Origin of the sequence: Klebsiella sp. RHBSTW-00484 (assembly GCF_013705725.1) — a bacterium.
Taxonomy (GTDB): domain Bacteria; phylum Pseudomonadota; class Gammaproteobacteria; order Enterobacterales; family Enterobacteriaceae; genus Klebsiella.
In genome coordinates, this window is the sequence record NZ_CP055481.1 from 1,484,966 (window position 1) to 1,599,602 (window position 114,637).

A 114,637-nucleotide genomic window follows, 5' to 3' on the forward strand; every position below is an offset into this window, starting at 1 on the left:
CGATTTCAGACGGCATGACCATGCCCTCTTTACCGGTTTCGGCAATGGTTTGAATGATGGTCGGGGTAAAGACGCGGTGCATCCCGGTCATCACCAGCAGCGGCCACAGTGCGCCCATAATCGCCACCGACAGCCAGCCCAGATAGCTATGAATGGTATAAACCAGCGCGGAAATGGCGCTACCAATCCAGATGCCGAGCGGGCCAATCAGCAGAATCGACAGCGGGGCGGCAATCAGTACGATCAGCATCGGTTTAAGGAAGTTTTTGGTGACCGCTGGGGTAATACGGTCAACCCAGCGTTCGATATAAGAGAGGCACCAGGTCATCACCAGCGCCGGGATCACGGTATAGGTGTATTTCACCGCCGTCACCGGAATAAAGGCGAACTCAACGTACTCGCCCTGGGCGGCTTTCGCCATCAGTTCGATAAAGCTCGGGTGTACCAGCACCCCGGCAATTGCAATCGCCAGCGACATATTGGTTTTGAATTTCACCGCCGCAGAAGCCGCTACCATCAGTGGCAGGAAGAAGAACGCGCCGTCGCCGATCACCGTCAAAATGGTCAGCGTTGGCGCCCCTTTTGGCAGCACGCCGGTCATCTCCAGGATCATCGCCAGCAGCTTAACCATCGATCCGCCGATAATCGCCGGGATCAGCGGCGACATGGTGCCGATCAGCGCATCAAGGATCCCCGCTCCGATGCGTTTTAAGGTGATAGGCGGTTTCCCCTGCGGTTCGGCAGGGCGCAGATCCCCCGGTAGCAGGGCCACCACCTCGCGATACGCCTGGGAGACGGTATTACCGATGATCACCTGACACTGGTTGTCGCTACGCACCACGCCGAGTACGCCTTTTAGCCCTTTCAAGGTGGCGCTATCAACCTGCTCGCTGTCTTTGACCACGAAACGCAGGCGCGTCATGCAGTGAGTAACGGCAGCGACGTTATCTACGCCACCTATCGCCGTGATGATCTGCTGCGCCAGGGCTGCATAATTTTTAGACATCGGATTTTATCCTGTTTATCAATGGGGTACTGGCTTGTCATCGCGCCGTAAAACGGAGCGGTATCATGCATACATAGGAAACCGGTTCCACATAATCATCAATAGTTTCATTTGTAGTTACAAGATATAAAAAATTAAGATCTGAATTTTGTGATTTTGATCGCTTTTTCAGCAAAGGGAGAGATGTGTGCAAATGCTGAAAAAGCGCCGCGCGTGCAGTACACTGCGGGCAACATTGGCAACAGGAATAACCACATGGCAACAATGCTGGAGGTCGCGAAGCGCGCGGGGGTGTCGAAAGCCACCGTTTCGCGGGTGCTGTCGGGTAACGGCTATGTCAGTCAGGAGACCAAAGACCGCGTGTTCCAGGCGGTGGCTGAAAGCGGCTATCGGCCTAATCTGCTGGCGCGTAACCTGGCGACCAAAAAGACGCAGACCCTCGGACTGGTGGTGACCAATACCCTCTATCATGGCGTCTACTTCAGCGAGTTGCTCTATCACGTGGCGCGGATGACCGAAGACAAAGGGCGGCAGCTGATCCTCGCCGACGGCAAGCACAGCGCGGAGGAAGAGCGCGAGGCGATTCAGTATCTGCTCGACCTGCGTTGCGACGCGATTATTATCTATCCGCGCTTTCTTAGCGTTGATGAGATGGATGAGATTATCGAGAGCCATGAGCAGCCGATTATGGTGCTCAACCGCCGCCTGCGCCGCAACGCCAGCCATTGCGTCTGGTCCGATCAAAAGGCCTCGGCGATGATGACGGTGGAAAAGCTCATTGAACTAGGTCATCGCGACATCGCTTTTATCACCGGTTCGCTGGATTCGCCAACCGGCGTTGAGCGTCTCTCGGGCTATAAAGATGCGTTGTCTCGCCACGGCATCGACCTGAACAACGATTTGATTGTTGAAGGAAGATGGACGCCGGAAACCGGTGCCGCCGGGGTGGAGACGCTGCGCCAGCGTAACGCCCGCTATAGCGCGCTGGTAGCGAGCAACGACGATATGGCGATCGGTGCGATGAAGCAGCTACATCTGCACGGTGTTAAGGTGCCAGAGCAGGTATCGGTAGTCGGTTTTGATGATATCGTGCTGGCACCGTATATGGTGCCATCGCTCTCCAGCGTGAAAGTACCGGTCACAGAGATGATCAAAGAGAGCATTAACCGACTGATTTTTATGCTCGACGGCGGTGATTTAAAATATCAGCAAACCTTCCCCGGTGAGCTGATTGAACGCGACTCGATGGTTCCCGGCCCGCATGCCTGACGTCGTCATCTGTCATCGTCAGTTGTGACGATGACACTGTTCCTGTTATTTATTCCCTTTATTATCAATGCAATAAAAATTGGAACGTATTATGCATACTCCGGCGCATCACCTTCTTACAGCTGGAGAAATGGATGAACCGTTTCATTATCGCCGACGCGAGCAAATGCATCGGCTGCCGCACCTGTGAAGTGGCCTGCGTGGTCTCTCATCAGGAACATCAGGACTGCGCCGCGCTGACGCCAAAAAACTTTTTACCGCGTATTCACGTGATTAAAGGCGTCAATGTGTCGACGGCCACCGCCTGTCGTCAGTGCGAAGACGCGCCGTGCGCTAACGTCTGCCCGAACGGCGCAATCAGCCGCGAAAAGGGTTTTGTCCACGTGATGCAGGAGCGCTGTATTGGCTGCAAAACCTGCGTGGTGGCCTGCCCGTATGGCGCGATGGAAGTGGTAGTGCGCCCGGTTATCCGCAACAGCGGCGCGGGTCTGAACGTGCTGGCGGAAAAAGCCGAAGCTAATAAGTGCGACCTGTGCTATCACCGCGAGGAAGGCCCGGCCTGTATGGATGCCTGCCCAACTCACGCGCTGATTTGCGTCGACCGCAACAAGCTCGAACAGATGAATATCGAAAAACGCCGCCGCACGGCGCTGGCCTGGTAATTTGGCCGCGCGATGAACGGGGTGCAAATTCGCATTCGCGGTAAAGTGCAGGGGGTGGGATTCCGCCCCTTTGTCTGGCAGCTGGCGCAGGAGCTTGGGCTATGCGGCGACGTATGCAACGACGGCGATGGCGTACTGGTGCGGCTTGGCGGCGGTGATGCGGCGTTTCTGGCCGGATTAACCCAGAACTGCCCGCCGCTGGCGCGGATCGACAGCACGCAAGTTCAGTCGTTTGTATGGGCCATCGCGCCGTCGGGTTTCATTATCCGTCAAAGCGGGACCGGGAGCATGCGTACGCAGATCGTGCCCGATGCCGCCACCTGCCCGGAGTGCCTTGCGGAGATGAATAATCCGCAGGAGCGCCGCTACCGCTATCCGTTTATCAACTGCACCCACTGCGGGCCGCGCTTTACCATTATTCGCGCCATGCCTTATGACCGCCCGCTGACCTCCATGTCTCCGTTCCCTCTTTGTCCGTCCTGTGCGGCGGATTACGGTAATCCTGCCGATCGCCGCTTTCATGCTCAACCGGTTGCCTGCGCCGAGTGCGGGCCGCAGCTGGAATGGCGCGGCGCGGTGGAGAACCTGCTTGGCGATGCCGCTTTAGAAACGGCAATTGCCCGTCTGATGGCGGGTGACATCGTGGCGGTGAAGGGGCTGGGCGGTTTTCATCTGGTATGCGATGCCGGAAATCGTGATGCGGTGGCGACGCTGCGGGCGCGCAAGCATCGTCCGGCAAAACCGCTGGCGGTGATGCTGGCGACAACGACGGGACTGCCCGAACAGGCGCTTAAGCTGCTGACATCCCCCGCCGCGCCGATCGTGCTGCTGAATAAAGCGCAGGTTGCTGGCCTGGGCGACCAAATTGCGCCAGGGCTTGCGGAAGTAGGGGGGATGTTGCCGTCTAATCCATTGCAGCATTTACTTTCGCAGGCGCTGGCGCGCCCTTTAGTGATGACCTCCGGCAACCTTAGCGGCCGCCCGCCCGCGTTGACCAACGACCAGGCGCTGGCGGATCTCGTCGGGATTGCCGACGGTTTTCTGCTGCATAATCGCGAGATTGTGCAGCGGATGGACGATTCCGTGGTGCGGCAAAGCGGCGAGATGCTGCGCCGCGCTCGCGGCTATGTGCCGGACGCGCTGCCGCTGCCGCCGGGATTCCACGACGTACCGCCGCTGCTGGCCCTCGGCTCGGATATGAAAAATACCTTTTGCCTGCTGCGCGGCGATGAAGCGGTGCTCAGTCAGCATTTTGGCGACCTCGGTGACGAGGGCGTAGAAGGGCAGTGGCGGCAAGCGCTGCATTTGATGCAGGAGATCTACGCTTTTACGCCGCAGCGGGTGGTGGTTGATGCCCATCCCGGCTATCGCGCCTCGCAGTGGGCGGCGTCGCTATTGCTGCCGGTGGAGCGCGTTTTACATCACCATGCCCATGCAGCCGCCTGCCTGGCTGAACATCGCTGGCCGCTGGACGGCGGCGATGTCATCGCCCTGACGCTCGACGGCATTGGAATGGGGGAAAACGGCGAGCTATGGGGCGGCGAGTGCCTGCGGGTTAACTATCACGAGTGCGAACGGCTTGGCGGCTTGCCCGCGGTGGCGCTGCCCGGCGGTGACCTCGCCGCCCGTCAGCCGTGGCGCAATCTGCTCGCTCAGTGCCTGGCGTTTGTGCCTGACTGGCAGAACTATGCTGAAACCGCCGCGCTGTGTCAGCAAAACTGGCCGCTGCTGGCGCGGGCCATTGAGCGCGGCATTAATGCGCCTAAAGCGTCGTCGTGTGGACGTCTGTTTGACGCCGTCGCCTGCGCGTTGGGCTGCGCGCCGCAAACCCTGAGCTATGAGGGCGAGGCGGCCTGTCGACTGGAGGCGCTGGCGGCAACCTGCGAAAGCGTTGATCACCCGATGACGTTACCGTGGCGCGACGGCGTGCTGGACCTGGCGAGGTTCTGGCAGCAGTGGCTCGGCTGGCAGGCCAATCCGGCGCAAAAAGCCTGGGCTTTTCACGATGCTCTGGCCTGTGGGCTGGCGGCAATGATGCGTGATTGTGCGAACGCGCGGGACATTCACACCCTGGCTTTTGGCGGCGGAGTACTGCATAACCGGCTGCTGGCGGCGCGATTAGCCTTTTATCTTCATGATTTTACTCTGCTGTTTCCGCAGCAACTACCCGCAGGCGATGGGGCGCTCGCCCTCGGCCAGGCGGTTATCGCTGCGGCCCGTCTTCAGGTTTAAAGGACACCAATATGATAATGATGATTTTGCGTCAGCAGCCGCGCGCAGCGGCGCTGGTGCTGGCATTAATTGCGGCCAATTTGCTGGCCTGGGGCTGGGCGTTTGTCGCGTTCGGCGGCAGTGGCGCGCTAATGGCTGCCAGCCTGCTGGCCTGGGGTTACGGCCTGCGCCATGCGGTGGATGCCGACCATATCGCGGCGATCGATAACGTGACCCGCAAAATGATGCAGCAGGGGCGGCGGCCTTTCGGCGTTGGCGCGTGGTTTTCGCTGGGCCACTCGTCAATTGTGGTGCTGGCTTCGGCGGCGATTGCCGCGACCGCCACCGCGTTTGGTCAACAGATGAGTTGGTTTCACGATACCGGCAGCGTGATCGGCACCGCCGTGTCGGCGCTATTTTTGCTGGTGATGGCGTTTATCAACCTGGTGATTTTGCGCAGCGTCTGGCGCAGCTTTCAGGCGTGGAAGCAGGGCGAAAAGGTGAGTGATGAGATGGCGATCGGCGGCGGCATGATGAGCTGGCTGTTTGGTAAGACCTTCCGCCTGATTAGCCGCAGCTGGCAGATGTATCTGGTGGGCTTTCTGTTTGGTCTCGGCTTTGATACGGCGACGGAGATTGGCGTATTGGGGATCTCCGCTGCCAGCGCATCGAGCGGGATGTCAATCTGGTCGATTATGGTTTTCCCGGCGCTGTTCGCTAGCGGCATGGCGCTGGTGGATACGCTTGATAATGTGCTGATGGTCGGCGCTTACGGTTGGGCGTTCAGCAAACCGCAGCGCAAGCTCTATTACAATATGACCATTACCGGGACGTCGGTGGTGGTGGCGCTGTTTATCGGCGGGCTGGAAGCGCTGGGGCTGTTGATGGACAAATTTTCCCTGAGCGGTGGGGTCTGGCGCTGGGTTGGCGCGTTGAACGACAATCTTGGCGACGCTGGTTTTGTGGTTGTCGGGCTGTTTGTTACCTGCTGGGTGCTGTCGGTGCTCAACTACCGCTGGCGCGGATACGATAATCTGGCGCGGTAGGTTGGGGACCCCTGAAATAAAAAGATGGGGATGGTTTTCTCCCTCTCCCTCCGGGAGAGGACCGGGGTGAGGGTATTTTTGCGCACATTCTCCCCTCACCCTAACCCTTATGTCTTGACCTTCTCCGTTCCGGCGGAGAAGATCCCCGACTGATCATCGGGAGGTTACCGGTGAGCATCACCCAGCCCTGGAGCCCCTGAGCCCGCGGGAGAGATTATGCCCCGGTAACCTGTTTCCCTGTCGCCTCAAGACCGAACGGTATCCTGTGCCCTGAGCACCCACATATAAGGATGGTCCGGCGATAATATTCATAAGGTTACGGAGTACCATGATGAATCTTGTCCCTGTCGGCGTTGATATCGCCAAACTCAAATTCGACGTTGCTGTCCTGCTGCCAAACCAGAAGTACAAAACCAAAAAATTCGCCAATACCCCAGCCGGATGCCGCGAATTTCTGAACTGGCTGGCGCGTTTTGGTCACTGTCATGTCTGCATGGAGGCAACAGGTTGCTACAGCACTGAACTGGCCACCCTGCTGGCCGATAATGGCTGCTGCGTCAGCCTTGAAAACCCGGCACGTATCCATGCGTTCGCAAACACTGAACTGACCCGCAATAAAACGGACAAAAGCGACGCGGCGCTGATAGCGCGCTACTGCGCTCTGTATCAGCCGGCCCCCTGGCATCCTGCGCCGCTGAGCGAACGACAACTGACGGCTCTGGTACGCCACCTGCGTAACCTGGAAGAGATGCGTCAGATGGAGATGAACCGCCTTGAGGCAGCAGATGAAGTCATCGTTCCTTCCCTGAATGAACACGTTACGATGCTGGATGAGCTGATTGAAGAAACCCGCAATAAAATCAACCGGCATATCGATGATAACCCAGACCTGAAGCGGGACCGGGAGCTACTGAAAAGTATCCCCGGAATAGGAGACATGCTGAGTGTGAGCCTGCTGGCGTTCGCAGGAAATCTGCGACGGTTCAGCAACAGCAAGGCACTGGTGGCGTATGCTGGTTTGAATCCTCGTCGTTGTGAGTCAGGGATGTGGAAAGGGAAAAGCAGGCTGTCGAAAGTGGGCCATGCAGAGCTGCGTAGCGCACTGTATATGCCAGCGGTAGTGGCAGGAAGATGCAATAAGGTGGTGAAAAACCTGATGGAAAGGCTTGCAGCCCGGGGTAAGACAGGGAAAGAGCGAGTGTGTGCAGGAATGAGGAAATTACTGCAGCTGGCTTATGGTGTGGTGAAATCCGGGCATGAATTTAACGCTGAAATACCACTTGCAGGATAACCGGCAAGACGGTATCTCTCCCCGAAGGGGAGAGGGAACCGTCTTGCTGACATTTTTTACTACATAACAATGTGTTAACACTTTCAGTAAAACAGAAAAATTTCCGGGGATAACGTCAGTTCATACAGGCTAACTCACCAACTGCTTGAGCAGCGCAAAGGCTTCTTTCATGCGATCCTCGCTAACCACAAAGGCGCGCAGCTGGTTTTCGGCATCCACGCCTTTCGCCACCAGACCGTCTTTGGCGGCAACGATAGTCCACGTCAGATCCTCGCGCCGGGTATCGCCCGCCAGATGCAGCGGTAAATCCGGCGTTTTGACCTTCACCAGCATCGGCGGCAGCTTTAGCTCGCCCTGCTGGGTCAGCAGATTTTTACCCAGGCACATGGCGCTCAGCAGAATCGGTTGCAGGAACGGCAACACCATGCCGTTGATTTCCGCGCAGTCGCCGAGAGCGTAAATCGCCGGATGGCTGGTTTGCAGCTGGCTGTTTACCACCACGCCGCGATTAATCTCCAGACCCGCATGCCGCGCCAGCGCCGTTTCCGGGCGCAGGCCGGCGGCAGCGACCACCGCATCAACGGTCACCGTGCGCTGACGGTCAAGGGTGACGCGAATGCCGTCGGCGCTTTGCTCCAGGCTTTCCAGCTGGGATTTCAGCATCAGGTGCACGCCCATATCGGTCAGACGATGCTGCAGGCGGCTGCTGGCCTCCGGCGGCATCAGCGCTGACAGCACGCTGGCGGAGTTATCCACCACCGTCACTGCTTTCCCGGCGCGGCAGAAATCCATCGCCAGCTCGCAGCCAATCAACCCGCCGCCGACGATCAGCACGCGTCTGGCGTCATGCAACTGACTCTGCGCTGCGCCATACTCACGCTGGCTGTTGAGGGTCAGCATCAGCTCGCGTCCCGGCACTGGCGGAATAAACGGCGTCGCGCCGGTGGCCAGCACCAGTTTGTCATAGCGCCACTCGCGGTCCTGGCTTTTCACTACCTGATTCCCTGCGTCGATATCGCTCACCCAGGTATGCGGGAACAGGCGCAGATTGTACTGCTCGGCAAACTCTCCCGCCGTTTGCAGAGTCAGGTCGTCGGCCTTCTGACCACGGCTGACCACATGGCTGAGGTCCGGTTTGTTGTACTCATCCATGCTGTCGGCGGCGATCAGGGTCAGCGGGATTTGCGGGTCCTGCTTGCGGATATTTTTCACCAGCTGACGGGCCGCGAAGCCCGAGCCGATGATGACGATGCCATCACTCATTTCGCCTCCGATGCCAGAACATCAAACACGTCTTTACCCAGCGAGCATTCCGGGCAGAGGAAGTTATCCGGGACTTCGCTCCACGGCGTACCCGGCTGGACGTCCTGGTTCGGCTCGCCTTTTTCTGGATCGTAAATCCACTGACACACGCTGCACTGCATCATCGGTCCGAGGTCGGCTGCCGCTGCGGCGGCACAGGCGCAGGCTTCTTTTGCCTGGTCTGGTTTGGCAGCGGCTTCCGGCAGCGGAGCCAGCGCCCACTGACGAGCGATTTCGCGACCGTGCTGACGGCAAATTTCCAGCGCGTCGAGGTCTGGACGCCATTTGGCCTTCAGGCTAAGGGACATTTCAAAACCGGCATCCTGTAAACGGGTAGAGAGACGGTCAACCGCGCCGCCGCTCCAGCCGTGGGAACCAAAGGCGCTGGCGTGCTTGTTGCGAAAACGCAGGCCGGTCATCTCTTCCACCAGCCCGGCGATTTTCGGCATCATCACGTTGTTCATGGTGGAGGTGCCGACCAGCACGCCTTTGGAGCGGAACACGTTGGTCAGGATTTCGTTTTTATCGCTGCGGGCGACGTTAAAGATTTTCACCGCCACGTTCGGGTCAACTTCGTTGATGCCCTGGCCAATCGCATCCGCCATCATGCGAGTGTTATTGGACATGGTGTCGTAGAAAATGGTGATACGGTCTTCCTGATAGTCCGCCGCCCATTTCAGGTACAGCTCAACGATCTGGGTTGGATTTTCACGCCATACCACGCCGTGGGAGGTGGCAATCATGTCGACCGGCAGATTGAAGCCGAGGATCTCGGTGATTTTCGGCGTCACCAGGCGGCTGAACGGGGTCAGGATGTTGGCGTAGTAGCGCTGGCACTGCTCGAACAGTTCGGTCTGGTCAACTTCGTCGTTGAACAGGCGTTCATCGCAGTAGTGCTGGCCGAAGGCGTCGTTGCTGAACAGCACAGCATCGCCGGTCATATAGGTCATCATGCTGTCTGGCCAATGCAGCATCGGGGTTTCGACGAAAATCAGCTGCTTGCCGTTGCCAATATCCAGACTGTCGCCGGTTTTCACTACGTTAAAGTTCCACTCCGGATGGTGATGGTGACCAGTGATGGAGTCGATGGCGTTGTTGGTGCAGTAGATCGGGGTGTCCGGAATGCAGGACATCAGTTCGGTCAGCGCGCCAGCATGATCCTCTTCGGCGTGGTTAATAATGATGTAGTCGATATCGGCGAGGTCGATTTCGCTGCGCAGGTTCTGTACGAACTCGCGGCTGAATTTATGATCGACGGTATCGATCAGCACATTTTTTTCTTCGCGGATGAGATAGCTGTTGTAGCTGCTGCCGCGCAGCGTTTTGTATTCGGTTCCGTGGAAATCACGCACTTCCCAGTCACGTTGGCCAACCCAATGAATGTTATTTTTAACCAGAATAGACATAGCAACCTCAATTAATTCAGCATTGTTCAAATAAGATGTTTTGCTTATATCAAGTTGCGTGCCAACTTTTTAATTAATTGAATTTAAAGGTTTTAATATTTTTAACTAAATTTGTTGATGTCAAAATGACAATGGTTAAAATAGTCGTTATGACTATCTTTATTGTCAGAATGACTATGAGGCGACAATGAGTTTCTCCGTCGAGGCCCTGGCGAAAATCGCCATTGATTTGCAAAGCGATATCGGTCATGCCGACCGTTTCTCGCGCCTGATTACCACCCTGCGGCAGATTCTCGGCTGCGATGCTTCGGCGCTGCTGCGCTACGAGGCGCACCAGTTTGTGCCGCTGGCGATTGATGGCCTGGCCCAGGATGTACTTGGGCGGCGCTTCGCCCTTGAGGGGCATCCACGGCTGGAGGCGATTGCCCGTGCCGGGGACGTGGTGCGTTTCCCGGCAGACAGCGACCTGCCGGACCCTTACGACGGATTAATTCCCGGACAGGAGAGCCTGAAGGTACATGCCTGCGTCGGGCTACCGCTGTTTGCCGGACAAACCCTGGTTGGTGCGCTGACTCTCGACGGCATGGATGCAGATCGCTTCGACAGCTTTAGCGATGAGGAGCTGCGCCTGATTGCCGCTCTGGTAGCCGGGGCGCTGAATAACGCGCTGCTGATTGCCCGGCTGGAGAATCAAAACGTGCTGCCGGAGCAGGCTATCGCTTACCCGGCGTCCGAGCGTCAGGAGATAATCGGCCTGTCGGCACCGATTTTACAGCTGAAAAAAGAGATCGATATCGTCGCGGCTTCCGACCTGAATGTCCTTATTAGTGGCGAAACCGGCACCGGCAAAGAGCTGGTGGCGAAGGCGGTGCATCAGGGGTCGCCGCGTGCAGCCAATCCGCTGGTGTATCTCAACTGCGCAGCGCTACCGGAGAGCGTGGCGGAAAGCGAGCTGTTTGGTCACGTTAAAGGGGCGTTTACCGGGGCGATAAGTAACCGCAGCGGCAAGTTTGAAATGGCGGACAACGGGACGCTGTTCCTCGATGAAATTGGCGAGCTGTCGCTGGCGCTACAGGCCAAACTGTTGCGGGTGCTGCAGTATGGCGATATTCAGCGCGTCGGCGATGACCGCAGCCTGCGGGTTGATGTGCGGGTGCTGGCGGCGACCAACCGCGACCTGCGTCAGGAGGTGGTGGAGGGCCGTTTTCGTGCCGACCTTTATCATCGTCTGAGCGTGTTCCCACTGTCGGTTCCGGCGCTGCGCGAGCGGGAAAACGACGTGGTGCTGTTGGCGGGCTATTTCTGCGAGCAGTGCCGTTTGCGCATGGGGCTGTCGCAGGTGATTTTAAGCGACGCGACGCGGGCGAGGCTGCGCGCCTGGCCGTGGCCGGGGAACGTACGTGAGCTGGAACATGCAATCCATCGCGCGGTGGTGCTGGCGCGGGCGACGCAGGCCGGTAATGAGGTAGTGCTGGAGCCGCAGCATTTTCAGTTCGCCGTGGAAACACCGGCCCTGCCGAGCGCAAGCCCGCAGTCGGTGACGGAGGTGGTGAATTTACGCGAGGCGACGGAAGCCTTCCAGCGCGAAGCGATTGCCAGAGCGCTGGCGGATAACAGCCGGAACTGGGCCGCCGCCGCCCGCGCGCTGGATCTCGACGTCGCCAACCTGCATCGGCTGGCGAAGCGTCTGGGACTTAAAGGATCCCGGCTTGATAAAAGTTCTGCAGGTTAATCGCGCCGACCAGCTGTCCGTTGTCATCGACCACCGGCGCGGCGCTGATTTTGTGTTTCATCAGGCGCTCTTTAGCTTCTACTGCGCGACTTTCTGATTGCAGGGTTACGCCGTTTCGGGTCATCGCCAGGCTGACGACATCTTGCAAACTGCCGCCGCCTACCAGCCAGCGGCGCAGGTCGCCGTCGGTAAACACGCCCTGGACGTGATTGTGCTCATCGCAGACCGCCACCAGTCCCAGACCGGTGCGGCTGAGTTCGAGCATCGCATCCATCACGCTGGTATCAACCTCCACGCGCGGCACGTCGCCATCGCGGCGCATGAGATGGTGAACTTTGTTCAACAGTCGTGCGCCCAGCGCGCCAGCCGGGTGCGAGCGGGCAAAATATTCTTCATTAAAGCCGCGAGCCTGCATCACCGCCATCGCCAGCGCGTCGCCGAGCATCAGCGTGTTGACGGTACTGGAGGTCGGGGCGAGGTGCATCGGGCAGGCTTCGCGTTCCACTGCGATATCAAGCACGGCTTTGGCGGCCAGCGCCAGCGGAGAGGTGGATTTGCCGGTCATCGCCAGCAGTGGTATGGACCGTTCTTCCAGCCGTGGGACGATAAGATCCAGTTCTTTAGCGCCGCCGGAGTAGGAAATAAACAGCATCACGTCGCGGCTATCGAGCATTCCAAGGTCGCCGTGTAACGCTTCCGCCGGATGGACGAAAAACGCCGGGGTGCCGGTGCTGGCGAAAGTAGCGGCCAGCTTTTTGCCGATGTGGCCCGATTTACCGATCCCGGAGACCACCAGTTTGCCCTCGCAGTGGATGATGATTTCCGCTGCGCGGATGAAGTCGTCGCCCAGGCGTTCAGGCAGGCGGCTCGCCTCCTGAAGCTCCAGCAGTAGGGTCTGGCGTCCGGCTTCTAACAGAAAGTTACTCATGATGTTCTCCAGTAATAATGACTTCGATGCCTTTTTCTTCCAGCGCCCGCTGGAATTCAGGGTCGATGTTGGCATCGGTAATCAGTTTGTCCACGCTCTCCAGGCCGCAGACGATATTGGGACTTTTGCGGCCAAACTTCGATGAGTCGGCCATCAGGATAACCTCGCGGGCGGCATTGCACATCGCTTTGCTGACCGTAAAAACCTCATTAAAGGTGGTGACGCCGGCGATTAAATCAATCCCGTCGGTGCCCATAAACAGTTTATCGAAGCTGAAGTGTTCGAAGGCGTTTTCCGCCAGCTGGCCGTGAAAAGAGGCTGATTTTTTACGGAAGGTACCGCCTGGCATCAGGATCGTTTGTTCGTTATCCAGTTCGGAGAGGGCGTTGACGATATGAAGGCTGTTGGTCATCACCGTGATGTTATTGAAGCGGCTGAGCATTGGCACCATTTGCAGGACCGTGCTGCCGGCGTCGAGAATGATCGAGTCGCCATCGTGGATAAAGCCCACCGCAACTTCGGCAATCTGCTCTTTTTTATGGGTGTTGATCAGCGTCTTGTGGTCGATGGGCGGGTCGGCCTCGTCTTTATTTAACACCACGCCGCCGTAGGTGCGGATAACGGTACCGGCATTCTCAAGGATGACCAGATCCTTGCGGATGGTGGTACCGGTGGTGTCGAAGTGTTGCGCCAGCTCTTCAACCGAGCATTTGCCCTGCGCTTGCAGGTGCTCGAGAATGGCTGCCTGGCGCTGACGTGGTTTCATAGGCGTTGTATCCTGCGTTTAAAGTTTCGAAATGATAATTTCGCAAGATATTAACTTTCACAACGAAATTATCCATGTTTCGGATTAAGCGCTAATAATAGTGCATTCTGACAGAGCGGATCATTGGGAAAGATCACATCAGGCTGCAATTCCTGGAGATGTTTGCCGTTGAGAGCGGGAATTTTTTGTGGTCTGGCGAAGACGGTGAGACCTTTCATTAACAGCGTATCGCGAATGCGGTCGTGTTCATCGACGGCGATGGCGACGACGGCGCGCGGTTTGAATCGGCCCGAGGAGCGACCCACGCCGACCCGGCCCTGTTGGCACAACTGGTCAAAGGCGCGATTAAACTGGCGGATTTGCCAGCCACCAAAGGCGAGCTGGGTTATCCAGGCTATGGCGGCGACGGTGATGAGTGCGGTAACCATAAAATCTCCTTAAGATGTGATGCCGGGAAGAACCCGGGTCGCGGCGCGAGCGCCTTACCCGGGCTACAAAACAGGCCGATCGGTAGCCCGGATAAGCGCAGCGCAATCCGGGACTCCTGTTTAAAACATCACCTGCCCGCCGGTGACGTTGATGGACTGCCCGGTGCAGTACGAAGCCTGCGGGCTGGCGTAAAACATCAGCACATTGAGCACGTCCTGATAATCGCAGCCGCGCTTGAGCGGGACTTTATCGACGTAATACTGCTCAACTTCGTTCTCGGCAATCCCCAGCTTGGTGGCGTACTGCGGCAGTAGCGACTGGAACATCGGCGACTTCAGCAGGTTACCCAGCATCAGCGAATGGACGGTGATACCGTACTCCGCGAGATCTAATGCCAGAGACTGCGTCAGCCCCACGCCGCCAAATTTCGCCGCGCTGTAGCCGGAGTTGTGCTTGCTGCCCACTTTGCCGGATTTCGAGTTGATCTGGATGATGCGTCCTTTTATACCGTCGCGGATCATCAGCCGCGAAAACTCGCGGGCGCAGAGGAAGTAGCCCACCAGATTAACCTGCAGCGAGCGGTCAAAATCGCCCAGCGCGAAGTCGCTGATAAAGGCCGCTTTGGCGATCCCGGCGCTGTAGACCAGCAGATCTGCGCGGGAAAATATTTCGTCCACGCCGCGGGCGAGGGCGACGACGCTGGCTTCGCTGGTGGCGTCGGCACCAAAGCCGTACGCCGTTCCTTCGCCATATTCGGCGTTAATGGCCTGCGCGACGCGGGTCGCTTTATCGCTCTGAATATCGACAACCGCCACGCGATAACCCTCTGCGGCAAGGCCGCGACACAGAAACTCCCCTAAGGTTTGTCCCCCGCCAATGACAACAGCAACCTGATTCATAATTTTCTCCTTACAACTTAAGCAACAAATTTCAGTACGCAGCCGGTGGCGATCTCTTCCGGCACCGGGCCCGCCACGTGGACGGTTCCTGGGAATTCCGCTTCGCGGTGACCATCGAAACGCAGCGTGATATGGCCGAGTTCGCGCAGGTTCTGCTCGGCAACGTCGCCGACGGCGGTCACCGGATAGCGCTGTTCGCCAAGCTGAAGCTCCGCGCCCGGAACCAGCGGGCCGGATAGCTCGCCATGGTTGTGAATAAAGCAATACTCTTCGATATCGGCCGGGGCCCCTTCGCGAAAGGTGATCAGCATCTGGTCTTCCAGCGCCATCGTCGCACTGGCACCGATACGCGTAATGGTGGTCTGGTAAATCACGGTCATCTTCAGGAACCTCTTATTGGTAAATAAATCCGGAAACGAACCATGCGATCAGCACCGTTGGCGCGCCGGTCAGGAAGCGGCTCACCAGCACCGACGGGACGCCGACGCGCACGGTGTCCTGTCTCGCTTCCGCCAGCGACAGACCAACCGGGATAAAGTCGCAGGCGGCCTGGGCGTTGATCGCAAACAGTGCGGGCAGGGCGAGGTGCGGCGGAATATTGCCAAGGCCAATCTGCACGCCAATCAGTACGCCGATAACCTGGGCGATGACCGCGCCTGGGCCGAGGAACGGCGACAGCAGCGGGAAGGAGCAGATCAGCGCCAGGGTGACGAGGCCCAGAGGATGGCTGGCGAGCGGTGCCAGACCGTGGGCAATCCAGTCGCCGACGCCGGAGGCCATGATGATGCCGATCAGCGCCGAGACGAAGGCCATAAACGGCAGAATGGTTTTCAGCACCGTATCGATGGTGTCGCGACCGGCCTGGAACAGTACCGCTACCACGGAGCCCATCCCCATTCCGACCTTCGCCAGCAGGCCGTCGCTCTGCTCGGTTATCTTCTTGCTGGTGTCATAGTCGCGGACCGCCGGTTGAGCTGGCGCGGCCTGTGGAGCAGGGGAGTCGTTATCTGTTAAGGCGTGAATGTTCTCGCTTTTCACTCCGGAAACATAAATATCCTCGACGATGTACTGCGCCAGCGGGCCAGATTTGCCGGTGGCGTGGATATTAATGGTCGGGATACGGCGCTTTGGATAGATGCCGCAGCGCAGGGTGCCGCCGCAGTCGATAATCGCCACGCCGATTTCCGCTTCCGGCGGTTCGCCCTCTTTGAAGCCATCGACCGCCTGCCAGCCGGTGAGGCTCGCGATTTTATCGACGATCGCCGGACGGGTGCCTGCGGTGATATAGACAATCTTTTTACCGGCAACGACGTCCAGTTCGAGCGGGCCGCCCCAGCCACCGGTGCCTTTTTCAATACGAATACGCGTCATGATGTTGCTCCTGACAGATGGACTTTCTGCTCAAGTTGGATGGCCATTTTCTTCTCAAAAATCGAGGTGGTCAGGTCGGTCACCCAGCCACGGAAGAAGTTCGTCACCAGGCCCACCAGCAGATAGCTCACCGCCAGCGGCCCTAACGGCAGGCCGAGAGTGGTCAGCCCGTTGGCGATCCCGAGATAGACGAACAGCTCGCCGGGGTTGATATGGGGAAACAGGCCGTTCATCGAATGGCAGCTGTAGGAGGCCGCCGCGTAGTAGCTGGGTTTGTATTTCTCGGGCATAAAGCGCCCGAGGCTCAAGGTCATGGGGTTACAGAAAACGAAGGTGCCGATGCAGGGCAGCAGCAGGTAGCGGGAGATCGGATTACCGGCGCAGCGTTGCGCCAGCTTTTCGATCCGCTGCTGACCAATAAAGTTGATCAAGGCGTTCATGATCACCAGCAGACTGATCAGCAAAGGCAGGATCCCGGTGACCATACCGGTAAACACCTCACCTCCCTTCTGAAACAGGCCGATAAACCATTCGGCACCGTGGGTAATGACTTCAATCATTGTTCTCTCCTTCAGCGTGTTATTTTTCTTGCTAACTGGCGGCTAATTTTAATCACTTCGAAAGATTTAAAAGTGTTAATTTGATCGCAAAATGAAAGATAAATATTTTATTTTGAAAGGTTGTGACTGAGGAGGAGAAAAGAATGTGACGAGCGATGAGGTAAAAATGGCAATAAAAAAGAATTTCAGTCGCTGCCGCTTCCTTGTGAGCGGGCGCATGCTTTACCATAATTACCTCTTGCCGATTTGTTAAATGGATGTCCCATGTTGAAGCGTTGCTATCTGGTTTTACTCCCGCTGTGTGCTCTTTTCGCTGCCTGTAGCAGCAAACCTCAAACCCCTGCGGAAACGGAAATGGCGGGCAGTACCGGCGGTTTTTTGCTGGAGCCGCAGCATAATGTGATGCAGATGGGCGGTGATTTCGCCAACAACCCGGCGGCGGAACAGTTCATCGACAAAATGGTGAGTAAGCATGGATTTGACCGTCAGCAGCTGCACGAAATTCTCTCGCAGGCTAAACGTCTGGATTACGTTCTGCGCCTGATGGACCGTCAGGCTCCGACCGGGCTGCCGCCGTCAGGGCCGAACGGCGCCTGGCTGCGTTACAAAAAACAGTTTGTTACTCCGGATAACGTGCAGAACGGCGTGGTGTTCTGGAACCAGTATCAGGACGCGCTCAACCGTGCGTATCAGGTTTACGGCGTGCCGCCGGAAATTATCGTCGGGATTATTGGCGTGGAAACTCGCTGGGGCCGGGTGATGGGCAAAACCCGCATCCTTGATGCGCTGGCAACTCTTTCGTTTAACTATCCGCGTCGTGCGGAGTACTTCTCCGGCGAACTGGAAACCTTCCTGCTGATGGCACGCAGTGAAAAAGATGATCCGCTGGACCTGAAAGGGTCGTTTGCCGGAGCGATGGGCTACGGTCAATTTATGCCATCCTCCTATCGCCAGTACGCGGTGGATTTCAACGGCGACGGGCATATCAACCTGTGGGATCCAGTTGATGCTATCGGCAGCGTGGCTAACTACTTTAAGCAGCATGGCTGGGTGAGCGGCGATCAGGTAGCCGTGCAGGCGATGGGCCAGGCGCCGGGGCTGGCTAACGGCTTCAAAACCAAATACAGCGTTTCGCAGCTGACGGCGGCGGGATTAACCCCGACTCAGTCGCTGGGTAACCATCAGCAGGCGAGCCTGCTGCGTCTGGATGTGGGCACGGGATATCAGTACTGGTACGGTCTGCCGAACTTCTACACCATTACTCGCTACAACCACAGCACCCATTACGCGATGGCCGTCTGGCAGTTGGGGCTGGCGGTTTCTCAAGCTCGTATGCAGTAATCTCGCCCTCTGTGCTCCTCTCCCTTCGGGGAGGAGCCTGTTACATTTTGCAGCATTTCCTTTCGTTGACACCAATTTACATTTTACGCATCTTTCAATATTGTTATGTTATAACGTTTTATTGAGGTGTGAGAATTGACTTCCATATTGATGGCTTCCGGCGCAACGCGGCTGATTATCGCCTGTTCCTTGCTGGCCGTGCTGTGGCTGGCGACCTGGTGGGCTGTGTCGCTGCCATGATTGAACTTGATCATCTGGTGGCAGGCTATGAGGGCCTGGCAATAACGCCGTCGCTGAGCGGCAGGATTTCGGCGGGCAGCATGACGGCTATCGTTGGCCTGAACGGCTGCGGTAAATCGACGCTGCTAAAGACGCTGGCCGGGTTTATTCCACCGGTGAGCGGCCGTCTGAACTGGCGTGACGGACGACCGATTATCGGTTGGCTGGCTCAGCGCCACTCTCTGGAGTCGCAGTTTCCACTCACCGTGCAGGACGTCGTCAGCCAGGGTGCCTGGCCGCGCGTGTCGTTGCTGCGCGGGTTACGGGGAGAAATTCGTCAGCGTATTAGCGCGGCGCTGGAGCGGGTGGGGCTATTAGCGATGGCGAAAACGCCGATTGAGGAGCTCTCCGGCGGCCAGTTTCAGCGGATGTTGTTCGCCAGGGTGATGATACAGCGCGCGCCGCTGGTGATGCTCGATGAGCCGTTTACCGGCATTGATGAAGCCACAAGTCGCGATCTGATGATGCTGATCCAGGAAATGCATCAGCAGGGGCAGACGATTCTGGCGGTGCTGCACGATAACCAGCGGGTCGCCGAGCATTTCCCGGAAACGCTGTTGCTGACGTCGCAGCATGCCCGCTGGGGCGAAACTCCCGATGTGCTGTCCGCATTTAACTCCGCGAGGCTGGCATGATCTGGCACACCTTTTTTCAGCCCTTTATCGAATTTGGCTTTATGCGTCGCGCGCTGGTGGTATGTCTGGCGTTATCCCTCAGCACCACCATGCTCGGCGTTTTCTTGCTCCTGCGGCGTATGAGCCTGATGGGCGATGCGCTGTCACACGCGATTTTGCCCGGTGTGGCGGCGGGGTACCTACTCAACGGGATGTCGCTGCTGGCGATGACCGTTGGTGGATTTATTGCCGGGATTGCGGTCGCGCTGGTGGCGGGGTGGGTCAGCCGCCGTACGCCCTTAAAAGAGGACGCCAGTTTCGCCGGATTCTACCTCGGTTCCCTGGCGCTGGGCGTCACGCTGGTATCGCTGCGTGGTTCTAACGTCGACCTGCTGCATCTGCTGTTTGGTTCGATTCTGGCGGTAGACAGCGATTCGGCGTTGTTCGTTTCGGGCGTCGCCAGCCTGACGCTGATCTGTATTGCTCTTTTTTATCGCGGCCTGGTCAGCGAAACCTTCGACAGCGTCTGGCTACAGGTGAACTCGCGAAGATTGCCTGCTCTGCTGCACGGCCTGTTTCTCGCGCTGCTGGTGCTTAATTTGGTCGCTGGATTTCAGGTACTCGGTACGCTGATGGCAGTGGGCGTCATGATGCTGCCTGCGGTAGCCGCTCGCTGCTGGGCGCGGACGTTGCCGGGTATTCTGCTGTTGGCCGCGCTTATTGGCGCGCTATGTGCCTGGATGGGCTTGAGCCTCTCCTGGGCGGCGAATCTACCAGCCGGTCCGGCTATCGTCTTGACCGCCAGCGGCATCTTTTTTGTTTCGGTGTTTTTTGGCACGCGCAGTCGGTTGGTTGTCGGCTGGCGTAAATTAATGGGGTGAGGAAAATGATGAAACGTACCGGGATACTGCTGGCGCTGGCGCTGGGCATGGCGTCGCAAGGGGTGATGGCAAAAACGCTGAACGTGGTGAGTAGTTTTTCTGTTTTAGGCGACATGGTGCAGCAGGTTGGCGGTGAACATGTGCACGTGGATACCCTGGTGGGGCCTGACGGCGACCCGCATACCTTTGAACCGTCACCGAAAGACAGCGCGCTGCTTAGCAAAGCCGATGTCGTGGTGGTGAACGGCCTGGGGCTGGAGGGTTGGCTGGACAGGCTGATTAAAGCATCCGGCTTTAAAGGTGAGCTGGTCGTGGCGTCCAATGGAGTAAAAACCCATACCCTTGATGAGGATGGTCAGACGGTTACCGACCCGCACGCCTGGAACAGCGCTGCAAACGGTGCGCTGTATGCGCAAAATATCCTTAACGGCCTGGTAAAAGCAGACCCGGAAGATAAATTGGCGCTGGAGGCCTCGGGTAAGCGCTATATCAGCCAGCTCAACGAGATGGATAGCTGGGCGAAAGATCAGTTCAGCACTATCCCACAGGCCAGGCGCAAGGTGTTAACCAGCCACGATGCATTCGGCTACTTTGGCCGCGCCTATGGCGTGACGTTCCTTGCGCCGCAAGGATTGTCTTCGGAAAGTGAAGCCAGCGCGGCGCAGGTGGCGGCATTAATTAAACAAATTAAAGCTGACGATGTGCATACCTGGTTTATGGAAAACCAGCTTGACCCCAGATTGGTCAAACAGATTGCCAGCGCAACGGGTGCGCAGCCGGGCGGTGAACTCTATCCTGAGGCGCTTTCCGCTCCGGGTGGCGTAGCGGATAGCTACGTGAAAATGCTGCGTCACAACGTAGAGCTGATTGCTGCCAGTATGAAATAAATGAATCCGGCCCGCGATGGGCCGGTTATTTAACTTTATTGTTCTGCTTGCATCTGCTTGATTTTTTTGGTCAACGTGAACCCGTAGATCATGCAGCCCACGCCCAGTAATATCTGTACGCCTTCAGATAGCGGGTTGAATGAGCGGGTGAAAATGTGTAGTAGCGCAGTGAGCAGCGAAAATACGCCGCATAAAAATAGACAAAGGCGTACTTGTCTAATTTTTTTCAAATTCTGCTCTGGGGTAAGCGGTGCTTTAGCCATTCCTGGTAACCTCTAATTTAACTCTTCCTTATGTACGGTGAATTGTGGCACTGGTGGCACCTGGCAGCTATCCGAAAATGCTGCGCTGGCGCGGACAATGTTTTTCGGAAGCCTCCTCGTAAATTCGCCACCTCATCCCCATATCTCTGCTGAAAGTGCTATCTTTGATGACCTCTTTATACGGCTTACGTGGGGCGACGAATGACAGATTCGGAATTAATGCAACTGAGCGAACAGGTGGGGTTGGCGCTGAAAACGCGCGGCGCGACGGTAACCACGGCGGAATCCTGTACTGGCGGTTGGGTCGCCAAAACGCTTACCGATATCGCGGGCAGCTCGGCATGGTTTGAGCGCGGTTTCGTCACCTACAGCAACGAAGCGAAATCGCAGATGATTGGCGTCAGCGAGGTGACTCTGCTTGATCATGGCGCGGTGAGTGAGGCGGTGGTGGTGGAGATGGCAATTGGCGCTCTTCGCGCGGCGCGAGCGGATTATGCTATTTCGGTCAGCGGCGTTGCCGGGCCGGACGGCGGCAGCGCGGAAAAGCCGGTTGGAACCGTATGGTTTGGCGTGGCCAGCGCCAATGGGCAAGGCGTGACTCAGCGCGAATGCTTTGCTGGAGACCGGGAATCGGTACGTCGTCAGGCGACGGCGTATGCCCTAAAACTCCTCTGGCAACAATTTCTACAAAACACTTGATACTGTATGACTATACAGTATAATTGCATCAACAGAACAGAATTCACTACCCGGTTACACCCGGCATGAGAGGAGTAATAATGGCTATCGACGAAAACAAACAGAAAGCGTTGGCGGCAGCACTGGGCCAGATCGAAAAACAATTCGGCAAAGGCTCCATCATGCGCCTGGGTGAAGACCGTTCCATGGATGTGGAAACTATCTCCACCGGTTCGCTTTCACTGGATGTCGCCCTGGGCGCTGGCGGTCTGCCTATGGGCCGTATCGTCGAGATCTACGGGCCAGAATCTTCCGGTAAAACCACGTTGACACTGCAGGTTATCGCCGCCGCTCAGCGTGAAGGTAAAACCTGTGCGTTTATCGATGCAGAACACGCACTGGACCCTGTTTATGCTCGCAAACTGGGTGTCGATATCGACAACCTGCTGTGCTCTCAGCCGGATACTGGCGAACAGGCTCTGGAAATCTGTGATGCGTTGGCGCGCTCTGGCGCAGTAGACGTTATCGTTGTCGACTCCGTTGCGGCCTTGACGCCGAAAGCGGAAATCGAAGGTGAAATCGGCGATTCTCATATGGGCCTCGCGGCACGTATGATGAGCCAGGCGATGCGTAAGCTCGCAGGTAACCTGAAGCAGTCCAATACCCTACTTATCTTCATCAACCAGATTCGTATGAAAATTGGTGTGATGTTTGGTAACCCGGAAACGACTACCGGCGGTAACGCACTGAAATTCTACGCCTCTGTTCGTCTGGATATCCGTCGCATCGGTGCGGTGAAAGATGGCGATAACGTCATCGGTAGCGAAACCCGCGTTAAAGTGGTGAAAAACAAAATCGCCGCGCCGTTCAAGCAGGCTGAGTTCCAGATCCTCTACGGTGAAGGTATTAACTTCTTCGGTGAACTCGTTGACCTCGGTGTGAAAGAGAAGCTGATTGAGAAAGCTGGTGCCTGGTACAGCTATAATGGCGACAAGATTGGTCAGGGTAAAGCGAACGCGATCTCCTGGCTGAAAGAGAATCCGGCTGCAGCGAAAGAGATCGAGAAGAAAGTTCGTGAACTGCTGCTGAGCAATCAGGACTCCACTCCGGACTTCGTCGTTGACGGAAACAGCGCAGAAGAAACTGAACAAGATTTCTGATATCGTCAGAAAGTCTAACAAGGGGCCGCTTATGCGGCCCTTTTGCTTTTTGATTAGCGAGGTTGCCCATGACTGAAACTTCATCCCGCCGTTCCGGCTATGCACGCCTGCTGGATCGCGCCATCCGTATTCTGGCAATGCGCGATCACAGTGAACAGGAACTGCGCCGCAAACTTGCTGCTCCCGTAATGAGTAAAAACGGCCCGGAAGCGCTCGATGTGACGCCGGAAGATGTCGATAAAGTCGTTGAGTGGTGTATTGATAACCGCTATCTGGACGACGACCGCTTTGTTCGCCAGTTTATTGCCAGCCGCAGTCGGAAGGGATACGGTCCGGCGCGCGTTCGGCAGGAGCTCAAGCAAAAAGGTATTCCCCGTGAGGCGATTGAGTGCGCGATGAGTGAATGCGAAATCGACTGGGCGCTGCTCGCTAAAGAACAGGCGCAACGAAAATATGGCGAACCCTTACCCACTGCATTTTCAGAAAAAGTGAAAATTCAGCGCTTTTTGCTCTATCGCGGCTATCTAATGGAAGATATCCAGGAAATCTGGCGAAATTTTGCAGATTGACCCATCGGGGATTTTACTTCCCCGTAAAGAAAACTTATCTTATTCCCACTTTATTTTCGTGAGTAGCCTGCCGGTCGATACTGAGTAGTGGCTGCCAGCGACATTTCGTTAGCTTGATTTCAGGATAATTATGAGCAAGAGCACCGCTGAGATCCGTCAGGCGTTTCTCGACTTTTTCCATAGTAAGGGACATCAGGTAGTTGCGAGCAGCTCCCTGGTGCCGCATAACGACCCGACCCTGCTGTTTACCAACGCCGGGATGAACCAGTTCAAGGATGTTTTCCTTGGTCTCGACAAACGTAATTATTCGCGCGCAACTACTGCGCAGCGTTGCGTTCGTGCGGGTGGTAAGCACAACGATCTGGAAAACGTCGGTTACACCGCGCGTCACCACACCTTCTTTGAAATGCTGGGTAACTTCAGCTTCGGCGATTATTTCAAGCAGGACGCAATCAAATACGCATGGGAACTGCTGACTGGTGAAAACTGGTTTGCGCTGCCGAAAGAAAAACTGTGGGTGACCATCTACGAAACCGATGACGAAGCATTCGACATCTGGGCGAATGAAGTTGGTGTTCCGCGCGAGCGTATCATCCGTATCGGTGACAACAAAGGCGCAGCTTTTGCTTCCGATAACTTCTGGCAGATGGGTGATACCGGTCCTTGCGGTCCGTGCACCGAAATCTTTTTCGACCATGGCGATCACATCTGGGGCGGTCCTCCGGGAACCCCTGAAGAAGACGGCGATCGTTATATCGAGATTTGGAACATCGTCTTTATGCAGTTCAACCGTCAGGCCGACGGGACCATGGAACCGCTGCCGAAGCCGTCCGTTGATACCGGTATGGGCCTGGAGCGTATCGCGGCTGTGCTGCAACACGTGAACTCCAACTACGATATTGACCTGTTCCGCGAGCTGATTAAGAACGTGGCTAACGTAACTGGTGCGACCGATCTCTCTAACAAGTCCCTGCGCGTTATTGCTGACCACATTCGCTCTTGTGCGTTCCTGATTGCTGATGGCGTTATTCCATCGAATGAAAACCGTGGCTATGTGCTGCGCCGTATCATTCGTCGCGCAATTCGTCATGGCAACATGCTGGGCGCGAAGGACTCTTTCTTCTGGAAACTGGTTGCCCCGCTGATTGAAGTGATGGGTTCAGCCGGTGAAGAGTTGAAACAGCAGCAAGCTCAGGTAGAGCAGGTGCTGAAAACTGAAGAAGAGCAGTTTGCTCGTACTCTGGAGCGTGGGCTGGCGCTGTTGGACGAAGAGCTGGCTAAGCTGAAAGGCGACACGCTGGATGGCGAAACCGCCTTCCGTCTGTACGATACTTACGGCTTCCCGGTCGACCTGACCGCGGACGTCTGCCGCGAGCGCGACATTAAAGTTGACGAAGCGGGCTTTGAAGCCGCAATGGAAGAGCAACGCCGCCGTGCGCGCGAATCCAGCGGTTTTGGCGCGGACTACAATGCGATGATTCGCGTTGAGGGCGCATCTGAGTTTAAAGGTTATGACAGCCTGGAGCTGAACGGCAAAGTCACTGCATTGTTTATCGACGGTAAAGCCGTCGATGCGGTGACAGCGGGTCAGGAAGCGGTTGTTATTCTGGATCAAACGCCATTCTATGCTGAATCCGGCGGCCAGGTAGGTGATAAAGGTGAACTTAAGGGCACCGGTTTCTCCTTCCAGGTCAGCGACGCACAGAAATATGGTCAGGCCATCGGCCACATCGGTAAACTGACCAGCGGTTCTCTGAAAGTAGGTGACGCGGTGCAGGCTGATGTTGACCAGGCTCGCCGTCAGCGTATTCGTTTGAACCACTCCGCCACGCACTTGATGCATGCGGCGCTGCGTCAGGTTCTCGGTACGCACGTGGCGCAGAAGGGTTCTCTGGTTAATGACAAAGCATTGCGTTTTGACTTCTCGCATTTTGAAGCGATGAAGCCGGAAGAGATCCGTGCGGTAGAAGATCTGGTGAATGCGCAAATTCGTCGCAACTTGCCTGTCGAAACCAATATCATGGACATTGATGCGGCTCGTGAATCCGGCGCGATGGCGCTGTTTGGCGAGAAATATGACGATCGCGTTCGTGTACTGAGCATGGGCGATTTCTCCACTGAACTGTGCGGCGGTACTCACGCCTCGCGTACTGGTGACATTGGTCTGTTCCGTATTACGTCTGAATCCGGCACCGCCGCAGGCGTGCGTCGTATTGAAGCGGTCACCGGCGAAGGTGCTATTGCGTGGCTGCATGCGCAAAGCGATCAGCTCGGTGAGATCGCACAACTGCTGAAGAGTGATACTCACAGCCTCGGCGATAAAGTACGAGCTGCATTAGAACGTAGTCGCCAGCTGGAAAAAGAGCTGCAGCAGTTGAAAGAGCAGGCTGCGGCGCAGGAGAGTGCAAACCTCTCCAGTAAAGCGGAAGAGATTAACGGCGTTAAGCTGCTGGTCAGCGAGCTGGCTGGCGTTGAGCCGAAAATGCTGCGTACCATGGTTGACGATCTGAAGAACCAACTGGGTTCAACGGTTGTCGTATTAGCCACGGTCGCAGAAGGTAAGGTTTCTCTGATTGCAGGTGTGTCTAAGGATGTGACAGACCGCGTGAAAGCAGGGGAGCTGGTTGGTATGGTCGCCCAGCAGGTGGGCGGTAAAGGGGGCGGTCGTCCGGATATGGCGCAAGCTGGCGGTACCGATGCGTCTGCCCTCCCTGCTGCGTTGGCCAGTGTGAAAGGCTGGGTGAGCGCAAAACTGTAATAACTATAAACGCATAGATGCTGTCATTCTCGGATTATAGCATCTTGCGCGAGAAGCACTGATAACGATAAAGTCGGGTTGAAGTTGTGTATATCGGCTAAACTTAGGTTTAACAGAATGTGATGCCGTGACTGCTTACACCGTAGGGTGTTTGTCATCGCTTACTTTTTGGCGTTATATGATGGATAATGCCGGGATACGAGAGACCCGACTCTTTTAATCTTTCAAGGAGCAAAGAATGCTGATTCTGACTCGTCGAGTTGGTGAGACCCTCATGATTGGAGATGAGGTCACTGTGACAGTTTTAGGGGTTAAGGGTAACCAGGTACGTATTGGCGTAAACGCCCCTAAAGAAGTCTCCGTGCATCGTGAAGAGATCTACCAGCGTATCCAGGCTGAAAAATCCCAGCAGTCCAGTTACTAAGGTTTTCGCGCCTCGCTTTTTTGTGAGGCGCATCCCTCTACCCGCTTTTTTCCTCACTTTTCTTCTCTTGTGACCTCTATTTTTTGTCTATTGCCCATCATCCGCTACAGTTATCTTTCGCTTTCACAACGACGTAATAGCCAATTTCTTGTTGATAAAATACTCTTTTTGCCGTTTTCACAGGCTAATTGCGCGGGAAGTGTGCAAACGAAAAAAAGGTCTCGAAAAAAGGTTTGACTTATAAGTACCAGAAAGTAATATGTGCGCCATCGCAGCGACGAAGAGCAGAAACAAGTTCTTCGAAGCACTCGAAAGAGGCGTGTGGTGAGGTGGCCGAGAGGCTGAAGGCGCTCCCCTGCTAAGGGAGTATGCGGTCAAAAGCTGCATCCGGGGTTCGAATCCCCGCCTCACCGCCATTTTGCATCCGTAGCTCAGCTGGATAGAGTACTCGGCTACGAACCGAGCGGTCGGAGGTTCGAATCCTCCCGGATGCACCATATTCTCCCCAGTAACAGCAATATTGTTGTTGCATGGTCTGCGAAATTATAGCCAGCACCAGGGAGGATAACGTTGCTTTAGCAACGGCTCGAAGGGTGAGGCGCAGGCGAGTAATCCTCCCGGATGCACCATCTTTTACTTGATACGGTTTTAGCAACGGTATCAAAATCTGCAGTAAAGTAAGTTTCCCGATGCATCCGTAGCTCAGCTGGATAGAGTACTCGGCTACGAACCGAGCGGTCGGAGGTTCGAATCCTCCCGGATGCACCATATTCTCCTCAGTGACAGCGATATCGTTGTGGCATGGTCTGCGAGATAGTCGGCAGTACCAGGGAGGATAACGTTGCTTTAGCAACGGCCCGAAGGGCGAACAGAGTGAGTCATCCTCCCGGATGCACCATCTCTTACTTGATATGGCTTAGTAGTCGTATCAACATCGGCAGTAAAGCAAGTTTCCCGATGCATCCGTAGCTCAGCTGGATAGAGTACTCGGCTACGAACCGAGCGGTCGGAGGTTCGAATCCTCCCGGATGCACCATATTCTCCTCAGTGACAGCGATATCGTTGTGGCATGGTCTGCGAGATAGTCGCCAGTACCAGGGAGGATAACGTTGCTTTAGCAACGGCCCGAAGGGCGAACAGAGTGAGTCATCCTCCCGGATGCACCATCTCTTACTTGATATGGCTTAGTAGTCGTATCAAAATCTGCAGTAAAGCAAGTTTCCCAATGCATCCGTAGCTCAGCTGGATAGAGTACTCGGCTACGAACCGAGCGGTCGGAGGTTCGAATCCTCCCGGATGCACCATATTCTTCTTAGTAACAGCTATATCGTTGTGGCATGGTCTGCGCGATAGTCGGCAGTACCAGGGAGGATAACGTTGCTTTAGCAACGGCCCGAAGGGCGAGGTGCAGCCGAGTAATCCTCCCGGATGCACCATATTCTCCGAGATAGCAGCAACACTCCCCTCAAGTCATCTCCAGCGCAATAATTCACAATCTTCTTCAGCACTTTTTTCATTGGCAAGTCGCTCTTTCCACTATAATTTATCCCTGTATACCAGCCTGATTTTGGGTGATATAAGTGCAAGGAGAGAAATCCATGAAATGGTTCAAAGCGACATCTGCGTTTTGCGCGACGCTTCTGGTAGCCGCCACGCTTGCGGGCTGTGCCGGATCGTCCACCAAAGAAAGTACCGGTGGATACATTGACGATACCGTCGTCACAACCAAAGTGAAATCCGCGTTATTCAATGATAAAGAGATCAAATCCTCAGAAATTAGCGTGCAGACCTTTAAGGGTCGTGTACAACTGAGCGGCTTTGTCTCATCCGCCGATAGTGCTAAACGCGCGGTAGAAGTGACGCGCAAAGTGCAGGGTGTTCGTGTGGTTGAGAATGATTTAAGAATCAAATAAACCCATTAAACTGCACCCGCATAGATAAAGGCGCCATCGGGCGCCTTTGTTGCATCTACCGCTAGCAGCGACAAAACCAGCCTTTTGCGATACAGTAATCTCTCCTGAACCGGCTGGTGAGAACACGATGTACGAACGTTACGCAGGACTGATTTTTGACATGGATGGCACGATCCTCGATACCGAGCCGACGCATCGTAAGGCATGGAACGAGGTTCTGGGACGTTATGGTATGCGTTTCGATATGCAGGCCATGGTTGCGCTTAACGGTTCTCCAACCTGGCGTATTGCTCAGGCCGTTATCGAATTAAATCACGCGGATTTAGACCCTCATCATCTGGCACAAGAAAAAACGGACGCCGTGAAAGCGATGCTTCTGGATAGCGTCCGTCCTTTGCCGTTGATTGAGGTGGTTAAGGAGTGGCACGGTCGTCGCCCAATGTCAGTCGGTACTGGCAGCGAGAGCGCCGTTGCTGAAGCGCTGCTGGCTCATCTGGGCCTTCGTCACTACTTCTCTGCGGTTGTTGCCGCCGATCATGTTGTAAACCATAAACCCGCACCCGACACCTTCTTACTGTGTGCTGATCTCATGGGCGTTGCGGCAGATAAATGCGTTGTCTTCGAAGATGCGGACTTCGGTCTGCAGGCGGCGAAGCGCGCCGGAATGGATGCCGTGGATGTGCGATTGCTGTGAGCGACGCGCTGTCGCTGATATCGCTGTTTGCCAGTAGCTTTTTGAGCGCAACGCTGCTCCCTGGCAACTCGGAAGTAGTATTGGTTGCCATGCTGCTGGCGGGAGTTAGCAAACCGTGGTTACTGGTTTTAATAGCAATAATCGGTAATAGCCTTGGAGGGGTAACTAACGTTATTCTGGGGCGCCTGTTTCCGCTACGCAAAACATCGCGCTGGCAGGAGAAGGCGTCCGGCTGGTTAAGCCGTTATGGCGCGGTCACGCTATTATTAAGTTGGGCGCCTGTTATAGGTGATTTGCTGTGTTTACTGGCGGGATGGATGCGCATTTCCTGGGGACCAGTACTCTTTTTCTTATGCCTTGGCAAAGCATTACGCTATATCGTCATTGCGGCGATAACGCTTCAGGGCATGACGTGGTGGCACTAATTGGACTGATTGTTCAACCATTACAATTATGCTAATTCAAACGATTTCGACAGGCGGGAGGTCAAATTGATCCCGGACGTATCACAGGCGCTGGCCTGGCTGGAAAAAAATCCTCAGGCTTTACAGGGTATTCAACGCGGTCTTGAGCGCGAAACGCTGCGCGTCAACGCTGACGGCACGCTGGCCACTACCGGTCATCCGCAAGCCTTAGGCTCGGCACTGACGCATAAATGGATTACCACCGATTTTGCCGAAGCCTTGCTGGAATTTATAACGCCGGTTGATGGCGATATCCAGCATATGCTCACCTTAATGCGCGATGTTCATCGCTATACCGCCCGCCATATTGGCGAAGAGCGGATGTGGCCGCTGAGTATGCCTTGCTACATCGCACCCGGTCAGGATATTGAACTGGCGCAGTACGGCACATCAAATATTGGTCGCCTGAAAACACTGTATCGCGAAGGGTTGAAGAACCGTTATGGTGCGCTCATGCAAACCATTTCCGGCGTGCACTATAACTTCTCTCTGCCAATGGCGTTCTGGCAGGCTAAATGTGGCGTTGAGGATGTTGAAAGCGGTAAAGAGGCCATTTCAGCGGGTTATTTCCGTTCCATTCGTAACTACTACCGTTTTGGTTGGGTGATTCCGTACCTGTTTGGCGCGTCCCCGGCAATTTGTTCTTCGTTCCTGCAAGGGAAACCGACGACATTGCCGTTTGAGGAAGCCAGCAACGGCATGTATTACCTGCCTTATGCTACCTCTCTGCGTCTGAGCGATCTGGGCTATACCAATAAGTCGCAAAGTAATCTCGGAATTACGTTTAACGATCTGTATGAGTATGTGGCAGGATTGAAGCGGGCGATTAAAACGCCTTCCGAAGAGTACGCGCAGATTGGGCTGGAGGAAGACGGAAAGCGTCTGCAAATCAACAGCAATGTATTGCAGATCGAAAATGAGCTGTACGCGCCGATTCGCCCTAAACGCGTCACCCGCAGTGGTGAAACGCCTTCCGACGCGCTGCTGCGCGGTGGTATTGAATATATCGAAGTGCGTTCTCTGGATATTAACCCGTTCTCACCGATTGGCGTTGACGAGCAGCAGGTACGCTTCCTGGATCTGTTTATGGTCTGGTGTGTACTGGCCGATGCGCCAGAGATGAGCAGCGATGAACTGTTGTGCACGCGCACCAACTGGAATCGCGTTATTCTGGAAGGCCGCAAGCCGGGCCTGACGTTGGGTATCGGTTGTGAAACCGCCCAGTTCCCGCTGGCTAAAGTGGGTAAAGATCTGTTCCGTGATTTACGCCGCGTGGCGCAAACGTTAGATAGCATCCACGGATGTCAGGCGTATCAGCAGGTTTGTGATGAGCTGGTTGCCTGCTTTGATAACCCGGAATTGACCTTCTCGGCGCGCATTCTGCGTTCTATGCTTGAAGAAGGGATTGGCGGCACTGGTAGGGAGCTTGCCGATCAATATCGTACGATGCTGCGCGAAGAGCCGCTGGAAATTTTACGCGAAGAGGATTTTATTACCGAGCGTGAAGCATCAATACAGCGTCAGCAGAAGGTTGAAGCGGAAGATAGCGAGCCGTTTGAAGCGCTGTTGGCAAGGCACGTGTAGTTTTACTGCCCGTAGAAAAGAAAACGGCCACAATCAATGTGGCCAAACTCTCATCTCTGATTCAGGGATGATGATGATAATAAATGCGCGTCTTTCATATATTCAGACTCGCCGTCTCAAAAAGAGTTCATTTTATTTTTAAAAAAATCACTATCGGAGGTGAAGAATGCCATTGTTAGATAGTTTCACAGTCGACCACACCCGAATGGAAGCGCCTGCGGTGCGTGTCGCGAAGAAAATGAACACGCCTCACGGCGATGAAATTACCGTTTTTGATCTGCGATTCTGCATTCCAAATCAGGAAGTGATGCCGGAAAGAGGCATTCACACGCTTGAGCACCTGTTTGCCGGTTTCATGCGCGATCACCTGAACGGCAATGGTGTGGAAATCATCGATATCTCTCCGATGGGTTGCCGTACCGGGTTCTATATGAGCCTGATCGGTACGCCGGACGAGCAGCGCGTCGCGGATGCCTGGAAAGCGGCGATGGCCGACGTGCTGAAAGTGAAAGAACAGAACCAGATCCCGGAGCTGAACGTTTACCAGTGCGGAACTTACACCATGCACTCACTGGAAGAAGCCCAGGATATCGCTCGTCATATCATTGAGCGCGACGTACGCGTCAACAGCAACGATGAGCTGGCGCTGCCGAAAGAAAAACTGCAAGAACTGCACATCTAGTGATTGCTGTAGCCGGACAGAGTCGACCCTGCCCGGCTGATTTTACCCATCGATTACCCGATATTCCACGCAGTGCGCTTCATCAGGCTGCGGCACCTCCAGTTTTGCCGCCATTCGCGTTATCACCGCATCCGGAACCGCATATTGACGGTTCGCATTTTGCTGTTTCCACTGCGCCCACGGTACTTCCAGATAGACAATTTTTACCCGCGCGCCGTAGGCGGTAAACAGCCCAATGAGCTGACTGCGCAACTGGCGGGTAATGTTCGTCGCGTTCCAGACAAACGCAGTTTTTTGCCGCAGCAAAACTCGCGCGTCCTCTTTGGCCTGCTGGACAATACGCCCGGTTGCCGCTTTGTCTTCCGGACTGACGCCAAGCCGACGGCGGATATCATCCAGGCTGACCACCGGCATGCCGTGGCACTGTTCGCTGATATAGCGATCTTTCCCCATTCCGGGCAGCGCGCTCAGTAAAATCACTTCAAAGCTTTCCGTTTCCCAGGGAACGAAATCGGGCGAACTGTTCAGATGCGTCAGATAATGCCAGCGCGCCGTATCGGAAGCAAAAGGCCGAGACCGTCCCCAACACTGCTGTTCCTGACAGAAAAGCTCAAACAGGGCGATACGGTCGAGTATCTCCTGTTTGTCCTGACAGCGGCGACCTTCTACATCAGCACGAGCAAGCAGTGCGAGCAGACGCGTGTCGATGCGCATGGCGGCGGTAAGTAGCAGGCGCTCAGGTGCCGGACGTTCCAGTAGCCATAATGGCAGTCCGTGCAGGCGGACCAGCGCCACAATTTGTTCGCGCAGAGTAAATGGCGTAGGGATGTCGCGCCATAGGATCTGCCGTGCTGTCAGTTCGCCTTTTCGCGCATGCCCCGGTGACTGGATGCGGCCATTCTCATCCTGTTGGGTGGTGCTGCGTTTTTCTACATCGTGCAGTAGCGCAGCGGCCCATAAGAGCTCCTGCTGTTGAGGCGGACATTGTTGATAAGCGTCCATCGCCGTGAGCGCGTCGAGCACCATTTCGGTATGGATCCCAACATCGCCTTCGGCATGATGCAGCGGATCCTGCGGCACCTGATGCATCTCGTCCACCCAGCGGAAGCGTTGACGCAGCTCTGGCCAGCGCTTGTCGTCGGTGAGTTGCCAGATCATGACTGGCCTCCAAAGGCGAACTCATGTGCCAGACGAGCCCGTCGCCAGTTGCGTTTCCAGTGTTCTGTCGTTTTGACATGGTTCTTGCGCACAAACTTGAACACCTGATGGGCAAAATCCTCCACGGGAAATTCGCGGCGATTGCGGCTGACGATGCCTTCCAGCGTGCAGGGCTGACCGGTCTGGGTATCCCACGGATCGAACGCGCCGCGCCCGCTGGTTAGCGCCATAAACTCACGCTGCCAGGCTTTTTCATCGTTGGTCGATTGTGGGCCGGTGATTTCCGGGACGCAGGGGAAGTCAAACAGTGCGGCATAGAACTGCACCTCTTCCCAGCTTAGCCACATGTCCTGGCTGCGGATGGCAAACAGGAAAAAGTCCTGCTCCAGCCCGCGATATTCAATGGAGTGGACGGCATAGAGATTCTCGCCAAACAGTTCCAAATCACCGAGATCGTTTTTCAGTAATCGCCAGCGCTGACGAATTTTATGCGTCCATGCTGATTGCGTCGGAGCGGCATGGGAGCGGGCAAAAACGCCGTGACGATTCAGACAGTTATTTTCACCGTCCAGCTTCTCTGTATGCACCAGTTCCGGGATGGCCTGCAAATCGCGCCAGTAATCGGCGTTGATGCGGTCATCGCTGGTGGTGCCGGGGGAGAACGGATAGTGCCAGGTTCTCCCGTACTTTCGTTGCGTATTCATGATAGTCCATTATTTATGTTGTTATAAAAGTACGCCTGCGGGATAGGCGAGTAGTGAGGTTAACGGGTTAAAAGGGATGTGTGATTTCACCCATCAAAAGCGAGGGTGTAGAAAAGAGGATTAACAACCTGAGCGAAGCGCTCAGAACCGGCTAGTGGTGAATGGAAGTGTTCGGGGCGGCGTAAAGATACACCTCTTATGATGATAAAACAACCACCTGCATTTTCCGGCAATAAAAAAGGGATCCGCAGATCCCTTTTATCAAACCCTAGTGGGCACCGCCTCCGCCTCCGCCGGCGCTAAACGGTGGCTTGGCGAACCACACCAGGCTGAGCAGAAGGATAAATATTGCCGCCGAGAACCAGAAGATTTCGTTGGCCGATATAATCAATCCCTGGTTGGTTATCTGCTGTGCTATCCAGCCGGACGCCTGCTGCTGAGTCATCCCCAGGCCTTGCAACTGATCGTACATCTGCTGGGCATTGGGGTTGTACGGCGTGACCGATTCGGTGAGCTGCGCATGGTGCAGCGCCTCACGGTTGGTCCACATGGTGGTGGTAATTGAAGTACCAATTGACCCTGCCAGCGTACGGGTAAAGTTCGACAGGCTCGATGCTGCCGCCAGCCGCTCCGGCGGCAGGCCGGAAAGGGTGATGGTGGTCAGCGGCATAAAGAAGCAGGCCACCGCGAAGCCCTGGATAAACTGCGGCCAGGCCGAAGCGCCGAAATCCATACCGGGTTCGAAGGTGTATGCGCGCCAGTAGAAGCAGACCGCGTACATAATAAAGCTGAAGGTGACCAGCCGACGCATATCGAGCTTATGCGCGAAGCGGCCGATAATCGGCGACAGGATAACCGGGATCACCCCAACCGGCGCTGAGGCTAAACCGGCCCAGGTCGCGGTGTAGCCGTATACCTCCTGCAATAGCTGTGGCAACAACACGATCGCGCCGAAGTAGAGCATGTAGGCGAGGCTGATACACAGGCAGCCGATGGTGAAATTTCGCGACTTAAACAGCGACAGGTCGACTATCGGGTTATCGTCGGTTAGCTCCCAGACAATCAGGAAGCTTATCGCCACCACCGCAACAATCGTCAGGATGATTATCTCGTTAGAGGCGAACCAGTCCAGCTCTTTACCGCGGTCGAGCATCACCTGCAGACTGCCGATACCGATCACCAGCAGCGCCAGGCCAACACCGTCGATTCGCCGCTGCTCGGTGCGGGTTTCACGACTGCGCAGGGTTTGCAGCGTCATCACCACGACGGCAATGCCAATGGGAACGTTGATAAAAAATATCCAGCCCCAGTGGTAGTTGTCGCTAATGTAGCCGCCAAGAATGGGGCCGCAAATGGGCGCGACGATCACCGTCATTGACCACAGCGCCAGCGCAATAGAGCGCTTAGCTGGCGGATAGTTACTGAGCAGCAGACTTTGCGACAGTGGGATCAGCGGACCAGCGACGATCCCCTGAATCACGCGGAAGAAAATCAGCATCGTCAGGCTGTTTGACATGCCGCAGGCCCAGGAGGCGATAGCGAACGCCACCGTCGACCAGAGGAACAGCTTCACTTCACCGACGCGCTTTGCCAGCCAGCCGGTAATCGGAATGGAGATAGCGTTCGCCACCCCAAACGAGGTAATAACCCAGGTCCCCTGGCTCAACGATGAGCCAAGGTTACCGGCGATGGTGGGGATGGCCACGTTGGCGATAGTGGAGTCCAGCACCTGCATAAAGGTCGCGAGCGACAGCGCAATGGTCATAATGACCAACTGCGCGCCTTCCAGCGGTTTTAGCGGTTTTTGCTGTTGCATTACGCTCACCCCGAATTATCCGGCGTTAGCCTGGATGATACCGTCGATCAGTTTATTGACCGGCTCAAGGCCGATTTCGCGGGCGTTGCTTTCATAGACCGGGGAGCTACGGACCTGGCTTGCCAGCATCTCGCCGCCGCGCTCGGTGGTGTTAACTTCAACCAGCGTGGAAAGACCGATGCGCAGCGGGTGCTCCGCCAGCTGTTTTTCATCCAGCTCGATACGTACCGGCAGGCGCTGAACCACTTTGATCCAGTTACCGGTGGCGTTCTGCGCAGGTAGCAGCGAGAAGGCGCTACCGGTACCCATATCCAGACCAACGACTTTGCCGGTGTATTTCACATCGTCACCGTAAATATCGCTGATAACGGTTGCTGGTTGGCCGATACGCATATGCGCCAGTTGGGTTTCTTTAAAGTTGGCGTCAATCCACAGGTTGGTCGCCGGAACCACGGCCATCAGCGGAGTGGTGGGGCTGATTTGCGCGCCAGGTTGTACGGAACGGCGGGAAACATAACCGCTAATCGGGCTGACGATTTTGGTTCGTTGCAGAGCTAACCAGGCGTTACGCACCTCGGTAGCGGATTGCAGCACCGCTGGCTGCTGTTCCAGCTTCGTTCCCAGAACGATCGCCTGATTGGCATTATATTGCTGAATCGCCACGTCCAGTTCCGCCTGCGCGCTGGCAACCGTGTCGCGCGCATGTTGCAGTTCTTCACGGCCAATCAGGTTGGCGGCCCCCAGAGGAATACGACGGTTAAGGTCGGTCTGCGCCTGGGAAAGGGCGGTTTTTTTGACTTCGATGCTGGCCTGCAGTTGCTTGCTGTTGATCATTTGCTGGCGCGTTTGACGCACGCTGGCAGCCAACTGGGTCTGCGCTTTTTCAAACGCCTGCTGAGCATCGGTCTGGTCGAGAGTGACCAGCGGATCGCCTTTTTGTACATAGTCGGTGTTGTCGGCCCAGACTTTCGTCACGCTACCGGACACCTGCGCCATGATTTGTACCTGGTTCCCTGCCACGTAGGCGTCGTCCGTCTCTTCGAAGTGACGCAGTACCAAAAACCAATAAATCCCATATGCCACGGCAACAATAATAAAGAGCAAGGTCAGCAGCAGAAGGGCGCCTTTACGCTTGCCTTTCTTGCTGCCCGGTTGCTGCGGGACTTGGCTCTCCGCATTTGCGCTCATGTTATTCTCCACGATCTTATTATTTCACATCGGCTGAGCCGACCTGTTTATCAGAAAGGCCAGCAGAAGATCTGCTGGCCTGGCTGTTTTCCTTGCAACTCAAAAATGGGGCGAGCGATGCTGCGCTTAGCGCAGAGACTCCGCGACCACGCCATCCTCTTCCATTTGGTCGAGACGACCAAGCAGCTTGCGGGTGATGTGTTCGAGCTGATCTTTTTCGCCAGTGCTTAAAGAAGACCAGAGTTGATGCAGGCAGTTATGCTGCGGTGGTAAGACTTCACGCAGGAACTGATGACCTTTGTCGGTAAGTTGCAAATGCAGGCAGCGACGATCGTTATCGCTTTCACGGCGCTCAATCCAGCCGCGTTTTTCCAGCTCATCGGCAATACGCGTGGCGTTGGTGCGCGAAGAGCCCAGCGCGCAGCTCAGTTCTGAAGGCTGAATGCTGTGATTTTCCTGAGACTCAAGCGTGATCAGCGCCATAAATAATGTCTCGTTAATCCCTTGCGCTTTCAGCATCTTGTTACGGTTTTCCAGCAGCTTACCTTGCATATGCATGCAAAGACGAGTGAGCAGAATTTCCTGAAAGGGGAAGTCTTCGTGACGGCTGGCGCGGAACTTGAGCATTTGCTCAATGGGAGTAAACGAACTATCCATTTTGGTTATGACCTCATTAATTACAGCCGATATAATAACTATTGTGACAAATAAATCAAATGAATTATTGATTGATATTGATACTTTAAGCTTATAGCCATGTGCCAATTTTCCACACTACGCCATAGGTTAATGCGCTTAAAAGCGTAGGAATAATAATGCTGCGCGTTTTCCAGAAGGCCAGACCCAGCACCGCAAAACCCGCTAATGTGGGGAACAGACGGTGGGAGTCATGGAGGATTTCCGGCACGCTGGAAACCACCAGTAAGGCGCAAATGGAGGCGATGCCGATAGTATCGAGCAGGACGCTGACCGGGCCGCGACGCGTAGGGCGGGCGTTTCCCGCTCGTAGGCGTAGTGGAAGATAGCGGAACAGGTAATTCACGCAGCCGACTACGGCCCCAATAAGAAGAACGTCACTGTTCATCGGGCATCCCCTGAATGCTGGCCTGCACCAGAGCGGTCAGGCAACCGCAGACAATCCCGGCAAGGATCGCGGCGGGAATAGAAAAGAGGATAATCCCCCCAAGCGCGCCCGCCAACGCGGCGGTAACGCTAAGCGACTGTTTGCGCTGGAACGATGCCAGTAGGAAACTCATAAACAGCGCGGGCAGCATAAAGCTAAGCGCTGCTTCTACTGCCGGAAAGTCGGTCAACAGACCGCTGCCTGAGTAAGCTCCTACCAGCGTGCCGAAGACCCACGAAGCCCAGGACATAAAAGCGATACCGATCATCCAGTTTTCACTCCAGCGGCGGTTATCGCGTACCAGTTTAGCGGTGGCGGCGGCAAAAACTTCGTCGGTCAGGCCGAAAGCCCAGAGTGCGGTTTTTTTCTTGCTCAGCGTGCACAGGATGCGGCTGCGCAGGGAAGGGCCGTACAGTACGTGGCGAACGTCCATTGCCATGACGGTAAGCGCCGCGACCCACAGTGAACTGCCTGCGGCGAGCATCGCGGTGATCACGAACTGGCTGGCGCCTGCGTAGATGATGCAGGAGAAGAACAGACTTTCCAGCGGAGTAAAACCGAGTTTGGTGGCGTTCAGGCCAAAGGCGAAGGCCACGGGAATGTAGCTAATCACAATCGGCAGGCTATCTTTTATGCCTTCGGCCAGCGTGGCTTCGCACGCAGGGGCCGTTTGCGTCATTGCGGCAGGGTTTTCCATAGGGATTACTTATTAATAACGCACGTGAAAATCACATGATTGCATAGGTGGATTAACCTTAGCAGAGAGCGGTGTAGCTTAACAGTATCTAACAGGTTGATGGCTAAAGTTATGCAATTTATTTGCATATTAATCCATCATTTGGAAAGGAAGTCCCCTTGGGGCGGCGCGATGCGCCTTGCCTGGGCTACGGGTTCGTGCAGCCTGCGGGTTTTGTAGCCCGAATAGATGCGGAGCATCGCCTCCGGGAAATTCTGCAATACTCTGCGGTTTTTCCCCGGGGGCGGTGCAGAGCGCCTTGCCCGGGTTACGGGTCCGTGCGGTCTGCGGGTTTTGTAGCCCGGAATAGATGCGCAGCATCGCCTCCGGGAATACCCTAAAAGAGGGGGATTATTTCTGCGCAGCCAGCGCTTCATTCACCCAGCCGTCAAACTGTTGCTGGTGGGCTTTAATCCAGCCGTCGACGTGGCCCTGAATATCTGCTTCTGAACCGTGACCGGCATGCATCATCGCATTCTCGGCGTTGATGTCGGCAATCGGCAGCTTCATGGTGCTAAACAGCTTCGCCGCCGCCGGGTTTTTCTCAGCCCAGACTTTGTTTGCCACGATGTGCATGGTGTTAACCGGGAAGCCGTAGTTCATACCGTTCGGCAGCTTGGTGTCGATATCCTTCTGCTCGCCCGGCAGGGAGGAGAACGGTACCTGTAACCAGACTACATCTTTACCCGGTTTCAGCACGTCGCTGACCCAGTAAGGCGTCCAGGTGTAATAAAGCACCGGTTTGCCTTCTTTATAACGCGCAATAGTATCGGCCATCATCGCCGCATAGTTGCCCTGGTTATGCACGACCGTGTTGCTCAGACCGTAAGCATCAATCTGGTGATTAATGACCGCTTCACAGCCCCAGCCCGGCGTACAGCCGGTCATATCGGCTTTGCCATCACCGTTGGTATCAAACAGTTTGGCAATTTTCGGATCTTTTAGCTGGTCGATAGATTTAATGTGGTACTGCTCGGCGGTTTTCTTGTCGATCAGATAACCCTGTGCTGCACCGGTAACGAATACCCCTTCACGATAAAATTTCTTATCGCCACCGGCGGCTGCGTACATATCATCGTGCAGCGGTTTCCAGTTGGTGGCGATGTAGGTGGTATCACCTGCGGCGATAGAGGTGTAGGCGACGTTATAGTCGACTTCGCTCGGCTTCTCGACGGTATAGCCCAGCTTTTCCAGCGCGCGGCTGACCAGCAGGGTCTGGAAGGTCTCTTCCGAAATGGTGCTCTGTGCCGGTTTCACGGTAATGCCTTTACCTGGCAAGTCCGCGGCGAAGGCGGTGGTGGAAATGAGGGCGGTAAACGCTGTGGCAAGAATCGCGGTATGTTGCATCGTTGTTCCTTTTATTCATATATACCCGTCATACTTCAAGTTGCACGTGCGTTGGCTGTGCTCGCTCACCCCAATCACTTACTTTAGTAAGCTCTTGGGGATTCTCTCGTTTGCCGCCTTCCTGCAACTCGAATTATTTAGGGTATAGAAGGGAAGTCCATCCCCCCGACTGCCGGGGGGATGTGCTCTTATTTACAGAAAGGGCGAGTGATAAGCCCCAGTGGGCCGGTGGTGTACCAGCGGCGGTTGCCACGACTGCGCGAGTCGCGCCCGAAGGCCTGAGTCAGGCGGTCGAGAATGATGGCGAGGATAACAATGCCGACGCCGCCAACGGTCGCCAGACCCATATCCAGGCGACCAATGCCGCGCAGTACCATTTGGCCAAGGCCGCCAACGGCGATCATCGAAGCAATAACCACCATCGACAAGGCCAGCATCAGCGTCTGATTGACCCCGGCCATAATGGTCGGCATCGCCAGAGGTAGCTGAACCTTGAACAGAAGCTGACGCGGGCTGGCGCCGAAGGAGCGAGAAGCTTCAATCAGATCCGCAGGCACCTGGTTAATCCCCAGAATCGTCAGACGAACAATCGGCGGCAGGGCGAAGATAATGGTCACCACCACGCCCGGAACGTTACCGATACCGAACAGCATCACGATCGGCACCAGATAGACAAATGCCGGAGTGGTTTGCATCGCATCGAGCAGCGGGCGAATAATTTTTGCCGCCCGCGGGCTACGGGCCAGCCAAATCCCCAGCGGCAGGCCGATCAACATACAAAACAGCAGTGCGGTCAGCACCAGCGCCAGGGTCACCATAGCCTGCGACCAGGCGCCGATGGCCCCGATAGCAATAAGCGAAATCAGCGTTGCGGCACCCATACCGACGCTGGAGATCTGCCAGGCAATCAGCGAGAAAATAATAATCGCGACCGGCGCAGGCATCCCCAGCAAGAGCTGCTGAAAAGCGCTCAGGATGTAATCCACCGGTACGCGGATCCCCTGAAACAGCGGGCGAAAGTGCATCACTATCCAGTCGATACCGTGCGTGACCCAGCTATCAAGCGGAATAAGCGTTTTATGGAACGGGTCCATAATATTGAAGTGTTCCGGCTGCGGCGCGGGTGCGCTGCTCAGCCAGTCGGCACCGCCGCCATCGGCCGGGGCGGGTGTTGATGTGCCCCAGGCATCAGCGGATTGCGACGCGTTATCCGCCGCCTGTGCGGTGTCCCACGGGTTAGATTGATCAGCCATTATTGTTTGCCCCCTCGCGATCTAAAGCCTGCAGCAGCATACGTTTGGAAATGATGCCGATGTACTGTTGCCCTTCGTCCACAACCGGTACTGCACAGGGTGCGTGCCCGACGTGGGAGAGCAGGTCGCTGAGCGGCGTTTGCGCATCCACCGCTTGCGGGGAGTCAATTAACGCCGCATCGATTCCCTGACCTTCGCTCAGCGCGGCTTTCAGTGAATCAATGGAGACAATGCCGATAAATTTATTGCCACGTTCAATCACGTAGCCATATTCGCGGTCTTCATCTTGTAATAATTTCAGTGCTGAACGCGGACCGAAACCTGGTGTTTTACGAATCAGCCCAACCGGGCTACGGCGCGCAATATCCTTGGCGCTGAATACATGGCTAATATCGACGCCGCGGAAGAAGGTGCGGACATAATCATTGGCCGGGTTATTCAGTATTTCATCCGGTGTACCGACCTGAACCACTTCGCCATTTTGCATAATGGCAATGCGATCGCCAATGCGCATTGCTTCATCGAGATCGTGGGAAATAAATACCACGGTGCGCTGATGCTTTGCCTGTAATTTGGTTAGCTCATCCTGCATTTCGGTGCGAATTAATGGGTCGAGCGCCGAGAAGGCCTCATCCATTAACAGGATATCGGGGTTAATGGCCAGCGCACGGGCCAGACCAACGCGCTGACGCATCCCGCCGGAGAGTTCGTCCGGGTAAGAGTGAGCATAGTTTTCCAGGCCCACCTGACGCAGCGCGTCCAGCGCTTTCTCCTGGCGTTCTTGAGGCGAAACGCCAGCCAGTTCCATGCCGAAAGCGGCGTTATCGAGCACGGTCATATGCGGCATCAGCGCAAATGATTGAAATACCATTGCAATCTTTTTTCTGCGCACCTCGCGGAGCTCGGCCTCTGAGATTTTGGCGATATCGACGCCATCGATCAGCACCTGTCCACGGGTGGGTTCAATCAGGCGATTGAGAAGGCGAACCATGGTAGATTTCCCCGAGCCGGAGAGCCCCATGATGACGAATATCTCGCCTTCTTCAATGGTCAGATTGGCGTCTTTTACGCCAAGCGAAAGTCCCGTTTTTTCCAGTATTTGCTCTTTCGATAATCCTTTTTCGATATATTTGAAAGCTCGTTGCGGATGCTCGCCAAATATTTTATAGAGATTCTTGATTTCTAATTTAATTGCCATGCAATAGAGAGTTTCCTATTTTATTAATATCGATACAGTACCTGGTGGTGATAATTTATTTTTTTACACCCTAACATACTGAGAATCTGAGACAACCCTTTATGTCGATTTGCGGCGGAAATGTAAAAGGGGAAATGCCTGCTCATCCCCCGTGATATAAGGGCTGGGCGCGAATTGTTAATGACTAATATTTTTTGGTTATGTTGCGATAATTCCGCCTGAAATCGACAAAATTCTGTTGAATATGACGTAGTGATGACCGAAAGATATTGAGTGAAATAAATCACCAGGAAATATGTTGATATATTCCTGGTGAAAGTAAGGTTAAAAGTCCCAATCGTCGTCGACGGTTTCTTCTGCTTTTCCCATCACATACGACGATCCTGAACCGGAGAAGAAGTCGTGGTTTTCATCGGCATTCGGCGAGAGGGCCGCGAGGATTGCTGGATTGACGGCGGCCATTTCTGCCGGGAACAGCGCTTCGTAGCCGAGGTTCATCAGCGCCTTATTGGCGTTGTAGCACAGGAAGGCGTTAACCTCCTCAATCCAGTCGCTGTCGGCGTACAGTTCGCGGGTATAGGCCAGCTCGTTATCGTAGAGATCCATTAGCAGGTCGAGGGCGAAATTTTTGAGCTCTTCGCGCTTTTCGGCACTGACAATCTCTAACCCTTTCTGGAATTTGTAGCCGATATAGTAACCATGTACCGCTTCATCGCGGATAATCAGACGAATAAGATCGGCGGTGTTGGTCATTTTTCCCCGGCTGGAGAAATACATCGGTAGCCAGAAGCCAGAATAGAAGAGGAAGGATTCAAGAAATACGCTGGCGATTTTCTTCTTCAGCGGTTCATTGTCCTGATAGAACTCCAGCATCAACTGCGCTTTGCGCTGCAATGGCGCGTTTTGTTCGCTCCACGCGTAAGCGGCATCCACGTCTTTGGTCTGGCAAAGGGTGGAAAAAATCGAACTGTAGGATCGCGCGTGTACCGCCTCCATAAAGCTAACGTTCGACAGCACTGCCTCTTCATGCGGGGTGAGGGCATCGGCCATCAGCGCCGGAGCGCCGACGGTGTTTTGAATGGTATCCAGCAGCGTGAGTCCGGTGAATACGCGAATGGTGAGCTGCTGCTCTACCGGGGTAAGCGTTTGCCAGGCCGGAATATCGTTGGATAGCGGCACCTTCTCGGGCAGCCAGAAGTTGCTGGTCAACCGGTTCCAGACCTCCAGGTCCTTGTCGTCCTCAATCTTGTTCCAGTTGATGGCGCTAATGCGCGATAAATGGGTCATCCTGTTCTCCTTACAGCGCGCAGGACACGCAGCCTTCGATTTCGGTACCTTCCAGCGCCAGCTGGCGCAGACGGATGTAATACAGCGTTTTGATGCCTTTCTTCCACGCGTATATTTGCGCTTTATTGATATCGCGGGTGGTGGCGGTATCGGGGAAGAACAGGGTCAGCGACAGCCCCTGATCGACATGGCGCGTCGCCTCGGCGTAGGTATCGATGATTTTCTGCGGCCCAATTTCATAGGCATCCTGATACAGCGCCAGATTGTCGTTGGTCATAAACGGAGCGGGGTAGTAAACGCGTCCGGTTTTCCCCTCTTTGCGGATCTCTATTTTCGACACGATTGGGTGGATGCTGGAGGTCGCGTGGTTAATGTATGAAATGGACCCCGTCGGCGGCACCGCCTGCAGGTTGCGATTGTAGATACCGTAGCGCATCACGTCATCGCGCAGCTGTCGCCACATATCGCGGTCGGGCAGGCTAATACCCGAACGGACGAACAGCTCGCGAACTTTCGCCGTTTTCGGCTGCCAGTCACCCTCAAGATATTGCTGGAAATAGTCGCCGCTGGCGTAACGCGACTGCTCGAACCCGGCAAAATGCTCACCCCGTTCGCGGGCCATCAGCATCGAGGTGCGCAGCGCGTGCCAGGTGATGGTATAGAAATAGAGGTTGGTAAAATCCAATCCCTCTTCGCTGCCGTAGGCAATGCCTTCCCGTGCCAGATAACCATGCAGATTCATCTGCCCCAGACCGATGGCGTGAGACGCGGCATTGCCCGCCGCTACCGACGGCACAGAGCGGATATCGCTCATGTCGGACACCGCCGTCAGACCGCGCACTGCAACCTCGACCGTGCGGGAGAAGTCAGGTGAGTCCATGGTATGGGCGATATTCAGCGAACCGAGGTTACAGGAGATATCCCGGCCGATGCTGGCGTAATCCAGATTTTCATCAAACGTAGAGGGGGTATTGACCTGCAATATCTCCGAGCACAGGTTGCTCATATTAATGCGCCCGGCAATCGGGTTCGCGCGATTGACCGTATCTTCAAACATGATGTACGGATAGCCTGACTCAAACTGAATCTCCGCCAGCCGCTGGAACAGCTCGCGGGCGCGGATCCAGCGCTTGCTTACCCGCTCATCGGCAACCAACTGCTCGTACATCTCGCTCACCGCGATATCGCCGAACGGTTTACCGTACAGACGCTCGACGTCGTAGGGCGAGAACAGCGCCATCTGCGCATCTTCTTTCGCGAGCTGGAAGGTGATATCTGGAATGACCACCCCAAGGGAGAGCGTTTTAATGCGGATTTTCTCATCGGCATTTTCGCGTTTGGTATCAAGAAAACGCAGGATATCCGGATGATGGGCATGCAGATAGACCGCTCCGGCCCCCTGACGCGCGCCAAGCTGGTTGGCGTAGGAGAAGGCATCTTCCAGCATTTTCATTACCGGCACCACGCCGGAGGACTGGTTCTCGATACGCTTGATCGGCGCCCCGGCTTCGCGCAGGTTAGAGAGCAGAAATGCTACGCCGCCGCCGCGTTTTGACAGCTGTAGCGCTGAGTTGACCGCGCGACCAATGGATTCCATGTTGTCTTCAATACGCAGCAGGAAGCAGGAGACCAGCTCGCCGCGCTGCTGCTTACCGGCGTTAAGAAACGTCGGCGTAGCGGGCTGAAAGCGCCCGGAAAGGATCTCATCGGTCAATTGATGCGCCAGCGCCTCGTTGCCCTGCGCCAGGCTCAGGGCCACCATGCAGGTACGGTCGGCAAAGTCTTCAAGGTAGCGCTTGCCATCGAAGGTTTTCAGCGTGTAGCTGGTATAGAACTTCCATGCGCCGAGAAACGTCTGAAAGCGAAAACCGTAGCTCTGCGCATGGGCGAACAGCTCAAGAATAAACTGCCTGTCGTATCGGGCCAGCACTTTTGCATCGTAATAGCCTTCGGCAACCAGCCACGTCAGCTTGTCATCCTGGCTGGCGAAAGGCACGGTATTCGGCTCAACGTGGCTGGCCATAAACGCCTCTACCGCCTGATGGTCCTTTTCAAACGGGATGCGACCGTTGCTGTCGTACAAATTCAGCATCGCGTTGAGGGCGTGGAAGTCAGGTGCCTCGGTGGTTACACGTTCTGCGGTTGTCGTTGCCAAAATTCGCTTACTCCTTTACGCACGTTGTCGACGTCTTGTGGGGTGCCCATCAGCTCAAAGCGGTAGAGATACGGTACGCCGCATTTTTGCTTGATAACGTCGCCAGCGCGGCCATAGGCGTCGCCGAAGTTACGGTTACCCGCGGCAATCACGCCACGAATCAACTGGCGATTATGCGGATCGTTAAGAAAACGGATCGCCTGTCGCGGAACCGCGCCCGCCGTGCCGCCGCCACCGTAGCTGGGGACGATGAGAATGTAGGGTTCGTCTACCTGGATGCGCTCCCGCTCGTTAAGCGGAATACGCACCGCGGGCAGCCCCAGACGCTGGACGAACCGATGCGTGTTTTCGGAACTGCTGGAAAAGTAGACGATCAGGCTCATACGCTGGCCGCTGAGGTTGCCGGGCGCAGGCGGTTAATCATGTCCGGGCGGAAGCCGGACCAGCGGGTTTCCCCGGCAATCACTACCGGCAGCTGACGGAAGCCCTGCTCGCGCAGCATATTGACGGCTTCAGGATGGTGGTCGATGTTGACCATGTCGAATTCAAACCCGCGGGTTTCCATGGCCCGTTTGGTAGCATGGCATTGCACGCAGTCGTTTTTAGTGTAAATAGTAATGCGCATGATTCGTATTTCCATTTAAGATAGCGGCACGGCGCAAAAAATGACGTCGTGCGTTATGGGTTATCACTGAGGGAAATACTAGATGTAGTTATTTAAAAGTTCAACAACTCAATATATATGGTTTTTGCAAAAAATAACCCCCACTAAAGGAATCAGCGGGGGGCAGATTTTTTTGTCGTGAAATTACAGGCGCATGCTCACTGCAAGGCGGTTAAAGGCGTTCATCAGGCTGATGGCGAAAGTCAAATCGCTAATCTGTCGGGCGCTAAAATGCTCCAGCAGCGGCAGATAAACATCATCTTCAGCATGGCTTTCGGCGATATGGGTGACCGATTCAGCCCACGCCAGCGCCACGCGTTCGGCATCGCTGAAATGAGCGCTGACTCGCCAGCCTGCCAGGGCGTCTAATTTGTTCTGCGCCACGCCGGACTTGCGCAGCGCTTTGCTATGCATCTCCAGACAGAAGGCGCAGCCGTTTATTTGCGACACCCGCAAATAAACCAGCTCTATCAACGTGTTGCCTAGTTCGCTTTTTTCCAGCGCAATCTTGGCTTGTACCAGAGCGTTATAGACTTCCGGGCTCAGTTCATTGTACGGCTGACGTAGTGTGGTCATTTTACTCTCCTCATTAAGACGTCAGCAAAATAGCACTATAATGGACTGTATAAGATAGCCATATTGTGATGAAAAAAGCAGACCATAATGGAAGAGAAAAAAGCGCCGCACTATCAGCGTATTGCCCGACAGCTCAAGTCGGCCATTGAGAGCGGCGAACTGACGCCAGGCAGCAGGCTGCCGGCGAGCCGGGTTTATGCGCAGGAGCTTGGCGTGTCGCGGGCGACAATCGAAAATGCCTGGGGAGAGCTGGTGGCGCAGGGCTGGCTGGAGCGGCGCGGGCAGGCGGGGACCTTTGTCAGCGAGCGTCTCAGCCCGCAGCAAAGCGCTCCTGTACAGCCTGGTGCGGGCGACGAACCGACGGCACCGCTGCCGTTTCAACTTGGGCTTCCGGCGCTCGATCTGTTTCCTCGCGGGCTGTGGGCACGGGTGATGGGCCGACGGCTGCGCATGCAAACGCGCTTTGATCTTGCTCCCGGCGATCCAAGCGGCGAGATGATCCTGCGCCGGGCCATCGTTGATTATTTACGTCTATCGCGCAGTATTGAGTGTCGGCCTGAGCAGGTGTTGGTAACCGGTAGCTATGCTGCATCAATGCGCCTTATCCTGCGCACCCTGGCCCGACCGGGCCAGAACATGTGGATGGAGGACCCAGGGTTTCCGCTGATCCGACCCATCGTGAGTGGGGAAGGGGTAAAGATAAATCCTGTCCCGGTTGACGATGAGGGGATGGATATCGCCTGGGCGCAGCAGCACTACCCGGATGCGCATTTTGCTCTGCTGACTCCAGCTCACCAAAGTCCGCTCGGCGTTGCGCTATCGTTGGCCAGGCGCAGGCAGCTATTGCAATGGGCGGCGCAGAACGACGCGTGGATTATCGAGGATGACTACGATAGTGAGTTTCGCTATCAGGGCAAGCCGCTGCCGCCGTTAAAAAGCCTCGATGCCCCGCAGCGGGTCATCTACGCCGGGGCGTTCAGTAAATCATTTTTTCCAGCACTGCGCGCCGCCTGGCTGGTGGTACCGGAACCGCTAGTGGCGCAGTTTCGTGAACAGGCCGCGCTGATGAGCTGTAGCGTGCCGACGCTATGGCAGCAGACGCTAGCCGATTTTATCCGCGAGGGCCATTTCTGGCGTCATCTGAAGAAAATGCGCGCCAGCTATGCGCAGCGCCGCCAGTGGCTGGAGTCGGCGCTGCGGGAGCAGGGATTTTCGGCGGTTCCCCAACTGGGTGGGATTCAGATGGTGGTTAACGTTGAGGGGGACGATCGTCAGTTGGCCCTGCGCGGCAGGCAAGCCGGTCTGGCGGTGCAGGCGCTGAGCGACTGGCGAATTGATAGCCAGGGGGAGAAGGGGCTGCTGATGAGTTTTACCAATCTGACGTCGGCAGAGAGGGCCGCTGAGGTGGTCCGTCAGCTCAAATTAGCCTTATTTTCTTAGGATAATAAAAACCCCTGCATACCAGGGTATGCAGGGGTAGACGCGTATTTGTTATCTTCATTGGTCTGGCGATTAGATTATCGGCGCAAATTCAGCAATACGCCAATAAATACTCCAACGGCGGCTGCGGCACCGACGCTTTGCCACGGTTTGTCTCTCACGTAGCTGTCAGCGCTTCCGGCAACATCGCGGGCGCAGCCCACAGCATCACGCGCGGCCTGCTGTACGCGATTATTACCATTAAGGCGGGCGCGAGTCTCTTTCAGTAGCGCCTGAGCTTTTTTACGCGCGGTCTCGGCTTCGTCCTTCGCATCGCTGCCCCACGATTTCAGCACCTCTTCCAGCGTATCCGCTAATTGGCTGACATCGTTATGAATATCTTCAGCGCTGTCTTCTACGTTGTTGCGGTTTGCTCGATTGGCCATGAGTTTCTCCCTTAGTTCCATTGAGTCTATACCCGTCATACTTCAGGAGGTAGCACGTTTGGCTTCAGCCCCTGAATTACCCGGTAGAGTCATTAAGTGTAGGACAACAATTTGAATTATGCTGTGAGTCGCCGTTTATGGAATTATCCGAAAGCGTTGTCTTTAATGAATAAGGTAAGGTTGACGTGCGGTGAAAGATAACGAGGAATCAGTATGTATTTAAGACCCGATGAGGTGGCGCGTGTTCTTGAAAAATCCGGCTTCACCATGGATGTTGTGACGCAAAAGGCGTATGGATATCGTCGTGGCGATGATTATGTTTATGTGAACCGTGAAGCTCGTATGGGGCGTACCGCGTTAATTATTCATCCTGCGTTAAAAGAACGTAGTACGACGCTGTCGGATCCTGCGTCGGATATTAAAACCTGCGATCATTATGAGCAGTTTCCGTTGTATTTAGCAGGCGATGTCCAGCAGCATTATGGTATTCCACACGGTTTTAGTTCGCGCATGGCGCTTGAGCGTTTCCTGAATGGCCTATTTGGCGAGACGCAATATAGTTGAAAAAAAGCGGCTGGCGTAACCAGTCGCTTTTTTGAATGACTCAGGCTTTAGCCTGCTGGTAAGGACTCACGCGGAACAGGCGGCGGCAGTAATCAAGGAAATAGCCGTACGCCGCACCCATCAGCATTGATACCACGATATTTGAACTGACCGCCGCGGCAATTTGCTGCCATTCAGCGCCAACAACCAACAGAATCGCCACGTATACCGGTGACTGAAATGTCACATAGGCAATCACGTCAGCAATATTCTTCATCCACCCAGATGGGCTGATGCGACGCGCCTGGCGCATGGCGAAATCACGGTAAAATCCGTAAGGTACCGCAATAATAATGTTTACCGGAATCGCTACCAGTCGTGACGATAATGACTGCTGGAAGGACATGCCGGAGAGAAAAATTTCGATCATCATGTTTACAACGGTGCAGTAAACCACCATCGCAAAGGTGTCTGCTACCGCGTGACGCAAGCGGGACTGCGCAGAGAACATCGGTATGCTCCTCGAAATTAAAGTCAATAAAGCCAAAATATTCGCAGTTAATCAGCGTTTTTGGGCTGTCTGTTTTGATGTGCGTAGATTATATCTCTGCATTAAAAGTGGCAACTAGCTATAAATTTTTATTTAAGGGCTTTTTGTCGATAAAATACTCTGCGTCAGGCCGTTTTTTGTCCGTTACGCTACTTTTGTTCTCTTTTTAGTTTTTTGTTTTATTTATCAATTAGATATTTTATTTCTACGTAATAGAGATGATACCGGCACCGTTTAGCGATGGCCGATTTTGCGACAGGATCGCGCCTTGCTGTGATTTGTGTCACTTTTGGAGTTTTTTATGCCTGGTTTGGCTTTAATGTAGCATGACGTGCTGTTTGGGTGGCTGGGTGACTATTCGTATTTCGTGCATGACTATTCTTCGCGAGCATCGGCAGCGTTTTGATTCTCTACTGGCGATATATCCTGGATTATCTAAACGCTGGAAATGTAATATTGAAAACGGTGGGGAAACCCACCGTGGTCTTTACGGATTTAATTAGCACACGCCAAAATCACCCTCTTCTTTATAAGCCGTAACGTCGACCGACTTCAGCGTATATTTCTCACCTTGCTCATTACTCGCCTGAACGGCAACAATTTGATCGTCATGGACTTCCACAACCTTCAATTTCGGCCCGCCTAAACGCGGTTGTACCAGATCGCCAACTGAAAACATGGTTCTTCTCCTTTGTACTGATAAAAATTATTGCTGCTAATAACCATAGCTTAGCAAAAGCGCGCTATACCCTAAATAATTCGAGTTGCAGGAAGGCGGCAAGAGAGCGAGTCCCCAGGAGCTTACATGAGTAAGTGACTGGGGTGAGTGAACGCAGCCAACGCACAAGCAACTTGAAGTATGACGGGTATAAACAACTGGCCGAAAGAGGTAGACGTTAATGACGGTTCCACGGCATCACCGCCAGCAGACGCGCCATACCGCAAAAACCAGTCACTCCGGCGAAGGTTAAACCGGCCCCAACGAATGCGCTGAGCAGAAAAAAGCCGCTGCCGAGGGAATAGCCCAACGCCACGCCGAGTAAAATCAGCACGCCCGCGGCGATTTGCACCTGACGCATCAGCGGCAGCGGCTGCGACTTGTCCTCTTGCACTGGCAGCCCCGCTGCTTTCCACGCCTGAATTCCTCCTGCCAACAGTTTTACCTGCGCTGGAGCGGCAGCTTGCGCCAGACGAGCGGCATTATTCTGGGTACGCGAGCCCGCCTGGCAGTGAAACACGATCGTCTCGTCAGCGCTTGCGTGCAGCGAAGCTCCGTTGTTTAGCGTACTCAGCGGCACCAGTTCAGCTTCAGGGATATGCTCGCGGGCGTACTCATCAGCATCGCGGATGTCGACCAGCCGTGCACCCTGGGCGATGAGCGTCTGAGCTTCTGTAGGGGAAAGAGTGGCGATTGTCATGAACGTTCCTTAAGGACAATAGATGGTTTTTAGCGTAGCGACGATTTGCTGAACCGCAGGCTGGGTGATGAAGTAGTGAATTCGCTGCGCCTGGCGTTCGCTGCCGATAAGCCCTTCGTCGCGCATACGGGTGAGATGTTGTGAGGTTGCCGAAGGGCTCAGGCCGGTGATCCGCGCAAGCTCACCAGCACTGGTGTGCGGGGTTTCGCAAAGCATGCACAGAATCAATAGCCTGCTGGGGTGACTCATGGCTTTCAACAGGGCGGCGGCTTCCCCAGCGCTGGTCTGAAGCTGTTCGGGTGTATTCATTTATTTTAGTCTTTTCTAAATTTAGATAATTCTAAAATAAAATGAAACCATGCGCCAGCACCATAATGAGGAAAGTCTCTAAAGGTTAATTGCCACGACGGGCGGCGCGACGATACAAGGTACTGCGCGCCACGCCTAACGCCTGTGCGGCTTTGCTGATGTTGCCGTTATAGCTTGCCAGGGTGTCGGCAATCAACTGGGCATCATGCTGTTGAAGCCCGCGCGGTACGTGGGCGACGGGCTGGGAACGATACTCATTGGGCAACGCGTCGATAGTCAGCGTCTCGCCATCTTCGGCCAGCGCCAGCAGTACCCTCATCAGGCTTTGCAACTGACGAACGTTTCCCGGCCACGGCAGCGCCGCCAGGTGTTCGCATAGTTCAGGTGTCAGGGTGACCCGTCGTTTTTCTCCGCCCAGATCCCGCCACAGCTGTTGTATAAATGCAGGTAGTTCAGTCCAGGCGCGCAGCGGCGGCAGCGTCAGGGCATATTCGCGCAGTCGATAGAGCAGGTCTTCGCGGAAGGTGCCTTCGTCGACGCGCTGGGCCAGGTTGCGGTGAGTGGCGCAAATTACCGCGAAGTTGACCGGTGAGCTCTGGCTGGCGCCAAGCGGTGTCACTTCTTTCTCCTGAAGGATCCGCAGCAGCCGGGTCTGTAGGGCTAATGGCATGTCGCCAATCTCATCGAGAAACAGCACCCCGCCGTCGGCCTCGCGAATCTTGCCGATATAACCGTTCTTGTTGGCACCCGTAAAAGCACCAGGCTGATAGCCAAACAGCTCGGACTCAATCAGCGATTCGGGAATAGCGGCGCAGTTGATGGCGACGAATTTACCGCCGTGCCAGCGGCTGTGCTGGTGAATCATACGGCTGACGTACTCTTTGCCGCAGCCGGTCTCCCCTTCAATACACAAACCAATTCCGGCGTTAAGCAGGCGGACCAGCTTTTCGCCTTCATGCTGAATGGGGAAGGGGTAGTTGATAGTTGGCCGCTCTGGCATTGCCACGCTGGTGTGATTTGGCGCGCGTAAGCGGTAGTAGTAGTTCTGACGTCCAGTGGTGAACGGCAGTGGTACGCTGACGGCGGTTTGCTGAAGTTGGGGGAAAATCTGCTGGAAGGTGATGTGCCCAAACTGCGCCGCGTTGAGGCAGAGTTCGCGCATCGCCAGCCGGTTACCGGCGGTTAGCACATTATCGGTAAAAATCAGCAGCAACTCCTCCACGCTGTCGAGTTTTTCGGCCCGGGAGTGCAGACTCATCAGCCACTGCTGCGGATGCAGGCTCTGTTTGACCCACAGATATTCTATCTGTTTCGCCGCGCCTTTTACCCAGGCCAGGGTTTGGGTATGCGGATAGCGGGCCGGTCCGGAGATGTCCAGCACGCCTGCAATTTGTCCGTCGGGGCTTTGCAGCGGCACGGCGGCGCAATAAAGCCCCTGATTGCTGGTCAGGAAATGCTGACGACCATCGATTTCGCAGCAGTCGTCAATCGCCAGCGCGGTGCCTATGGCGTTGGTGCCGCGCCCGCTTTCGCTCCACAGATTTCCCGGGGCTAAGGCAAAGCGCTGTGCCTTCTGCATGGCATCCAGGTTGCCGAAGGTTTGCAGGACCAGGCCACTGGCATCGGAGAGAATCACCACTGATTGCAGGTCGCTAACCTTACCTGATAGTCCATTGACCACCGGCTGCGTCAGCCTTTGTATGCGGTGATGGCTGGCAAGCCTGTCGGCCAGTTCGCTAGCGTGCAAGCGAGGAAAGTCATCCGTGGTGGGGTCGAGGCCATAGCGTTGGCTGCGACACCAGGAATCGCTCAGCAGCGGGCTCGCTTTGACCTCCGACGTCAGGGAAAACGGATTTCCTCGCACGTGACACCTCATGGCGGTTTAGTTGTGTTGCAATATTGTAGCTATGTGGTTTATTTGATGTTGCGATTTGCGACACATAAGAAAAAATCGGCGCAACAGAAAAATGGAGTGAGTATTTAATTTATTGAATATAAATAAGTTTTAAGAAACAGGAAAAGTGGCATAACCCCTGCAATAGCGTTCAGGTGCAGCGAGCGATCGTACAAAACTAATATGCCGCTGCGCCTCAACCCTACATGAAGGAGATTCGCGATGCGTTATGCACATCCTGGCACGCCGGGCGCTTTGGTTTCACTGAAGTCTGCTTACGGTAACTTTATTGACGGTAAATTTATTGAACCGATCGGCGGCGAATTCTTTATGAATACCTCCCCGGTCGATGGTAGCGATATTGGGCAGTTCCCGCGTTCTGATGCCAAAGATATCGACCTTGCCCTTGATGCGGCGCACCGGGCCGCTGATGCCTGGGGCAAAACCTCGGCTCAGCATCGCGCTAATTTGCTGTTGCAGGTCGCCGATCGTATCGAGGCTAACCTGGAATATCTGGCGGTGGCGGAGAGTTGGGATAACGGCAAACCAATCCGCGAGACCCTTAACGCCGACCTGCCGCTGGCGGTCGATCACTTCCGCTATTTTGCCGGCTGCCTGCGCGCGCAGGAGGGGAGTACGGCGGAGATCGACGAGACTACCGTGGCCTACCACTTCCATGAACCGCTAGGCGTGGTCGGGCAAATTATTCCGTGGAACTTTCCGCTGCTGATGGCCGCCTGGAAGCTGGCTCCGGCGCTCGCGGCCGGTAACTGCGTAGTGCTGAAACCCGCTGAGCAGACGCCGCTGGGTATTACTCTGCTGCTGGAGATCATTGGCGATCTGTTCCCGGCGGGGGTACTCAACGTGGTGCAGGGCTTTGGTAAAGAGGCGGGTGAAGCGCTGGCGACCAGCAAACGTATTGCTAAGATTGCGTTCACCGGTTCAACGCCGGTTGGCCGCCATATCATGGCCTGCGCCGCTGAGAACATCATACCTTGTACCGTCGAGCTCGGCGGTAAGTCGCCGAATATCTATTTTGCCGACGTGATGGAAGGCGAAGAGGAGTTTATCGAGAAGGCGGTTGAAGGCCTGGTGCTGGGCTTCTTTAACCAGGGCGAGGTCTGTACCTGTCCGTCTCGCGCGCTGATTCAGGAGTCTATCTATGAACCCTTTATGCAACGGGTAATGGCGAAAGTGGCGCAAATTCGCCGTGGCGATCCGTTTGATACTGACACCATGATTGGTGCTCAGGCGTCGCGTCAGCAGTTCGATAAGATCCTCTCTTATATCAAAATCGCCCGGGACGAAGGCGGCAAGATCCTGACCGGTGGCGAACGCGCCAGTATCTCTGCCGAGCTCGATAACGGTTTCTATATTCAGCCGACGCTGATTCAGGGCCGTAACGATATGCGAAGCTTCCAGGAAGAGATCTTTGGCCCGGTTATCGGCGTCACCACCTTTAAAGATGAAGCGGAGGCGCTGTCTATTGCCAACCAGACCCAGTTTGGTCTCGGCGCTGGCGTCTGGACGCGGGATACCAATCTGGCTTATCGCATGGGGCGCGGCATTAAAGCCGGTCGCGTGTGGACTAACTGCTACCATATCTACCCGGCGCATGCGGCCTTCGGCGGTTACAAACAGTCTGGCGTTGGGCGCGAAACGCATAAAATGGCCCTTAATGCTTACCAGCAGACGAAAAACCTGCTGGTGAGCTACGGTACCGCACCGTTGGGACTGTTCTGACCGAATAGCCGTTAGTCCTTAATTAAGGTAACCCGTAATTTTAATAAGAGATTACGGGTTTTTTATTCCCTGAAATAAATGGGGTTAATTATCTTTCATTTCACTGATGGGCTTCATTCGAAATAACCATCCCCTCCATATTAAAGATTATTATTGATTAGCGTGATTATTGTTATTTCGGTGATGAAAATAAGATGAAACTTCACTCTAAGATTTATCCTAATATTTGATGGGTTCTATTCCTGTTTAGCTAAATGATAACTATATGCTGAGGTTAAACCGCCTTCTGGTGTTAATTTATGTGTGTTATTGTTGCTTTTTTCTGTTGCTGTATCGGGATTTTTGGTTGCATTAATTAACAATTGTCGGGATGTGTTTAATATTTTTTTATTATGTAAAATAAAACATCATTTCATTAACATAACAAAATATTGCGAATTGTTTTGGGGCGGGATAATATTTATTTGTACTCTGAATGCATCTTTTAGTCGTTTCGCTCAATAATTCTTTGCGCATGAATAATGTCACGGAAATAAGCGGAGCAGGATGCTTGTACGCCCAATATCCTGCGGATGGAACGCGAATATCATTAACATGGAGGATCTGTAAGCAGATACGCTCAGGCCATACTGGCTCAATGCGTAATCGGCAAAAAATATAAGTTAGAGATGAGATAAATAATGAAAACGCAATTTCGTGTTATGGCAATGATTGTCGGTGCTCTGGTGTCTGGCTCAGCATTATCAAGTATTTCCCAACCGGCCAGTTCTGCTATGACCGTTAATCCCGGCAGCAGCGCGGGAACCCAGGGTACGGGCGGTCAGGTTGAATTTACCGGCTCTATTACCGACTCCTCCTGTAATGTTGATAGCACCAGCGCAAATCAAAGCGTTGATCTGGGGAAATGGGCAAGCAGCTATTTTACCGGCACAGGCTCAGAAACCACCAAAACCTCCTTCCATATCAAAGTGAAAGATTGTCCTTCAACAGTCACCACCGTTTCCGTGCTATTTGACGGCACCCGCGATACCAACAATAGCGCCCTGCTGGCGATTAATGGTAGCGCGAAAGGGGTGGCGATTAAGCTGTATGAAGATGACCAATCAACGGCGGTTGATCTGGGCACTGTTTCACGTGGTCATAGCGTTATCGCTGGTGCGACCGGCACCGCGACCGGTACCGCCGATCTGGAGTTCTTCGCTGACTACGTCTCTACCAGCGCGGTTTCCGCCGGTTCTGCCGACGGCACAGCTAACTTCAATATGGTTTACAACTAATAAAAAAGAGCAGGTCAGACGGCTGAAACAGCGGGGCTCTTATCGCCTGTTGATATTGAAGATTTCGTAGATACTGTGGATGTCTGCCTTCCCGGTGGCGCTGCGCTGACCGGGCTACGGGGTCAGTAGTCCGGACAGATGCGTAGCATCGCCTCCGGGAAAGCGCGCGCAACGCAGTTTCTGCTTTTTGCCCCTGTCGGGCTGGCGCTAGCCGCCGCCCGGTAGAAATGCGAACACAATATTTAATAGCGGTTTGTTACCCATTTCAGCAGATATACCCTAAATAACTCGAGTCGCAGGAAGGCGGCAAGTGAGCGAATCTCCGGGAGCTTACTCAGGTAAGTGACCGGGGTGAACGACAAATCTGCCGGGAGCAGATTTGAACGTCGCTTGCGACGGCCCGTAAGGGCGAGGCCCATGGATGGGCCGAGTAATCCGCGGCCAACGCACATGCAACTTGAAGTATGACGGGTATATTCATCCCTGCTCTTTATTATTCCCTGATGGTAGTGATTATGAAAAGAACGATTACCGCGATAGCCTTTTTACTGCTATCCACTGCGGCACAGGCCGGTATTGTCATGGGCGGGACCCGTGTTGTTTATCAGGAAGGGAAGCGCGAAGCTGCAATTTCAGTGACCAATGCTGATACCCATTCGCCTTATCTGGTGCAGTCGTGGGTAGAAAACTATGCGCCGGAAAATAAAAGTCGGGTGCCCTTTATTGTCACGCCGCCGCTATTTCGTCTCGACCCTGAACAACAGAACGTATTGCGTATTAATTACATTGGCGGAAATATGCCAGCGGATCGGGAATCCGTTTTTTGGCTGAACGTGAAAAGTATTGCACCAACGCAAAAAGATGAAAACAATAAATTACAAGTCAATATTAAATCGAAATTTAAGATTTTCTATCGCCCAGAGGGTCTCGCCGGTGAACCTGCCGATGCGTGGCGTAAGCTGACATTTAAAATTGAGGGTAACCGCCTGATTGCGCAAAACTCAACGCCTTATTTTGTCTCCTTTTTTGTTATTTCGGTTGGTGGTAAAGAGATTAGTGAACCCGGAATGATTGGACCATTAACCCATAAAGAGTGGCCGGTGAACGGTTCCGGAGTGGTCAAATGGCGCGCCATTAATGATTTTGGCGGTATTACGGATTACGCACAGCAGTAATTTTTTGCTTCGCCTGGGCAGAACATTGTGAAAAATAACACTCCTGGTATCACACCCGGTTATTCAGCGATCGTCGCGCCAACCGGGGGATTTTTATTATTAGCGACGGTGCCGACGGCGCTATTTCTTCTTTGCCAAAGTAGTCCGGTAAGGGCAGACGACTACTTTGACCCGGCGGCGCTGGAGTTCGCCAATCCGCAGCAAAAGACCGCTGATTTACACTATTTTGCTAAATCAGGCGGCCAACAACCGGGGACGTATCCGGTCAGCATTTGGGTGAATAACCAGGAGATAGCCCAAAGTGAAGTGACTTTTGTCGACAGCAACGGCGCGCTGCAACCGCAATTAACTCCGGCACAGCTGGCGGAATATGGCGTTAACGTTAGCGTTTTCCCGGCCTTTAATACGCTGCATGACGGTGAAAGGTTTACCCGCATTGAGCACTACATCCCTGATGCCAGCAGCCGTTTTGATTTCGCTACCCAGCGCCTGAACCTGAGCATTCCGCAGGCCGCGATGAACGTCCAGAGCCGCGGCTATGTCGATCCGGCGCGCTGGGATGACGGCATCCCGGCAGCGTTCGTCAACTACAGCCTGACCGGGTCGCAGAGCCAGCAGGCTCAGGATAATCAGCGTTCGAGCTATCTGAATTTGCGCAGCGGAATTAACCTCGGGGCCTGGCGTCTGCGTAACGTCTCGTCGATGCAATATGACCAGCAGACCCGGCGCTGGAATTCACAAAGCACCTGGCTGCAGCGCGATGTGAAATCACTGAAAAGCCTGCTGCGTATGGGGGACACCTTTACCTCCGGTGAAGTCTTTGACAGCGTGCAGTTTCGCGGTGTGCAGCTGATGTCCGATGATGAAATGCTGCCGGACAGCCAGCGCGGTTTTGCGCCGACGATCCGAGGTATGGCGCACAGCAACGCCAAAGTGACCATCTCCCAGCATGGTTACGTTATCTATGAAACCTTTGTCTCGCCGGGGGCGTTTGCGATTAACGACCTGTACCCGACGGCGCAAAGCGGCGACCTCGAAGTGCAGGTCAAAGAGAGCGATGGCTCGGTTCGCACCTTTACGCAGCCCTTTTCAGCGGTGCCTTTTATGTTGCGCGAAGGACGAGTTAAATTCAGCCTGAGCGCCGGACGCTATCATTCAGGGCAAAGCGAGACCCAGTCGCCGACGTTTTTGCAGGGTACGCTGTTTTACGGCCTGCCTTCGGAGTTCACCCTCTACGGCGGTAGCCAGCTGGCGCAGGATTATCAGTCATGGGCGCTCGGCGTCGGGCGCGGTTTTGGCGAACTGGGTTCGCTTGGGGGAGACGCGACCTGGGCCAGCACTACGACGCCTTCTGGAAAACGCTCGGCGGGCCACTCCGTTCGCGTACAGTATCAGAAGGATTTCGCCGGAACCGGTACTTCATTTAGTCTTGCCAGCTACCGCTACTCTTCCAGCGGCTACTATGACTTTAGCGAAGCGAATACCCTTGAAAGCCGCAACGGGCTGCTGGATAACAAGCGTAGCCGCGAAGAGGTGTCCATTTCTCAGGCGTTCGGCGGCATGAGCAGCCTGGCGATTTCCGCTTATTCACAACAGTACTGGCACCGCCAAAGCCGCGATGAAACGCTTCATCTCGGTTTTTACAGCGCCTGGCGGGGCGTCTCGTGGGGCGTCGGCTATTACTACACTCAGTCCTCGGATCGCGATAAAGCAGATCGCTCGTGGTCGTTTAACCTGAGCATTCCGCTTGGCGGCCCGTTCTCCGGGAGCGCGGTGAGCTACAGCACCACTTCCGACAATAACGGACGAACTTCGCAGCAGGCCTCGTTATATGGTTCGGTTCCGCACAATCCGAATCTCTATTATTCCCTACAGCAGGGCTATGTTAACGGCGGTCAGGGCAGCAACAGCAGCGCATCGCTGGATTACCACGGCGGTTACGGCAGTGCGCAGCTCGGCTATCGCCATGACAGCGCAAGCAGCCAGCTTACCTGGGGCGCATCGGGTTCTATCGTCGCCCATCAGCACGGCGTGACGCTGGGGCAGACCGTTGGTGATAGCTTTGCCATCGTGCGCGCGCCGGGGGCTGCCGATGTGGCGATTCAGAACGGCAGCAACGTGCATACCGACTGGCGGGGCTATGCGGTGGTGCCCTCGCTGACGGCATATCGCAAAAACACCATTACCCTCGATACCGAATCGCTGGCCGACGATGCCGATGTCGATCTTGAAGGGCAGACGGTGATCCCCGGTGGCGGGGCGGTGGTGCAGGCTAATTATCAGACGCATATCGGCAGCCGCGTGCTGTTTACGCTCAGCGATAGCCACGGCCCGCTGCCGTTTGGTGCCAGCGTTCACTTGCGCAAGACTGAAGATGACGAAGGGGCGGCTCCGGGCGGCATGGTTGCGGACATGGGGCAAGTTTATCTGAGCGGCGTTCCGCAAGAGGGAACCCTGGACGTGGAGTGGAACGCCGACAACATTTCGCGGAAATGCGCGCTGCATTTCCATCTTACCGATAACGCACAGCATGAACAGAGTCCGCTAAAAACCGTCTCTGGCGTCTGTCTGTAACGAGGTTATTTTGCGCATAGTATCGTTTTTATTGCTGCTGATGGCGGGGATTTATAGCCACAGCGGATGGGCGGAAACCTGCAAAGGGGATATCGGTCAGATGACCATTAACGTCCAGAATATCAAGTATCTACCCACTCTGCCGCTCAACACGCAGATGAGCAGTATGATGGCGGATAACGGCGGCGGCATTCATTTTTCCTGTGATCTTCAGGTGCCGAAAGCCGTGGCTAAGCGTCTGGTTTATCGGCAGCTAAAAACGGCCTCATCACCGCTGTCGATTAACGGTCAGCACGTGTTTCCCTCGGCGCTGGACGGTATGGGATATTCGTTGGGCTTTCAGTGCAACGGTGGGGCGATTCGTTTTATCGATGGTAGCCATACCGCTGGAAGGGCGGAGTCAGTGACGGTTTGCGACAGCAATGAGATTGCTAACCTGCTGACACAGCAGCAGACGGTGGTGAAAGTATTTGTGACGTTTTACAAGACCGGGCAGGTCGCGCTGGTTAGCGGTAACCACGCTAACGTTCCGGCACAGCCGCAGATCGGCGAACTGTCCATTCTGGAGCAGGCCGACAGCAGCGCTGGGTTTGTCGCCAGCTCGCCGGTCACGCTCGATATGGCCGCGCTGAACGTGGATATTGGCAGCAGCGGCAGCTGTCAGGTCTCGACCTCGAATATTCACGTTAGCCTCGGCACGGTGAATAAGGCGGAGTTCAAAGGTAAAAGCACTACCGGCGGTAGCGCAAAGAGCTTCTCCATCCCGGTTTTTTGCTCGACGCCAACCGATATTCGCATTGGCTTTTTTGGCGTGACAGCGCAGGCCGGAGTGACGGATACCCTGGCGCTCACTAAACAGAACGCCTCCGCCAGCGGCGTGGGCATCAAGCTCACCTACGGCAATAATAGCGCCCCGGCACCCGCTGCCGGGACCAGCGTAAAAATTAACGAAGCCAGCAACTTACCGGTGCTCAAACGAATCACCGCCAGCAGCGCGGGCGCTGCGGAAAATATCAACTTCAGCGCCCAGTATGTGCAGACCGATGACGCGGTAGCCGCCGGAACGGCAAACAGTATGGTGACTTTCGCACTGGAATATAACTAACGGTTCCTGCAATAAAAGAGCCGCCGCTTTCGCGCTGTAGCTCACAAAAAAGAGATGTCATTACGATTTTTTGCACGGTGAGCAGATCGGTACGCTATCAATGATCGAGAGATTAAGCGGCTGACCTGGAATACTTTTGTGCGGGAAAATCGAAAATGAAAATCGCCTTTGGTGAGCTAAAACCTTTATTGCAGGCGCATCGCGTTTTTGTCGGCGGGCAGAAGCTTACCTGCGCCCATGCCTTTTACCGTGACGACCTGCTAATTGATATACCGGAAAATCTAGTCACCGAACCTTATACCACCTATTGGGGGCGCTGCGGTGAACGGCTGGCCTCCATGGGCGCTTTTAGCTATACGCGAACCCTGCTTCCGGCGCTGATTCAGGTAGGGCGTTATACCTCGATTGCCGATCGCTTGCAGGTGCTTGGCGACCGACACCCTCTGGAGTGGGCCAGCGCCAGCCCGGTGTTTTATGCCCATCTCTCCGGCGTCATGTCGACTCTTGCAGTCGACAGCGGTAAACCCAATCAATTTTATCCCTTTGAGAAAACGCCCCGGCCAATAACCATCGGTAACGATGTGTGGATTGGTCAGAATGTTACCCTGGCGCAGGGCATTACTATTGGCGATGGGGCCGTTATTGCCGCCAACGCGCTGGTGGTCAAAGACGTCGCGCCGTACACCATCGTTGGCGGCAATCCGGCAAAACCGATCCGTATGCGCTTTAACGACGCGATTATTGAACAACTGCTGGCGCTACGATGGTGGCGTTTCTCCGCCCAGGATATTGCTGCGCTTCCGGTGAATCAGGTTGAGCGCTTTTGTGAATTGTTCACCGAGCGCGTTGCTGAAGGGACGATGCTGACTTTCTCGCCGCCGGTATTGACGGCATCCATGATTAAAGCTGTTATGACTGATGAGCAAAATCCGCAGCGTAGCGCGGTTTAACCAGAAGCGGTTCACATTTGGACAAGGATAAAAAGATGAAGTTGAAGTCAGGTATTGCTTTCGTCATTGCTGCCGTCGCCTTTGGCGCTCAGGCGCGCGATATGAACAGCATTCAACAAAGCGGCGAGCTGAAAGTAGGTGTGCCGGGAGACTACGCGCCGCTGGCGTTTCACAATAAAGCCGGGGAGCTGCTGGGCTACGACGTTGATATGGCGAAAGATCTTGGCAAGCGGCTGGGCCTGAAGGTGAGCTTCGTGCAGACCAGCTGGCCGACGCTCTCCGCTGACCTGAAGGCCGATAAGTTTGATATCGCTATGGGTGGGGTGACACAAACCCCGGCGCGGGCAAAAGATTTTGCCCTAAGCCAGCCGGTGGTACCGAATGGTAAAATTGCGCTGGCTAACTGTGCGGCGGCCCCCGCGCTTGGCAGTCTGGAGAAAATTGACCAGCCGAATGTGAAGGTGGTTGTGAATCCGGGCGGCACCAACCAGAGCTTTGTCGATGAACATATCAAGCATGCGCAGATTATTCGGGTGAAGAACAATATCGATAACCTCGAAGCGCTGCGGCAGAAAACGGCGGATATGATGGTGACCGACCTGATCGAAGGGGTCTATTACCAAAGCAATGAGCCGGGCGTTTTTTGCGTAGCCAACGAGACGCCGTTCGCCGGAACCGCCAGTTTCAAAGTCTATATGATGAACAAAGACAACCCGCAGCTGCTGGAGAAGGTTAACCAGTGGCTGGAGAGTCAGGACAAAAATGTGCTTAAACAGAAATGGCGGATTCATGATCAGGTGAAACCCTAATTCACTAAAGGTTTTCTATGTGGTGCCAGAGGCAGAAAATCTGCTGGTCTGATTTTCTGCCCGTACGTCGGCGAGCAGCCATTCATAAAATACTTTCACTTCCGGGCGCATCACCGCGTGCTGCGGCGTGACAATATAATAAGACCACGTTAGCGGCCAGCGGTTATCAGGATGTAGTTGAACCAGTTGGCCGGTGGCGAGCAGTTGCTTAACCAGCGCATGGCGCACAATAGCGACGCCGCGCCCGCTAAGGGCGGCGAGAATGACTGCCGAGGTTGAATTAATATGTAGACCGCTATCGCGAGGGGCCGGGGCCTGAGTTGCCGTCAGCACATCCTCCCACGACGGGAAGCTGGCGCCGGGATGCGGAGTATCATCATGAATCAGCTTTTGCTCTGCCAGCCAGTCACCGCAGGCGATTTTTCCCGGCGGAACAATCAGCGGGCTGCACACTAATACCGCCTCTTCATCCATCAGCCAGCTCTTATCGACGCCGGACCAGTCGCCGCGTCCGCAGCGAACCCCCAAATCCGCTTCGCCGTGGGAAACATCCATCAGCTTTTCCGTGACGTTGAGGCGCAGGTCGATATTTTCATAAGCCTCAGAGAAGCGGTTTAAGCGCTCCATCAGCCAGTTCATCATCAACACCTGCGAGGCGGTGATCACCACCACGGAGCGTGCCCGGCGACCGCGAAGCTTGTTTAACCCGCACTCCAGTTTATCCAGCCCCTGGGTAATATCCTGCAGCGCTTCCTGCGCTTCGCTCACCAGGGTCAGACGTTCCTTGCCTGCCCGGGTGCGGTGCAGCAGCGGGTGACCGACCCAATCTTCCAACGCCCTGACTAACTGCCCGACGGCGGCGGGCGTCACGCCCAGTTCCCGCGCCGCGCCGGTAAAGCTGCCGTGGCGGGCGGCGGCTTCAAAAGCATGCAGCCATTTCAGTCGGTTAAGCGAGCGCATGGTGGATATTCCTCGGTCATTTTGCGCTTCAGTATATCTCATCAAGATAGATTTTCTTTGTTGCGGCGCTATTTCTTCTCATTCGTCAGCGTGACTCAAGACAGGCATCCTTAGACCACGCAAATCAAGAGAGAAGAGGTTAATGATGAATACAGAATTTACTGGGAAAAAGCTGTTAGTGGTCGGTGGGACCAGCGGCATGGGGCTGGCGACGGCCAAACGGGTGATTGAGAACAGCGGCAGCGTGGTGCTGGTGGGCAATCGCCAGGAGAAGGCGGAGCAGGCGCGTCAGGCGCTGGCGGCTTACGGCAAGGTGGATATTATCGTTGCCGATCTGATGACCGAAGCGGGTATGCAGCAGGTAATGATGACTATCAACGCCGAGCATCGGGATATCAGCCTGCTGGTTAACGCCGCAGGCGTCTTCTTCCCGAAACCGTTTATTGAACATGAAATGGCCGATTATGATCTGTATATGAATCTCAATCGGGCGACCTTTTTTATCACCCGCGAAGTGGTGCTCAACATGCTGGCCGCCGGTATCAAAGGCGCGATTGTGAATATTGGCTCAATGTGGGCGCAGCAGGCTATCGGCGCGACGCCGTCATCGGCCTACTCAATGGCGAAGGCCGGACTGCATGCGCTAACCAAAAATCTGGCGATTGAGCTGGGTAGCAGCGGTATTCGCGTCAATGCGGTATCCCCGGCGGTGGTACATACGCCGATTTATGAAGGCTTTATTGCGAAAGAGGAGGTGAAGACGGTGATGAATAGCTTTGACAGCTTTCACCCGATTGGCCGCGTTGGCACGCCTGAGGATATCGCGCAAACCGTGGCGTTCCTGCTCAGCGATAGTACCGGTTGGGTGACCGGTGCGGTATGGGATATTGACGGCGGCGTGATGGCTGGTCGAAATGCCTGATTTCGTTCATTATGTCACCAGAGCTATTGGCATAAATAAAACGCATCCAGGATAACGAAAATAAATGAGCGCTGAGATAACGCTGCCGGTCGCGCAGCAAAACCGGAATATCGTCTATCTGGCCACGGCGCAGGCGCTGGCGGGAGCGAACTCGGTGGTGTTTTACGCCACCGGGGCGATCGTGGGGAACGCGATTGCGCCGAATCCCACGCTGGCGACGCTGCCGATCACCATTTTTGTGCTGGGCATGGCGGCCTGTATTTTGCCGTTTGGTGCGCTGGCCAGAAGGCGTGGGCGCAAAACCGTCTTTATGACCGGCACCGGGGCCGGTATTTTGACCGGGCTACTGGCGGCGCTGGCGGTGGTTATTGGCTCATTCTGGCTATTCTGTATCGCGGCATTTTTAGGCGGAGCCTACGCCGCAGTGTCGGTGTCGTTCCGCTTTGCCGCCACCGATGGCGTCAGCAGAGAGCGCCGCGCGCGGGCGCTCTCCCTGGTCATGGGCGGCGGGGTGGCCGCCGGGGTCATCGGGCCAATGTTGGTCACTGGCACCATGAACCTGTGGCCGCCGCACACCTTTGCGATGACCTTTATCGCGCAGGCGCTGGTGGCTGTGGTATCGGCGCTGGTATTGCTGGGGGTAAAAACCGCCGAGCCGGTGGCGCAGGCAAAATCCGGCGGCCGTCCGCTGGGCGAAATTGTGCGCCAGCCGGGCTTTGCCCGTACGGTGTTCAGCGGCGCAATCTCCTATATGGTGATGAACTTCCTGATGACCGCCGCGCCGCTTTCTATGCATATGCACGGTATCTCGCAGCAGGCGTCAAATCTCGGGATTCAGTGGCATGTGATTGCCATGTTCGGGCCCGGATTTTTCACCGGTAAATTAATCAATCTATTCGGAGCCCGGTGTATTAACGCGGCTGGGTTAATTCTGCTGGTGCTGTCGGTGATGGTGGGGCTGGCCGGCATTGACGTAATGCACTACTGGCTGTCGCTGATCCTGTTGGGTATTGGCTGGAACTTTGGTTTTACCGGCGCGTCGGCGCAGATTATGGACTTCCATCGTCCGGAAGAGAAAACCCAGGTACAGTCGCTGAATGATTTTATTGTTTTCGGCGTCATGATGATTGGCTCTTTCTCTTCCGGTGCGCTGATGAACCTCTTTGGCTGGAACGCCGTGCTGTGGGGATCGCTGGTGCCGATTGTCATCGCGCTGCTTGCGTTGCTGGTCGGCGGACGAGCAGCGAAACGAGCCTAATTTTTGCGTGATTTAACGCCAGTACGCACGGCGTCTCGCATTGAGCGAATTAAGGTTTCTTTGCTGCGACCCCGGCGGAAAATCAGCGAGAAGGGAGCCTGATAGCCATATTCTGTTGGCAGCAGGGCGCGCAGCTTTTGCGATTGCACCCAGGGCAAAGCGTAGTGTTCCGGCAGATAGCCGACGTATTTGCCGGACAGAATCAGCATCAGCTGCGCTTCCATACTTTCTGCACTCGCGACGCTCTGCTTAAAGCCTTTACGCCCTAAATCGCTGCTGCTCCAGTAGCTGCGGGTGACCATTCGCATCTCGGAAATAAGCGCTTCCGTCGGGTGCTTAACGGTAAACAGAGAGTGTTTGTCACCGCAATAGAGCCAGTTTTGTTCGCGATAAAGTGGGTGAGACACCACGCTATTGGCCTGTAAAGAGAAGGTGCCCACGGCGAGATCCAGTTCATTATTCAGTACGCCCTGCAAAAGCGCGTTCGGGCTTCTGACCTGTAAATTAATGTGCACCAGCGGGAAGCGCTCGCTAAACGTGGCGATGATTTCGCTCATCGGCAGCATCGGGTCAGTAATCGTCGAGTCAATTACGCCAAGATTAAAAATCCCGGTCTGCTCGCCGCGCAGCGTCGCCGTATTGCGCTCAAAATCCTCCATCGAATTCAGCAGGTCGATGCTTTGCTGGAGGACGGTTTCCCCTTTTTCGGTCAGAGAAAAACCGCCTCTACCGCGACGACATAGGGTGATGCCGAGCTTCTCTTCCAGTTCACTCATATAGTTGCTGATAGCCGAAACCGTCAGGTTAAGTTCCTGCTGCGCATTGGCAAAGCCCTGATATTTCGCCACGGTAATAAAAACGTGTAACAGCCGCAGATTCGGAAATTTTCCAACTGACATAAAGGGGATGCTCCGCTGTAAACCCCGGGTTTTGTTTTTATTTTTCTAAACTAATTTTTTGCTTTTGACTATTTTTTCTCTCATCCGCGTTCAGCAGTATGTCTTCATCGCCCCGAAAAGCCCTGGAGACACAGCAATGACATCTTTAATTGAACATGAATACCCGCAGCCGCAGGATGGCGAAATTCCACGTTTTAGCGGATTACCGACCTTTTTCCGTCTCCCTTTTGCGCCACAGGCCGCCGACCTGGATATCGGCGTGGTAGGCGTGCCGTGGGACGGCGGAACCACAAACCGTGCGGGGACTCGCCACGGGCCACGTGAGCTACGCAATGCTTCAAGCCTGGTGCGTCGAGTCCACCAGACCACCCGCCGTTCTCCCTATGATTACGCCCGCGTTGGCGATCTGGGAGATGTGCGTATCAATCCGGTAGATATGCAGGATAGCCTGGCGCGCATTGAAGCCTGGTATCGCGCCCTTGATGAGCAGCAGGTGATGCCTCTAACCGCAGGTGGCGACCATCTCACCACGCTGCCTATTTTACGGGCGCTCGGGCGGGATAAGGCGTTGGGGATGATCCATTTTGATGCCCACTCGGATACTAACGACAGCTACTTCGGCGGCGAGCGCTTTACCCACGGAACTCCGTTTCGTCGTGCGGTAGAGGAAGGCGTTCTCGACCCGCAACGCACGGTGCAAATCGGCATCCGCGGAGCGCTGTTTTCCGCCGACGAGCACCGCTGGGCGGAGGAGAACGGTATCACCATCATCCGTATGGAGCAGGTGGACGAGCTGGGTATCGACAAGGTGATGCAGAGGGCGCGTGAGATTGTTGGCGAGCAGCCTACCTATATCAGCTTCGATATCGATGTGCTGGATCCGGTCTATGCACCCGGTACCGGAACGCCGGAAATTGGCGGTATGACCACGCTGCAGGCTCAGCGCTGCGTTCGTCAGCTTGCTGGATTGAATCTGATTGGTGCCGACGTGGTGGAAGTCTCGCCGCCCTTTGACCAGGGCAATCTCACCAGCCTGACCGGCGCGACCATGATGTTTGAACTCCTGTGCCAGCTTGCCGACGCCCATCATCGGCGTATTTCTCAATAACAGCGGAGAATTATGATGAAAAGAAATCTCTCATTGCGCTACCTCGCTACCGCGTTGGTTCTGGCATCAGGCCTTGTTACGGCGGCCAATGCGGCGGATGCGACTCTGTCGCCGGGAAAACTGAAAATAGCGATGGAAGTCGCCTACCCGCCTTTTGAATCCTGGCAGGATGACAAAATCGTCGGTTTTGATGCTGAACTGGCGGCGTTATTAAGCCAAAAAGCGGGCCTGACGCTACAGCTCGTGGACACCAAATTTAGCAGTCTGATCCTCGGCCTGAGCGGGGGGCGTCAGGATGCGGTCATCTCCGCGCTCTATATCACTGCGGAGCGTACCCAGCAGGCGGATGCGATCCCTTATGCTAAAACCGGAGCCTATATCATGGTGCGCAGCGATAGCAAAGTTGCGCCGAAAACGGAAAACGAACTTTGTGGCTTAACCATTGGGCTGCAGCAGGGGACATCGTGGGTGAAAAAGCTGCATGAGCTTTCGGCGAGCTATTGCCAGGCGCAAGGTAAAGGGGCGATTGAGATTAAAGAGTTCCCGACTGCGCCGGAGACGCTGCAGGCACTGCTTTCCGGCAATATTCAGGCTCAGGTGGATATTGCTGGCGTAGTCAGCCTGTTTACCCAGCGCAGCAAAGGCCGACTGAAGGTCAGTTCCCCGCAGACGATATATCCGCAAACGCTGGGTATTTACATCAAGAAGGGTAACCAGGCGCTGGCGCAACAGTTGACCTCCGCACTGAAAACCCTGCGTGAAAATGGTGAGTACAGCGCCTTGCTGAAAAAATATGCGGTATACGGCATCACCGATGACACGGTGCAGTAGTGTGTAAAAAATCTAAAATATACAGATGAACGGACACTTTAATGAGATGTTCATCACATTTTTAGCGTGATTACACATTTGGGTATGATTTAAAATCAATATTTATCAATGTGTTACTTTTGATTCTACAATTCATTGTGTACTCAGTGTGTAAAATTACACACTGATCACAATTCATATCTTCTCTGCATGCTTTAATTCCTCTCACCAAAACAGAGAGGATTGCTCATGAAACACATGATGATTTGCTGCGGCGCCGGTGTGGCGACCAGTACCGTTGCGTTAAATAAGCTCCAGGACTTCCTGAAAAAAGAGAATATTCTCGATAAAGTCCGTATTTCCCAGGGAACCGTGGCTGAAGCCAAAACCCGCGACGATGTAGATTTTATTGTTTCTACTTCGCCGGTTGCGCTTTCTATTCCCGTTGTTAACGCTCTACCGCTATTAACCGGTATGGGTACTGATAAAGTTTTCAGCAGCGTGAAAGAATTAATTCTCGCCGAGGGTTAAGCCATGTTTATTGTTGATTACATTGTAGGTTTAGGGGCATCGGTCATGATGCCGCTAATATTTATGCTCCTCGGTTTGATATTACGCCTGTCGCTGAGCAAAGCATTAAAAGCCGGTTTAATGGTTGGTATTGGTTTTATCGGCTTAAGCATTACCGTTAATCTGATGATCGATTCCCTGACCCCGGTGAGCCATGCTCTGGTGGAGCGTTTTGGTCTGAATCTTAACGTGCTGGACGTGGGCTGGCCTGCTGCTGCAGCGGTAGCGATGGGGACCCGGGTCGGCGCGCTGGTGATTCCGGTGTGCGTCGCGATTAACGTGTTGATGCTGTACACCAAAACCACGCGGGTGCTGAACGTAGATATCTGGAATCTGTGGCATCATGCCTTTACCGGTTCCCTGGTGACGATTATTACCGATAGCCTGTGGCTGGGAATATTTGCCGCTGGTATCAACTGTATTATTACGATGGTGATTGCCGACCGTACTAGTGGCGATGTTGAGAAATACCTGAACTTGCCGTCTATTTCGGTACCGCACGGTTTTTCCGCATCATTTGTCCCGGCCGCGTGGTTGGTGAATGCCATTGTTGACCGCATCCCGGTTATCCGTGATATCAAAATTGATACCGAAGTTATCCAGAAACGGTTATCTATTCTCGGCGATCCGGCCTCTCTGGGGGCAATTATCGGTGCGCTGTTGGGTATAATCGCGGGTATCGAAGTGAAAGCTATTCTGCAAACCGCAATTACCATGGCGGCGGTGATGACCATTATTCCGCGGATGGCTAAAATGCTGATGGAAGGGGTTTATCCGATTAGCGAACGTATTCAGGAGATAGCTCAGTCGCGTGCCGGTTCATTCGGCAAAATCGCTATCGGCCTGGATTCAGCCGTGAGCGTTGGGCACCCGGTGACGTTGTCCGTGTCGATGCTGATGATCCCGGTGATGCTGGTACTGGCGGCGATTATTCCCGGCAACCAGTTCCTGCCGTTCGCTTCCTTGACCGGCCTACCGTTCGCCTTCGTGTTGGTGACGGCGGTTTGTCGCGGCGATATGTTCCGCACGCTGCTGACCGGGCTGTTAACCTTAAGTCTGGCGCTGTTGATTGGTACCAACCTGGCGCCGATTGTCACCAGCACCGCTGTGAGCACCGGCTTCTCGCTGCCGCAGGGGACCACCAGTATTAGCAGCGTGGATTATGCCGGGGCGATGCTGCCGTGGGCGATTATCCAGAGTTTCCATCTGAAAGAGATTGGCGTAGGTATCCTGACGCTGTGCACCATCGCGCTGGTGCTGTGGAATCGCCGTAAACTGGCGCAGGAAAATGAACAGATGGCCGAAGCGAGCGTGGAGGGTGGGAAATGATGTTTAGCGCACAGCGGGTGGTGAAGTTTACCAAGTCTGTCAGTCGGACGGCTTTACTGACCCGCCTGGCAGATAGCCTGCAGGCCGACGGGCTGGTTAAACCGAGTTTTACCGACGGAGTGCTTGAACGGGAAAAAGTCTATCCAACCGGGATATTTATGGAGACCCATAGCGTCGCCATTCCGCATACCGAGTTTGAGCATGTTAACCAGACCGGTTTTGCTATTGGCATTAACCTGGCGGGGGTTGAATTTCAGCGTACCGATGAGCCTGAAGAGAGCGTTGTGCCGCAGATAGTCGTGATGATGGCGATTGATAAAACTTGCGAAAAAGTGGCAATTATTCAATCCTTGTTCGCATTATTGGCCGATCATGATCGAGTTAACGATATCGTGAAAATGACGCCAGAGGAGATTGCAAAAGTGTTCACCGATGCCGTCGTCACGCAGTAAGATAAAATGATGAGCTCAATACGGTGAAGCCGCAACCGACGAGGGACAAGATGTTACGAATCAGCGACGTCATAGAGTTAGCGATGGTCAGTCGTAAAACTATCTATAACGCAATCAACAGTGGCCGGCTGAAATATCAGTTGGTGAATGTAGATAATCGTCAGGTTCGTATGTTCCTCGAAGAAGATGTCTTCGAAGCTTTTCCGAAAACCAACCGTGCGGTGACTCAGGAACAAGAAGTGCAGGCGCTACGTGAAGAGGTCGCTTCGCTTAAGTTTGCTCTGGCGGAGCTGCAAAAAGCGGTGAACGCCATGGATCCGGAAGGCAAGTACGAAATGACCAGCGTTAAAGAGCCATCTAAAACGCCCGACCGCTAACCTGCGGGCGGGCACGTCTTATCAGACGATGTCATCCACCACGCCGCCATCCACGCGCAGCGCCGCGCCTGATGTTGCTGAAGCCTGAGTCGAGCAGACGTAAACCACCATATTGGCGACTTCTTCCACCGTGGCCGCACGTTGAATCACCGAGCTTGGGCGGTTCGCTATCACGAACTCTTTTGCCAGCTGTTCCAGCGATTTCCCGGTTTTCGCGACTTCATCTTTCATCATCTCAGCAAAGCCATCAGAGATAGTCGGCCCCGGCAGCACGCTGTTGACGGTGACGCCGCTACCGGCGACAAACTTCGCCAGCCCGCGGGCCAGCGACAGCTGAGCGGTTTTCGTCACGCCGTAATGAATCATATCCGCTGGAATGTTACGCGCCGATTCCGAAGAGATAAACACTACCCGACCCCAGCCGTTCTGTACCATCGCCGGTAGCAGGGCGCGAGAAAGACGCACTCCTGACATCACGTTGGTTTGCCAGTAGTTCTCCCAGGTTGCATCATCGGTTTCATAGAAATCCTGCGGGCCGTAAATACCGGCGTTATTGACCAGAATGTCGACTCCGTTAACAGCCTGCACCAGCTGATTGACGCCTTCAGCGCTGCTTAAGTCGGCGATCGCCGGGCGCAGTTTCGCGCCGGGAACCTCATTCTGCAAACGGGCGATGGCCGCGCTCACGCTACGCTCGCTGCGACCATTAATCATCACTTCCGCACCGCTAGCCGCCAGACCTTTGGTGATGGCGTAACCAATACCGCCAGTGGAGGCGGTGACCAGTGCGACTTTCCCCGATAAATCAATATTCATGCTGATAGCCTTATTTTTTGTCGGACAGACCATTAAGCGTAGCAGCGGATATGAGGCTATTGACGTTTTCGGGATTAATAACCGCTCTGTTTGTTAACAAGATTTTTCAGCGGCAGTGCCTGGTGCAGCCGCTGGATGTTGTCCAGCAGCTGACGGGCAACCACCACCGTTTGCGCGATAGAGGCCATATGCGGGGTGATCACCACTTGCGGATGCTGCCACAGTGGGTCTTCCTGCGGCAGCGGTTCGACGGGGAACACGTCGAGCACCGCGCCGGACAACTTGCCGTTCTCCAGTGCTTCAAGTACGTCCTGATTCACCATATGCTCGCCGCGTCCGCAGTTAATCAGCGCTGCACCGTCAGGTAGCTGCTCCAGCAAAGGGTGGGCAAGGATGCCTCGCGTCTGCTCCGTTAACGGCAGGACGTTGATCAGCGCATCCAGATGGCCAAGAAATTCGCCAGCCTGAGCATCTCCGTGATAACAACGCACGCCTGCAAGGGATTTTTCGCTCCGCGCCCAACCGGAAACCTTATATCCCAATCCGGCAAGCTGCGCGGCGATATAGCCGCCAATTTCGCCGAGGCCCATGACTCCAACGTGATAATCGGCCGCCGCTCGCTGCGGGTAAATCTTCCATGTTTTTTCACGCTGGTGGGCCAGCGCCCGGTCAAAACTGCGCTGAAACCAAAGTACGCCCCACAGAGCGTATTCAAACATGCCGTGGCGAAAATCTTCGTCAACCACCCGGCAGAGCGGAACGTTGCTGGCAAAAACGCTGGCGGGTAAATGGTCGACGCCAGCAGACGCGGCCTGGATCAGTTTCAGCTCAGGCGAGCGGGCCAGCAGCTGCGGGTCAGGAAACCAGCAGCTGGCGTATTGCGCCTCGCGGGCGGCGGGGTCCTCTGGCAGAACCGCTTTTACTTCCGGGAATAGCGCGAATGCGCTACAAATTTCCTGCGCATACAGGGGGTCGTTACAATCCACGACGATGGTTAATTGAGTCATCAGCATTATCTTTTATAAGAAGTATCAAGACGATCGAGGCGACGTAACCAGGCTTGCCACACCAGCTGACGTTCATGTTCAACCCCCATCAGCTGCTCACAGGCGTGCTGGCTTAAATGCTCAGGGATCGTATGAATGGGGCTGAGCGGCGCCAGCTGTGCAGTGGCCATCTGGATCTCGCAGGCGCGGTTGAGGTAGTACATGATGTAAAACGCATCAGCGACGGTCCGACCGACCGACAAAAGGCCGTGGCTTTGCAGGATCATGGCGATGTTAGCGCCGAGCGACTGCTGGATCCGTACGCGTTCATCGAGATCGAACGCCACGCCTTCATAAGGGTGGTAGCCGACGCGCCGATAAAACTCGGTGCTGATCTGGTTAATCTGCAGCAGCCCATCCTCGCAGGCGGCGACCGCCATTCCAGGCAGAGTGTGGGTGTGGATCACGCAGTGAGCGTCTTCGCGCGCCATATGCACCGCGCTGTGAATGGTAAAGCCTGCCGAGTTTGCCGGGGCGCTGCCCTCAACAACTTTGCCCTGCATGTCGACCACGATTAAGTTGCTGGCGGTCACTTCATCAAACATCATGCCAAACGGGTTAATTAAAAAACGCGGTTCGCCGTCGCCGGGCAGGCGCACGGAGAAGTGGGTATACAGCGTGTCTTCCCAGCCGAATAGCGCCGCCAGACGATAGGCGGCGGCCAGCTGCTGGCGTAGCTCCAGTTCAGTTGCCATTTATTGCACTCCCATAAATTCACGAATACGAGTCAGGGACGGATCGGCGACATCGTTGCGAATGCGCTGCGGCGGCATATCGCTCTGCACCACGCCGTTTTCCATCATCACTACCCGGTCAGAAATCGATAAGGCAAAGTCCATCTCGTGGGTCACGATAATCATCGTCATCCCTTCACGGGCGAGGGACTGAATGACTTTCAGCACTTCGCCAACCAGTTCAGGATCCAATGCAGATGTGGGTTCATCAAACAACATGATGTCCGGTTTAAGCGCCAGAGCGCGGGCAATGGCGACGCGCTGCTGCTGGCCGCCGGAGAGCTGGTACGGGTATTTTTCGGCGTGAGCCAGCAGACCGACGCGATCCAGCAGCCACAGCGCCTGCTCCCGGGCGACGGGACGGTCGAGCAATTTGTGGTAGAGCGGGGCGAGCATCACGTTATCCAGCACCGTACGATGGGGAAACAGGTTGAAGCCCTGGAACACCATACCGATGCGGCGCACGCCCGCGCGCATTTGCTGTTTATCAACTATGGACGCGCCTTTCAGATAGTCCTCGCCGTAAAGAATGATTTCTCCGGCATCGATGCTTTCAAGGGCGTTAATGGTGCGAATGAGTGTGGTTTTACCGGATCCGGATGGGCCGATGATGCTGATCACCTCGCCGTTTTCGACCTTCAGGTCGATGCCTTTCAGCACGTGATGCTGGCCCCAGGATTTTTCGATGGCGCGTAAATCCAGTGCCGGTGGGTTACCGCTGGTAGGCTGCGTTTTTTGCGCCTGCACTGGCGGTTTCAGATTCTGGCGCAGGGTTTCGCATTCGTTGTCATTGAGCGTTTGCGGGCGCTTGCGCTGAATATCGAGCAGGTTTTCCAGCGCCCGGAACAGCCAGGTAAAGACCGTCACTACCATCACGTAATAGACGGCGACCGCCAGCAGCGTCTCCATGACGAGGAAGTTCTGCGCGTACAGGCGCTGGCCAGTTAACAGCAGCTCCGGCAGTGAAATCACCGACAGAATCGAGCTGAGTTTAATAATGGTGATATATTCGTTAATCAGCGTGGGCAGCGAAATACGAAACGCCTGCGGGATGATAATTAAGCGCTGAATACCAATAAAGCTAAAGCTTAATGCGTGCCCGGCTTCGCTTTGCCCTTTGGCGACGGAAAGCAGGCCGCCGCGATGGATCTCCGCCATATAGGCCGCTTCGGTTACCGTCATCGACACCAGCCCGGCAATAAACGGAATGCCGAGTAGCGGTTGGGTGATGGGAAATAGCTGCGGTAGGTTATAGACAAAGACCAGTAATACCATCAACGGCACGCTGCGGAAAAACCAAATATAGAGTTCGACGGGAACCTTTAGCCAGCGCGGGCCAGAGAGCTTGGCGCAGGCTAAAAGAAAACCCAATATCAGGCCAATAAACCAGGACAACGAGCTGACGACAACAACGGTTACGCACGCTTGCCAGAATGCCCCAACGCTAAATAATGAGAAAAAGTATCCCCAATCGAACTCCATACCGACTCCTGTTTCTTTATTGTATTAATCAATGCGTTCTAAATTGTATTTCTTGATGATGGCGTCATATTTGCCGTTAGCTTTTAAGGTGGCTAACGTCGATTTAATGGCCTCTGCCAGTTCGGTGTTGCCTTTGGCGATATAAATTCCCAGCGGTAATGGGTATATCAGGCGGCTTGAGCTGATTGCCAGGCGACCGCGACTTTTGTCGACAATGATTTGCGCCGCCGGGGCGATTTCTAACTGGGCGTTGATATTTTTCGACATCAGCGCCTGTGAGGCTTCTGGCGCCGTCGGGAATTCCTGAATGCTAATCGCCGGTTTGCCGTTTTTCAGACAATACTCGTCGGAGTGGGTTTTCAAACTGGAAACCCAGGCCGTACCTGCTTGTAACCCCACCTTCACGCCGCATAGCTCATCTTCTGTTTTTGGCTGAATGGCGCTGTTTTTCAGCGCAATAATTGACGCGCCGGATAATGCGTAAGGGATGGCATCCGCCTGTTTCTGCCGCTCAGGGGTCACGTACATGCCGGAAATCACCGCATCGTATTTTTTACCAATACCTAGAATCAGGCTGGTGAACTTCGTGTCGATAAGCTGCGGTTTGGCTTTCAGTTGTTCGGCGATCAGCGCCGCAAATTCCGGGTCGATCCCCACGATATTGTTATTACTGTCGTAAGACTCAAAAGGTGGATAGGTCACCTCCATCCCGACTTTGAATACGCCATCGGTCAGCATCTCAGCGGCTTGGGTTAGCGGTGAAAAACAAGCGGTGACGGCGATGGATAAAGCCACACGGCGCGAGATTTTTTTTAGCGTTTTTTTCATCATTTATCCTCACGGGTTATTAACGGATTTTTGCTGTGCTTGTTTTTTCAGATGACCAAAGGTGTTGGTGCCGCGTGCGCGTTCGGGGAGCTGAAGCTCGCCGCGGGTGACTTTTTCGCGCAGGTAGCGATAGGTCTGCAACGCCTGGCTCCACATATGCTCGCCAATGCTCAGTTCCTGATATTCGCTGCCTTCTCCTGCTTCCAGGAAGCTGGGTAACGGGCGAATCAGCGTGTGATAATCGCAGGCGAAAAACAGCGGGAACGAGTAGCGCTCCTGCGGCACCTTACGCACACGATGTGCTGTTGCAACAAATGTGCCAGCGCTCAGCACTTCCAGCATGTCGCCGATATTAATCACGAAAGCCTCTTCCCCGGTCGCGTTCTTCAGCGGTGGAGCGTCGATCCAGTCGCTATCTTCATTCAACACTTCGAGGCCCGGCTGGTCGGCGAGCAGTAGGGTGAAGCACTCATAGTCGGTATGTGCACCAATACCGGGAACATCTTCGGCGCTGGCGTCAAAGGGGTAGTGGATCAGGCGCAGCTTCGAGGGCGGGCAGGTGACCATCGACTGGAAATAGCCTTCCGGCAAACCAAGGGCGAGGGCAAAGGCGTCAAACAGACGGTGGCTGAGGGCGAAAACCGCTTCATAGTAGGCCAGCACCCGGGATTTAAATTCTGGTACCTCCGGCCACTCGTTGGCACCAATCAGCGGCGTTTTGGCAATGACGAAGGGATGGTCGTCAGCGGCCTGGAAGCCGATATCAAACGCCTCTTTATGATCCGGCTTGCCGGAACCGTAAATCTCCTCGCCTTCAGGAACATAGCCCTTATGACTTTTGGACTGGCCGATGTAGTAGGCCATTTTGCGCTCCATCGGCAAGGCGAAAAGCTGTTTTGCCGCGGAGCGGACTCCGGCGATCAGTTCTGGCGCAATGCCGTGGCCGGTAATGTAGAAAAAACCGACTTCACGGGCGGCCTGACCAATGATGTTAGCCACCGCCTGGCGCTTAGCGAGATCGTCGCAGGTCAGGTCGCTGATATCGATAGTCGGTAATTCAGTGAAAGAACTTTTTGCGGCGGTCATTTCTACCGTTCCTTATTGAGTGAGCGAAGTGAATTCAACAAAATGCTGCTGTTCATGTCGTGCCATCCACGCGTTCAGCGACCACAAGTCAGCTACCGGAACGTTGGTAAACGGCAGATGATGCAGGTAGCCATCGGGGCCAAATTCCGGCGTCAGTGTGGTTTGCTGGTAGCCGCGCTGGCGTTGTGATTGCCAGATCTGCTGCCAGACATTTTGTTGAAATTGCAGGGCCGACTGATATTCAGGAGCTGCCGGATGCGGCACCTGCGGGCCCTGGTCATATCCGGCGCGGGCCTGAATATGGTGGACCCGGTCGATGAACGTGCTGAAGTCATCGCAGGGGTCATCCAGCAGGCGCTCGCTCACCACAATCCAGTGGCTGATATCGGCGGTAAAGCGCAGTTGCGGTAGCTGCTGGATAATCTCCAGCGTTAGCCACGGGCTATATAGCGACGTGGCGCGATGGGTTTCGAAGCTGCATGTCAGTTCATAATCGGCAGCCAGTTCGTGAACTTTGCCGAGAAATTCCACCTGCTGCGCCAATGGCCAGCGGTCGTTACCGGCCAGCAGGTTGACGAAGCGCGGATTAAGCGCTTTTGCTGCTGTAAAGCGTTCTTTTAACCGTTCCAGATGCTGGGTTGGCGTTTCGGCCTGGGCCGGAATGACGCCGCCGCCGCTAAACACGATGGCGATATACTGCAGCGCTGACTCTTCGATGCGCCGGGCCAGCGTCTGCTGATCTTCTACTGTGAGCGGCACCCGCGCTTCAATGCCGCAGCAGCCGACGCTTTTGAGTTCGCTAACAGTTTGCTGCCACGGGGAGGTGACGCCCCATAGCGTGCGAAAGACGTTGAGCTGCATGGTTTATCCTCTATTCGTATTTCACGCCGGGGAGAACGCAGAGCATCTCGTACAGCAGGTTGGCAGCCAGCTGCGAGGTGTTACCGCTGACGTCATAAGGTGGGGAAACCTCGACCAGGTCGCAGCCAATCAGGTTCAGGCCGCGGCAGCCGCGGACAATCTCCAGCGCCTGAATTGACGTCAGACCGCCAACTTCCGGGGTGCCGGTTCCTGGCGCCCAGATCGGGTCAAGACTATCGATATCAAAACTGAGATAGACCGGGCCATCGCCCATTTGCTGACGGACTTCGGCCATCAGCGGAGTCAGGGATTTGTGCCAGCACTTCTCCGCCTGGACCAGACGAAAGCCCTGATCGACGCCCCATTGGAAGTCACCGGCGGCGTAGCCCTGAGCGCGCTGGCCAATCTGTACTACGCGCTTGAGGTCCAGCAGTCCCTCTTCGACGGCGCGACGAAAGGTGGTGCCATGGGCGATTTTCTCGCCGAACATTTCATCGTTGGTATCGGTATGGGCATCGACATGAATCAGCCCCACCGGGCCATGCTTTTTGGTCAGGGCGCGCAGAATTGGCAGCGTAATGGTGTGGTCGCCCCCCAGGGTCAGGGGAATCAGCGGGAAACTATTTAAACCGGTGTAGTAATCTTCGATGATCTGCACTGATTTAAGCAGGCTATAGGTGTTAATCGGTACGTCGCCGATATCCGCGACCGACAGCGACTCAAACGGTGCCGCGCCGGTTGCCATGTTATAGGGACGAATCATGACCGACTCGGTACGAATATAGCGCGGCCCGTAGCGTGTCCCGGAACGTTGGGAAGTCCCGATATCCAGTGGGATGCCGACAAATGCCGCATCAAGTACCTGTAAATCTTCGATAAATGGCAGGCGCATCATCGTTGCGCGGCCGCCAAAGCGCGGCATTTCGTTGCCACCTTGTGGTTGATGAAAGACGTTATCCATTTCAGCTCCTGAATCTGACAGACAAAACTCAACAGGAGGGATAGTGCGAAAGATGTGCTGGACTTTAAATCGTCTGCCGCAAATACTTAGTTCATTTATTCGTGAACTAAATACAATGCCTAACGATGCTACGCTTAATATTCGTCAGCTACAGGTTTTTGAGGCGGTGGCCCGTCTTGAGAGCTATAACCGCGCCCAGCAGGAGTTGGGGATTTCTGTTTCCGCGATCAGCAATGCGATGTCGCAGCTGGAGGGGCAACTTGGTTTTAGCCTGTGCCAGCGCGGGCGCGGTGGCTTTGCTCTGACCGAGAAAGGGCAGCATTTTTTACAGCAAGCGATCCGTGTTCTGAGCGAACTGAACGAGCTGGAGCGCCAGTCGGCGCTGCTGAAGGGTGAGCACAGCGGGACGATTTGTATCTCAACCCTCGACTCCATCGAAACCGAAACCGCACTATCGCTGCCGGTGGTGCTGCGCAGCTTTAGCGATAAGTTTCCTCATGTGCATATCAAACTGATTATCCGTACCCCGGCGGAACAGCTTAATGGCGTACTGAATAACCATATCGATCTCGCCATCGGTAGCTATAACTCGCGGGTGCATAACATCATCAGCGAACCGCTCTATCGCGAGCAGCACTGGCTTTACTGTAGCGACCTGCATCCGATGTTCTTTAGTCGCCAGCTCGATAAAAATCTGATCAGCCAGTGTCCGCTGGTGACGCGTAGTTACTGGAACACCAGCGACCTGCGGCGGCGCGGATTCAGCAAGGGGAGCGCCACCGTTGAGACCGTTGATGCGCAGCTGCTGCTGATTTTGTCCGGAAAATATATCGGCTATCTTCCTGAGCACTACGCCTGGCCATGGATTAAAGAGAACCGTCTGCGGGTGCTGTTGCCCAATGAGTTTGGCTTTCAATCACCTTTCTCGGCGATATGCAAACGTGGGCGCAGCAATGAACCCTGGTTGAAGGAGTTCCGTAATCTTCTGAAGAAGAATACGGTGGCGAGACCGAAGTGGAGTGAGTAACGTATGGGGCTCTTTAGAAAGAGCCTGGTCTGATTTGTTTTGTGAAATTGCCGATTTATGTCAGGAATAAAAAAGATAATCCGCTATTTCGTCTTTACCTTTAAGACAGTTATTGGATGTAAATATCGCATTGTACCAGGATTATTCCCATCTCTTTTGTGGTTAAAAAACAATCAAATTGTGTGTTTTATCCGAATTGGTATTAAATTCGACTAATAGCATTGTCTATTGAAATTTTTTCTGCTGGAATCGATTGATATATTTTTTTTGAATTATTTTATCTAACGGATTATGAAAATGATAAGAAATAGCTTATTGATGTTGATCTGCATTTCGGTTGGCCTGTTACAGGGGTGTGCTAATATAAAAAAAACAGATAGTGCATTAATAAAAAAGGAAGTTAGTCAAAACGAACAACCAGCCCAGGTTCCTGCTTTACAGCAGTGTATCCAGGATGCGGATGCTCTGGTTAAGCTAGATAGTAAGTTTCAGAAGGACTCAAGCGAGCTGTATGGTTTGATCAGCGATGCTAAGTTTTATGCTTCTGTTTCAGGCCAAACGTCGGCCAGTGTAAAATCAACAATTACTCCGCTTTTTGAATATAAGATAAACGATAAGTGTAATAGTATTTCTCAGAAATTAATTAAAGAGTTTGAAGCCCGGGCAAGAAAAGCTGAACTTAGCAATGGGTTGGCCAGATGACATACCGCAAGGGGAAACTGAATATATACAATCTTAGCACTCTGGCGATTGTATTGGCTCTCTCTACCCTTTTTGTTGTTCTCCCTGCTCATTCTGAGGGGGGAGATTTCCTTGATAATATATCGAAACTCGAAATAAAAAATCCGTCGGCCTCAGAAGAATCAACTTCGGTTAATCAAGAGAAAGATAATCGCAGTAAAAAAGTGCCTCTGAAGCAGGAAACAGCCAGAAAGAAAATAAATCAGAATAATAAAACTGAAGCTACGATAACTGCCCTTAAGAAACAGAATGCGGAACTGAGCGCTGCGGCGAAAGCGGCTGAGAAAAAACGGGATGAAACGACGCGTGAGCTGTCGGCACAGATCGCGGCGCTGAAAGCACAGATTGCTCCACAAGACAGCGCCCAGAAAACCAGTCTTGACGCCTTGACGAAAAAGAATGCCGAGCTGACCGCTGCCGTCGAGGCCGCGCAGAAAAAGTTGGATGACACGACTCGCACGCTGTCGGTGCAGATTGCTGCGCTAAAAACGCAGAGTGCCCTAAGAGCACAGAATGCGCAAAGTGAAAATGGACAGAAAAATACCATCAGCGCGTTGACGAAAAAGAATGCTGAGTTGAGTGTGGCTGCCGATGCGGCGCAGAAAAAGCTGGATGAGACTACCCGCACGCTGTCGGCGCAGATTGCCGCGCTGAAAACGCAGAATTCCCAGGGGGAAAGTCAGCAGAAAGTCGCCCTTGAGGCGCTTACGAAAAAGAATGCCGAGCTGACCGCCGCCGCCGAGGCTGCTCAGAAAAAGCTGGATGACACTACCCGCACGCTGTCGGCGCAGATTGCCGCGCTGAAAACGCAGAATACCCAGGGTGAAAGTCAGCAGAAAGTCACCCTTGAGGCGCTGACGAAAAAGAATGCTGAGCTGACCGCCGCCGCCGAGGCTGCGCAGAAAACACGGGATAACACCACCCACTTGCTGTCGGCACAGATTACTGCTGCAGATACGGCGCAGAAAAAATATGATGCTTCGATACTTGCTTTAAACGAAAAAAATCAAAAATTACAGTCAACACTTGATAGCTTATCTATAAAAGAAAAGGTTATAAATTTTGTTGATAAAAGTAATAAAAATGCCTATGCATTAGGCGTTTTCTACCTCACTCAGGCGCTATCAGATGTGAATAAAATGGCCGACAATGATGTGAAGCTGACACCCTCAGCGTTGGTTTCAGGGTTTAACGATGCTTACAATAAAAAACTTAAAATTAAAGAAGATGAAATAGAGCGTATCGTTAATACTCTTAACGGTCAAATGTCATCAAGATATGTTGATATCGAAAAAAGAATCATGGCCAAAATTAAAGGTAAGAAATATGAAATCTTGCCTAATAGTGTTTATTTTGTTGTTGAGAAGAAAGGGAAGGCCCAGTACAAAGCTAACGAGTCTTTGTCTATGAATATACTGGAGAAAAAGCTTGATGGTACGCCTATATTGAATACTATGAATTCAACGTTTGTGAACAACAAAGATATTGATCCTCTTATAGGTAAAGTCTTGTTATCAGGTCTCAAAGGTGGGATTGTCACGCTCTATGGTCAGGCAGGGTCGCTATACAGTACTCCCCCTGCGGAAATTAATTCTGATACGTTGGTGTCGATTACTTTTGAGTTAATTCCGTAGATAGATTAATAATGGGTGAGCTTTTATCCGGTGCTTCTTTCGACATTCTTCGCAATCCACTCCCTGTCTTTTACCTGCTCGGTTTAGGGCGTAGAGAAAAAAATCCTTCACCCTCGAGGGTGAAGGACGATGTTATTAGAAAATATTCACTGTGTAGCCGACAATAAACTTCACGTCGTTACGATCGGTTTTATAGTTGCTATCCGTGGTGCGCAGGAGGGCGGGAAGCAGTGTCAACGACAAACCTTTCGCGGGTCCGTCAGCCACCTGGTAGCGGGCCGAGAGATCGACAGATGTCATTTTCCCATCATACTGGCGTTCCCCCCGGGTCTTACTAACATCTGTGACGACATGCCAGCCGTAGGTGACTGAGCTTCCCAGCGTTAATTCCGGCAACCGGAAGTCTGCCAGGTTGTAGCTTAAGCCCAATCGAACCGCTTTTGCTCCTGAAACGTTGAAGTCTTCAAGCTGTGAAAGCGTCGGTTGATAGTCACGCTTGTCAGAGTTTGCCCATGGCGTTAAGCGGAAGTTGTAATCTCCGGTATGGGGGGCATAGTTCTGGCTGTAACCAAGAGACCACACCGTATTGTTATGGCTCAGATTGAAGCCGACGCCGACATAATATTCAGTGGCAGGATCGCTGATTCCGGACAGTTTCTCGTTATAACGTGCTCCCTGGTAAAACAGCTTGCTGCGTAGGGAGAAATCATTAGACAGGCTATCGTTACGCTCAAGCTGTGCCTGCCAGTTCCGCCGGTAATCTTTACCTTCGCCATAACCGACATCTAGTATCGTGTTACCCAGGTTATACACTGCGCCCACCGTGTGAATGTAATCGATGGTTTTGCCCGCTTTGATTGTCGTACCGTTGTTATCAAGTCCGGCGGCGTTGTTCTGATGCCATGTGGTGGTCATCGGTTTAAAGTCGCGGCTCCAGTCGTTTTTAAAGCGATCGGCCCATGCGTAGGTGAGTTTGAAATTATCGAGCTTCAACGCGCTGTCGAAACCGCGGAAGGCGTGCGGATTCAGTCCCCAGCTGCTCTTAATCGTCCCGGAGTTAATGGGGGTATAGCCAGCAGCGAGCTTAAAGTTTATATCCTCTTCACCCAGATTCAATTTGAGAGCAGCGACAGACACGGCCATGTATGATTTCTCACACGGGCTGAACTGACCAGCCTGACCACATTGGTAGTCGTAATAAAGAATTTCTGATTGGCCAACGGTATTACCCAATTTAATATTTGCATTCCCCCAGAAATCGAACCCGATAACGTCTTTGTAGTAGCCGGAAATGTAGCTAAGAGCAACATTACCGGTTTGGTTTTTAATACCAGCAGGCCCAAGGCCATACTTACCCGTAGTGGGATCTTTAACGGCACGGTGCCGAATATACAATGAAGTATTAATATCTAACTTACCGTCATCGTAAAAAGCCTTCTCAAATAAGGACGGTGGATCATAATCCATCTCCTCAGCAGAAAAAACATCAGGAGAAATTAAAAATAAAAACGGTGCGCACAGAGAGGCTCTGAGTTTCATTGTACTCATTATCTTCACCTTGTAAATTCTTGGTAGTAGGGAGAGGTAACTAACTTTTTATTATTAACGGTTTTTTATTAATTCAGGGATCCTTTCTCCGTATTGTTCTAATAGACCTTCATTATGCTGGTTAGCGTTATCGATATTGCCGCTTAAAAATATCGGTAATTGGTGAGTGTCATGGCTCAAATTGGCGATGGTCTCGGCGAAAAGAGCATGAATAATAAATATTCCGGTCATCGATGAAACTGGTGCGAATGGGGTGGTATGACCAGAAAGTGAAAGTACGGCATCACCAACGGGCACATGATTATCAATGGCCAGATCTGCACAATCCCGTAGGTAGAGGCCTTCTTTATGCTTTGAGCGCTGAGTATCAGCATAAATAAAGCTAGTTATCGCCAGAGTAAAAGCACCCTGTCGCTTACCCCATAATACCGCGTCAATGGGGGCCGGATTAATTCCCGATGTGGAAATAACAATTAATGCATCCTTTTCTGTCAGGTCGTATTTATCAAGGAATGTTTTAATATAGTCATTCTGTTTTTCATAATATGATGAGGCAGCGGCTCCCTCATGTAGCATCAGTGGCTCGATAAATATCGGTCTGACGGGCGCAATTCCTCCTGCACGATAAAAAACATCTTCTGCAAAAATGTGGGAGTGTCCACAACCAAAAATATAAACGATGCCACCCTGATTAATAACTTTGGCTATTTTACTGGCGGCAGTAGCGATTTTTTCATTTTGTTCAAGAGCGATAGTGCTAAGTTTTTCTTGTACAACATTTAAATATTGTTGGGTTATTGTCATATCCAGTATCCTGACCATTGTGGATGATAGAGTCGGTACAACGCTTCCATATAGAAATAGTCGCCCCAGAGATTACATTCATTAATACCTTTACCTAAGGCGTAAGCGTAGACACCATGTTTCAGCAGCCCTTCACAGGCACTGTCGTTACTGGCAGACGCCTGAGTCATTAAAGCCTGCAAGAGTTGACGGGCTATCTGGTCGTAATGTGCATCAGGGAGATGCTTGTGCGCTTCCAGTAAGCCACAAATGGCGATGGCTAATGCTGAACTGTCTTTCGGCGCATCGTCCTGTCCGACCAGGATAAGATCCCAGGTAGGGACGCCATCGGCAGGGAGATGATGGAAAAAGTAATCACAGGCTTTCTGCCACAGGGCATAGTGTTGAATTTTTCCGGTTGCAGACCAGTTCAGCGGGATCCCCAGAATCGCCCAGGCTTGCCCGCGCGCCCAGCATGACTGGTCGCTGTAGCCCTGGAACGTTTTGCCATATGCGGGTTGCCCGTTGGCGGGATCAAAGTAAAACGTGTGGAATGTGGAACCATCTGCCCGGAAAATATTGTTAATGACGGTCAGATAGTGGCGCTCTGCCACCTCACTGTAATGCTTCTTGCCGCTGATACTAGCCGCCACATGTAGCAGAGGAAGGTTAATCAGTGAATCAATGATCAGGCGATGTTCTTGTGGGTCCGACAATTTGCCCCACGCCTGAATAAAACCGGCATTGTCATGAAAACGTCTAATCAGCAGGTCAGCTGCCGCAGTAATCAGCGGTTTTATCGCGTCACTACCCGTGAGTTTCCAGTACGCGACAGCCGACAGGCTGTAGAGAAAGCCGATGTCGTGATGATCGAGTACGTGGTGTGCGGTTAGGCGAGCCCTGAAACTGGCGATATTGCGTTCAATAACGCCGAGGTATGTTGATTCGCCGCTGAACTCCCAGGCTATCATCTGCATCCCGGTCCAGAAACCGTTGGTCCAGTCGTTATTCTCTTTCAACACATAGCGGTTATCCGAGGTGCAGGCAGAAGGGAACTTATCACCAAAGCGTTCGGCATTTCGTGTGAGTTGACGACCTATTGCGTTCAGCTCATCCCGGCACTGCTCGGGCGTGATAGCAGGAAAGGGCAGTGATGCGCTGATGAATGGTTGATGCTCTTTCATTATTTGCCCCCTAGAACGTAAATACGCGCTCTTTATATTGTTTCATGAGAGCGTCGTTGTATTCTTTGCCGCCGGGCAGGTTGATGCTGCGCATGACCGGAGGTTCGATACCTTGCTCGAGTAATAACTCAATACAGCGAATGACGACGTTATTGATAATGAATGCCGCAGAAAGTGATGACACCGGTCCGGTCATTATCTTGCCGTTATCCAGATCCAGCGTGCAGTCACCGGCAGGGCAACCGTTATCCAGAATGACATCCGCATAGTCTCGGATACTTTCCGTTGTTGCTTCAGATTCAGCACTGTGGCGGGTAATGACGATGAGTTTGAGGTTCTGCTGTTTAATTTTTTGTGCCAACTCAACGTGTAAAGGCTTGGTGCCGGAGTTGGAAATCATGACAAAACAGTCTGCCTCGCGTAGATCGAGTAGGCCAGCGAAGACATCGCCAATCCCTTTAAGCGAGTCAAACCAGCCCGTTGGCCCATAGAACTGATCGATGGCTTTGGTGTTGACCAGCCCGCCAGCCCGCCCGGCTAGCTCAACCGCTGCGGCAAATGAGTGACCCGAACCAAAACCATGGATGATACCGTTGGCTTTCACGCACTCGGCAAACAGTGCCGCTGCCTGCTCTATTTCTGCATTCTGGGTGAGCAGTACGCTATCCAGAGTGGTTAAAACATGCTGATAATATTGTTGCTGATGTGGAGACATTCCCTATCCCTTATCGTTTTTCAAAAAAGCACTGATGCTGGTGTCTGGTTCTTCCGGTGTCATTTGCGCCGTTACGTTGACGCCTTTTGCCTGGAGGGCACCGATCGCCTGGGCTTCAATATCACTGACGCTCACTGAGCGCTTGATCTGACGGCGTCCTTCTTTGTTCGACATGTTACCGATGTTCAATTGGGTCAACGCGATACCGCTATTCACCATTTGTAGGGCAATTTCTGGGGTTTTAAGCAGTACCAGAACGCGCTGGCCATCGTAATTTCCAGCGAGAATATTGGCACTGGCTTTCTCAAATGACAGGATAGAGGTATTACAGCCTTCAGGGGCTGCGCTGCGAAGCAGCATTTTCTCTACATCGTTCGCCGCGACCGCATCGTCAATGATCATAATACGATTAGCATTAAAGTGACTTACCCAGCGGGTAGCGACCTGGCCATGGATCAGCCGATCGTCGACACGAATATGTACGATACCTTTCATGGTTATCTCCTAAGATAATTACGTTTATTTAACCGAGAATATTCAGGTTATATCCGACGATGCCGAGGGCAATCAGAATGAAAATCACCCGTGTTGAATTCATTTTTTTGAGACCCAGCAGCCAGTAGGTGAATGCCACTACCAGCAAAGGAATAAGCCCCGGCATTATCTGATCGGCAATGGACTGAAGCTTCAGAGAGACTTCTCCGTAGCTGAACTCAAAGTTAAGTTTCGCCTTTACCACTGAAGGGATGAGTGCCCCGATGACGGTGAGTCCGAGAATGTTGGCCGCTCGGGTTATTCTATTCAGGCTGTTGGTCAACGAACTCAACAGATTAACACCTTCCTGATAGCCCTTATTGATGCTAAAACGCATAAACAGGAGACGAACCAGGGCAAACAGCAGCCAGAGGATCAGCCCCACCGGGTTACCCTGCAATGCAAGATAGGAGGCGACCGAGCCGATAATCGTGGTCGGAATAACGAAGAACAAAGTGTCGCCAATACCTGCCAGAGGTCCCATCAGGCCGGTCTTAATCCCGGTAATGGCATCTTTTCCCGCCAGACCCGTTTGTTCTTCGAGGGCAATATTTACCCCTAGTATTCCCGGCGCCATGGTGTTGTTGGTGTTAAAGAATTGGCTGTGAACTTTTGCCGCTTCTTTTAGCGCCTCTGGCTGCGGATACTTTTTCTCCAGGAATGGGTAGATGCTGAACAAATAGCCCAGACCCTGCATTTTTTCGTAGTTCCATCCAGATTGACCAAACAGAAACCAGCGCCAGAACACCCGTTTTAAGACTTTATTCATCACCCATTGCTCCATTTGTAGAAGGGACGGTAGATTGCGTTTCCTGTTTCTCAGCATTAAAGACGTAGATGGCAATCGCCAGACCCATCAATGCCGCGCCGAGTACCGGTATGTTGAGATACGCGGCGAGAAAGAAACCCAGGATCAGGAACGTGACATTCTTTTTGATGGGCAAATAGCGCAGAAGGATAGCGATACCCAAGGCAGGCAGCACGCCGCCAGCGACTTTCAGACCGTTCATGATGGAGTCCGGGATCCATGTCACTACGTCGTTGACAAAGGTGGCTCCGAGAATCAACGCCAGCAGGACGGGGAGCATTCGCGATAGAGAGATCGGTACCTGACCGAGTAGGTTCAGTCTCGCCGCGGCCTTCACCTGACCCGTTTCGATTAGCGCATCCGCTTTGTGGTGAATAAAGGTGTTAGTGAAACGAGCCAGAATATCAAGCTGAACCATTAGCAGGCCAATAGGCACGCCTATAGTCGCCCCAAAGGCAGCACCTTGACCGCTGATGATAGCAAACGCCGTCCCTAGTACCGCTCCGGTCATGTAGTCGGGAATAGAGGCGCCGCCAAAATTGCCCACGCCCAATACCAGCAGGTTTAACGTACCTCCGACAATTAACCCCGTTGTCATGTCCCCCATTATCACCCCGGCAAAAAAGCCAGCCATGCCGGGTTTAACTAAACCCAACGTGGTGTTATTACCGTCATAAATTGCTAATCCTGAATAGAGTGTCAATAATACTATCTGCCAGACCGCTATATGCTCCATATTTATTCATCTCCATCATCGATATTTTTGATAAGTGATGAACGCTGTAAATGATGAATGCCATCACATGCAGTTTTCATTATTTCATCCAGTATGCCAGGGGTGATCTCATCATCGATCACCATAACCATTTCGAGTATTAAATTTAAATTCATTCCTGACAGTAGAGTGATATTATCCCAGAGGCTTTCTTTAGCAATGATTTCCATTGCGATGTTGTAGGGAGAGCCATTTTTCAAATCTGCGAGGATAATTATTTTTTCTTTTTTCGTGTTCAGGGTGGTGATCTTTTTTGTAAGCTCTTCTTTAAATACGTCAATTCCCTTTTGGCTATCGAGTTCAATTACTTGAAGGTTGGGTTGCGGTCCCAGGATCAATTCTGTGGCCTTTCTGGCACCGCTGGCATAACCGTCATGGGATATTAATAATAGTTGATTCATCCTGCCCCCTTATCTGGTGTTCTGATTTCGATATAAAATGACTCGAAACGTTTGTAGGTTTCAATGTATTCAATGACCCGCGCTTGTTCATCGTAGGTATAGCGCTTCATGACTATCACCGGTTGGCAGGCAGAAAGTTCAAGGTGTTTTTGCATTTCTGTCGCAACATCGGTTATTGCACATATTGTTTGACGGTAGGGCATGGCGTACATATCCAGGCCGTGATTGACTTTAAAAGCCTCATAAATTGAATTAAGCGCTGAGTTATTGACCATCAATTTGCTGTCAAAATAACGTACCGGGATATGTGATATTTGAAAGGCATAAGGTTTTCCACTATCTAATTTTAGTCGGGAAATTCGATAATAACTTTCATCAGAATTAAGCCCGAGTTTTTCCTGGATAGAGGAATCGTTCTCAGTCGTACAGTCAATGATTTTTACCGACTGCATTCCCTTCATATCGCGGTCTGATTCAGAAAAAATGATACTTTCATTACGTTTTGCTTTAGACACGAAGGTGCCTTTACCTTGATAGCGAATCAGATAGCCTTCATTCACCATTTCGTGAATTGCCCGAATCACCGTGGCGGAACTGACGGCGTAGCGTTCTTTTAATTCAGACTCGCTGTAAAATTTTTCTCCTGGTTTAAATGTGCCATTTCTTATTTCATCTACCAGGGCCGCTTTTATCACCAGGTATTTCGTTGATTGTACAGTTGCTTTCATTATTTCGCCGGTATCTGTTGTATTTAATTTTGTAGGCTTACGATACCTGCATGGATTTGTACAATCAACATCCCAAATCAACTTAACCGGTTAACCTGTTAAGTTATTTCCTGGAATGTGATGTGCTTCGCATAAGGCGGTATGTTAATCAACGGGGGCAGATCGCTTACATTATCTGCTCTTTAATAAAATCACCCCACCACTGCATCATCGGGCGAGGTTGCTCAAGATAATCACTTCGGTTAAAGGCGCGTCGTACCTCGTTTTTATAGGCATGCGCAAGTGCGGCCAATTGTAAGCACACCCGTTTTAGTTCCACGCACTTTTTGAGATTTCCGGGGTTTCAGCCATCAGCCGGCACTCTTCCGGTGTCAGGTTATTCAGGGATTCGTGGGGGCGCTCGCCGTTATATTCAGCCAGCCAGCGCTCTGTAATTTCCCGTGCTTCATTCAGTGTTCTGAACAGATAAAAATCCAGTATTTCTGTCCGGTATGTCCGGTTGAACCGTTCGATAAAGGCATTCTGCGTTGGCTTGCCGGGCCTGATAAATTCCAGCATTACACCATGCTCTTCTGCCCATTGTGCCAGTGTCAGCGAGACCAGCTCCGGGCCGTTATCCATCCGCATCTTCAGCGGATATCCGCGGTTTGCCACGATCCTGTCCAGCACTCTCACGACCCGCTGCGCCGGGATATTCAGGTCAATTTCGATCGCCAGTGCTTCGCGGTTAAAATCATCCACCACGTTAAAAGTCCGGAAGCGTCTGCCGCACACCAGCGCATCGTGCATAAAATCGATGGACCAGCTCTGGTTCATCGCCTCTGGCGTCGCCAGCGGAGCAGGATTGTGCACCGGCAGACGCTGTTTTCCCTTACGGCGAAAATTCAGTTTCAGCAGGCAGTAAATCCGGTGAACGCGTTTATGGTTCCAGGTGTTACCCTGCCTGCGCAGCACCTGAAAAAGCTTCTTAAATCCGTAGCGGGGATAGCGTTCAGCCGCCTCTGTCAGCTTCTGGATCACCGGTTCATCGCGCCGGGTATCGGGCTGATAAAAATATACCGTCCTGCTCAGCGATAATGTCCTGCACGCCTGGCGAATGCTCATGGCAAATTGTGCCGTCAGATAGCTGACGAGCTCCCGCTTTATCGCTGGTTTTAAAGCTTTTTTTCGATAACGTCTTTCAGTGCACGGCACTCGAGACTCAGGTCCGCAAACATCTGTTTAAGCCGGCGGTTCTCGTCCTCAAGATCTTTGATTTTTTTGATATCAGCGGCTTCCATCCCACCATATTTCGCCTTCCAGTTGTAGTAACTGGCTTCGGAAATAGCGGCTTCGCGACACACATCTTTGACGGTCCTGCCAGCTTCGACGGATTTCAGGACGGCGATGATCTGGTGCTCGGTGAATCGGATCTTACGCATAGCGATCTCCTCAGGGGACATAATCAGTATGTCGGAAGATCTCTAAAAGTGAATGGTTCGTTTTTCTGGGATACTTACAATCTGCCAAAAGTTCGATTTATTCAACAAGGCCCTTTCCACTTGTAATCTCATACAAAATTTCATCTTTTGCTATATCAGTTATAAAAATCCCAGTATATCATTTGCCTAATGACATCTGTCTTATAAGGACATGCCATACCCGTGTCCGACTTAATTGCTTGACTAAAATCTCAAAATTTATACTGAATAAATGCTCTATCTTAAGGAAATTATCAGTGAAGGTATCTGATTGGATTCAACAAAACATTCAACACTCAGCACCACTTGAACCTGATACACTCGAGGTAGTATCCGACTTCACTCTTATGTGGTCAATTTTTGAGGCTTCAGAAGCTCATAATGAGAATGTTGTAGATCGGATTGGGGTTCTTTCAAAACGAGTCGCAAGGGAAATGCCAACAGATGCGATCGACTCCCAGTTAGCATATTGGTCTAAACGCTATATACATGAAAGCGGTGAACCAACAGAGCATTTCCATTACCTATATTTTAGAGAAGCTTCGCAAATTGAGAAATCACTTGATGTACTGATAAATAAAGAAACTTCTTTTGAAGATAAAATAGAAGTGTGTCTCTTAATTGTCTATAGATATCGAAATAATTTATTTCACGGTATCAAGGACATCACGTTGTTAAATGATCAGGTAGAAAACCTTCGGAACGCAATTGAATTGCTACAAATAATTATGCCATATAGCGGGAGATATCTTTTTCTCGGAGCCTAATTAGCTATACGAAGCAGAGGAGTCTATTTCAATTATAATCTAAGTAGACTCACTTCCATAGATGCCTTGACTGGTCGATGGATTTCAGGATTTCGTTATGGATTCATTGGTCACCGGACGTAGGATAAAGCTCCTTATCTGCGTGGATGATTTTACGAAGAAGTGCCTGGCGGTCATTATTGCCTTTCGGATTTCAGGCGTGCAGGTCATGCATTTTCTGGACAGTATTTCGCAGTTTAAGTTGACCACTACAACATCAGGCTTGCGATGTGATGCTTTTTCGCAGCCACCACATGTCATTAAATGGCACGTATAGCGGTATTAGGTGCGGCCATTTAGAGGGATAATATTCATAATGTCTATATCGGCAAAATGGAATAGGTTTTTATTGACTCCGCAGAGTTAGAGAAATTACGCCTGTCAACACAAGTCATCTCGCCAATTAAATAATAATTGCCGCCAGTGTGTCCTTTTAGTTTTTTTAAAAAATCATTAGAAACTGTAAAATAAGTTCCGAGAGAGTTGCCTACACCAGCGTGATAAACTGGATACCACTGGTTGACCCAGTATCTCCAGGTTCCATTATGTATATTTCCGCCGAAATACTCTATGCGATAATCGCTTTGCCTAACGGAGTTAAAAGGTAAATCTCCTACGGAGTAGGTCGGTCGAAAATAACCTCTGATTAACCAGTCAATTTCCCATCTTCCAAAGGAGGAAGGCCAGCTCTTCTTTGCTAAAGGGAAAATCCCTTGCTCAGAATTTCGCATATAATCTATTGACTCAAAAATTGCCTTAGGATCGTCAATTTCAGAGTTTCGAAGTTTGACTAAAATAACCCTTAGATCAAGGCATATACCAGAGTGATTTCTTAGCACGGGGCCGTTGGCATAAAGTAATATTTCATCAGCAGAAGCGGAAAAATTTTCTAAATACCGTTCAAGTTCTTTCTGATCAGGCAAATGATCGTCTTTTTCTAAATCTTCTATTACGGGCCAATTGTATGGTGAGTCAGAAGGAGAAAGATTTACAGCAATAGAACCGAATGGTAAAACCTCTTGGGCATGTGCCAAACAAAGTTCGGCAGGTAAGGAGTGCTTTTGCATAGCATACGCTAATGTTCTGACAAAAGCAGATAAAATGGATACTTCTGCTCGCCATGAAAAACTACAGAAAATCTTGTCTTGAGGGTAAAATTGTTCACTTGCAAAGTTATGAGGTTTAAAAATATAACAAGCATGCGCGTTGTGGATTTGCTCCCATTCAAGGAAAAAATGCCTCAACAGTTGGATTTGGTATTTATTTTCGAGTTCATCGATAATGCCTATAAACCTCAATGCAAGGCCATTAGCATATTTTTTATATTTGTTCTTATTCGGTTCTAAGTCATCTGAAAATTCAGAGTAGAGAACCGAAAAATCATTCCTTCTTTCAATGTCTAAATCCAGAGAATATAGAATCTCATCAGAGATAAGAGAAGGGTGATGAATGCATTTGGTTATTTCTTCTTTAGTAAATGAGTGATCCTCGATAAGCAATAAAACAGATAGATAATCAATGACATCAACCTCATAGGGTTGTTTTTCCAGAAAACTCAGATACAAAGAACGAAATTTGATACTGGAGTCGTTTTGTAATAAAGCTGCTATCTGCTTCGCTGTTAGGAGCCTGGCGTATCTGTCGGGCCATTTAAAATGTAATAGAATTAGATGAAATGGAATGTTTTCGAATGATACAGGATCATCATACCAGTACAGTTTGGTCAAAGGAAGATGTGCAATATCGCCCTCAAGGCTAGTGACCATAATTTCAGTAATTTCGGTTGCCAGAGCGACCTGTCCAGCAGAGGCCAAATAAGTAACAAGGTGAGTGGAAGGAACTACTATATTCTCATCTCTCTGTAAGCTGGCAGAGTCTGGTGCCATCGTATCACGAAGAAGATTTTCCCATTGCTCGCTGTAAGTATTTCCATATTCTTTTAAGGCTTCTTTTGACCCTGATGAATAATAAGGATTCCAGCAGTTATTTAATTTTATATTTCTTACAGCCCATTTGTAAGCTGCTTTCCTGCCTTCGGTTTTTTTGCTCAACAAGAAAATATGGTGTAAGCATCGATTCAGTTCATAGTCTGATTTACTTTGATTGTAATAGTCGCTGAAAGAAGTGATAATCGTGCGGGCGTGGCCTTTATCAACCCAATAACCTATCCAGTTCGAAATAAATTCTTCACGAATCTGGTATGAAACTAAATGTAAGGCTGCAATAAAATCATTAAGATTAGCAGGTGGTATGGTGGATACACCAGGACAATCTGTAACGACATCTTCGTTAGTGGAGGAATACTCTCTTGGTTGTGGGGGCATACCTCCAAGAACTTTGCACTGCTCTTCGTAAATACCTTTCAGAACATCATTGTCTTTGCTTCTTTCATCTAATGCAGCCATTGCATCAACTGTTGTCATGCATCTAAGAAAAGAGTGCTCTGACTGCGTAGTAAGTGGAAATGTCTTTACGAAATTTTCAAAAATAAGATGTGTTCTATGCCAATTCTCTTCTGATAGATGATAGTCAAATTCGTCAACAAGGCGTTCTGGGTTGTGTTTCGCCAATAATTTTGTGAACAGGCTAGGAATATGTCGAATTTCTCGTTCTGAAAAATCAAATACATCAGTTGTAAAAGTTGCTACTCGTTTTAGCCAATCAGAAACTTGAGGGTAGTTGGAATCAGAGCATTCTTGTAACGCTTCAAAAACCTCATGTAAAGTAATGTCCTTTCTATGGCCATATCCGACTATATTGAATGCGGCACGTTCAAGAAACATTCTTGCTTCATTATACAGGCCTAAATTGGTTGCCAATTTTGCTAGGTCAAGGCTATCGTTGGCCAGCGTAGCAGTATCATCTCTGCGTAGTATTTCAGAATCAAAATACTTTTTAAACTCCTGAGCAATATAATCTTTAGGGAAATTGAAAATTGCATTTTTAGAGGAAATATCAAAAAACACCCTAGAATCCCACCAATTGCTCATTGATAGTGTATCAAACTGATTTATGTCAATATTTGAAAATGCTTTTATGGAGTTGCATAAAATATTTAGGTGAATGGCAATTCTTATTAAGGATTTTCGAATGTTGAATAAGATAGTATCGATTTGATAACCCATCAATAATTTATCTGGTTGTTCTAGTAAGTCAAATGATTCATACAAATTAGAAATTTCAAAATTGTGGCCTTCTTTTATATTTTTTGCAATTTTTGAGGCGGCATATTGGAATGTCGCCCAAGCATTATTGAGGAACCCCTGAATATCTGTGGGTGCAGTTAACTCCGGAGCATTAAATTCGGTTGATATTATTAAATTTACTATAAGATTTCTAAAAAAGTGCTCATAAAAAGGAAGGTGACGTGTATGTTCGTACTCAACAGGGCATTCAATTTCCTTAAGTTGGTCTATTTCTATGTCGTTTCCGGCTAAAAACTGATAAAGCAGATATATGCTTGAATCAGTGCTATCAAATAAGGAGTTTTCCTCATTGATAGTTACGCCTTCGATGCTTGCAGCCAAAACGACTTCGTCGCAGATTGCTGAAGCAATATCATCCGGGACGTCAAATAGAGATAAATCAACCAGTAAGTGTCTATGGCCATACTGAATGAGCAATTCGACAATTCGAGTGAAAGATGAAGCCTTGTCAATAAGTGTTTCATAGAAAGCATTTATAACAGCTAAGTCGGGATTACTATGGCTGGTTAGCGTATGAAGATAATCATCTACAAGGCTGTTCAATGTTTGATAATGATTAGAGTCATCTAGCCGAGCATAAAAGTGTACTCGACGAGAGATTTCATTGGTGCACGCATCTACTATTCTTTCATCTCTTCCTTGAAAATGCTTAGCAATAATAACAATTTCATTGTCCGGGATAATCCTTAGATTGTCCGCTCGCCAAAGAAGACCAAAATTATCGTGCGAGATGCTTAATGAGCAGTCCAGAAAATCGCTAAAATTCTGTATTTGAAACTCGGGCCCATTTAATAGCCTTGTTTTCAAAATTCGCAGTCTCAACAACTCAGAATATAGGTTTTGATCAAATGCGATACGTTCTGCAACACTGAATATATGTTCTATATGCTCTAGAGGATAACCATTGCAGAGAGATTGAACAAGCCAGTCCCTATCTACACCTTGAAAAAGTGGGGTGATATTCCCGAGGTTAGCTTCAATGATCCATTCCCAACCCCACCGCCAATACTCTGGAGCATGTGTATTGATCCAAATTTTAGAAATTCTATTTAACCTATCTCTTGATTGAACGAAGGCGTCTTTGCGTCTTAGGTATACGAATAGGCTGCTATGAAAAGGATATATCCCACTTAGTCTTTGTTCAATGAGGTGTTGAATTTCTGAAAAGCTGGTTTGGAAAGTTAGGCTATCTTCAAAACAGTAACTGATGTGTGTTTTATCAGGCCATGAAAAATCTGCATTTGCTATAAGCAGAAGAATTTCTTTTGCTCCTTCAGATAGTGATACCCATAGATTCTCATAATATTCATGAATATCGCCATCAGGACAAGTTGGTAGTCGTTCCACATCATATTTACTGATATTTTTATCTGCTAACTGCAAACTGTTTAAAGAGTAAATAATATGAAGAGGATATCCATGAGAAATGTCGAGTAGAGCCTGTGAAATTTCTACTATTTTATTTTGTTTGTGATATTTATTGCCTGCTACTTTTATTTCATTGTTCGATGCTATAAAGTCGAGTCTCGATTTTATAGCATCAAGCCCCATAGATGGAATATCTATCCAGGCATGTTCTCTTGGAGCTGAACGTAAGAGGGAATTGGGAAGATGCTCGTCGCTTATTGGTTGTGTTCCGAATAGCAAACAAACTTTTCCTTTAAAAGGGGTAATCCGATTAACTAAATGTTCGAGTTGGCTAATATCCGATCTTTCACGATAAACATGATCTAATCCATCAATAATTATAACTAGAGTTTTGCCATTTTCTTCAGCTTTAATTACTGCCTTGCTTATCCAAGCCTCTAGATGTTGAGAATCAAGTTTATCGCTATCGAAGTCATTGGGATAAAGTGTTCTAATCTGGCTTTGTAGTGAATGAGCTGCATTATTAAAAGCAATTCTGTCGCCAATAAACTGAGGGGATAAGTAATAATGATGTCGGATAACAGGCGTTTTCGATTCTATTAGCTGGTCAGTTAAAAAGGATAGAAAAGTACTTTTCCCCATTCCGGGTAATCCTGATATAACATGGCAGCCAGGGTTAGCTGTAGCGTTAAGAATTTCATTATGAAATTCATCTGATGGTGGTTTGTAGCCGCCAGGAATTTCAAAAAACTGAGAAATAGTTTTTTTGGAGCCGAGCGTTAAAATTTCATGTATATGCTTAAGGTAGATTTTGCCATCTGGTGCCGGTTCTCTTTTTCGTGAAGCCCAACGCTCAACGGTTTTTAATAACTGAAGCCAACTTTCTTCATTTGCGTGGTCTGGTACAAGCGAGTCACGTAGGTGCAACTCTAAATCATCAATTTCCTTTTGGCTATGTTCGAAAATAAGAGTTTCGAAAAAAGCTATGGACTTCTCTTCACTACCAAGTTGAGCTAATATTTTTGATTTGACGTCTTCCGGAACGAGAGAGTAATCAATTTTTTTATCTATTAGGCAATTTGATAAAACTTGGTCAGGTATTCTATTTGTAATAAGCTTAGCAATCGCTATTGTGCTGGAGGAACCGAACTTCTCTATATCTGCTGACCATTTTTCGATAAGGGATGTGCCCTTATCCTTCTTCTTGAGTAGCCAATCGAAATCTAAATGTAAATCGTCACGTTCAGAATCAATTGTAAATTTGACCTGATAGAGTTCATATTCTCCACTGGCTGTAAAGCAAATAACATCATCAAGGCTCTTAACATGATCAAGCCCTTGATTACCTTCTATGCTTATCCACTGGTATTTCTCTGGATCGTGAAACCAATTGATCAATGTGCGAATACACATAAGGTCTTGGTATGTGTATCCAACACGTGTTAATTGTGAGGGTTTAATTTTTGACGGTTTCATCAAAATAACAATCCATATTTTACGATCGCAACTTACTTAAACCTACTACTGAAGTACTTAATTTTCAATCAATTTTATCGAATACGTAAAGGAGAAACAGACAAAATCCATACCTATGTCCGTTTTTGGCACACACATATCTTAGGCTGTGCTAGGAAAGTAGCAATCAGCCCTAAGCTGAACTAATTAACTATTTTTGGTTAATTTTGCTTCGATTTCAACTCACGCACTGCAGAATGCGGTAAGCAACGCCCATGAATTATTGAAGAATAATCTCGACCAGTATCATCAGTTATCCGGCAAATGCACTCGAAAAGTTCTTCTGGAGTTGAGTTTCCATACAACCTTGCCAGATCAGACATTGAGGGGTTCAACATGTCTTCTATTCTCCGTGTTGACGAAATTAACATTAAAGAAACACTTTTTTGACAACGCGACTTTCTCAGCCGCAGGGGACTCGTCTAAGCCACTGAAAAGAATACACTGCAGGTCACTGGCAATTAACGCGAGCCTCAAGCCGAAAGCAATTGATATGTCCTTACACGAAGCTGACTATACGTGTGAGGATTCAGAGCTTAATCGGTTCTCTATTACCCGACACTGGGAGGACCTATCTACGTTCTCTTCTCCCTTCCCATCTTCAGCACCTCATAAAACGTCCCTCGCCCAAGCCCATCCGACGGCAATTCCTGTTCCTGAGCCAGAGCCTTCAGCTTTCGAAGTATCCGATCCGAAGCCGGTTTATCAGACGTACCATAACGCCCATCAGTCTCCTCTACCAAAAGCTGAACCAGTAGCCAGCAGAGTCGGGCAGTATTCTCCCGCGCTTTGTCGCGTTTATGCATCCCACGCTGGGAAGGTTGTGCTGAAGCCGTGAGATCCGGTAGCGCGTCGTCGCCGAGCGTCTTCAGCCACTTGCGACCACGACCGTTACGCGACAGTTTCATCACCGCCTTCAGGCTGCGGGCCTTAATTTCTGGCGGCGTGAGTTCGTCATCAATAAGCCGCCAGGCCAGCGCGAACATCTCATCGGCATAGAACATACGTTTGTTTGCAGGGGCGCTGACCATGCCTGTGGCTTTGATGGTGCGGCTGATGGCGTCGTGCAGGATACGGTAATTCTCCTGATGTTCTTCCGGCAGGGCATTTGCTGGTTGGGATGCATCGAGGCCGAGAAGCAGAAGGGCGAGATGCCGCGCTTCCAGCAGCGGCATATCACATTCCCGTTCAAACAGATTCTGACGAATGGGACTGGTCACATTATTCTCCTTCCACGATTTGCAGCGGTTCTTCTGCACCGAGCAGCGCCTGCCGTCTGGCGGCATCAACGTAGTTTCCCCACCACTGCATCAGCGGTCGCCTTTGTTCCAGATAGTCGCTGCGGTTGTAGGCCGCTTCGATCTCGTCTTCTTTCTGGTGTGCCAGTGCAGATTCCAGAACTTCACGGGGAAAATGACCTGCGCCCGCCGTTCTGGCGATGCTGCGCATGCCGTGGGCGACCAGCTCGCCGCCAAACCCCATTCGGATAAGTGCGGCGTTCGCGGTTTGCTGGTGCATATGCTCCAGTGGTTTGCGGATGCTGGGGAAAACCCACGGGCGATGGCGGCTGACGGGTTCCATAACCTGAAGAACGCGCAGCGCCTGTTTGCTGAGCGGCACCGTGTGCGAACGGTTCATCTTCATAAAGGTATCAGGGATACGCCATTCCGCTTTTTTCATATCGATGTCGCACCAGCGGGCGCTAACGGCTTCGCCGGGGCGAACCCAGGTCAGTAGCTCCCATTCGATAAGGCAGCGGGTTTCCTTGCGGATAGAGGCGTTCTGTAGCGCCAGCATCAGCCTGCCCAGCTCGCTGGGGTGAAGGGCGGGCATATTCTGCTTTTTCGGTTTCTTGAAGCGGGCGACCAGGTTGTCAGCCGGATTGAACTCGATGAGCTCTTCGGAGATGGCGAAGCGGAAGATTTCATTAAGCCGTGAGATGACTCGCCGCAGCGTTTCGAGGATGCCCTGTTCTTCCAGCGGGGTGAGGTGTTCCTTGAGCATCTTCGGGCGGATCTCGGTAACGGGTGTGTTACCCAGAGAGGGGAAGACGTGCATCTCCAGCGAGCGCCAGACATCTTTGGCGTGATCTTCGCTAAGATCGCTGGTCCGTTTCTTCTCTTTGAGCCATTGTTCCGCAACTTTTTCCAGCGTGCATTCATTCTGGATGCGTTTTTCTTCGGCTATTCCTGCTAAGTGTTGACGGGGATCGATGCCCTGCCAGAGCAGTCGTCTGTATTTCGTGCGAGTTTCGCGAGCCATGGCCAGTGTAACGACCGGGTAAGGGCCAAGGCTGGTTTTGGTGCGCTTTTTGGTGACGGGATGATAATACTCGAAATGCCAGGCCTTCCTCCCTGAAGTCTTAACCAGCAAGTACAGGCCTTCACCGTCCCGTAGCTCATAATCCGTGCTACGGGGCTTCGCGCCAGCGATCTCCACATTTGTTAAGGGTTTCAGTTGCTTAGGCATGTTTTAGCACCACGCTTTTTTAGCCCCACGATACCGTGGTGCTAAACATGGGGCCAAAAGGTCAAGATTCATACAGAGATCATGACCACACATGCAACAAAAAAGCCTGCAACTCGTTGAAGTTACAGGCTTTTTTAAGGTTCATGATGCATCATGAATGAATGTTTGGTGGGCTGGCGGAGTCTGAATGAATCATGTAACCATTTAAATTTAAATGATTTTAATGTATTCAACTTTCATTTGTGTACCTAAGCGTGTACCAATTATGGAATGTCATAGCATTCTTATCTATCTAAAGTTGTCGATTGCTCTTCCTCCTGATGATTTTTCTGTATCTACAAAGGCTAGAGAAAAAGTTTTTTTGGTGAAAACTGTTCACACTGTTCACTGAGAGTTTTTGTTATTGATTTTCATGGTGTTAGCGTGTGAATACTCGGTGAACAGTGAACACTTTACTGTTCACCTCCGCAGGTTGTAGGTGCAAGCGTTATAGTCTGCTGTGAGCGACAAAGCGGACATAGACTTAATGTCAGAAATGATATTTTCTAACACCAAATCGCCATTGTGCAGTGTGTAAAAAAGCAAGAAGAAAAACTCCGCTGGCGGTAAATCGCATTCGGGGAAATCTGCCTATACCGGAGTTTTACCGAATGGCGCAGCGGGACAACCGACGCTGAAAACTGGGGTGCTATATATGGTATGTGCGCCAGTAAGGGGCACCACATATGGTCCTCAGCGGCGCAGCGGGGCGATTCGGCAGAATTGGCATTTTTACCTAATAGAAATAATTGACGTCTGAAAAAGATATGTTATTACAGATAGGGGTTCACTTTGAGCCTGTCTTTTTTTGTAATCAGGAGGCCGTATGGCAGAAAAGAAAAGAATACTAAATGGCTCGAATCGCTCACGCGCAGCTAAAGAAATTAAAGCCCTGCAGCGTGCGCAAAAAGCTGGGATCACAATCCCGCAGATTGCGGAAGCGATGCAGCCAGCTGTAATGGAGCCTAACACGACAAATGGTCTACGCGAAGCGGCAGGCAGAATCGATCAGATGCTGGATATCGCTGCCGGAAAGACGGTAATTAGCGATGCTGTGGACTCCATCCTCAAGCCCTCTCCGGGCGGTGCACCTGCGGCTGGAGAACCAGAACCGGCAATGTAAGTTAATGAGCTTACTCAAAGACAGACCATCTTAGCCGCTGTGTAGGTTTGCAGCGGCTTTTTTCCGCTTTATAGGCGTTTTACCGAATGCCCGGACGGGAACATAAGAAACTGCTTGGCGGCAGCCTTATAATTGCCTGCAAATAACACGGTGCTGGATGGAGCAATAAGCTTTATTGCAGTACCGGGTTATCTGACAGGTGAATATTATCTGATAAGAAAATCTACCCAGAAAACTGATGGCTTTCGTCGTATAAGCATAAACCTGACCACCGAGATAGTTCACTTTAACGTCCGTTTCTGGCACTGAGCGGTCTGATCATTTTGGAGGGGAAAAAGTTTTTTCTGGAAAAACTGTTCACACTGTTCACTTGGTGTTTTTGTTTTTTATTTTCATGATGTTAGTGGGTGAACACTCGGTGAACAGTGAACACTTTACTGTTCACTCTGGCCGGTGTGCAGGTAAAAAAAGACCGGCAATGCCGGTCCGGGTAGGTTATGTCGCGGTGGGTTCGTCACACTTCGGCAGCCAGTCGGCGTTGCTTTCCTCCCTGAGGGCGAGATTGGTCTGCATGCCCTGATTTGTGCGGCGCTTCTCGTAATTCAGTCCGTACTCTTTCAGCATGGCTGAGAGCCCCTTGCCGAACATGGTCAGGCTGAGCGCATTTCTGTAGCCGTGGGCCTCCATGTACACCAGATAGGCGTGATACAGATACAGACGCGGCTGGCGCGGGATAATGTTGGCGTTCCCCATATACATTCCGTCCGGCTCCGGTAATGCCTCCAGATAGCCGCAAAAATCAAACGTCGGGTCAGCATCACGCTTGATGCTCAGTGCCTCGTCTGAGTTCTGCTGCGACTGGAGCAGGGCGCGGGCACTCATCGGGTCGCTGAACTGCTGCATTAACTGCCGCACAATCACAGCCAGCTCGCGGGCGATTTTATCCCTGAGCTGCGGGTCGCGTTCTTCCGGGGCTATCTGCTCAGGGAAGTGGATAATCACCCGGCGACGTGACACGCCGCCGCTGCGGTCGGTGAAGCGCATCGGGTTATTGTTCACGGCCAGAATCACCGCCGGAATATGCGTCGAGTACGGGTTCTGGTATTTCGGGTCGACCGACACCGCATCGCCGCCGGTAATGGCCTTAAGTCCGGCACCGTCACCACTCCATTTCTCCTGGTCAGGCAGACGAATGAGCGAGAAGCCAATCAGGGAAGCGCGCTTACGGGGGTCTTCCAGCGTGTCGATATCCGCCGACGTGGCGTTATCCTCTCCGGCCAGCATTGTGGCGATTTCGGCGAGAATACTTTTCCCGCTGCCGCCGGGGCCGGTGACTTCGAGAAAGAGCTGCCAGTCATAGCGGTTCGCCAGCACCATAAACAGCGCGGCCAGAATCACGTTACGTTTTGTCGGGTTGCCACTTGCCGCCCGGTCGAGCCAGCGCCAGAAGTTCGGCGCATGGGTCTCCAGCGTTTCGCCCTCCACCGGCGGGGTGAAATCCACGTCACACAGGGTGCGCAGCCAGTGCGATTTACTGTGCGGGCTGAATATACCTGAGCTGGTATCGAGCACCCCGTTGCGAAAACCAATCAGACGGCGTGCCGGTGCCTCCTGCTGGGGAATAATCAGCTTCAGGGTCTCCACCACCGAGGCAATTCTCCCCGACGAGAACGGGGCGCGCAGGCGCTGGAACAGTCCGGCCACGTCGCGGGCAAAATCAGACGGCGTTATCACCTTCCAGATGCCGTTTTCATAGCGGGACAGGAGCTGGCCGTTGGCGTCCACGGCCAGCGCTTCGCCGTAATGCTCATGCACCCGCATCGCCTTATCACTGGCGCTCATGGCGGTAAATTCCGCCTCGCTCATGGTGTCGAAGGGGCTTTGTGCCGCTGGCCGGATGGCGGCATAAATGGCTTTACGTGTGGTGTCCTCCCCCTTCAGCATCACCGCATCATTCCAGTCACCGAACACCGGCGGCAGGGCGACAACCCCCTCACAGGCCTGAGCGGCTGCGGTGGCTTTGTTCTGGCCGTCGCCGTTAAGGTCACGGTCAGCGGCGAGGATAATCTGACAGGCCGGGTGTTTCTGACGGGCCAGGCTCGCCAGAGAAAGAAGGTTCACCGACGACAGCGCCACCATGACGGTTTCCCCGGTCAGGTGATGCACGGTAAGGGCCGTTGCATAACCCTCCGCTATCCACAGGCGTTTTCCCGCCTGTTTCTGTCCGTCGATAAGATGGCATGCCCCTTTGACCTGCCCGCCCTTCAGGGTGCGCTTGAGCCCCTCAGCATTAATAAACTGGAGGTTAACCAGCACGCCGGACTCGTCATACAGCGGCACCACCACATCACCGGCACGGTAGGCCACGCCGCCGGTTTTGTGCGACGCGGTCAGCGTCAGACACTCACGACCTGCAAAGCCCTTGCGGGTCAGGTAGGCGTTGCCGGTGGCCGGGCGCGTTTTCTCCAGCAGTCTGACGGCCAGCGCGGCCGCTGCTTTGCGGTCAGCCTCCGTTCCGGCCTCTGCGGCCGCCATCACATCCGGGGCCACCGGCGACAGGTTGCCGGTGACGGCGTTCACCTTCCCGGCGGCCTCGGATGCCGATATGCCGAACACCTTCTCAACCAGTTTCAGGCCGTCACCGGCGCCGCACTGGTTACAGAACCATGTGCCGCGCCCCTCTTTATCGTCAAAGCGGAACCGGTCAGCGCCGCCACACACCGGGCAGGCCTGATGGCGGTTTTTTATCACTTTCATGCCCAGCGCCGGAAGAATGCGCGGCCAGTGGCCGCACGCCTGTTTTACGGTGTCCGTTACGTTCATTTTCATGGTTTTCTCCCTCAGTGCAGTACAGGCGATGTCAGATGGCGGGCGCAGAGCTCATCCATCACGGCGAGCCCGAGGAAGGACAGCGACGGGGCGGCTTTCAGCGGCCCGGCCTGCATCAAATCTTCCAGTAATGCACAGGCAATCAGACGGCCTTTTTCCTCGCCGTGCTGACGCAGATAGAAGCCCTCCAGCTCGGCGGCGATGGCGCTTTCCAGCGCATCGAGGGTGAGGTGAGGATAGCGGTGCTGACGTTCGCACAGGGTCAGCCAGGCACAGGCGACAGCACGGCGATACAGGGCGGCACGCAATACGGGCGGCAGAGGCGTTTTCATACATTGCCCTCCCCGGTCAGCCAGCGCTGGTTGCAGCGCTCGACCACGCCGTCGAGCTGGGCGGTCATCAGGTAAATCACGGAGGTAAGCTGCGACTGCTGAGTCGGGTCGCGGCGAATGGTAGTGCAGTCCTGCTCCTGCATCATCGCGCTGACAAAGTGGCCGACGTTGCGCAGGTGCTCAAGGCATTCGAGTTCTTTAATGCTGAGGGTGGTATGTTTCATGCGTGCACCTCCGCCACTGGCAGACGACCGGCAAACGAGAGGACGTAATCGCGAACGAGGGAAAGGCGTGCGGCGTGCTCGTCACCGGCAACGGTACGAAGCATACAGATACGGGGCTGACGGTCTGCGCGACGAACAGCGGCAAACACGAAGACAAATTGCGGGTGAGACGGGGTGAGGATCGTAGCCATAAGGGCAACCTCCATTGAGTAGCGGTTATCGCCACCACCGGAGCTGCAAATCTCATGGGTGGTGGCCCGAACAGGGTTTGCAGTACCGGCCTCAATGGATACCGGCCAGCCCGAAGGCTGCCCCGCCCGAACCACCATTATCTGACAGAAGCCACGGTGTAAACACCACAGCCCGAAAAATGGGTGTGTCTGAGCTACGACGTAAAAAAAGACGCATGGCGCGTCCGGTGTCGCCATTGAGTTACACGGGCTGCAAATCCCGGCTGTCGATTTTGCGACAGCAAGAAAACTATACCTGGAAACGGCGAAGGGAAGCAAGCCAGAAAAAGGGGCTTTTTGCGGAACGGGCATCATCATGCGTCATAGCCCCGGTTGCGTTCGGCGATACGGTCGACCATCCACCCGGTGATTTCCGACTGCGCCCACGCCACGTTTTTTCCGCCGAGGGAGATTTGTTTCGGGAAAGCCTCCCGGCTGATGAGGTCGTAAATCGTGGAGCGGGACAGCCCGCACAGATGCATCACCTCGGGCAGGCGAATAAAACGCTCCTGCACGGCATCAGAGACCGGCATCAGCGGCGCGGCAGGGGCAGAAGACGGGGAAGAAAAAGCGGTGTGCATCGGGCTACCTCATAAAGTCCATACAGTGCCGGTCGTGTCCGTCCGGCCTCGGGTAGCTCTCTATTTTGTGAATATTTTCTCTGAGGGCAACAAGTCATTTTGTAGTGGCCCACCACACAACAGAACGATTTTTAGACAGTGGCAAACGTTGGCCATCTTTTGGTAAACGTTGGCAAACTGGTGGCCCATTCCTGATTACTTTTATTTATATATTATTGGTTTTTAATCGCAAAAAAGACTAAATGAGCAGAACTTCGTCAAAACAGAAAGGTGAACAGTAGTGAACAGTCGGTGAACACTTCCATCCTCAACTGTTCACCACTTAACTTACTGTATTACTTATTCTTTTATTTAAAGTGAACAGTAGTGAACAGTTATATGTAAAAAAACAAACGGTGAGTATGCTTTTCCTGAGACCTTTCTCTGGCAAGCCGGGTTTTGACGTCCTGTTTGTGCCAGCACTGCCACAACCGCAACAGGTCGTGTTGTTGTGTGTGCCCCGGCAGAATCACCTCATGTTGAAATCACGAGGAAACCTGCCATGACCGACACCCCCTTTATCCCTGATTACCTGAAACCGGCGCTGGAGCGACTGGCCGCCGCCAGAACGGCCCATCTTGAACAGGCCCGCCGGATGGAGGACACCCTGACGGCCATCACCCGCGCGGAGGAGCAGAGAGCAGAGCTGGAGCAGGACAACGGCAGCGACACCCGCACCTGGCGCGCCGCTTTCCGTGCCGGGGGGGCCATGCTGACCGATGAGCTGAAAAGCGGCCATATCGAACGCGTGGCCCGCCGGGAGCTGGCGCAGGAATGTGACAATCTGACCGAAGTGCTGGCCTTTGAGCGTGACCAGTTGAAAGCCACCTGCAACAGCACCGCGCGTGCATTCCGCCAGGCGCATCATGCTGTGCTGAGTAAATACGCTGAGGAAGAGCTTAACCGCGCGCTGAATGACACCCTCGGGCCACTGGTCCGGGCGATGGTGCTGAAAGCGGATGTGATGGCAAACCCGCTCGCCAACACCATCGGCCATCAGGGGTACACCGAGCCGGAGAAAGAGGTCATGCATCAGGTGGTGACCTTCCTGACCGGGAAAGTGAGCGCCTTCTCCGTCACGCCAGCCGATGAGCCGGTGCTCTCCCTGACCGGCTTCCCGGCCGTCGCGCTTGCGCATATGGACCACGACGCCGCCAGCACGCCCGGCGAGCGTAAGGTCTGGCAGGAGAAAATGCGTCAGCGCGAGGCTGACCTGAAAGCGCGGGGGCTGCTGCCATGATGCACTGTCCGTTCTGCAAAAAGTCGGCGCATGCCCGCACCTCCCGCTATCTGTCGGAGAACGTCAAACAGCGCTATCACCAGTGCACCAATATTGAGTGCTCGGCGACGTTCCGCACCACTGAAGCCATCGACGAGGTTATCCGGCCCCCGGCGGAGAAAGCGCCGCCTGTCGCGGAGCCGGTCACACCCCCGGCACCCCGTAAAGTGCAGGGCTGCTACAGCTCGCCATACCGCCATTAATCAGGGGAGAACTGACCATGACCACCCTTACGCTACAGCAGGCCTTTGAAGCCTGTCAGAAGAACGAAACCGACTGGCTGAACCGTAAAGCCGAACTGGCAGCCGCAGAGCAGGAATATCAGGAACAGGTACTGGCCGGGGATGAGCGTATTCCGGGCAGAATGCAGACACTGCGCGACATTATCGATGTCAAAAAATGGGAGATAAATCAGGCCGCCGGGCGCTATATCCGTTCCCATGAAGCGGTACAGCGCATCAGTATCCGCAACCGGCTGAATGACTTTATGCAGGCGCACGGGACAGAGCTGGCCGCCACGCTTGCCCCGGAGCTGATGGGACTCAGCCAGCAGCCCGCACTCCTGACCGGCCATGCGCTCGACCGTTCGGCGCATTACCTGCGCGAAGCGCTGTCCGTGTGGCTGAGTACCGGTGAAGAAATTAATTATTCGGCAGAAGACAGCGATATTTTAACGGCCATCGGATTCAGGCCTGACGCGGCTTCGCGGGTGGATAATCAGGAAAAATACACCCCCGCACAGAGCCTGATTTATGCCCGCCGGCGCGCGGAACTGGCCAGTAAGTAGCTCCGCAAAAAAATCCCCGAAAATACCGCTATTTTTCCCGAAATAAGCCATGCATCCACAGGGTGCATGGTTTTGCATGCGTTTCCTCGCCCTGTTATTCCTGTCCGGCCCCTGCCCCGGCGCGGCCAGAGCCCCCCGATGCACCTGCATGAAAACCGACCCACGAAGCGGGCAGGCGAGGCGGGGAAAGTGTAAGTATCCCTGAAAAACGAACCATTCACTTTTAGAGATCTTCCGACATACTGATTATGTCCCCTGAGGAGATCGCTATGCGTAAGATCCGATTCACCGAGCACCAGATCATCGCCGTCCTGAAATCCGTCGAAGCTGGCAGGACCGTCAAAGATGTGTGTCGCGAAGCCGCTATTTCCGAAGCCAGTTACTACAACTGGAAGGCGAAATATGGTGGGATGGAAGCCGCTGATATCAAAAAAATCAAAGATCTTGAGGACGAGAACCGCCGGCTTAAACAGATGTTTGCGGACCTGAGTCTCGAGTGCCGTGCACTGAAAGACGTTATCGAAAAAAAGCTTTAAAACCAGCGATAAAGCGGGAGCTCGTCAGCTATCTGACGGCACAATTTGCCATGAGCATTCGCCAGGCGTGCAGGACATTATCGCTGAGCAGGACGGTATATTTTTATCAGCCCGATACCCGGCGCGATGAACCGGTGATCCAGAAGCTGACAGAGGCGGCTGAACGCTATCCCCGCTACGGATTTAAGAAGCTTTTTCAGGTGCTGCGCAGGCAGGGTAACACCTGGAACCATAAACGCGTTCACCGGATTTACTGCCTGCTGAAACTGAATTTTCGCCGTAAGGGAAAACAGCGTCTGCCGGTGCACAATCCTGCTCCGCTGGCGACGCCAGAGGCGATGAACCAGAGCTGGTCCATCGATTTTATGCACGATGCGCTGGTGTGCGGCAGACGCTTCCGGACTTTTAACGTGGTGGATGATTTTAACCGCGAAGCACTGGCGATCGAAATTGACCTGAATATCCCGGCGCAGCGGGTCGTGAGAGTGCTGGACAGGATCGTGGCAAACCGCGGATATCCGCTGAAGATGCGGATGGATAACGGCCCGGAGCTGGTCTCGCTGACACTGGCACAATGGGCAGAAGAACATGGTGTAATGCTGGAATTTATCAGGCCCGGCAAGCCAACGCAGAATGCCTTTATCGAACGGTTCAACCGGACATACCGGACAGAAATACTGGATTTTTATCTGTTCAGAACACTGAATGAAGCACGGGAAATTACAGAGCGCTGGCTGGCTGAATATAACGGCGAGCGCCCCCACGAATCCCTGAATAACCTGACACCGGAAGAGTACCGGCTGATGGCTGAAACCCCGGAAATCTCAAAAAGTGCGTGGAACTAAAACGGGTGTGCTTACAAAAGCACTGCGCGCCAGCGGTAAAGTATTTATTTAATGATATTTAATTTCGCGGCCTGAGCGCGTCGCTGCGCTGCGCGGGTTCGCGAGGGTATCGATGGTTAGTGCTATGCTATTCAAGAGCGTGACGGGCTTCTGAGAGGGCCAGTCGAGGGGGGGAGAAAAAGCCACCCGGCGGTGGCGGCAACTAGTCATTCCGGCGTTCATTGCCTCGCTTCTAAAGCTGCTATTCCCCTGACGTATTCGGGTCTGTGGCAGCCTGAACCTCGCCATGCACCAGCATGCAAATCGACACGCAAAGCGGGCAGGCGAGGCGGGGAAAGCATTGCGCGCAAACAATGCTAGCCAATAAATAAAAAATTATCTTCTCTATTACTCCAGTAGTTAACTGGTGCAACATCAAGTCCATCCTTAAAAAAATGAATATGCTCATCAATCAATTGAGATTGTGCATATGTTTTCCAGGATTTTGGATAAAATGAACGCAATACAAATGCTGTAAACGAGAGGGGCGTTAAAATTTTTTTTGTTGCTATCCTCCCATCATTTTCAGACCCGAAATGAAAGTGGCAATAGGGATGAGAATGTTCACAATAATGTACATCATCAATGTCATATCTAATTGGCATTGGCGGGAAGTTTTTTGTGTGAGTGTCAATGTAGTTATCATACTCTTGACTAATCATAACTCTATACTCATCTTCATCACCCCACTCATCCTCAGGATAAAATTCATTTAAATACTCCTCAAACGTTAAAGTTTTAACTGGAGTCATTAAATAGGTGTAACTGTTAATTTTAAATATAAAAAGGGAACCATCTTCAAGTTGAATGTTAAACCACTGATTATGCGTGCATCTTTCCCATGCCTCTATATATGTCAAAGGACGTAGTTCGCCCGGCATATGGTTTGGGTAAATAATATTGCTATTATAATTTCCTAACAACCCCGTATTTCTCACGAGGTTTATTGATGCCCGTGATGTTGAATTAAAAGTTGCTTGAGAAATCATGATTTCTTCACCTTTCTGGCTTCATATTCCCTTATTAAAGCCTTAACGCCATCAAGCCCATGGGTATCTAATAATTTCTGGAAGTCTTGAACATCCTCGTCGTAAGCAAAGCGTTGAAGATCAATCTCAATTTTATCAAGTATTTGACTGTCTGGATAATTAAAGCGTAGATACGGGACGTTATTCTTAGCTTGTTGTATCTCATAGAAAAGTTCATTAGCTGAATGTCCAATGCCTGTCATTGTTAACCATCCTTTGGTACGAGTCATTGCAGTGAATAGTAGGTTCCTATTTTTTACGTTCGGATTATGGTAAAGACATTCGCATCCAATTATATAAACACTATAACCTTCATTACCTTTAGCTTTGTGGATCGTAGAGTACGTGACCTTATTGTCAATTGAGAAGTCACTTATATTATACTTGTCAGCATTGACATTGTTAACGTCAATATTGTATTCTGATAAATAATAAGATAAATGGTTGTAATAGTTTTTGAAGTGTTTGTCATCTGCGCAAACTATTAAGATGTCAGAGGCATTTAAGCCTTCATTAATAATGTCTTCTCTAATTCTCTGCGCGACCCATACACATTCACTACTAATGTCACCATGAGGTTGTGTTATTATAAGTTTATCTTTGTCAGCATTGTAAAGGGTTGGGGATGTTTCTTCTGTCCGATAAACTGATATGTTTTCGCCAGAATTGAAACGATCACCATGCACACCTTCAACTAGGTATCCTAAGTTCGTCCAATCTTCTGCTGTTTTGATCGCTTGAACTGGATTTCCATAGACTCCTAACCCTACAGCGTGCGCACAAACCAAAGTTGCGCAAGGAGTTCTGTAGCAACTATTTAAGAATTTATCTAAACTGAGGTTTTTACCTTCGCCAAGAATTTCTTCAATCGAGGGTGAGCCTGTTTGGAATATATTTTGGAATACATCCAAACCAAATACCATTTTATCTTCACGTGCAAGTTTTAAACACAGTCGTAAGAAGGAACTATCAAAGTCTTGTGCTTCGTCAACGAAAACATAATCGTATTGTTCCTTGATTTCATGATTATCAAGTAACGTTTTACAAGCATATGAAAATGGTTCTTTAGGGGCTATTCTCTGTGCTTCGCCAAAATTGATAAAACGAGCCGAGTTATTCTGACATGCATTATAGTATACCCCAGCGGCGTTTCCTCCACCCCATGCATGCAAAATATCAATAGAGTTTTCAAAGTCAGGGTCAAGATCATCGAACTGACGATAAAAACGCGTTATTAAGCGTTTGACATGTTGGTAAAGTGCTTTCGTACTGAAAGTATACAAGATTTTCTTATCTGGGTTTCTTAAATGAGTAATCGCCACTTTCATAGCAAGAACAACAGTTTTTCCTGAACCAGCAAGACCTCTAATTCTTTCAATTCCATCAACTTCATTGACACAGCTTCCAAGTTGATTACTGTCAAATCTTGCAATTGAGGACTCAAGGGCGCTAATTACTTTTACTTTAGATTCTTCAGAAAACCCTTCAATATCACGTTGTTTAACCCGTATTAAACCCTTGCCACCTTCAATTGTAGAAGCGGCTTCGCTATAAATATCTTCATCTACAGGATTTTCGAATTGTTGTATGAAGTTCTCAATGGAGGCTTTAGAAACAATAACTTCACTCTCTGTACCATAATCTTTTTGAGCGTCAACATAAGGAGCAAAGATCGCTGATTCAACAGATATATTTAATTCTCTTTTGTTTTTACGAAGGTATTTTTGCTTCAGTAAGCGAGAAAATATTTGGCTGTAAATATTTTCTAATGCTGAATCATTTTGTTGTAAAATATTATCAGCATCTCTCTCATGGCAGTTTGATAAATAGAATATAATTATTCCATAGAGACGTGATACAAGCATTAATGGTGATATGACTAAATTATCTTCATCATCTTTATATAAAGGGAAGTCATAATATAGCTCTGCTTCATGTAAATGTAGTTTTTCTTCTTGGTCTAGCTCGTTTAAAATGTTATACAACCGCCCAGCCTCAGGGTTGTTATTTAGCTTGTTTCTATCCGCATTCAGCTTCATTATCTATCCTTTAATATTAGAGTTAAGTGTATTTGACGAGTAAACAAAATCGCCCCACCAATGCATTAGTGATTGACGCTGAATAAGGTAAATTGAGCGATTATAAGCTCTTCTCACTTCATTTTTTTCGCTGTGAGCAAGCGCTGCTTCAATTACGTCAGCATTATGTCCAGCTTCATTCATTGCTGTGCTTGCTATAGACCTTAAACCATGCGCAACCAGTTTTCTACCGTAACCAATACGTTTAAGAGCAGCGTTAGCTGTCTGGCTATTCATCGGTTGTTTTGGATCGTTCCTGCTCGGGAAAACATGTTCTCGATGAGCACTAACGGGCTTCATCACTTCCAGAATATCTAATGCCTGTCGAGATAGAGGAACGATGTGCTCTCGCTTGGCCTTCATCCTTTCTGCCGGAATGGTCCAGAGCTTGCCATCGAGATTGATCTCGGCCCATTTTGCACCAGAAGCCTCTGAAGGGCGAACGAGCGTCAGGAGCTGCCATTCGATGAGGCAGCGTGTTGGAACAGATAAATTAGACATAACCAGTGACCGCATCAATTTTGGCAACTCTTCTGGCCGCAGCGTCGGCATGTTTTGCTTTTTTGGTTTCTCAAAGGCCATGCCAACACCTGATGCCGGATTCGCATCTATCAGACCGGTGTTAACCGCATAAATCATTATCTCGTTAACACGCTGTACCAAACGACGAACAGTCTCAAGTGCACCACGAGCTTTAATTGGCTCCAGTGCTTCAACAATCGTTCTGGCCTTTATCTCCTGAACAGGTATCGAACCGATAGCGGGGAACACGTCTTTATCTAAAGAACGCCAGATGTCTTTTGCATAATCCTCTGTGACGCTTTTGCTTTTAAGCTGGAACCAGTTTTCAGCCACCGTTGAGAAAATGCTATCTAACTCAATTTGGCGTTGTTCTGACACTTGCTCCTGTTGCTGTTGTGGATCCATGCCTTGCGCGAGCGTGGTTAAGTGCTGGTCGCGT

110 protein-coding genes, 5 tRNA genes and 2 pseudogenes (2 of these 117 cut by a window edge) are annotated in these 114,637 nt (G+C 52.5%); 52 read left to right on the top strand and 65 right to left on the bottom strand.

Annotated elements, in window-relative coordinates; translation table 11 throughout:
- On the bottom strand, window positions 1-1,006 hold the 5' portion of the coding sequence (ascF, locus tag HV213_RS07150; protein WP_181485184.1) for a PTS cellobiose/arbutin/salicin transporter subunit IIBC. 437 nt of this gene lie to the left of the window's left edge; only the first 1,006 of its 1,443 coding nucleotides appear in the window; it begins with the start codon at window positions 1,004-1,006; the stop codon falls past the left edge of the window.
- Window positions 1,007-1,261: 255 nt separating this feature from the next.
- On the opposite strand from ascF, the gene HV213_RS07155 reads away from it, so the two are divergent.
- From HV213_RS07155 to HV213_RS07175, 5 genes are all read left to right on the top strand, one after another.
- Window positions 1,262-2,275 carry a LacI family DNA-binding transcriptional regulator gene (locus HV213_RS07155; RefSeq protein WP_181485185.1) on the top strand — a complete coding sequence of 338 codons (1,014 nt, stop codon included), beginning with the start codon at window positions 1,262-1,264 and terminating at the stop codon, window positions 2,273-2,275.
- Window positions 2,276-2,409: 134 nt separating this feature from the next.
- Window positions 2,410-2,937 (top strand): electron transport protein HydN, encoded by a 528-nt coding sequence (gene hydN, locus HV213_RS07160; protein ID WP_110277002.1) that lies wholly within the window; start codon window positions 2,410-2,412, stop codon window positions 2,935-2,937.
- Between the two features lie 12 nt (window positions 2,938-2,949).
- Complete coding sequence (hypF, locus tag HV213_RS07165) at window positions 2,950-5,169, top strand: carbamoyltransferase HypF (protein WP_181485186.1); 2,220 nt, start codon at window positions 2,950-2,952, stop codon at window positions 5,167-5,169.
- Window positions 5,170-5,180: 11 nt separating this feature from the next.
- The gene (locus HV213_RS07170; RefSeq protein WP_181485187.1) at window positions 5,181-6,194 is read left to right on the top strand and encodes a HoxN/HupN/NixA family nickel/cobalt transporter; all 1,014 of its coding nucleotides are present in this window, start codon (window positions 5,181-5,183) and stop codon (window positions 6,192-6,194) included.
- A gap of 328 nt (window positions 6,195-6,522) precedes the next feature.
- Window positions 6,523-7,485 carry an IS110 family RNA-guided transposase gene (locus HV213_RS07175; protein WP_197975051.1) on the top strand — a complete coding sequence of 321 codons (963 nt, stop codon included), beginning with the start codon at window positions 6,523-6,525 and terminating at the stop codon, window positions 7,483-7,485.
- A gap of 129 nt (window positions 7,486-7,614) precedes the next feature.
- Here HV213_RS07175 and norW read toward each other — a convergent pair whose 3' ends face one another.
- Together norW and norV are read right to left on the bottom strand one after the other, a co-directional pair.
- Entirely contained in the window at window positions 7,615-8,748 is a 1,134-nt protein-coding gene (norW, locus tag HV213_RS07180) for an NADH:flavorubredoxin reductase NorW (protein ID WP_181485188.1), read from the bottom strand.
- Complete coding sequence (norV, locus tag HV213_RS07185) at window positions 8,745-10,193, bottom strand: anaerobic nitric oxide reductase flavorubredoxin (RefSeq protein WP_181485189.1); 1,449 nt, start codon at window positions 10,191-10,193, stop codon at window positions 8,745-8,747. Before norV ends, norW begins: the two co-directional genes overlap by 4 nt.
- Before the next feature lie 187 nt (window positions 10,194-10,380).
- Between norV and norR the strand changes: the two genes are divergently transcribed.
- Window positions 10,381-11,925, top strand: coding sequence for a nitric oxide reductase transcriptional regulator NorR (gene norR / locus HV213_RS07190; RefSeq protein ID WP_181485190.1), 1,545 nt, complete (start codon window positions 10,381-10,383; stop codon window positions 11,923-11,925).
- Here norR and gutQ read toward each other — a convergent pair.
- From gutQ to srlA, 7 genes are all read right to left on the bottom strand, one after another.
- Entirely contained in the window at window positions 11,888-12,853 is a 966-nt protein-coding gene (gene gutQ / locus HV213_RS07195; protein WP_181485191.1) for an arabinose-5-phosphate isomerase GutQ, read from the bottom strand. The genes norR and gutQ overlap by 38 nt on opposite strands.
- Window positions 12,846-13,619 carry a glucitol operon DNA-binding transcriptional repressor SrlR gene (gene srlR / locus HV213_RS07200; RefSeq protein WP_181485192.1) on the bottom strand — a complete coding sequence of 258 codons (774 nt, stop codon included), beginning with the start codon at window positions 13,617-13,619 and terminating at the stop codon, window positions 12,846-12,848. Before srlR ends, gutQ begins: the two co-directional genes overlap by 8 nt.
- A 68-nt stretch (window positions 13,620-13,687) precedes the next feature.
- Entirely contained in the window at window positions 13,688-14,047 is a 360-nt protein-coding gene (gutM, locus tag HV213_RS07205) for a transcriptional regulator GutM (RefSeq protein WP_181485193.1), read from the bottom strand.
- 120 nt (window positions 14,048-14,167) lie between these two features.
- Window positions 14,168-14,947 carry a sorbitol-6-phosphate dehydrogenase gene (srlD, locus tag HV213_RS07210; RefSeq protein ID WP_139539484.1) on the bottom strand — a complete coding sequence of 260 codons (780 nt, stop codon included), beginning with the start codon at window positions 14,945-14,947 and terminating at the stop codon, window positions 14,168-14,170.
- 17 nt (window positions 14,948-14,964) lie between these two features.
- Entirely contained in the window at window positions 14,965-15,327 is a 363-nt protein-coding gene (gene srlB, locus HV213_RS07215) for a PTS glucitol/sorbitol transporter subunit IIA (protein ID WP_181485194.1), read from the bottom strand.
- A gap of 13 nt (window positions 15,328-15,340) precedes the next feature.
- Complete coding sequence (gene srlE, locus HV213_RS07220) at window positions 15,341-16,318, bottom strand: PTS glucitol/sorbitol transporter subunit IIB (protein WP_181485195.1); 978 nt, start codon at window positions 16,316-16,318, stop codon at window positions 15,341-15,343.
- Window positions 16,315-16,878, bottom strand: coding sequence for a PTS glucitol/sorbitol transporter subunit IIC (gene srlA, locus HV213_RS07225; RefSeq protein ID WP_110277014.1), 564 nt, complete (start codon window positions 16,876-16,878; stop codon window positions 16,315-16,317). Before srlA ends, srlE begins: the two co-directional genes overlap by 4 nt.
- 264 nt (window positions 16,879-17,142) lie before the next feature.
- Here srlA and mltB point away from each other — a divergent pair, with 264 nt between their 5' ends.
- The 4 genes from mltB to HV213_RS07245 all read left to right on the top strand — a co-directional run bounded on the left by mltB (window position 17,143) and on the right by HV213_RS07245 (window position 20,880).
- Window positions 17,143-18,219 carry a lytic murein transglycosylase B gene (mltB, locus tag HV213_RS07230; RefSeq protein WP_181485197.1) on the top strand — a complete coding sequence of 359 codons (1,077 nt, stop codon included), beginning with the start codon at window positions 17,143-17,145 and terminating at the stop codon, window positions 18,217-18,219.
- Between the two features lie 203 nt (window positions 18,220-18,422).
- A complete protein-coding gene (locus tag HV213_RS07235; protein WP_181486350.1) occupies window positions 18,423-19,133 on the top strand; it encodes a metal ABC transporter ATP-binding protein in 711 nt (236 codons plus the stop codon).
- Window positions 19,130-19,993, top strand: coding sequence for a metal ABC transporter permease (locus HV213_RS07240; RefSeq protein WP_181485198.1), 864 nt, complete (start codon window positions 19,130-19,132; stop codon window positions 19,991-19,993). The genes HV213_RS07235 and HV213_RS07240 overlap by 4 nt, the downstream gene beginning before the upstream one ends.
- An 8-nt stretch (window positions 19,994-20,001) precedes the next feature.
- On the top strand, window positions 20,002-20,880 hold the full coding sequence (locus tag HV213_RS07245; protein ID WP_181486351.1) for a metal ABC transporter substrate-binding protein: 879 nt from the start codon (window positions 20,002-20,004) through the stop codon (window positions 20,878-20,880).
- A gap of 35 nt (window positions 20,881-20,915) precedes the next feature.
- Here HV213_RS07245 and HV213_RS07250 read toward each other — a convergent pair whose 3' ends face one another.
- Window positions 20,916-21,143 (bottom strand): hypothetical protein, encoded by a 228-nt coding sequence (locus HV213_RS07250; RefSeq protein WP_181485199.1) that lies wholly within the window; start codon window positions 21,141-21,143, stop codon window positions 20,916-20,918.
- 201 nt (window positions 21,144-21,344) lie between these two features.
- On the opposite strand from HV213_RS07250, the gene pncC reads away from it, so the two are divergent.
- The 15 genes from pncC to luxS all read left to right on the top strand — a co-directional run bounded on the left by pncC (window position 21,345) and on the right by luxS (window position 32,069).
- Complete coding sequence (gene pncC / locus HV213_RS07255; RefSeq protein ID WP_181485200.1) at window positions 21,345-21,842, top strand: nicotinamide-nucleotide amidase; 498 nt, start codon at window positions 21,345-21,347, stop codon at window positions 21,840-21,842.
- Between the two features lie 80 nt (window positions 21,843-21,922).
- Entirely contained in the window at window positions 21,923-22,981 is a 1,059-nt protein-coding gene (gene recA, locus HV213_RS07260) for a recombinase RecA (RefSeq protein WP_181485201.1), read from the top strand.
- 68 nt (window positions 22,982-23,049) lie between these two features.
- A complete protein-coding gene (recX, locus tag HV213_RS07265) occupies window positions 23,050-23,550 on the top strand; it encodes a recombination regulator RecX (protein WP_181485202.1) in 501 nt (166 codons plus the stop codon).
- A gap of 130 nt (window positions 23,551-23,680) precedes the next feature.
- Window positions 23,681-26,308: an alanine--tRNA ligase gene (gene alaS / locus HV213_RS07270; RefSeq protein WP_181485203.1), complete on the top strand. Its 2,628-nt coding sequence runs from the start codon at window positions 23,681-23,683 to the stop codon at window positions 26,306-26,308.
- Between the two features lie 238 nt (window positions 26,309-26,546).
- A complete protein-coding gene (gene csrA, locus HV213_RS07275; RefSeq protein ID WP_000906486.1) occupies window positions 26,547-26,732 on the top strand; it encodes a carbon storage regulator CsrA in 186 nt (61 codons plus the stop codon).
- Between the two features lie 323 nt (window positions 26,733-27,055).
- Window positions 27,056-27,148 (top strand) — tRNA-Ser (locus tag HV213_RS07280).
- A 4-nt stretch (window positions 27,149-27,152) separates the two neighbouring features.
- A tRNA-Arg gene (locus tag HV213_RS07285) sits at window positions 27,153-27,229 on the top strand.
- A 194-nt stretch (window positions 27,230-27,423) separates the two neighbouring features.
- Window positions 27,424-27,500 (top strand) — tRNA-Arg (locus HV213_RS07290).
- Between the two features lie 191 nt (window positions 27,501-27,691).
- A tRNA-Arg gene (locus HV213_RS07295) sits at window positions 27,692-27,768 on the top strand.
- A 191-nt stretch (window positions 27,769-27,959) separates the two neighbouring features.
- Window positions 27,960-28,036 (top strand) — tRNA-Arg (locus HV213_RS07300).
- Between the two features lie 294 nt (window positions 28,037-28,330).
- Window positions 28,331-28,645: a BON domain-containing protein gene (locus HV213_RS07305; protein WP_181485204.1), complete on the top strand. Its 315-nt coding sequence runs from the start codon at window positions 28,331-28,333 to the stop codon at window positions 28,643-28,645.
- A 127-nt stretch (window positions 28,646-28,772) separates the two neighbouring features.
- On the top strand, window positions 28,773-29,339 hold the full coding sequence (gene yqaB, locus HV213_RS07310; RefSeq protein WP_112216426.1) for a fructose-1-phosphate/6-phosphogluconate phosphatase: 567 nt from the start codon (window positions 28,773-28,775) through the stop codon (window positions 29,337-29,339).
- Window positions 29,336-29,764: a YqaA family protein gene (locus HV213_RS07315; protein ID WP_110277027.1), complete on the top strand. Its 429-nt coding sequence runs from the start codon at window positions 29,336-29,338 to the stop codon at window positions 29,762-29,764. Before yqaB ends, HV213_RS07315 begins: the two co-directional genes overlap by 4 nt.
- Before the next feature lie 66 nt (window positions 29,765-29,830).
- Entirely contained in the window at window positions 29,831-31,387 is a 1,557-nt protein-coding gene (gshA, locus tag HV213_RS07320; RefSeq protein ID WP_181485349.1) for a glutamate--cysteine ligase, read from the top strand.
- A 166-nt stretch (window positions 31,388-31,553) separates the two neighbouring features.
- Entirely contained in the window at window positions 31,554-32,069 is a 516-nt protein-coding gene (gene luxS / locus HV213_RS07325) for an S-ribosylhomocysteine lyase (protein ID WP_110277029.1), read from the top strand.
- A gap of 42 nt (window positions 32,070-32,111) precedes the next feature.
- Here the strand turns inward: luxS and HV213_RS07330 are convergent, their stop codons facing one another.
- The 16 genes from HV213_RS07330 to HV213_RS07405 all read right to left on the bottom strand — a co-directional run bounded on the left by HV213_RS07330 (window position 32,112) and on the right by HV213_RS07405 (window position 47,274).
- The gene (locus tag HV213_RS07330; RefSeq protein WP_181485206.1) at window positions 32,112-33,227 is read right to left on the bottom strand and encodes an AAA family ATPase; all 1,116 of its coding nucleotides are present in this window, start codon (window positions 33,225-33,227) and stop codon (window positions 32,112-32,114) included.
- A complete protein-coding gene (locus HV213_RS07335; RefSeq protein ID WP_181485207.1) occupies window positions 33,224-33,931 on the bottom strand; it encodes an RNA ligase family protein in 708 nt (235 codons plus the stop codon). The genes HV213_RS07330 and HV213_RS07335 overlap by 4 nt, the downstream gene beginning before the upstream one ends.
- A 268-nt stretch (window positions 33,932-34,199) precedes the next feature.
- Complete coding sequence (gene emrB / locus HV213_RS07340) at window positions 34,200-35,747, bottom strand: multidrug efflux MFS transporter permease subunit EmrB (RefSeq protein ID WP_181485208.1); 1,548 nt, start codon at window positions 35,745-35,747, stop codon at window positions 34,200-34,202.
- Window positions 35,748-35,762: 15 nt separating this feature from the next.
- A complete protein-coding gene (gene emrA, locus HV213_RS07345; RefSeq protein ID WP_181485352.1) occupies window positions 35,763-36,935 on the bottom strand; it encodes a multidrug efflux MFS transporter periplasmic adaptor subunit EmrA in 1,173 nt (390 codons plus the stop codon).
- A gap of 126 nt (window positions 36,936-37,061) precedes the next feature.
- Window positions 37,062-37,592: a transcriptional repressor MprA gene (mprA, locus tag HV213_RS07350; protein WP_110277034.1), complete on the bottom strand. Its 531-nt coding sequence runs from the start codon at window positions 37,590-37,592 to the stop codon at window positions 37,062-37,064.
- A gap of 91 nt (window positions 37,593-37,683) precedes the next feature.
- Window positions 37,684-38,019, bottom strand: a complete 336-nt coding sequence (ygaH, locus tag HV213_RS07355) for an L-valine transporter subunit YgaH (protein ID WP_181485210.1) — start codon at window positions 38,017-38,019, stop codon at window positions 37,684-37,686.
- Window positions 38,009-38,755: an AzlC family ABC transporter permease gene (locus HV213_RS07360; RefSeq protein ID WP_442788150.1), complete on the bottom strand. Its 747-nt coding sequence runs from the start codon at window positions 38,753-38,755 to the stop codon at window positions 38,009-38,011. The genes ygaH and HV213_RS07360 overlap by 11 nt, the downstream gene beginning before the upstream one ends.
- 129 nt (window positions 38,756-38,884) lie before the next feature.
- Window positions 38,885-39,115 carry a hypothetical protein gene (locus tag HV213_RS07365; RefSeq protein WP_181485211.1) on the bottom strand — a complete coding sequence of 77 codons (231 nt, stop codon included), beginning with the start codon at window positions 39,113-39,115 and terminating at the stop codon, window positions 38,885-38,887.
- A gap of 30 nt (window positions 39,116-39,145) precedes the next feature.
- The gene (gene proX / locus HV213_RS07370) at window positions 39,146-40,141 is read right to left on the bottom strand and encodes a glycine betaine/L-proline ABC transporter substrate-binding protein ProX (RefSeq protein WP_181485212.1); all 996 of its coding nucleotides are present in this window, start codon (window positions 40,139-40,141) and stop codon (window positions 39,146-39,148) included.
- A gap of 188 nt (window positions 40,142-40,329) precedes the next feature.
- Window positions 40,330-41,394, bottom strand: a complete 1,065-nt coding sequence (proW, locus tag HV213_RS07375) for a glycine betaine/L-proline ABC transporter permease ProW (protein ID WP_181485213.1) — start codon at window positions 41,392-41,394, stop codon at window positions 40,330-40,332.
- Window positions 41,387-42,592: a glycine betaine/L-proline ABC transporter ATP-binding protein ProV gene (gene proV, locus HV213_RS07380; RefSeq protein ID WP_181485214.1), complete on the bottom strand. Its 1,206-nt coding sequence runs from the start codon at window positions 42,590-42,592 to the stop codon at window positions 41,387-41,389. Before proV ends, proW begins: the two co-directional genes overlap by 8 nt.
- A 324-nt stretch (window positions 42,593-42,916) precedes the next feature.
- On the bottom strand, window positions 42,917-43,879 hold the full coding sequence (gene nrdF / locus HV213_RS07385) for a class 1b ribonucleoside-diphosphate reductase subunit beta (RefSeq protein ID WP_181485215.1): 963 nt from the start codon (window positions 43,877-43,879) through the stop codon (window positions 42,917-42,919).
- A gap of 10 nt (window positions 43,880-43,889) precedes the next feature.
- Complete coding sequence (gene nrdE / locus HV213_RS07390; protein WP_181485217.1) at window positions 43,890-46,034, bottom strand: class 1b ribonucleoside-diphosphate reductase subunit alpha; 2,145 nt, start codon at window positions 46,032-46,034, stop codon at window positions 43,890-43,892.
- Entirely contained in the window at window positions 46,007-46,417 is a 411-nt protein-coding gene (gene nrdI, locus HV213_RS07395) for a class Ib ribonucleoside-diphosphate reductase assembly flavoprotein NrdI (protein ID WP_112216439.1), read from the bottom strand. The genes nrdE and nrdI overlap by 28 nt, the downstream gene beginning before the upstream one ends.
- Window positions 46,414-46,659, bottom strand: coding sequence for a glutaredoxin-like protein NrdH (nrdH, locus tag HV213_RS07400; protein WP_181485218.1), 246 nt, complete (start codon window positions 46,657-46,659; stop codon window positions 46,414-46,416). The genes nrdI and nrdH overlap by 4 nt, the downstream gene beginning before the upstream one ends.
- Window positions 46,660-46,842: 183 nt before the next feature.
- Complete coding sequence (locus HV213_RS07405; RefSeq protein ID WP_181485219.1) at window positions 46,843-47,274, bottom strand: carboxymuconolactone decarboxylase family protein; 432 nt, start codon at window positions 47,272-47,274, stop codon at window positions 46,843-46,845.
- Window positions 47,275-47,361: 87 nt separating this feature from the next.
- Here HV213_RS07405 and pdxR point away from each other — a divergent pair, with 87 nt between their 5' ends.
- Window positions 47,362-48,714 carry a MocR-like pyridoxine biosynthesis transcription factor PdxR gene (gene pdxR, locus HV213_RS07410; protein WP_181485220.1) on the top strand — a complete coding sequence of 451 codons (1,353 nt, stop codon included), beginning with the start codon at window positions 47,362-47,364 and terminating at the stop codon, window positions 48,712-48,714.
- Window positions 48,715-48,791: 77 nt separating this feature from the next.
- Here the strand turns inward: pdxR and HV213_RS07415 are convergent, their stop codons facing one another.
- Entirely contained in the window at window positions 48,792-49,139 is a 348-nt protein-coding gene (locus tag HV213_RS07415) for a DUF883 family protein (protein ID WP_110277045.1), read from the bottom strand.
- 213 nt (window positions 49,140-49,352) lie between these two features.
- Here HV213_RS07415 and HV213_RS07420 point away from each other — a divergent pair, with 213 nt between their 5' ends.
- Window positions 49,353-49,703, top strand: coding sequence for a DUF2002 family protein (locus HV213_RS07420; RefSeq protein WP_181485221.1), 351 nt, complete (start codon window positions 49,353-49,355; stop codon window positions 49,701-49,703).
- Window positions 49,704-49,743: 40 nt separating this feature from the next.
- On the opposite strand, the gene alaE is transcribed toward HV213_RS07420, so the two are convergent.
- The 5 genes from alaE to HV213_RS07445 all read right to left on the bottom strand — a co-directional run bounded on the left by alaE (window position 49,744) and on the right by HV213_RS07445 (window position 53,823).
- Entirely contained in the window at window positions 49,744-50,193 is a 450-nt protein-coding gene (gene alaE / locus HV213_RS07425; protein WP_110277047.1) for an L-alanine exporter AlaE, read from the bottom strand.
- Window positions 50,194-50,731: 538 nt separating this feature from the next.
- Window positions 50,732-50,911: a hypothetical protein gene (locus HV213_RS07430; protein ID WP_181485222.1), complete on the bottom strand. Its 180-nt coding sequence runs from the start codon at window positions 50,909-50,911 to the stop codon at window positions 50,732-50,734.
- Between the two features lie 217 nt (window positions 50,912-51,128).
- Window positions 51,129-51,650 carry a rhodanese family protein gene (locus HV213_RS07435; RefSeq protein WP_181485223.1) on the bottom strand — a complete coding sequence of 174 codons (522 nt, stop codon included), beginning with the start codon at window positions 51,648-51,650 and terminating at the stop codon, window positions 51,129-51,131.
- A gap of 9 nt (window positions 51,651-51,659) precedes the next feature.
- Window positions 51,660-51,959 (bottom strand): ArsR/SmtB family transcription factor, encoded by a 300-nt coding sequence (locus HV213_RS07440; protein ID WP_181485224.1) that lies wholly within the window; start codon window positions 51,957-51,959, stop codon window positions 51,660-51,662.
- 85 nt (window positions 51,960-52,044) lie between these two features.
- Entirely contained in the window at window positions 52,045-53,823 is a 1,779-nt protein-coding gene (locus HV213_RS07445) for a sigma-54-dependent Fis family transcriptional regulator (protein WP_181485225.1), read from the bottom strand.
- Between the two features lie 252 nt (window positions 53,824-54,075).
- Between HV213_RS07445 and exaC the strand changes: the two genes are divergently transcribed.
- The 7 genes from exaC (at window position 54,076) to HV213_RS07480 (ending at window position 63,486) form a co-directional block, all read left to right on the top strand.
- Window positions 54,076-55,596, top strand: a complete 1,521-nt coding sequence (gene exaC / locus HV213_RS07450) for an acetaldehyde dehydrogenase ExaC (protein WP_181485226.1) — start codon at window positions 54,076-54,078, stop codon at window positions 55,594-55,596.
- A gap of 680 nt (window positions 55,597-56,276) precedes the next feature.
- Complete coding sequence (locus tag HV213_RS07455; RefSeq protein WP_181485227.1) at window positions 56,277-56,873, top strand: fimbrial protein; 597 nt, start codon at window positions 56,277-56,279, stop codon at window positions 56,871-56,873.
- A 515-nt stretch (window positions 56,874-57,388) separates the two neighbouring features.
- Window positions 57,389-58,048: a fimbrial biogenesis chaperone gene (locus HV213_RS07460; protein WP_181485228.1), complete on the top strand. Its 660-nt coding sequence runs from the start codon at window positions 57,389-57,391 to the stop codon at window positions 58,046-58,048.
- Window positions 58,049-58,075: 27 nt separating this feature from the next.
- Window positions 58,076-60,622: a fimbria/pilus outer membrane usher protein gene (locus HV213_RS07465; RefSeq protein WP_181485229.1), complete on the top strand. Its 2,547-nt coding sequence runs from the start codon at window positions 58,076-58,078 to the stop codon at window positions 60,620-60,622.
- Between the two features lie 40 nt (window positions 60,623-60,662).
- Complete coding sequence (locus tag HV213_RS07470; protein WP_181486353.1) at window positions 60,663-61,727, top strand: fimbrial protein; 1,065 nt, start codon at window positions 60,663-60,665, stop codon at window positions 61,725-61,727.
- A gap of 155 nt (window positions 61,728-61,882) precedes the next feature.
- Window positions 61,883-62,677 (top strand): CatB-related O-acetyltransferase, encoded by a 795-nt coding sequence (locus tag HV213_RS07475; RefSeq protein WP_181485230.1) that lies wholly within the window; start codon window positions 61,883-61,885, stop codon window positions 62,675-62,677.
- Between the two features lie 35 nt (window positions 62,678-62,712).
- Window positions 62,713-63,486 carry a transporter substrate-binding domain-containing protein gene (locus HV213_RS07480; protein ID WP_181485231.1) on the top strand — a complete coding sequence of 258 codons (774 nt, stop codon included), beginning with the start codon at window positions 62,713-62,715 and terminating at the stop codon, window positions 63,484-63,486.
- Between the two features lie 15 nt (window positions 63,487-63,501).
- On the opposite strand, the gene HV213_RS07485 is transcribed toward HV213_RS07480, so the two are convergent.
- Window positions 63,502-64,446: a LysR substrate-binding domain-containing protein gene (locus tag HV213_RS07485; RefSeq protein ID WP_181485232.1), complete on the bottom strand. Its 945-nt coding sequence runs from the start codon at window positions 64,444-64,446 to the stop codon at window positions 63,502-63,504.
- 145 nt (window positions 64,447-64,591) lie between these two features.
- On the opposite strand from HV213_RS07485, the gene HV213_RS07490 reads away from it, so the two are divergent.
- Both HV213_RS07490 and HV213_RS07495 read left to right on the top strand, forming a co-directional pair.
- Entirely contained in the window at window positions 64,592-65,368 is a 777-nt protein-coding gene (locus HV213_RS07490) for an SDR family NAD(P)-dependent oxidoreductase (RefSeq protein ID WP_181486354.1), read from the top strand.
- A 64-nt stretch (window positions 65,369-65,432) separates the two neighbouring features.
- Entirely contained in the window at window positions 65,433-66,626 is a 1,194-nt protein-coding gene (locus HV213_RS07495) for an MFS transporter (RefSeq protein WP_181485233.1), read from the top strand.
- Here HV213_RS07495 and HV213_RS07500 read toward each other — a convergent pair.
- Window positions 66,623-67,525, bottom strand: a complete 903-nt coding sequence (locus HV213_RS07500) for a LysR family transcriptional regulator (RefSeq protein WP_181485234.1) — start codon at window positions 67,523-67,525, stop codon at window positions 66,623-66,625. The genes HV213_RS07495 and HV213_RS07500 overlap by 4 nt on opposite strands.
- Before the next feature lie 136 nt (window positions 67,526-67,661).
- On the opposite strand from HV213_RS07500, the gene speB (HV213_RS07505) reads away from it, so the two are divergent.
- The 6 genes from speB (HV213_RS07505) to HV213_RS07530 all read left to right on the top strand — a co-directional run bounded on the left by speB (HV213_RS07505) (window position 67,662) and on the right by HV213_RS07530 (window position 72,171).
- Window positions 67,662-68,633 carry an agmatinase gene (gene speB, locus HV213_RS07505; protein WP_112216454.1) on the top strand — a complete coding sequence of 324 codons (972 nt, stop codon included), beginning with the start codon at window positions 67,662-67,664 and terminating at the stop codon, window positions 68,631-68,633.
- 15 nt (window positions 68,634-68,648) lie between these two features.
- Window positions 68,649-69,464 (top strand): ABC transporter substrate-binding protein, encoded by an 816-nt coding sequence (locus tag HV213_RS07510; protein WP_181486355.1) that lies wholly within the window; start codon window positions 68,649-68,651, stop codon window positions 69,462-69,464.
- A gap of 228 nt (window positions 69,465-69,692) precedes the next feature.
- Window positions 69,693-69,974, top strand: a complete 282-nt coding sequence (locus HV213_RS07515) for a PTS sugar transporter subunit IIB (RefSeq protein WP_009652557.1) — start codon at window positions 69,693-69,695, stop codon at window positions 69,972-69,974.
- Window positions 69,975-69,977: 3 nt separating this feature from the next.
- The gene (locus tag HV213_RS07520) at window positions 69,978-71,342 is read left to right on the top strand and encodes a PTS galactitol transporter subunit IIC (RefSeq protein WP_181485235.1); all 1,365 of its coding nucleotides are present in this window, start codon (window positions 69,978-69,980) and stop codon (window positions 71,340-71,342) included.
- On the top strand, window positions 71,339-71,794 hold the full coding sequence (locus tag HV213_RS07525) for a PTS sugar transporter subunit IIA (protein WP_181485236.1): 456 nt from the start codon (window positions 71,339-71,341) through the stop codon (window positions 71,792-71,794). Before HV213_RS07520 ends, HV213_RS07525 begins: the two co-directional genes overlap by 4 nt.
- Before the next feature lie 50 nt (window positions 71,795-71,844).
- Window positions 71,845-72,171 (top strand): MerR family transcriptional regulator, encoded by a 327-nt coding sequence (locus HV213_RS07530; protein ID WP_004853397.1) that lies wholly within the window; start codon window positions 71,845-71,847, stop codon window positions 72,169-72,171.
- A gap of 21 nt (window positions 72,172-72,192) precedes the next feature.
- Here HV213_RS07530 and HV213_RS07535 read toward each other — a convergent pair whose 3' ends face one another.
- From HV213_RS07535 to speB (HV213_RS07570), 8 genes are all read right to left on the bottom strand, one after another.
- Window positions 72,193-72,987 (bottom strand): SDR family NAD(P)-dependent oxidoreductase, encoded by a 795-nt coding sequence (locus HV213_RS07535; RefSeq protein ID WP_181485237.1) that lies wholly within the window; start codon window positions 72,985-72,987, stop codon window positions 72,193-72,195.
- Between the two features lie 74 nt (window positions 72,988-73,061).
- Window positions 73,062-73,994, bottom strand: a complete 933-nt coding sequence (locus HV213_RS07540) for a 2-hydroxyacid dehydrogenase (RefSeq protein WP_181485238.1) — start codon at window positions 73,992-73,994, stop codon at window positions 73,062-73,064.
- A gap of 5 nt (window positions 73,995-73,999) precedes the next feature.
- Complete coding sequence (locus HV213_RS07545; RefSeq protein ID WP_181485239.1) at window positions 74,000-74,728, bottom strand: class II aldolase/adducin family protein; 729 nt, start codon at window positions 74,726-74,728, stop codon at window positions 74,000-74,002.
- Window positions 74,729-76,249, bottom strand: coding sequence for an amino acid ABC transporter permease/ATP-binding protein (locus HV213_RS07550; RefSeq protein ID WP_181485240.1), 1,521 nt, complete (start codon window positions 76,247-76,249; stop codon window positions 74,729-74,731).
- 24 nt (window positions 76,250-76,273) lie between these two features.
- On the bottom strand, window positions 76,274-77,077 hold the full coding sequence (locus HV213_RS07555) for an ABC transporter substrate-binding protein (RefSeq protein WP_181486356.1): 804 nt from the start codon (window positions 77,075-77,077) through the stop codon (window positions 76,274-76,276).
- 9 nt (window positions 77,078-77,086) lie between these two features.
- Window positions 77,087-78,163, bottom strand: a complete 1,077-nt coding sequence (locus HV213_RS07560; protein ID WP_181485241.1) for an isopenicillin N synthase family dioxygenase — start codon at window positions 78,161-78,163, stop codon at window positions 77,087-77,089.
- Window positions 78,164-78,175: 12 nt separating this feature from the next.
- Window positions 78,176-79,024 carry a sugar phosphate isomerase/epimerase family protein gene (locus HV213_RS07565; RefSeq protein ID WP_181485242.1) on the bottom strand — a complete coding sequence of 283 codons (849 nt, stop codon included), beginning with the start codon at window positions 79,022-79,024 and terminating at the stop codon, window positions 78,176-78,178.
- Window positions 79,025-79,034: 10 nt separating this feature from the next.
- Window positions 79,035-79,985, bottom strand: coding sequence for an agmatinase (gene speB, locus HV213_RS07570; RefSeq protein ID WP_181485243.1), 951 nt, complete (start codon window positions 79,983-79,985; stop codon window positions 79,035-79,037).
- A gap of 115 nt (window positions 79,986-80,100) precedes the next feature.
- Here speB (HV213_RS07570) and HV213_RS07575 point away from each other — a divergent pair, with 115 nt between their 5' ends.
- From HV213_RS07575 to HV213_RS07585, 3 genes are all read left to right on the top strand, one after another.
- Entirely contained in the window at window positions 80,101-81,012 is a 912-nt protein-coding gene (locus HV213_RS07575; protein WP_181486357.1) for a LysR family transcriptional regulator, read from the top strand.
- Window positions 81,013-81,309: 297 nt separating this feature from the next.
- Window positions 81,310-81,714 (top strand): hypothetical protein, encoded by a 405-nt coding sequence (locus HV213_RS07580; protein WP_181485244.1) that lies wholly within the window; start codon window positions 81,310-81,312, stop codon window positions 81,712-81,714.
- On the top strand, window positions 81,711-83,387 hold the full coding sequence (locus HV213_RS07585; RefSeq protein WP_181485245.1) for a coiled-coil domain-containing protein: 1,677 nt from the start codon (window positions 81,711-81,713) through the stop codon (window positions 83,385-83,387). Before HV213_RS07580 ends, HV213_RS07585 begins: the two co-directional genes overlap by 4 nt.
- A gap of 135 nt (window positions 83,388-83,522) precedes the next feature.
- Here the strand turns inward: HV213_RS07585 and HV213_RS07590 are convergent, their stop codons facing one another.
- The 10 genes from HV213_RS07590 to HV213_RS07635 form a co-directional block, all read right to left on the bottom strand.
- A complete protein-coding gene (locus tag HV213_RS07590; RefSeq protein WP_181485246.1) occupies window positions 83,523-84,935 on the bottom strand; it encodes an OprD family outer membrane porin in 1,413 nt (470 codons plus the stop codon).
- Between the two features lie 54 nt (window positions 84,936-84,989).
- A complete protein-coding gene (locus HV213_RS07595) occupies window positions 84,990-85,739 on the bottom strand; it encodes an SIS domain-containing protein (protein ID WP_181485247.1) in 750 nt (249 codons plus the stop codon).
- Entirely contained in the window at window positions 85,736-86,902 is a 1,167-nt protein-coding gene (locus tag HV213_RS07600; RefSeq protein WP_181485248.1) for a glycoside hydrolase family 88 protein, read from the bottom strand. Before HV213_RS07600 ends, HV213_RS07595 begins: the two co-directional genes overlap by 4 nt.
- A gap of 10 nt (window positions 86,903-86,912) precedes the next feature.
- Complete coding sequence (locus HV213_RS07605; protein ID WP_181485249.1) at window positions 86,913-87,617, bottom strand: sugar isomerase domain-containing protein; 705 nt, start codon at window positions 87,615-87,617, stop codon at window positions 86,913-86,915.
- Between the two features lie 3 nt (window positions 87,618-87,620).
- Window positions 87,621-88,112 carry a PTS sugar transporter subunit IIB gene (locus tag HV213_RS07610; RefSeq protein WP_181485250.1) on the bottom strand — a complete coding sequence of 164 codons (492 nt, stop codon included), beginning with the start codon at window positions 88,110-88,112 and terminating at the stop codon, window positions 87,621-87,623.
- A gap of 28 nt (window positions 88,113-88,140) precedes the next feature.
- Entirely contained in the window at window positions 88,141-88,920 is a 780-nt protein-coding gene (locus tag HV213_RS07615; protein ID WP_181485251.1) for a PTS system mannose/fructose/sorbose family transporter subunit IID, read from the bottom strand.
- Window positions 88,913-89,695 carry a PTS mannose/fructose/sorbose/N-acetylgalactosamine transporter subunit IIC gene (locus tag HV213_RS07620; RefSeq protein WP_181485252.1) on the bottom strand — a complete coding sequence of 261 codons (783 nt, stop codon included), beginning with the start codon at window positions 89,693-89,695 and terminating at the stop codon, window positions 88,913-88,915. The genes HV213_RS07615 and HV213_RS07620 overlap by 8 nt, the downstream gene beginning before the upstream one ends.
- A 2-nt stretch (window positions 89,696-89,697) precedes the next feature.
- Window positions 89,698-90,135 carry a PTS sugar transporter subunit IIA gene (locus HV213_RS07625; RefSeq protein ID WP_181485253.1) on the bottom strand — a complete coding sequence of 146 codons (438 nt, stop codon included), beginning with the start codon at window positions 90,133-90,135 and terminating at the stop codon, window positions 89,698-89,700.
- Window positions 90,132-90,863 (bottom strand): GntR family transcriptional regulator, encoded by a 732-nt coding sequence (locus HV213_RS07630; RefSeq protein WP_181485254.1) that lies wholly within the window; start codon window positions 90,861-90,863, stop codon window positions 90,132-90,134. The genes HV213_RS07625 and HV213_RS07630 overlap by 4 nt, the downstream gene beginning before the upstream one ends.
- A gap of 309 nt (window positions 90,864-91,172) precedes the next feature.
- A protein-coding gene (locus tag HV213_RS07635; protein WP_181485255.1) for an IS3 family transposase occupies window positions 91,173-92,284 on the bottom strand; the annotation gives its coding sequence in 2 pieces (ribosomal slippage) (window positions 91,173-92,032 and window positions 92,032-92,284; 1,113 coding nt in all).
- A gap of 296 nt (window positions 92,285-92,580) precedes the next feature.
- Here HV213_RS07635 and HV213_RS07640 point away from each other — a divergent pair.
- Complete coding sequence (locus tag HV213_RS07640; RefSeq protein ID WP_117077281.1) at window positions 92,581-93,090, top strand: hypothetical protein; 510 nt, start codon at window positions 92,581-92,583, stop codon at window positions 93,088-93,090.
- A gap of 88 nt (window positions 93,091-93,178) precedes the next feature.
- Window positions 93,179-93,331: pseudogene (locus tag HV213_RS07645) on the top strand (IS3 family transposase); the annotation flags it as partial.
- 118 nt (window positions 93,332-93,449) lie between these two features.
- On the opposite strand, the gene HV213_RS07650 reads toward HV213_RS07645, so the two are convergent.
- From HV213_RS07650 to HV213_RS07660, 3 genes are all read right to left on the bottom strand, one after another.
- The gene (locus tag HV213_RS07650) at window positions 93,450-99,179 is read right to left on the bottom strand and encodes an ATP-binding protein (protein WP_181485256.1); all 5,730 of its coding nucleotides are present in this window, start codon (window positions 99,177-99,179) and stop codon (window positions 93,450-93,452) included.
- A gap of 614 nt (window positions 99,180-99,793) precedes the next feature.
- On the bottom strand, window positions 99,794-100,438 hold the full coding sequence (locus HV213_RS07655) for a hypothetical protein (protein WP_181485257.1): 645 nt from the start codon (window positions 100,436-100,438) through the stop codon (window positions 99,794-99,796).
- A 1-nt stretch (window position 100,439) separates the two neighbouring features.
- Window positions 100,440-101,687, bottom strand: a complete 1,248-nt coding sequence (locus HV213_RS07660; protein WP_032453750.1) for an integrase domain-containing protein — start codon at window positions 101,685-101,687, stop codon at window positions 100,440-100,442.
- Window positions 101,688-102,552: 865 nt separating this feature from the next.
- Here HV213_RS07660 and HV213_RS07665 point away from each other — a divergent pair.
- The gene (locus HV213_RS07665; protein WP_079498167.1) at window positions 102,553-102,849 is read left to right on the top strand and encodes a hypothetical protein; all 297 of its coding nucleotides are present in this window, start codon (window positions 102,553-102,555) and stop codon (window positions 102,847-102,849) included.
- A gap of 495 nt (window positions 102,850-103,344) precedes the next feature.
- Here HV213_RS07665 and HV213_RS07670 read toward each other — a convergent pair whose 3' ends face one another.
- The 6 genes and pseudogenes from HV213_RS07670 to HV213_RS07690 all read right to left on the bottom strand — a co-directional run bounded on the left by HV213_RS07670 (window position 103,345) and on the right by HV213_RS07690 (window position 107,045).
- Entirely contained in the window at window positions 103,345-105,678 is a 2,334-nt protein-coding gene (locus tag HV213_RS07670; protein WP_181485258.1) for a primase-helicase zinc-binding domain-containing protein, read from the bottom strand.
- 11 nt (window positions 105,679-105,689) lie between these two features.
- Window positions 105,690-106,010, bottom strand: coding sequence for a DUF5375 domain-containing protein (locus tag HV213_RS07675; protein ID WP_002889897.1), 321 nt, complete (start codon window positions 106,008-106,010; stop codon window positions 105,690-105,692).
- Entirely contained in the window at window positions 106,007-106,234 is a 228-nt protein-coding gene (locus HV213_RS07680; protein ID WP_041143824.1) for a hypothetical protein, read from the bottom strand. The genes HV213_RS07675 and HV213_RS07680 overlap by 4 nt, the downstream gene beginning before the upstream one ends.
- A complete protein-coding gene (locus tag HV213_RS33490; protein ID WP_249415948.1) occupies window positions 106,231-106,425 on the bottom strand; it encodes a host cell division inhibitor Icd-like protein in 195 nt (64 codons plus the stop codon). The genes HV213_RS07680 and HV213_RS33490 overlap by 4 nt, the downstream gene beginning before the upstream one ends.
- Before the next feature lie 24 nt (window positions 106,426-106,449).
- Window positions 106,450-106,782 (bottom strand): annotated as a pseudogene (locus tag HV213_RS33545) (ash family protein); the annotation flags it as partial.
- Window positions 106,779-107,045, bottom strand: coding sequence for a helix-turn-helix transcriptional regulator (locus HV213_RS07690; protein WP_181485260.1), 267 nt, complete (start codon window positions 107,043-107,045; stop codon window positions 106,779-106,781). The gene HV213_RS07690 and the pseudogene HV213_RS33545, both read right to left, overlap by 4 nt.
- A gap of 541 nt (window positions 107,046-107,586) precedes the next feature.
- Here HV213_RS07690 and HV213_RS07695 point away from each other — a divergent pair.
- The 4 genes from HV213_RS07695 (at window position 107,587) to HV213_RS07710 (ending at window position 110,531) form a co-directional block, all read left to right on the top strand.
- Window positions 107,587-108,324, top strand: coding sequence for a hypothetical protein (locus HV213_RS07695; protein WP_023323546.1), 738 nt, complete (start codon window positions 107,587-107,589; stop codon window positions 108,322-108,324).
- Window positions 108,321-108,566 (top strand): ogr/Delta-like zinc finger family protein, encoded by a 246-nt coding sequence (locus HV213_RS07700; protein WP_004185270.1) that lies wholly within the window; start codon window positions 108,321-108,323, stop codon window positions 108,564-108,566. Before HV213_RS07695 ends, HV213_RS07700 begins: the two co-directional genes overlap by 4 nt.
- A gap of 17 nt (window positions 108,567-108,583) precedes the next feature.
- Window positions 108,584-109,150 (top strand): phage polarity suppression protein, encoded by a 567-nt coding sequence (locus tag HV213_RS07705; protein ID WP_181485261.1) that lies wholly within the window; start codon window positions 108,584-108,586, stop codon window positions 109,148-109,150.
- A 269-nt stretch (window positions 109,151-109,419) separates the two neighbouring features.
- A protein-coding gene (locus HV213_RS07710; protein WP_411195475.1) for an IS3 family transposase occupies window positions 109,420-110,531 on the top strand; the annotation gives its coding sequence in 2 pieces (ribosomal slippage) (window positions 109,420-109,681 and window positions 109,681-110,531; 1,113 coding nt in all).
- A gap of 356 nt (window positions 110,532-110,887) precedes the next feature.
- Here HV213_RS07710 and HV213_RS07715 read toward each other — a convergent pair.
- The 3 genes in view from HV213_RS07715 to HV213_RS07725 are tightly spaced (at most 3 nt apart) and all read right to left on the bottom strand, a layout consistent with a single transcriptional unit that may run on beyond the window.
- Window positions 110,888-111,559: a DUF2290 domain-containing protein gene (locus HV213_RS07715; protein ID WP_181485262.1), complete on the bottom strand. Its 672-nt coding sequence runs from the start codon at window positions 111,557-111,559 to the stop codon at window positions 110,888-110,890.
- The gene (locus HV213_RS07720; RefSeq protein WP_181485263.1) at window positions 111,556-113,637 is read right to left on the bottom strand and encodes a DEAD/DEAH box helicase; all 2,082 of its coding nucleotides are present in this window, start codon (window positions 113,635-113,637) and stop codon (window positions 111,556-111,558) included. The genes HV213_RS07715 and HV213_RS07720 overlap by 4 nt, the downstream gene beginning before the upstream one ends.
- 3 nt (window positions 113,638-113,640) lie before the next feature.
- Window positions 113,641-114,637 carry the 3' portion of an integrase domain-containing protein gene (locus HV213_RS07725; RefSeq protein WP_181485264.1) on the bottom strand. Its footprint extends 221 nt past the window's final position, so the window shows 997 of its 1,218 coding nt (coding positions 222-1,218); its start codon lies beyond the right edge, outside the window — the gene reads right to left on this strand; it ends in the stop codon at window positions 113,641-113,643.

Bases quoted from the DNA above. Each gene is read 5' to 3' on its own strand.
- HV213_RS07155 (WP_181485185.1), top strand. From the start codon at position 1,262: ATGGCAACAATGCTGGAGGTCGCGAAGCGCGCGGGGGTGTCGAAAGCC.
- hydN (WP_110277002.1), top strand. From the start codon at position 2,410: ATGAACCGTTTCATTATCGCCGACGCGAGCAAATGCATCGGCTGCCGC.
- hypF (WP_181485186.1), top strand. From the start codon at position 2,950: ATGAACGGGGTGCAAATTCGCATTCGCGGTAAAGTGCAGGGGGTGGGA.
- HV213_RS07170 (WP_181485187.1), top strand. From the start codon at position 5,181: ATGATAATGATGATTTTGCGTCAGCAGCCGCGCGCAGCGGCGCTGGTG.
- HV213_RS07175 (WP_197975051.1), top strand. From the start codon at position 6,523: ATGATGAATCTTGTCCCTGTCGGCGTTGATATCGCCAAACTCAAATTC.
- norW (WP_181485188.1), bottom strand. From the start codon at position 8,748: ATGAGTGATGGCATCGTCATCATCGGCTCGGGCTTCGCGGCCCGTCAG.
- norV (WP_181485189.1), bottom strand. From the start codon at position 10,193: ATGTCTATTCTGGTTAAAAATAACATTCATTGGGTTGGCCAACGTGAC.
- norR (WP_181485190.1), top strand. From the start codon at position 10,381: ATGAGTTTCTCCGTCGAGGCCCTGGCGAAAATCGCCATTGATTTGCAA.
- gutQ (WP_181485191.1), bottom strand. From the start codon at position 12,853: ATGAGTAACTTTCTGTTAGAAGCCGGACGCCAGACCCTACTGCTGGAG.
- srlR (WP_181485192.1), bottom strand. From the start codon at position 13,619: ATGAAACCACGTCAGCGCCAGGCAGCCATTCTCGAGCACCTGCAAGCG.
- gutM (WP_181485193.1), bottom strand. From the start codon at position 14,047: ATGGTTACCGCACTCATCACCGTCGCCGCCATAGCCTGGATAACCCAG.
- srlD (WP_139539484.1), bottom strand. From the start codon at position 14,947: ATGAATCAGGTTGCTGTTGTCATTGGCGGGGGACAAACCTTAGGGGAG.
- srlB (WP_181485194.1), bottom strand. From the start codon at position 15,327: ATGACCGTGATTTACCAGACCACCATTACGCGTATCGGTGCCAGTGCG.
- srlE (WP_181485195.1), bottom strand. From the start codon at position 16,318: ATGACGCGTATTCGTATTGAAAAAGGCACCGGTGGCTGGGGCGGCCCG.
- srlA (WP_110277014.1), bottom strand. From the start codon at position 16,878: ATGATTGAAGTCATTACCCACGGTGCCGAATGGTTTATCGGCCTGTTT.
- mltB (WP_181485197.1), top strand. From the start codon at position 17,143: ATGTTGAAGCGTTGCTATCTGGTTTTACTCCCGCTGTGTGCTCTTTTC.
- HV213_RS07240 (WP_181485198.1), top strand. From the start codon at position 19,130: ATGATCTGGCACACCTTTTTTCAGCCCTTTATCGAATTTGGCTTTATG.
- HV213_RS07245 (WP_181486351.1), top strand. From the start codon at position 20,002: ATGAAACGTACCGGGATACTGCTGGCGCTGGCGCTGGGCATGGCGTCG.
- HV213_RS07250 (WP_181485199.1), bottom strand. From the start codon at position 21,143: ATGGCTAAAGCACCGCTTACCCCAGAGCAGAATTTGAAAAAAATTAGA.
- pncC (WP_181485200.1), top strand. From the start codon at position 21,345: ATGACAGATTCGGAATTAATGCAACTGAGCGAACAGGTGGGGTTGGCG.
- recA (WP_181485201.1), top strand. From the start codon at position 21,923: ATGGCTATCGACGAAAACAAACAGAAAGCGTTGGCGGCAGCACTGGGC.
- recX (WP_181485202.1), top strand. From the start codon at position 23,050: ATGACTGAAACTTCATCCCGCCGTTCCGGCTATGCACGCCTGCTGGAT.
- alaS (WP_181485203.1), top strand. From the start codon at position 23,681: ATGAGCAAGAGCACCGCTGAGATCCGTCAGGCGTTTCTCGACTTTTTC.
- csrA (WP_000906486.1), top strand. From the start codon at position 26,547: ATGCTGATTCTGACTCGTCGAGTTGGTGAGACCCTCATGATTGGAGAT.
- HV213_RS07305 (WP_181485204.1), top strand. From the start codon at position 28,331: ATGAAATGGTTCAAAGCGACATCTGCGTTTTGCGCGACGCTTCTGGTA.
- yqaB (WP_112216426.1), top strand. From the start codon at position 28,773: ATGTACGAACGTTACGCAGGACTGATTTTTGACATGGATGGCACGATC.
- luxS (WP_110277029.1), top strand. From the start codon at position 31,554: ATGCCATTGTTAGATAGTTTCACAGTCGACCACACCCGAATGGAAGCG.
- HV213_RS07330 (WP_181485206.1), bottom strand. From the start codon at position 33,227: ATGATCTGGCAACTCACCGACGACAAGCGCTGGCCAGAGCTGCGTCAA.
- HV213_RS07335 (WP_181485207.1), bottom strand. From the start codon at position 33,931: ATGAATACGCAACGAAAGTACGGGAGAACCTGGCACTATCCGTTCTCC.
- emrB (WP_181485208.1), bottom strand. From the start codon at position 35,747: ATGCAACAGCAAAAACCGCTAAAACCGCTGGAAGGCGCGCAGTTGGTC.
- emrA (WP_181485352.1), bottom strand. From the start codon at position 36,935: ATGAGCGCAAATGCGGAGAGCCAAGTCCCGCAGCAACCGGGCAGCAAG.
- mprA (WP_110277034.1), bottom strand. From the start codon at position 37,592: ATGGATAGTTCGTTTACTCCCATTGAGCAAATGCTCAAGTTCCGCGCC.
- ygaH (WP_181485210.1), bottom strand. From the start codon at position 38,019: ATGAACAGTGACGTTCTTCTTATTGGGGCCGTAGTCGGCTGCGTGAAT.
- HV213_RS07360 (WP_442788150.1), bottom strand. From the start codon at position 38,755: ATGGAAAACCCTGCCGCAATGACGCAAACGGCCCCTGCGTGCGAAGCC.
- HV213_RS07365 (WP_181485211.1), bottom strand. From the start codon at position 39,115: ATGCTGCGCATCTATTCCGGGCTACAAAACCCGCAGACCGCACGGACC.
- proX (WP_181485212.1), bottom strand. From the start codon at position 40,141: ATGCAACATACCGCGATTCTTGCCACAGCGTTTACCGCCCTCATTTCC.
- proW (WP_181485213.1), bottom strand. From the start codon at position 41,394: ATGGCTGATCAATCTAACCCGTGGGACACCGCACAGGCGGCGGATAAC.
- proV (WP_181485214.1), bottom strand. From the start codon at position 42,592: ATGGCAATTAAATTAGAAATCAAGAATCTCTATAAAATATTTGGCGAG.
- nrdF (WP_181485215.1), bottom strand. From the start codon at position 43,879: ATGACCCATTTATCGCGCATTAGCGCCATCAACTGGAACAAGATTGAG.
- nrdI (WP_112216439.1), bottom strand. From the start codon at position 46,417: ATGAGCCTGATCGTCTACTTTTCCAGCAGTTCCGAAAACACGCATCGG.
- nrdH (WP_181485218.1), bottom strand. From the start codon at position 46,659: ATGCGCATTACTATTTACACTAAAAACGACTGCGTGCAATGCCATGCT.
- HV213_RS07405 (WP_181485219.1), bottom strand. From the start codon at position 47,274: ATGACCACACTACGTCAGCCGTACAATGAACTGAGCCCGGAAGTCTAT.
- pdxR (WP_181485220.1), top strand. From the start codon at position 47,362: ATGGAAGAGAAAAAAGCGCCGCACTATCAGCGTATTGCCCGACAGCTC.
- HV213_RS07415 (WP_110277045.1), bottom strand. From the start codon at position 49,139: ATGGCCAATCGAGCAAACCGCAACAACGTAGAAGACAGCGCTGAAGAT.
- HV213_RS07420 (WP_181485221.1), top strand. From the start codon at position 49,353: ATGTATTTAAGACCCGATGAGGTGGCGCGTGTTCTTGAAAAATCCGGC.
- alaE (WP_110277047.1), bottom strand. From the start codon at position 50,193: ATGTTCTCTGCGCAGTCCCGCTTGCGTCACGCGGTAGCAGACACCTTT.
- HV213_RS07430 (WP_181485222.1), bottom strand. From the start codon at position 50,911: ATGTTTTCAGTTGGCGATCTGGTACAACCGCGTTTAGGCGGGCCGAAA.
- HV213_RS07435 (WP_181485223.1), bottom strand. From the start codon at position 51,650: ATGACAATCGCCACTCTTTCCCCTACAGAAGCTCAGACGCTCATCGCC.
- HV213_RS07440 (WP_181485224.1), bottom strand. From the start codon at position 51,959: ATGAATACACCCGAACAGCTTCAGACCAGCGCTGGGGAAGCCGCCGCC.
- exaC (WP_181485226.1), top strand. From the start codon at position 54,076: ATGCGTTATGCACATCCTGGCACGCCGGGCGCTTTGGTTTCACTGAAG.
- HV213_RS07455 (WP_181485227.1), top strand. From the start codon at position 56,277: ATGAAAACGCAATTTCGTGTTATGGCAATGATTGTCGGTGCTCTGGTG.
- HV213_RS07460 (WP_181485228.1), top strand. From the start codon at position 57,389: ATGAAAAGAACGATTACCGCGATAGCCTTTTTACTGCTATCCACTGCG.
- HV213_RS07470 (WP_181486353.1), top strand. From the start codon at position 60,663: ATGGCGGGGATTTATAGCCACAGCGGATGGGCGGAAACCTGCAAAGGG.
- HV213_RS07475 (WP_181485230.1), top strand. From the start codon at position 61,883: ATGAAAATCGCCTTTGGTGAGCTAAAACCTTTATTGCAGGCGCATCGC.
- HV213_RS07480 (WP_181485231.1), top strand. From the start codon at position 62,713: ATGAAGTTGAAGTCAGGTATTGCTTTCGTCATTGCTGCCGTCGCCTTT.
- HV213_RS07485 (WP_181485232.1), bottom strand. From the start codon at position 64,446: ATGCGCTCGCTTAACCGACTGAAATGGCTGCATGCTTTTGAAGCCGCC.
- HV213_RS07490 (WP_181486354.1), top strand. From the start codon at position 64,592: ATGAATACAGAATTTACTGGGAAAAAGCTGTTAGTGGTCGGTGGGACC.
- HV213_RS07495 (WP_181485233.1), top strand. From the start codon at position 65,433: ATGAGCGCTGAGATAACGCTGCCGGTCGCGCAGCAAAACCGGAATATC.
- HV213_RS07500 (WP_181485234.1), bottom strand. From the start codon at position 67,525: ATGTCAGTTGGAAAATTTCCGAATCTGCGGCTGTTACACGTTTTTATT.
- speB (WP_112216454.1), top strand. From the start codon at position 67,662: ATGACATCTTTAATTGAACATGAATACCCGCAGCCGCAGGATGGCGAA.
- HV213_RS07510 (WP_181486355.1), top strand. From the start codon at position 68,649: ATGAAAAGAAATCTCTCATTGCGCTACCTCGCTACCGCGTTGGTTCTG.
- HV213_RS07515 (WP_009652557.1), top strand. From the start codon at position 69,693: ATGAAACACATGATGATTTGCTGCGGCGCCGGTGTGGCGACCAGTACC.
- HV213_RS07520 (WP_181485235.1), top strand. From the start codon at position 69,978: ATGTTTATTGTTGATTACATTGTAGGTTTAGGGGCATCGGTCATGATG.
- HV213_RS07525 (WP_181485236.1), top strand. From the start codon at position 71,339: ATGATGTTTAGCGCACAGCGGGTGGTGAAGTTTACCAAGTCTGTCAGT.
- HV213_RS07530 (WP_004853397.1), top strand. From the start codon at position 71,845: ATGTTACGAATCAGCGACGTCATAGAGTTAGCGATGGTCAGTCGTAAA.
- HV213_RS07535 (WP_181485237.1), bottom strand. From the start codon at position 72,987: ATGAATATTGATTTATCGGGGAAAGTCGCACTGGTCACCGCCTCCACT.
- HV213_RS07540 (WP_181485238.1), bottom strand. From the start codon at position 73,994: ATGACTCAATTAACCATCGTCGTGGATTGTAACGACCCCCTGTATGCG.
- HV213_RS07545 (WP_181485239.1), bottom strand. From the start codon at position 74,728: ATGGCAACTGAACTGGAGCTACGCCAGCAGCTGGCCGCCGCCTATCGT.
- HV213_RS07550 (WP_181485240.1), bottom strand. From the start codon at position 76,249: ATGGAGTTCGATTGGGGATACTTTTTCTCATTATTTAGCGTTGGGGCA.
- HV213_RS07555 (WP_181486356.1), bottom strand. From the start codon at position 77,077: ATGAAAAAAACGCTAAAAAAAATCTCGCGCCGTGTGGCTTTATCCATC.
- HV213_RS07560 (WP_181485241.1), bottom strand. From the start codon at position 78,163: ATGACCGCCGCAAAAAGTTCTTTCACTGAATTACCGACTATCGATATC.
- HV213_RS07565 (WP_181485242.1), bottom strand. From the start codon at position 79,024: ATGCAGCTCAACGTCTTTCGCACGCTATGGGGCGTCACCTCCCCGTGG.
- speB (WP_181485243.1), bottom strand. From the start codon at position 79,985: ATGGATAACGTCTTTCATCAACCACAAGGTGGCAACGAAATGCCGCGC.
- HV213_RS07575 (WP_181486357.1), top strand. From the start codon at position 80,101: ATGCCTAACGATGCTACGCTTAATATTCGTCAGCTACAGGTTTTTGAG.
- HV213_RS07580 (WP_181485244.1), top strand. From the start codon at position 81,310: ATGATAAGAAATAGCTTATTGATGTTGATCTGCATTTCGGTTGGCCTG.
- HV213_RS07585 (WP_181485245.1), top strand. From the start codon at position 81,711: ATGACATACCGCAAGGGGAAACTGAATATATACAATCTTAGCACTCTG.
- HV213_RS07590 (WP_181485246.1), bottom strand. From the start codon at position 84,935: ATGAGTACAATGAAACTCAGAGCCTCTCTGTGCGCACCGTTTTTATTT.
- HV213_RS07595 (WP_181485247.1), bottom strand. From the start codon at position 85,739: ATGACAATAACCCAACAATATTTAAATGTTGTACAAGAAAAACTTAGC.
- HV213_RS07600 (WP_181485248.1), bottom strand. From the start codon at position 86,902: ATGAAAGAGCATCAACCATTCATCAGCGCATCACTGCCCTTTCCTGCT.
- HV213_RS07605 (WP_181485249.1), bottom strand. From the start codon at position 87,617: ATGTCTCCACATCAGCAACAATATTATCAGCATGTTTTAACCACTCTG.
- HV213_RS07610 (WP_181485250.1), bottom strand. From the start codon at position 88,112: ATGAAAGGTATCGTACATATTCGTGTCGACGATCGGCTGATCCATGGC.
- HV213_RS07615 (WP_181485251.1), bottom strand. From the start codon at position 88,920: ATGAATAAAGTCTTAAAACGGGTGTTCTGGCGCTGGTTTCTGTTTGGT.
- HV213_RS07620 (WP_181485252.1), bottom strand. From the start codon at position 89,695: ATGGAGCATATAGCGGTCTGGCAGATAGTATTATTGACACTCTATTCA.
- HV213_RS07625 (WP_181485253.1), bottom strand. From the start codon at position 90,135: ATGAATCAACTATTATTAATATCCCATGACGGTTATGCCAGCGGTGCC.
- HV213_RS07630 (WP_181485254.1), bottom strand. From the start codon at position 90,863: ATGAAAGCAACTGTACAATCAACGAAATACCTGGTGATAAAAGCGGCC.
- HV213_RS07650 (WP_181485256.1), bottom strand. From the start codon at position 99,179: ATGAAACCGTCAAAAATTAAACCCTCACAATTAACACGTGTTGGATAC.
- HV213_RS07660 (WP_032453750.1), bottom strand. From the start codon at position 101,687: ATGCCTAAGCAACTGAAACCCTTAACAAATGTGGAGATCGCTGGCGCG.
- HV213_RS07665 (WP_079498167.1), top strand. From the start codon at position 102,553: ATGGCAGAAAAGAAAAGAATACTAAATGGCTCGAATCGCTCACGCGCA.
- HV213_RS07670 (WP_181485258.1), bottom strand. From the start codon at position 105,678: ATGAAAATGAACGTAACGGACACCGTAAAACAGGCGTGCGGCCACTGG.
- HV213_RS07675 (WP_002889897.1), bottom strand. From the start codon at position 106,010: ATGAAAACGCCTCTGCCGCCCGTATTGCGTGCCGCCCTGTATCGCCGT.
- HV213_RS07680 (WP_041143824.1), bottom strand. From the start codon at position 106,234: ATGAAACATACCACCCTCAGCATTAAAGAACTCGAATGCCTTGAGCAC.
- HV213_RS33490 (WP_249415948.1), bottom strand. From the start codon at position 106,425: ATGGCTACGATCCTCACCCCGTCTCACCCGCAATTTGTCTTCGTGTTT.
- HV213_RS07690 (WP_181485260.1), bottom strand. From the start codon at position 107,045: ATGCACACCGCTTTTTCTTCCCCGTCTTCTGCCCCTGCCGCGCCGCTG.
- HV213_RS07695 (WP_023323546.1), top strand. From the start codon at position 107,587: ATGACCGACACCCCCTTTATCCCTGATTACCTGAAACCGGCGCTGGAG.
- HV213_RS07700 (WP_004185270.1), top strand. From the start codon at position 108,321: ATGATGCACTGTCCGTTCTGCAAAAAGTCGGCGCATGCCCGCACCTCC.
- HV213_RS07705 (WP_181485261.1), top strand. From the start codon at position 108,584: ATGACCACCCTTACGCTACAGCAGGCCTTTGAAGCCTGTCAGAAGAAC.
- HV213_RS07715 (WP_181485262.1), bottom strand. From the start codon at position 111,559: ATGATTTCTCAAGCAACTTTTAATTCAACATCACGGGCATCAATAAAC.
- HV213_RS07720 (WP_181485263.1), bottom strand. From the start codon at position 113,637: ATGAAGCTGAATGCGGATAGAAACAAGCTAAATAACAACCCTGAGGCT.